This is a genomic window from Paenibacillus sp. MAEPY2, from assembly GCF_000499205.1.
Classification (GTDB): Bacteria; Bacillota; Bacilli; order Paenibacillales; family Paenibacillaceae; genus Paenibacillus; species Paenibacillus vandeheii.
In genome coordinates this window covers 1-106138 of record NZ_AWUK01000009.1, presented here as the reverse complement: position 1 = coordinate 106138, position 106138 = coordinate 1, and the positions used below count along the sequence as shown (strand labels likewise).

Below are 106138 nucleotides of genomic sequence, written 5' to 3'. Positions count from 1 at the left end.
TGACGAGAGCGTCCTTTTTTCATATAGCCAACTCAACTGGGCGTTGCCGTTTGAGTTGGCTATATGGTTTATCCGTTTAATTGGCGATTCGCTCGGCTTAGATGCCTTGGGAACCTACGTTTTCGATGACTTTATCGATGATACCGTAATCGGCAGCTTCAGCAGCACTCATAAAGTAGTCACGATCTGTATCTTTCTCGATACGCTCCAGCGGTTGGCCTGAACGTTCAGAGATGATGCGGTTCAAGGTATCACGCATTTTCAGGATGCGACGGGCACGGATTTCGATGTCCGAAGCTTGACCTTGCGCACCACCAAGTGGTTGGTGAATCATGATTTCACTGTTAGGCAAAGCAAAACGTTTACCTTTGGCACCTGCGTTCAATAGGAATGCACCCATGGAAGCCGCCATACCTACACAGATGGTAGATACATCCGGTTTGATGAATTGCATTGTATCGTAAATGGCCATACCGGCTGTAATCGATCCGCCTGGGCTATTGATGTATAAGTGAATGTCTTTCTCCGGATCTTCCGCAGTAAGGAACAACATCTGTGCCATGATGGAATTCGCCACAACGTCATTTACATCACTGCCAAGGAAGATGATACGATCCTTCAGCAATCTGGAATAGATGTCATAGGCGCGCTCACCGCGGTTGCTCTGTTCAACGACCATTGGAATATAACTCACGTGAAAAACCTCCTCGGAAATGTAAATGTTAAATTGGTGTTTATATATAAACTGTTACCGTATTAACCACATCATAAACAATTTCAAACAAAAAGTCAAAGAAAGTCAAACTAAGTTTGAAAAAAAAGAAACCTATTCGGTTTCATTGGTTAAAAGGGTTATGAACTGCTAATTAAGAATGGCGCGCCCGCCAAGAATCGAACTTGGATCTCAGGCTTCGGAGGCCTACGTCATATCCATTGGACCACGGGCGCACATTGATTATTGCTGCAAGTATAGTTGCTTAAAAGCAGTTTTGAAATATAAGTTTCAAATATGTGACAGCAATAATGATTATAGCTCATGAGTAATTTAATTGCAAGCAGATGCTCGCTGTTTTGGTTTGGATTACTCAGAAATGGATCATGATGAAGATAAGTGGATAAAGAGCGCAAATAGGTAAATGCTAAAAGAGGTTTGGGACATACTATATGAAAAACAAAAGCGAGCAATATGTAGATGAGATTTTTACTTTCCTTCTATATATAGTATCGGACAGGTTGTTCTCGATCTTGGGAGATTGACATTGTGAAAATAGGCGCGTACAAACGCCTGAAACGTGTCGAATTAACGCTTCGAAACACTTGCATGTCGCGTCAGTTTTAGGTAGAATAAACGTGGGACTTAAAAAGTTAACCCGGGACGTTTTAGGGCCATGAAAGAGAGCTTGGAACGAGAAGCTTGCGGGAGTGGAAAGCATGCGAACGATTTTAGAAGTGCAAAAGCAGCTTCTGCCTGATCTCATGGATGTCTTGAAGAAGAGGTATACGATTCTGCACCAGATCATGTTATCGGATGTGATCGGACGAAGAACGTTAGCTAATTCCATGCAGATGACCGAGCGGGTTCTGAGGGCTGAGACCGATTTGTTAAAGGCTCAGGGACTTATTGAAATTGACAGTGCAGGGATGAAAATCAGCGAGGCGGGGCATGAATTGCTGCAGCAGTTGGAACCCGTCGCCAAAGAGCTGTTTGGATTATCCGAACTGGAAGAGCGCATCAAGCAAGCCTACGGTCTGCAAAAGGTAGTAGTGGTTCCTGGCGATTCAGACATTTCTCCATTTGCCAAACGGGAACTGGGCAGAGCCGGAGCGAAGGCTCTGGGTAATATTATGAGTGATAACGATGTTGTCGCCGTTACTGGCGGTTCAACAACGGCTGGAGTGGCAGAGCAACTGACTCCGCCAACATCGCTGAAAGGTGTCTGGTTCGTACCGGCACGCGGCGGGTTGGGAGAAAGCCTCGAAATTCAGGCCAATACGATCGCATCCACGATGGCTAAACGGGTAGGAGCCCAATACAAACTCCTGCATGTACCGGATTTGCTTAGTGATCACGCCTACGAATCACTAATCCAGGACCCTAGTGTTCAGGAGATTCTGCAGCTGATCCGTAAATCGCGAATCGTCATTCATGGAATTGGTGATGCCGTAGAGATGGCGCGGCGACGCAAGCTTGCACCTGAGATTATAGATGAACTTCAGGAGCAGGGAGCCGTATCGGAATCCTTCGGTTATTACTTTAATGATCAGGGTGAGGTGGTACATACCATGCTTACGCTGGGCATGCGACTTCAGGATATTGAGCGGACCGATGTTGTGATTGGGATTGCGGGTGGCAAAAGCAAGGCTGCTGCCATACATTCCGTCCTGCGATTTGGTCAGGAAGATATTCTGATTATTGATGAGGCTGCTGCCGAAGTCATCGTTGCCGAAATGGAATAAGGCTTTATTTTGCACCACAATCATTGTTGTCTTGACGGACTTCACCGTCTGTCTTGAATATATAAGCTTCATAAAAAAATCAATCAAAACTTGGGAGGAACTTACTCATGATTAAAGTAGGTATTAACGGTTTTGGACGTATTGGTCGTTTGGCATTCCGCCGTATTCAAAATGTAGAGGGCATTGAAGTTGTAGCAATCAACGACTTGACTGATGCTAAAATGCTGGCTCATTTGCTCAAATATGATACAACTCAAGGTCGCTTCGATGGCGATGTTGAAGTACACGACGGCTTCTTCAAAGTGAACGGCAAAGAAGTTAAAGTATTGGCTAACCGTAACCCAGAAGAACTGCCATGGGGCGACCTCGGCGTAGATATCGTTCTGGAATGTACTGGTTTCTTCACAACTAAAGAAGCAGCTGAGAAACACTTGAAAGGTGGAGCTAAGAAAGTTGTTATCTCCGCACCAGCTACTGGCGACATGAAAACCATCGTTTACAACGTAAACCATGAAATCCTCGACGGTACTGAAACTGTAATCTCCGGCGCATCTTGCACAACAAACTGCCTGGCACCTATGGCAAAAACACTGCAAGACAAATTCGGAATCGTTCAAGGTTTGATGACTACAATTCACGCTTACACTGGCGACCAAAACACTTTGGATGCTCCACACCCTAAAGGTGACTTCCGTCGTGCTCGTGCAGCAGCTGAAAACATTATCCCTAACACAACTGGTGCTGCTAAAGCAATCGGTCTGGTTATTCCAGAACTGCAAGGAATCCTCGACGGTGCAGCTCAACGTGTACCAGTAGCTACTGGTTCCCTGACTGAGCTTGTAACTGTTCTGAACAAAAAAGTAACTGCTGAAGAAGTTAACGCAGCTATGAAAGAAGCTTCCGATCCACAAACTTTCGGATACACTGAAGACGAAATCGTATCTTCTGATATCCAAGGTATCACTTTCGGTTCCCTGTTTGATGCAACTCAAACTAAAGTTCTGACTGTTGGCGACCAACAATTGGTTAAAACTGTAGCTTGGTATGACAATGAAATGTCCTACACTGCTCAACTGGTTCGCACTTTGGAGCACTTTGCAAAAATGATCAAGTAATATCTGCAATAACATAGAGCGGAAACAGATGCTATTGTTTCCGCTCTTTATATATCAACATTTTGCAAATTTCTCAAAAACACCAGGATTGACAAGGGATTTCAGCTCTTGAATGGTCCACCAAATACATGGGTGCGGAGGAAATACAGATGAACAAAAAAAGTGTACGCGATATCGAATTGACAGGAAAACGGGCTTTTGTCCGTGTAGATTTTAATGTGCCGCTCGAAGATGGTAAAATTACAGATGACAAACGTATTCGTGCCACGCTTCCTACGATCAACTATTTGATCGAAAAAGGCGCTAAAGTTATTTTGGCAAGCCACATGGGTCGTCCAAAAGGCGAAGTGGTTGAATCCATGCGTTTGACTCCAGCTGCTGAGCGTTTGTCCGAATTGCTCGGTAAAAAAGTGGTTAAAGCGGATGATTCCGTTGGCGAAACAGTAAAAGCTCAAATCGCTGAACTGAACAACGGCGACGTATTGTTGCTTGAGAACGTTCGTTTCCACGCAGGTGAAGAGAAAAACGATCCGGAACTCGCAAAACAATTCGCTGAACTGGCTGACGTATTCGTTAACGATGCATTCGGCGCAGCTCACAGAGCACACGCTTCGACAGAAGGTATCGCTCACTTGTTGCCAGCAGTATCCGGTCTGTTGATGGAGAAAGAACTTGAAGTGTTGGGCAAAGCAATCTCCAACCCAGAGCGTCCTTTCACAGCAATCATCGGTGGTTCCAAAGTTAAAGACAAAATCGATGTAATCGACAACCTGTTGAACATTGCAGACAACGTAATCATCGGTGGCGGTCTGACTTACACGTTCTTCAAAGCACAAGGACATGAAATCGGACAATCTTTGTTGGATGATTCCAAACTGGATGTTGCTCTTGGTTTTATTGAAAAAGCGAAAAAACTGGGCAAAAATTTCTACCTGCCGGTAGATATTGTTGTATCTGACGATTTCAGTGCAAGTGCAAACACACAAATCGTTGGCATCGACGGCATCCCTGCAGATTGGGAAGGCGTGGACATCGGACCGAAAACGCGTGCAATCTATGCTGAAGTGATCAAAAACTCCAAGCTGGTTGTATGGAACGGACCAATGGGCGTATTCGAAATTGAACCTTTCTCTAATGGTACACGTGAGGTTGCTGAAGCTTGTGCAGAGACAGAAGCATACACCATCATTGGTGGCGGTGACTCCGCAGCAGCAGCTGAGAAGTTCAAATTGGCTGACAAAATGGACCACATCTCTACAGGTGGCGGTGCATCGCTCGAGTTCATGGAAGGCAAAGTGCTTCCTGGCGTAGTTGCATTGAACGACAAGTAAGCTTTAAGCTATAGCATGAAGGAGTTGAAAACCATGAGAACACCGATTATCGCAGGTAACTGGAAAATGTTCAAAACGGTTTCCGAATCCAATGACTTCATTCAGGAAGTTAAAGGAAAAGCGGAAGTTGAAGGCGTAGAGACGGTTATTTGCGCACCGTTTACGAATCTGCCGTCCCTGGTAGAAGCCGTTAAAGGCACAAACATCAAAATTGGTGCACAAAATCTTCATTTTGAAGACAATGGTGCATTCACAGGTGAAATCAGCGGCGTAATGCTCAAAGACCTGGGTGTGGATTATGTCATTATTGGTCACTCGGAGCGCCGTCAATATTTTGCGGAAACCGATGAGACTGTCAATAAAAAACTGCATGCAGCATTCCGTCACGGATTGACTCCAATCTTCTGCCTTGGTGAAACGCTTGAAGAGCGCGAATCCAATCAGACGAAAGACGTATGCAAAGTGCAAACAGAAGCGGCTTTGGCAGGTCTGTCCGCAGATCAGGCAGCACAAGTGGTTATCGCTTATGAGCCAATCTGGGCGATCGGTACAGGCAAATCCTCCACTTCCCAAGATGCGAATGAAGTTATTGCTTACATTCGTACGCTGGTGAAGGATCTGTACGACCAAAAGGTAGCAGATGCAGTTCGTATTCAATACGGCGGCAGTGTTAAACCTGAGAACGTAACAGAATACCTCGGACAAAGCGACATCGACGGCGCGCTTGTTGGCGGTGCCAGCTTGCAGCCGGCTTCGTTCATCGCGCTTGTTGAGGGGGCGAAGTAATGACAGCTCCAAAACCTGTAGCACTGATCATTATGGACGGCTTTGGTCTTCGGAACACGGTGGAAGGCAACGCGGTAGCGCAAGCCAAGAAACCGAACTATGACCGTTTTATGAGCCAATTCCCTCATACAACGCTCACTGCTTGCGGTGAAGCTGTAGGTTTGCCAGAAGGGCAAATGGGGAACTCCGAGGTAGGTCACCTGAACATTGGTGCTGGCCGGATCGTATACCAGGATTTGACTCGTATTTCCAAATCGATTCGTGACGGTGAGTTTTACGATAATGAAACACTCGTTAAAGCTGTTCGCGAAGCGAAACAAAGCGGTAAAAAGCTTCACTTGTATGGATTGTTGTCTGATGGCGGTGTACATAGTCACATCGACCACTTGTTCGCTATGCTGGATCTCGCCAAAAAAGAAGAAATGAATGACGTATACATTCATGCCTTCATGGATGGCCGTGATGTTATGCCAGATAGCGGTAGAGAATTCATGCAGAAGCTGATTGCCAAAATTGAAGAAGTCGGTGTAGGACAAATTGCAACGGTTCAAGGTCGCTACTATGCGATGGACCGTGACAAACGTTGGGAACGTGTTGAGAAATCATATCGTGCCATCGTTTATGGTGATGGACCAAAATACACTGACCCACTCAGAGCGGTTGAAGAATCGTATGAAAAATCCGTATTTGACGAATTCGTTGAACCAACGGTTATCGTCAAAGCGGATGGCCAGCCGGTAGGTTTGGTGGAGAGCGGCGATTCCGTCATTTTCCTCAACTTCCGTCCTGACCGTGCAATCCAACTGTCGCAAGTATTCACGAACCAGGATTTCCGTGGTTTCGACCGTGGTCCGAAGTTCCCTGTGGGCTTGCATTTCGTGTGCCTGACGCTGTTCAGCGAGACCGTTGAAGGTTATGTGGCTTACTCGCCTAAAAACCTCGACAACACGCTGGGTGAAGTGCTGGTACAAAACAACAAGAAACAATTGCGTATTGCAGAAACCGAGAAATACCCGCACGTAACTTTCTTCTTCAGCGGCGGCCGTGATGTTGAGCTTCCAGGCGAAACACGCGTGCTGATCAACTCACCAAAAGTTGCAACGTACGACTTGCAACCAGAGATGAGCGCGTATGAAGTAGCTGACGCATGTGTTCGCGAGATTGAAGCAGACAAACATGATGCCATCATTCTGAACTTCGCTAACCCTGATATGGTTGGACACTCCGGCATGCTGGAGCCTACGATTAAGGCAGTAGAAGTAACAGACGAATGCATGGGCCGTGTTGTGGATGCAGTTCTCGCTAAAGGCGGCGTTGTGCTGATTACTGCGGATCATGGTAACGCGGATATGGTGTTCGATGAGCAAGGACGTCCGTTCACGGCTCACACAACGAACCCGGTTCCATTCATCGTTACAGATGCGAATGTTACCCTGCGTGAAGGCGGAATCCTCGCGGATATCGCTCCAACGATTCTTGACCTGATGCAATTGCCTAAACCGGCTGAAATGACAGGTACATCCGTCATTGCTACCCGTAAATAATATAATTTTAATAGGTTGTTGAATAAGGCTAAAGTTAAACCTTAACGAAGCGGGCAGAACCGATCTGTAGAAGCAAAGCGCTCGCCTTTATCACATGATTTCAACTTATAAAAATAAGTTCAAAGAAATCAGGGGATAACAGCGGAGTGGCTTGGTGAAACCCAATTGTTCTGAACGTATTAAAATAAAATTCCACATTAAAAGGAGATTATCACTCATGACTATTATTTCTGACGTGTACGCTCGCGAAGTCCTCGACTCCCGCGGTAACCCTACAGTTGAAGTTGAAGTATACCTGGAGTCCGGCGCAATCGGACGCGCTATCGTACCATCCGGTGCATCCACTGGTGCCCACGAAGCCGTTGAGCTTCGCGATGGCGACAAATCCCGTTATCTGGGTAAAGGTGTTCTGCAAGCTGTTAAAAACGTAAACGAAACAATCGCTCCAGAAGTAATCGGTATGGATGCATTGGATCAACTGGGTATCGACAAATTGATGATCACTTTGGATGGTACGCCAAACAAAGGTAAACTGGGTGCTAACGCAATCCTGGCTGTATCCATGGCTGTAGCTCGTGCAGCTGCTGACGCTCTGGACCTGCCATTGTACGTTTACCTGGGCGGATTCAACGCTAAAGTACTTCCAGTACCAATGATGAACATCATCAACGGTGGTGAGCATGCTGACAACAACATCGACGTTCAAGAGTTCATGGTTCTTCCTGTTGGAGCACCAAGCTTCAAAGAAGCTCTTCGCGTAGGTGCAGAAATCTTCCACAACCTGAAATCCGTACTGAGCTCCAAAGGCCTGAACACAGCTGTAGGTGACGAAGGCGGCTTCGCACCGAACCTTGGTTCGAACGAAGAAGCAATCACTACAATCATCGAAGCGATTGAAAAAGCAGGTTACAAACCAGGCGTTGACGTATTCCTGGGTATGGACGTAGCTTCCACTGAGTTCTACAAAGATGGTAAATACACACTTGCTGGCGAAGGTAAATCTTACACTTCCGCTGAGTATGTTGACCTTCTGGCTTCATGGGTTGAGAAATACCCTATCATCACCATTGAAGACGGTATGTCCGAAGATGACTGGGATGGTTGGAAATTGCTCACAGAAAAATTGGGAGACAAAGTACAACTCGTTGGTGATGACTTGTTCGTAACGAACACAGAGCGTCTGGGTAGAGGTATCGAAGAAGGTATCGGTAACTCCATCCTGATCAAAGTTAACCAAATCGGTACATTGACTGAAACATTCGATGCAATCGAAATGGCTAAACGTGCAGGATACACTGCTGTAATCTCTCACCGTTCCGGTGAGTCCGAAGACAGCACAATCGCTGACATCGCTGTTGCAACAAACGCGGGTCAAATTAAAACGGGTGCTCCTTCCCGTACAGACCGTATCGCGAAGTACAACCAATTGCTCCGCATTGAGGATCAACTGGGTGAACTGGCTCAATACAATGGTCTTAAAGGTTTCTACAACCTCAAAAAATAAGTTGTCTTCTGACAACTATTGGGCAAGCCGGGTAACCGGCTTGTCTTTTTTATTAGTTTTTGTTAGACATTTCAATACCGATAAATATGGGTACTGTTCAATGAACTTTTGAGTATCAGTGAATTGAGAGATCGCCACTACTTGTATCACGCTAATTGCTGTGTTACAATTAAAGTAACTGTTTTTATGGTGAGATGTTATGCCCACATGGGTAGGAGGTGGAATGAATGGATATTGCTTTGAAATTGCTGCTCGTCGTATTTTCGATCGGTCTAATCACTGTAGTATTGCTGCAGCACGGAAAAAGCGCTGGTTTGGCGGGTGCCATCTCCGGTGGTGCGGAACATCTTTTCGGTAAAACGAAAGCGCGCGGACTGGATCTTTTCTTGCAACGTGCAACGGTTGTACTGGGTGCAGGATTCTTCATTTTGTCTATTATTGTTACGGTTGTGTCCAAGTAAGAATCGGATACATTCCTGAACAATTCAATAGCTTGAGCGTAATCGCTTAAATGATTAACCTTCGTTTCGAGAAGAAACGAAGGTTTTTTAATAAATTCATCCATGACCAGTCTTTTCCAATGAACCACACGATTTTGATCTTCGATTTCTTCTCACTTCCGTTCGGTTACCTTCCTACATATTCGCCCTGTTCTGGGCCGTTTCTTTTCTGTCTGTTCGAGAGCAAAAAACACATGTAGCATAAATGCTGTTATGATGCATGAAAGCGCGCTTATTCAAAGGGCCATGCATATTTAGTTTATTTTGCAGGGTACGGATGCGCCGGATTGAATTCGTGTATACTAGGGTATGAGATAGTGAGGCCTGAGTTAGACGGCTTTTCTATTGGTAAGGTTTCTGATACATAGAGAGACGAGACAAGATTACACTTTTATGTTTCCCGAGGTGAATATTAATGATAACAGAACAACAATTGCTCGACTTCATGCGGGAAACCGCTTATAAACCGATGACTTATCAGGAACTGGAACAGCACTTCGAGATTGAAGACGCGGCTGATTTCAAAGCCTTTTTGATTATGCTCAATACGCTGGAGGAATCCGGCAAAGTCCTGCTGACCCGCAATAACCGCTATGGCATGCCAGAACGCATGGATTTGGTGCGTGGACGTTTGCAGGCTCATGCGAAAGGGTTTGCTTTCCTCATCCCTGAGGATCGGGAGCACCCGGATGTGTACATCCACGCCAATGATATGAAAAGCGCCATGAACGGAGATACGGTGTTGGTTAAAGTGACTTCTCAAGGACCTTCCGGTGGGCGTTTGGAGGGTGAGATTGTCCGTATTGTTACCCGTGCGGTTACGCAGGTTGTTGGTGTATTCCAAAGCCACGAGGTGTATGGTTTCGTTATACCGGATGATAAGCGGATTAACCGGGATATTTTCATCCCGCGTCCGAACTTCCACGGGGCTGTTGATGGACAAAAAGTTGTTGCAAAAATCGTCAGCTATCCAGAGGGCCGGGCAGCAGCAGAAGGTGAAGTGATCGAGATTCTCGGTCATAAGGATGAACCGGGTATTGATATTTTGTCCGTAATCCGTAAGCACCAGCTGCCAGAAGCCTTTCCGGATGAAGTCGTGGAAGAAGCGGAAAAAGCACCGGATGCCATTACGGAAGACGAAATTATCCAGCAGGGTCGCCGCGATCTGCGTGGGCTGAATATCGTTACGATTGATGGCGAAGACGCCAAGGATCTGGATGACGCTGTCAATGTGGAGAAGCTGCCGAACGGTAACTACCGTCTGGGCGTTCATATCGCCGATGTAGGCTATTACGTGCGGGAAAACTCCAAGCTCGATCAGGAAGCGTACAACCGCGGATGCAGTGTGTATCTGGTGGACCGGGTTATTCCGATGCTGCCGCAACGTCTGTCCAACGGGATCTGTAGTTTGAATCCGCAGGTAGACCGCTTGACCCTGTCTTGTGAAATGGAGTTCAACGACCAGATGAAGGTTGTGAAACACGACATCTTTACAAGTGTGATCAAAACCAAAGAGCGGATGACGTATTCCAACGTTCGCAAAATTCTTGAAGGTGAAGAGCCTGAATTGTTGGAGCGTTACAAGGATCTGGTGGACGATTTCCACTTGATGAAAGAGATTGCTTTGAAGCTTCGTGCGATGCGTATGCGTCGTGGTGCGGTTGACTTTGATTTTGAAGAATCCAAGATCATTGTGGATGAAGAATGCAAACCGGTAGATATCGTGAAACGGGAGCGTTCGATTGCGGAGCAAATCATTGAGGAATTCATGCTGGCAGCCAATGAAACGGTAGCAGAGCATTTCCACTGGTTGAAGGTTCCGTTCATCTATCGTGTGCATGAAGATCCAGATCAGGAAAAACTGCAAAATTTTCTCGCCTTTGCGGCGAATTTCGGACACCACGTCAAAGGACGTGGCAACGCGATTCATCCACGAGCGCTTCAATCCCTGCTTGAGGATATTAACGGAACGAAGGAACAGACGGTTATCAGTACAATGATGCTGCGTTCCATGAAGCAGGCGAAATATGACTCCGAGATGTCGGGTCACTTTGGTCTGGCAGCAGAGTTCTACAGTCACTTCACATCACCGATCCGTCGTTATCCCGATCTCGTCATTCACCGTGTTATTCGGGAAGTGATTGAGAACAATGGAGCATTGCCTGAGAACCGTCAGGAGTATTTGGCTGGACGTATGGCCGATATTGCGCAGCAGTCCTCGGAACGTGAGCGTGTAGCGGTTGAAGCTGAACGTGATACCGAGAAAATGAAGAAAGCGGAGTACATGCTTGATAAAGTCGGCGAAGAGTTCGAAGGCATGATCAGCAGTGTAACCAGCTTCGGTATGTTCATTGAACTGGAGAATACGGTAGAAGGTCTGATTCGCCTGAGTGCGCTCACGGACGACTATTACCATTTTGACGATCAACATATGGCTCTGATTGGCGAACGTACATCCAAGGTCTTCCGCATCGGTGATGAGGTGAAGATTCGTGTGGCCCGTGTGAGCATGGAAGAGTACACGATTGACTTTGAAATGGTTGACATGAAACCTCGCGGCGAACGTCCAAGTGGCTTCAGTGGTGGACGCGGCGGTAAAGGTGGACGTCCTGCTGGTGGCGGAGGACGCGGTGGAGCGAAGAGTGGTTCCGGTGGATTCAGTGGCTCGCGTGGTGGTAAAGGTGCCCCAACTGGTGCTGCAGGCAGCCGTGGTGGCAGATCAGCCGATGAGAGCAGCAAAGGCGGTCGTGGCGGCCGTAGCGGAGCTTCGAACACAGCAGGAAGCGCAGGTGGCAAAGTTGGCGGTAAACCGAGAGGTGAGCGTCGTACTGGAGACGCCGGCGGATCAGCGGGTCGGAGCAAGGGAGCGGTAAGCTTTGGTTTTGGCTCAGGCAAAGGCGGCTATAGTACTACAGCAGGTGGCCAGGAAGGCACTTCAGCTGGTGGACAAGAGAATAGTCTGAACAGCGGCAGCAGTCGCGGTGAGGGAAGCTTTAAATCCGGTAAAGGCGGAGGTAAAGGTGGCAAAAGCGGTAGTGGACGCAAAAACACCTCACCTAGCGGAGTGTTTATCGGCGAAGGAGCTACACCAGGCGGTGTTCAGGAAGGTGGAGCACCACGCCGCAAGCGCAAAAAGAATAAAGGTGCACCTGCCAACGGAACGGCGGCTTTTGTACGGAAGAAGAAAAAGTAATCGCGTTTCGCTGAGCATGAAATGAGTGTAATGAGAAGGGGCGGCGCAGACCGCCTCTTTCTTGATTTTAACAGCGGTCCTTGCTACAATTAAGGTCTGGCATGTGGTACCGAGAGAACTGTGTGGTGCGCTGCTGTAGAGCATTGGTACCAGCTTATTTTACGGAGAAGGAGTGAGGACATGGGCAAGAATGATGGACAGAGTAAAGTGCTTGCACAGAATAAAAAGGCTTCCCATGACTACTTCATTGAAGATACGTATGAAGCGGGCATGGTGCTTACCGGAACGGAAATTAAATCTCTTCGTAACGGCCGTGCGAATATTGGCGATGCATTTGCCACGATTCGGAACGGTGAGATTCATATTCACAATATGCATATTAGTCCTTTTGAACAAGGGAACCGTCATAATCCAATTGATCCAACCCGTACACGCAAACTGCTGATGCATAAAGTGCAGATTCATAAGCTGCTTGGGCTGTCGAAGCAGGATGGATATAGCATTGTGCCGCTGAAGATCTATATTCGTAACGGGTATGCGAAGCTATTGCTCGGACTGGGTAAAGGTAAGAAGCAGTATGATAAACGGGAGTCTGCTGCAAAACGCGATGCACAACGTGATATTCAACGGGTTCTGCGTGAGAAGCAGAAGGTTGCTCGTTGATTTGGATTTGCGATTGCTATGTGTTGAATGGCGCATGGTAAGTTAGTTAGTGATAAGTGCGTTATGTTAGAAATAAGGATCTCAGGTTTTGCCCGTAATGGGGTGGAGCTTGGGATTTTTTGATTTGATTAGAGAGTCGTTGCTACGGGGGAGCAGTGTAATGAGTTTGGGGCATCATGCTGACCTGCCGTGCGGCCAAGTCTGTCAGATTATTGTGCCAGTTTCTGAAATGAGATACACCAGTTGTTGCCACGTCCTGTCTAATAAAAATGTTAGTAATGTGGTACCGGGTAAAACTTCTGAAGTTTGTTGGAAAGAATCGTTGTAGTAAGTTTGCTGATGACTGCGTACTTTGTTCGGATCGTGGGTAAGATAGTTAAGAAAGCTGTTCATGCTCATGAATTGTCTGCACTTCGGTACTCAACTTTACTTCGCTTGAGGGACGCGGTATAATATGTAGACGATTGAGCCTCATAAGTGTGTGTTGGTTAAACTTGCACAGTTGCTCAGCCTGCTGGAACGTCTTCCAGCAATCTGTACTATATCGGTGATTGGTCCTGTGTTATGATGTTCTTGTAGCAGATAGGAATGCCGAGTTTGAAAGAAGCATCTTTTTACCTTGGAGGAAAAAGATGTGCAGCACCTTTGCTCCGTATTCACGGATTAATCCTGGAGCCCTTCTTATATGAGGGGGCGTTTATGGATTCGACGGGGATAGTTCGAGCATGGGTAGCGGGTAGTGGGGACGCGTCCACTTCATCAACGCTAAAGCCTATTAAACGGCAAACAACAAACAAACTACGCTTTCGCAGCCTAAGAAACTGTGTGCGTGCTTCTAACCTGCATCGCCCATGTGACAGGATTAGGGGCTAACAAGTAGTGGGATACGCTGTCACATCTCCGCCTGGGGTGTGCTGAAGAAGACAATCAGGCTGACCCAACGTATAGCCGGTTACGGGGCGATACTCGGGTGACATCAAAACTGTGACTACACCCGTAGAAGCTTATGTGTCGTTATCTTCGGACAGGGGTTCGACTCCCCTCGCCTCCATTAGAGTAGTAAGCAAAAGCCATCAACCAGTTGTTCTGGTTGGTGGTTTTTCTGTTTATGATATAATAAAGTATATATTTAGATTGGGGGATTCAAGATGTTTGAGAATCGAGAACAGCTCCAAGAAATTTTAAAGAAGGCAAATCAACATGCGCGGAAGCAAGCTCAAGAATCGGGTGCTTCTATTTATTATATAAAGAACAACAAACGCGTTCGTGAGGATGCTGAAGGTAAGAAATTCGAAATAATATTTGATGCTACTGGAAAACGCCAGGAGTTTGAATATCATGAGTGAAACCAAACCAGTTATGACTGTGTTTGCTGGAACCAATGGAGCAGGGAAAAGTACACTCAGTATGCAAATGAGAGATTGGCTTGGTGAACTGGTAGATCCCGATCAGATTGCAAGAGAGTTGAAACCAGATAATCCTCGTAGTGCTGACCTGTCTGCTGGAAGGGAAGCCGTGAGAAGAATTCGCTCGCTCATAAAAAATGGTGAGAACTTTGCCATAGAAACGACATTGTCTGGATCATTTGTTCTGAAACATATGGAAATCGCTAAAGAGAAGAATTACGAAATTGTCCTGTATTACATCGGCCTTCAAGATGTCCAGATGCATATAGATCGTGTAGCTTCTCGTGTTGAGCAGGGTGGTCATTGGATTGCAGAAGAGGATATTCGTTATCGATATGGTGAGTCATTGAAGAACCTTACACCAGCTGTAGCCATTGCGGATCAAGTTATCATCATTGATAATACATACGAACCTTTAATTGTAGCGGAAATCGTGCAAGGTCACTTGATCTATTGTGTGGAGTTCATACCTGCTTGGGCTAATCCTGTTTTGGTTGGATGTTGATACTCGGGTGACATCAAAACTGTGACTACACCCGTAGAAGCTTATGTGTCGTTATCTTCGGACAGGGGTTCGAACTCCCCTCGCCTCCATTAGTAGTAAAAACAAAAAGACTGCCTTTTAGGTAGTCTTTTTGTTTTTGTTAACATTAAAAAAACATATGTTTTTAAGTTTTTAATGTCTCTGGCTTAATTGATACCATTTGAAACATCTAGTATCACTTTCTCATCATTAATTAAACCATTAGAAGAAAGCCATGAAAGGTTAATGAATGTGAGTTTTTTTATGCTACTATCAGATAACTTGCCAAGAATATAATAATCTGATTTTGGTTCTGAATGGATTGAAGTTATCTTTTCCAAGGTATCAAATTGATAAGATAACTCACTAGTGTTTTCTGAACTTAACTTTTTTATCAAACCATTGTACCATAGTTCGTTATCTCTTAAAGATACACTTATTGTGATTTTCCAATCTTTTGATTCCCCAGAGTACACTGTAAGTTGGTTAGGTTTAGTTATTTGTATAGATGAGTCTTTACTTATTTCAAGAAGATTTTTCGAAGTGGTGGATATGTAAAGATAACGGTCATCTTCGGCAACTAACTTACCATTAATTATAGTGCCTTTGATTTGTATCTCTTCACTTGCAGTCAGATTAACTAAATCTAAAGTAGTACTAATATAGTTTCCTGTTGAGAAAAAGATAAAAGAAAGCATTGGGATAACTATAACGATGAAGAGTGATATTACAAACAGAACAAAGTAAAAGAATTCTTTAAAAGAAAATTTGAAACCAGTTGATTTTTTCTTTTGGTCACTGTTTGGTCTATTTAATGTAGTACGAGGAGAACGTTCCATTATATTAATTATCACTGAACTTAATATTATAACGAATGCTGAATACACTAACAAAGACCACAATAACCCAAACATCTTTGCGAAAATTATAGGTATTAGACCACAGATAATTAGGACTGCCAGTATAATTTTATAATGTTTTGATATTACATTTGTGAGATAGAACATGGCAATTAGAAATAATGATACTAATAAAGGAATGAGCCATACTAACATAAATCTAATGAAAATCGAAATATTAAACGAAGAGTTGGCGTTGATTAATATAAGCGACAAACTGATAGTTGATGCAAATAGGAAATAGAAGAATCCAAAAAGTATAAACGTTAATCCTAAACCTTTTAATCTATATAAAGAAATGAAATAAGCAACTACACCAGAAAAGAGAAAACCAGCTATATAGCAGGAGAAACGATTAAGTGGTACATTTTTTATAACTATGTCAAGGAGTGCATTGTCAGTTTGACCGAAAAAGTAACCGTAAAGGATTAGATATCCAATCAGATAGAAAACAGGGAATGTACCTATAGCAGTCAAAACAGCTTTTAAAACAAATACAAAAATATTTCCAGAAATAAATTCCATCCAGTTATTTAAATTCACTGTTTTAATAATTTGATATGTCTTCAAATGAGAAATGAGCTCCTTTTCTTTTAATCCGATAAAGGCAGCCATTTTTTTAGTCTTATTAGCATGATTTTCAAATTGTAATTGTAGAAAATTTTTGTAGCTTAAATTGAATTTTTCATAAAAATCCGATTCGAACTCTTCTGATAATTTCCCATGATAAATCTCATTAAAAGTTGATTTATCATAATTTATATTTTCCATTTATAAAACCTCTCTTTTTTTACTCCGATATGCAGTTATGTAAAACACAAAATTTATCTATAAAGTCATCTGATCTAGCCAGGTAACCAGAAAAAATAAAGGGTAGCTTTCTTAGTAGGAGATAGACGACTTCATCCTCTTTAATTTAGAAGAGGCGTTCAAAGTGAGTTTCTAGTATTTAAAAAGGTGTTTGCTGAAGAAAAAAATGTACAAGATGAATAGCAGATTATAAGGAGATATGTTTGATTCTAGTAAGAACATACTAACTTTGTAAACAGTGAGTTGATCCGAACTATTGAGTTGGAATCTGGCTTTAAGCATTGAAAAGACAAATCTCAAAATCATATTGGCTCCAAAGCTTGAAAACTATCAGGAACACCACGTATTTTGTATTCTGCCCCCAAATGCGAGATATCCCGCATTTGGGGCAGTTATTGAGCTTGCTTCTGGATAGAGGCAGTGTATTTTGTTCCTCTGATTGGTCTCTAGCATAGTCATCATAACACTTTAAATAGTATCCCCGTATTTTCTCTTTAATCATCGCATTGAACATTTAAAAGTTGAGCCAGTAATGGTTAGTTTTTAGCATTATAATTAAGCTTGATAATCTAATTATTTATTTAATTTTGATTTCGTTAGAACTATTTATAATCCTTCATTTTAGCCCAAATTGGTTAAAACTTAAACGGAGTTTAGTTATTTTTCTATTTAAACCATATTGTATTTTGGACAGCATTTTTTTAATATTGTAATCGAGTTCGGAATTTGATTCGGGGCGATACTCGGGTGACATCAAAACTGTGACTACACCCGTAGAAGCTTATGTGTCGTTATCTTCGGACAGGGGTTCGACTCCCCTTGCCTCCAAGATGGTACTTAACGAGTAAGTACTATGTTGAAGGCGTTTGGGTAAAATCTCCAAGAGAAAAAGAATCAGACGGTGAGCATCTGAATGATGGTCCACCGATCTGATTCTTTTTTTATTACAATTTGATGGAACATAGATTGAAAAAGTAGCTTTTGCGTCTCGGGTTCGATAAGGACCCAGTTATCCTTTAAGTTGGCCATCATGTCTTTAATCTCTTCGGTAGAAAGCTCGTTAATGTAATAATCCTCTTTCTCTTCGTACTGAGCAGTGATTGCCTTCATTCTTGCTTCTTCGTCGTCAATCAAGTTGGCATAATCATCGGGAGACAGTTTTCCATCACCGAGGGCAAGCATCCATTTCTTCCGACGTCGATTGGAAACTTTAATTTCTTTCTGCGGCATACGTTGATCACTCTTAGCCTGAGCGCTCGTTTTTTTGTCCTGAAGTTTTTAATTGGTGATCTGTTGTCGCTCGAAGACGAGCTGCTGAAGGTGATGTTCTGAAATCCCTGGAGCATCACAAGTTTTATTTGAATACTGATTCCGGCACCGGTAACTCCTATATACTCGTACGGTTCCATCTACGAGTGTCTGTCTTGACGCATTTCCAATGTATGTTGCCTCACATTTAACAATTCCTCCATACGGATAATCATAACTATGTTTGCTCATGTGATTCTCTCCACGCCGCTCCAACATTTTACGTACCTTCAGGAAATCCTCCATAGAAATAATTGCTTCATGTTCCCCAGGTTTGATGATTCTTTTGGATTCTTCCCACAGTACCGGCTTGAAGTGATTATAACCGGTGAAGCGTTTTTAAAGGATCAGAATGAACAAGAGAGAAGGGGGAAGCGGTTCTGGACGAACAAGAAGTACAGCTGATCGAGCAAGCGATTTTGGAATCGTACCAGGAATGCAAATCTATCACGCTGACTGTTTGTAATCCGTTTGATGACGAGGAGCTCCGGGGAGTTGTCACAGCTATTGATAAGCTGAATAGGAGAATTAAACTTGTCCGTGGTGAAGAAGACTACAGTTTCATTAAGATAGAAGGAGTCATTTCAGCAAGTATATAAAAATAGGTGCCCTAGTCTTTATAGCCGGGGGACCCTCTTATTGATACGGAACATCATTTTTAATTAAAACTGTTTTTAACCTCCTTTAATTTCAATTTTCTTGAAATCAAAAACAAAATTTGTTGTTGTTTTCCTTAATATACCAATATATAATAGAAAAGAAATTACATACTTTAAAGGAGGATTTTTCTATGTTTAAAAAAATGTTGTCTTCTTTACTAGTTTCGGCAATTTTTGTTTCTGGAAGTGCTGCCGCTTATGCTTCGCCAGAAGAGAGTGCTAAGGTTCCAATTACACAAACTAAATCTATAAGCAAAGATTTGTATACTGTTGATGGTGATTTCCTTGGTAATTTGAACAAAACCACAACTATAGAACAAGTAACTGATGAAAACGGTAAAGCTTCGTATACCTCTACTGTGACTAAGGATTACGAACTAGCAGAAGAATATGCAGCTATTCCTGCATATACAGAAAAATTCGCAGATTCAACCGAAATTACAACCTTTTCTGTTAATGAAGAAAATGAACTTGAAGTAAATGGTGAAGTGATTTCAGAAAATGATTTCCCTACAGTCTCATTTAGCCGCCCCGGTTTAGGTGGTAATTCATTCGCATTAAACTCTAACGATTCTGGTGGGGAACCTACAATTTCCCATTACTACAGCAACAGTGATAGAACTAGATATACCTTTGGTACATATAGTGGTGTATCTTTTAAATTTGATCATGGGGTATATGTTGGCCCTACTGGAAACAATGTTTCCAGAACCAATATACCGAAGACTAATTCTAATTTCTATGATGCTAAAGCAGCTATGGATTCCGCTGAAACTAATTATCGTGACACTTATGTAAAGGCGTCAGCGTTTGCGTTCGCAGCTGCTCTTGCATTTTTCTCTATGGGTAGTGTTATTACATTTATACCTGGTGGAGGTGCAGCTGGATTTGCTGCAGTAGACCTTTACAATGTCTATAGCGATCTTCAAGATGATGTTGGAGATGCCTATGCTGCTGTCTCGCATATGTAACTAATATACGTAATTAATTTGGATCTTTAGATTTGTTCCATGACTTTGTTACAGATTAAAGACAATAAAGGAACCTACTACTCCATTTTATTTTGGTAAAGAGGTTCCTTTATTTTGTTTATGGAGTTATTGTTATGAATAGCACAAATAATACAAGGGGCGTGATTTTATTAACTGGACAGTATTTGTAGGCTTAGGTTTATATATTTACATTGTTATATTAGTGAGTTTCCGGTTGATAAAAAAAGAGACAACAAAACACCATATACAGAACATAGCATTCTTAATAGTCTCTATTATTTGCATAAACGCGATAGATTCAGTAAATATATTTAGACCGATAATTATGCTGGTTACGTTTGTGATTTTAATTATATATGTATCTATTTTAATTATAAAAAATATTAAGAAGAGACCGGATTAATGGATCGGTCTCTTTTGTTATTTGAAAAAATCTTCCCCAGTAGTCACAAATGTTGGTTTTCTTCTTTTGCACGTGAGATCCGAGAGTATTGTTGCTGTCGGATGAAAAATTAAGTACCAAATGGGACACGATGCCCCTCGCCTCTTTTAGAGTAGTAAGCAAAAGCCATCAACCAGTTGTTCTGGTTGGTGGCTTTTCAGTTTATGATATAATAACTTAAAGTTATAAAGATGGAAGCACTCAAGATGCTTAAAAAAATCGCGAACAGCTCCAGGGAATTTTTAAAAAGAAAATCAACATGCACGGAAACGCGGATACAACTTACCATCAGTATAACTTTACATATGTTAGCGTAATTAAAAGTGAAAAAGGGGTGTGAAATGGTATACATTTCAGGACTGAACCTTATTCTTCTGTCTTTTGGAGCTCTAGTATTATTTATAGGAATTAGTTATTTGATAGTTAAAAGAATGCCTAGTACAAAATGGATTTTGTTATTTGTCATGATCCTTTACATTGCTATTAATTTTTGGTACTACTTACGGGGTAGTGCAAATTTGATTACCTTATTAAGCACTATTGCATTAGGCTGTACTCTTACATTTCGAACGTTTAATAAGGCAAGAAAGGTATGATTAATAAGAACTTGTCGTTTTCTCGAATGGCAGGTTCTATTTTTGTTTACATAAGTAGATAAGAGAATCAGCAATCATCAAATTAAGTACCGAATGGGGGATGCCACCTCGCCTCCATACGAGACAGCAAAGGAGACCCATTGGGTCTCTTTTGCTTTGTCTATGAGGTTTAGAAGCACCCGCACCAGTGAAAGAAGCTCCCAAGCACGGCATCACAATCTACACAAAAATTCCATCGTCAATGGCGGTGAATCTACTAAATTAACTTTAATTATTGAAAAGTGGTTCCGTGCGAAGCAAATAGTTACCCCTTACCTCCGCCGTCCAATTGGCAAAGACCTCTCTCCATTGGACACTGTTAAAGAAATCGTCTACGGATTGGTTGTCGGAATCCCAGTCAACAAATATGTTGAGAGGTGTGATTCCTCCGGCCCAAATGCCATTACTGACGTCCGTTCCCTTCTCCCTCACTAATAAGATTGGAATGCCGAATTGAAAGGCCATGGCAGGCTCGATTTGTGAAAAGGTCGATCCTTCCCAGAACGGAGTGGTCGTTGGTGGCTCCCCTACATTGGATTCGAGAATTTGAACAAAAAATCTTCGAAAGTTGATCGCGAGCAATCCATAGCTTGAAAAAACTAAGCGCCGTATATTCGTCAGAATGTTTTCCGGGTATTGTTCACTAACGGGCAATGTGCGGGGAAAGAGCAATGCATCTTCGATTTCCCTAATCAGACGGTTCAAAAATTGCTCTTGCAGATTATTTACCGTATTGGTTGTACTCAGAAATATAGGAATACGAAAAGCGCGATCCACGCAGGCATCGATAGCCGATGATGTGCCCTTTTCATTATGGATGGGCTTATTCGGATTTGAGGCGGAAGTTCTTAAATGGCCACGGACGGGTGGAAGTTCCGTTACCATGCTTACGGGAGAAAGCTTTTTCATGGGGAATTGCTGAGTCTTCGCTTTATTTTTTGGATTACTCAATGTTCACATCTCCAATGCATGAATCTGGTTTATATTTAGCCCCAGTCTATGCACATTAGCCCATTTGTGTGACGTGATACTTCATGAAGGGGGCATGTACACTTTACCCATCAGCCGATTAATGTATTATTTTGAAATTTTACTTCGTACTAGGATGTAATTTATAATAATAAGTTAATATAAACTGCGTCAGGAGGATACAATGGACTTTATCAAAAATCAACTAGACGGAACGGGCATGAGTGAACAAACCATTGGATATCTTTCGAATTTGATCATGGTGGTATTTATAGCTGTGGTCTCCATACTGGCCAATTTTATAGCCAAAAAAATCGTACTGAAGATTCTTATCCAAATTATCAACAACAATCGGTACACGTGGGATAAAATCATTGTGGAGAAAAAAGTGTTCCACAACCTCTCGCATCTGGTACCGGCGATTATCATTTATTATTCTGCTTATGTCTTCCCGTCCTATCAAGCTTTAATTGAAAAAGCAGCTCTAACTTATATGATCGTCATAACCATCACGGTATTAAATGCGCTGCTCAACGCCTTTGATACCATATATCGTTCCTATGAAGTCTCCAAGATCAGACCCATTAAGGGGTACATTCAGGTAGCCAAGATTGTACTTTTCATCATTGGGGGCATAATCGTCATTTCGAGCCTGATTGGTCAGAATCCATTAATTATTCTCAGTGGACTTGGTGCCTTATCAGCTGTTCTGATGCTCGTCTTCAAGGATTCCATATTGGGACTGGTGGCAGGCGTGCAATTATCATCGAATGACATGGTGCGTGTTGGTGACTGGATTGAAATGCCCAAATATAATGCTGACGGCGACGTCATCGATATTACGTTAAACACGGTAAAGGTTATGAATTTCGATAAAACGATCACGATGATTCCGAGTTACGCGCTCATCTCGGATTCATTCAAAAACTGGAGAGGCATGCAAGTCTCCGGTGGCAGAAGGATTAAGCGAAGCGTTTACATCGATACAAGCAGCATAAGCTTCTGCACTAAGGAAATGATTGGGGAATTTCAGAAGATCCACTATCTTACGGACTATCTTGAGACCAAATTAAATGAAATTAACGAATATAATACGGAACACCACATTAATACGGAAAGCATTGTGAATGGTAGACAGCTTACGAATGTGGGTGTATTCAGAGAATATATTCATCAATATTTGAGGAATCATCCGAAAATTCATAAGGATATGACGTTGATCGTAAGACAATTAGCGCCGGGAGATAACGGACTGCCACTTGAAATTTATGCATTCAGCAATGATATCGCCTGGGGTGTGTATGAATCGGTCCAAGCGGATATCTTTGACCACATCTTCGCCGTTGCGCCGACATTTGGCCTTCGTGCTTTCCAGAATCCAACGGGTCATGATATCGTGCAATTAAAAGAAAGCCCGCAATATTCGAGAGGATATTGAGATAGGTTATTTACCTGATCCAATATGAAATGAGCAGAGGAAGCACCGTAAAGGTGCTTTTTTTGTTTAAAAAGTGACATATATACTATTTACAAAAATGGAAATAATTAATAGTATATTCATATGGGCATGATTTCCAGATTTTATTTTACATGTATCAACTTGAAGCCAGAAATACAATGTCCCGCTTGGAAGATTGGAAAATTTAATGGAGGTGAATCTCATGGCACGTGTATTAGTTGTAATGATGCCTGCAGAAGGGCATATCAATCCGACGCTCGGAATAATCAAGGAACTGGTGGAGAACGGCGATGAAGTCGTCTACTGTTGTACGGAACAATACCGGCTGAAGATTGAAGCGTTAGGCGCACAATTTAAAGCTTACTCCTTCAACGAGGCAACCCTGCTCAACAACCCGGATATGAAGCCATTTGAAATCAAGCACCCTTACCAATTTTTATATATGGTTTTGAAAAAAATTATTCAACGATTTATTCCGGATGTCCTGAATCTGATCGAAAATGAAACCTATGATTATTTAATTTTTGACTCCTTAATAGGCTGGGGAGGACAAATTTTAGGCGAAAAGCTGGGTATACCAGTGGTATGCTCAACCACAACCTTTGTTTTTGTGGAGCCTCTCGGATCAGGCAATCAACTGAAGGATGACGATGAGGAGGTCAAGGAGCTATATAACGGAATCATGGAAATGTCCCAGCAAACTGCTTCCCAGTTCAATGTGGCTGTGCCTTCTCTGGCGGAACTTTCAGGGCATCCAGGACAACTAAAGCTGGTCTATACCAGCCGATATTTTCAACCCATGGGGGACAAGCTGGATGACAGCTATGTGTTCACCGGCCCATCTATTATACCCCGTAAGGATGCACCAGCCTTTGCAAAGGAATCTCTGCATGCCCTCTATAAACAGGCGGTATATATTTCGATGGGGACCATTTTAAACAAGGATCTTGAGTTCTATAAGCTGTGCTTTATGGCTTTTCGGGATTTGCCTGTGCAGTTTATATTGTCTTCGGGAAAGGATACGGATTTGGAGCCCATTGCGGATCTCATTCCTGATAATTTCATGATCAGACCCTATCTCCCACAATTGGAGGTTTTGCAGGGCGTAGATGCTTTTCTGACACATGCAGGCATGAACAGTACAAGCGAAGCTTTGTATTACAATGTACCGTTGGTTATGCTCCCGTTAACCTCGGATCAGCCGCGTGTAGCAGGCCGGGTGCAGGAGCTCGGAGCAGGGGTCATCGTGGACAAAAATAACCTTACACCCGACGTGCTGAGAACCGCGGTATTAGAGGTGCTCGGCAACGCCTCCTACAAGGAACATGCTGAGGTTATTGGGAAAACGTTACGCGATGCAGGCGGGTACAAGCAGGCTGCTATGGCCATTCAGAACTTTATGGGCAAGCGGTCATTATCGGCCACGACCATCTCTTCGCTTGAATAAAGAGGCAACTTGCCTCTATTAAAATTAGACGAGAAAGCCACTACCCCGTTTAACGGGTTGGTGGCTTTCATTTGATTCATCCGCGTATGGAGGGGTAGAATAAACGAGAGGGCATATCACTTTATCCATATCGTTTAGTATACCTTTCGCAAAGGAGAGTTTTGAGATGAATCATACAATCCCGGAATATACGTTGAATGATGGCTTGAAAGTTCCTGCCATTGGCTTTGGTACCTATAGCTTAAAAGGAGAAGAAGGTGTCAAATCGATAGCGTCCGCGATGGATGCAGGTTACCGACTGATTGACACAGCTTATAACTATGAGAATGAGGCGACTGTCGGAAAAGCCATTAAGCAGAGCTCGGTTTCCAGAGAAGACCTGCTGATCTCATCCAAACTGCCAGGGCGTTACCACGCCTTTGAAAAAGCAATTGTAGCTATCCAAGAATCCCTGTACAGAGCAGATCTTGATTATTATGATCTATATCTGATTCACTGGCCGAATCCGAAGCAGGATATGTATGTGGAAGCGTGGCAGTCACTCATTGAGGCGAAGAAACGCGGATATATCCGTTCCATCGGAGTTAGCAATTTCCTTCCGGAACATAATGACCGCCTGATTAAGGAGACGGGAGTAGCGCCAAGTTTGAATCAGATTGAGCTGCATCCATTCTTTGACCAAGCCGATCAGCGGAAGAAGGATTCACAGCATGGTATTGTGAACGAATCTTGGAGTCCCATTGGGCGTGGCAATGATGCGGTACAGGATATCGTAAAAGATGAAAAGATCCTTCGGATTGCCGAGGCCCATGGCAAAACGGCTACTCAGGTTATTTTACGCTGGCATACCCAGCTTGGTTCAATTCCGATTCCTAAAGCAGGTTCTCTTCAACACCAGCAAGAAAATATCGATATTTTCGATTTCGAGCTGAGCGAGAAGGAGATGGAAGTCATTTCTTCATATAATCGTGAGGATGGACGGTTGTGGAATCAGGACCCGAGTGAATACGAAGAATTTTAAAAGGTTTATCATAAAAAGTTCGATTCACCTTACGGTGAGTTGAATGGGTATAAAATAAATATGGCCTCCTATTCTACAAAGATGTAGATAGGGGGCTTTTTGTTGTATTCAAAGAGGTGAATGCACTTGGAGCAGGAGTTTATGGGCGATGTTATTGAAATAGCTAGTAGTACTTTGAATTTTCATATTTGCAGAATAAGTACTAAACTACTCCACCAATTTCTCAGACCTCTGCGCCATATCCTGTAAAACGCGAGCCACCCTACTTTTTCTGCCTTTTGCTTTTCTCTGTATTCTTGCGAGAGATTTTTTATACGCTTCCACATCTGTTTGAAGCGCGAAGTGTTTGGCAGCAATCCGTAATGTTTTCTTTAACAATCGTGCGGAAGAACGTGTTGTTCTGGACCGGAAGCCTCTGCGCAAGATTCGCAGCGTATTTTTGTAGGTTTCGAGGTCAGCTGATGGTGGTACAACGCAGAATAAATTGAGTGCGGAATCATTGAATCCATAGGTTTCGAGCATGATTTTCAGATTCTCTGTATTGAGCACTTCCCCTCGGAAATGAGTGGGATGTTCCTGGTGATAACCCACGACCTCTTTCATACAGTAGAAGGGCACTTTCAAACGATGCAGCCTGTAGCCCAGATCCCAGTCTTCAAGCCCATAGAGTACGAACCGTTCATTGAAACCTCCAACTCGATTCAGAAGGCTTCGGCGGATGGATACACACCGAGTGACAAGCAGCATCCATGGAGCCACATCGGTGCTGGCAAATTGCTTGATGACAGCAGGCGGTATTTTGGTTGGGAAAGTCACTTTGGACAATGCATCTGTCTGATGAATGATATCTTCCGGTGTGACCAGTGGGATAATTTCATTCGCTGCATCAAATTCAGGACGCCATAAGTTTGAAGGGGTAAGGATCGAACGGCAATGTTCTTTTTCTGATGGCGAGAAGTCTGGATAGTAGTGGGTATAAGCATCGGCAAAAGAATGCGGAAAACCCGAAACGACGGCTCTGGGATTTTTGCGATGATATTGACGCACTGTTCGGATAAATTCGGGTAACGCCAGAAAGTCAGCATCACAGAAGATAACATACAGACCTTTGGCATGCTGAAGCCCCAAATTCCGAATCGCTGACCTGCCACGTTGCTCCGTTTGGGATACGTAGGTTAAAGGATATGAAGTCTGGAATGTCTGGATCTGTTCTTTCGTTCCATCAGTGGAACCGTCATCAGCTACGATGACTTCAAATAGATGCTTAGGATAGGTTTGTGTCTCGAGGGCTGCCAGTGTAAGCAATAACTGATGGGCCCGATTATAGGTTGGGATAATGACGCTGTAGCGGATCGCCATTCCTGTTTCCTCCTTCACGTTGTTGGACACTCCTTATGAAAAAATCGAACACGTTCAAGTAAGAAGTGATATTAGTTTATTCCATATATGTGGCAGCGACTGGTCAAACACCTTATGATTTTGGAAACGGGCTTGATCGATCTCCTTTGTTGCTTACCATTCAATCTGGAAATATGATCTTGATCTCTTGCATTCATGTGCAAATCCTGCGCTGCACAAGGGAATATCAAATTTTGGATATGTCGGCAAGAATGGAGGATAGCCATTGTGACGGGCAAGCGGTAACTTTATGGGGAGCGATGACAGGGCTGCTTATCAACGATACGAATTCAATGGGGGGACGTGAAGCGATGAAACGGTCATGGAGAAAACAACTGGCAATTGGAATCTGCCTGATGATGAGTATTACTGCTCTTGCAGGCTGCTCGGGAGACAACGGAAGTGCAGGTGAAGCAGAAGGAGATGGGCCTACACCCATATCAATCTGGATGTCGATGAATACGAACGCGTCCATCACACTCAAGAGCATGAATGAAATTACGGCGATCAAGGAATGGGAAAAGAAAACCAATACCAAAATTGAATTCCAGCATCCCGCGGTGGGTGCCGAGACCGAACAGTTCAACGTCATGATTGCCTCGAATCAGCTGCCTGATGCCATGTTTGTGTATGGTGATTACGCCAAACTGTTTAATGATGGCACCATTATCCGGCTTAATGATCTCATTGATGAATACGCTCCCAATTTGAAAAAGATCCTGGAGGAGAATCCCGAAGTTGCCAAACAGTTAAAAGCCGATAACGGAGATATCTATGCGATACCGCATCTGCGTCTGGGGGAATACAAAACCTTCGGCGGTACGTTCATCCGTCAGGATTGGCTGGATGAACTGAAGCTGGAGAAACCGGAAACGATTGAGGAGTGGGAGACGATACTCAAGGCCTTCAAGGAGAAAAAAGGCGTAGCAGCGCCCCTGTTGTTTGGTGCACCACCCAAAATGACCACGATGGGACCAGCCGCACCGACGTATCTGGAGGCTTATGGCATCACTAATAATACATTCATGAAAGATGGTAAGGTGGTCTATGGACCAATCGAGCCGGAATATAAGGAATTTCTAACGATGTTCCATCGCTGGTATCAGGAGGGATTGATTGATCCCGATTTTGCTACCAATGACCAGAAAACATACGACGCCAAAATTTTGAGCAGTCAAGCTGGTGCGTTTTTCACCTTTATCGGTGGAGGTGTAGGCCGCTACCTGCCCGCTCTGCAGGAAACGGATCCGAACGCCAATCTGACAGCCGTGCAATATCCGGTGCTGAACAAAGGGGATGAGCCAATGTTTACCGGACGTTCCTGGGAGTGGAGCAGTAGCGGCGTTGTGATCACCAATAGCAACAAACACCCGGAAGAAACGGTCAAAGCACTCGATTATTTCTTCAGTGAAGAAGGACATATGCTGAAAAATTTCGGTGTGGAGGGCCTCACCTATACGATGAAGGACGGTTACCCGACGTATACCGATGAGATTTTGAAAAATCCGGACGGTCTGTCGGTTGCTCAAGCCATGGCCAAACATTTTATTGCGAACTACCCCTTCGTTGGGGAGGATGACGATCGGTACAATGAGCAGTATTATCAGCTCCAGCAGCAGAAGGATGCGGCGGTTCTGTTCTCCAAATACAGCGAGAATACGCTGAAGGTAGGCCTTCCTCCTACCAGTCTGACGACAGAAGAATCTACGGAGTACAGCAAAATCATGAGTGATATTGGAACCTATCGGGATGAGATGTTCGTCAAATTCGTCATTGGGGTTGAGTCGATTGAGAACTTTGACAAGTTTGTCGATCAGATCAACAAGTTTAACGTGAAACGGGCTATTGAAATTCAGCAAGCGGCCCTGGACCGGTATAACGCCAGATAAGGAAGAGATGTTCATGGGTGGTGAAGCCTTTTTTACGGCTTTACCGCCGTGGACGCCCTCTTTTGAATGAAAAAGGAAGGGGATGGAGAAGGTGTCGCACAAGCTTTCCTTGTTATGGCTTAATTACAAAAAGAATAAAGCCATCTATTGGATGGCTCTTCCCGTCGTTTTATATTTTCTGGTCTTCAAATACCTGCCGATGTACGGGGCCATCATTGCGTTCAAGGACTACTCGGTGGGCAAAGGCATATGGGGCAGTGATTGGGTCGGATTTCAGCATTTTCGGGATTTCTTCCAGAGCTATTATTTCTGGAGAATTCTGAAGAATACTCTTTTGCTAAGTTTTTATCAGCTGTTGTTCGGTTTCCCGGCTCCCATTCTTCTTGCTCTTCTACTTAATGAGCTCAGGCATGAAATTTTTAAACGCACGGTGCAGACGATTTCATACATTCCTCACTTTATTTCCATTGTCGTCATCTGCGGTATGATTGTTGATTTCTCATCCCGGGATGGACTGTTTAATACCATTATTGGTTATTTTGGCGGTCAGAGCAGCGCACTTCTCAGCGATCCGGCTAATTTTCGTACCATATATACCGCCTCATCGATCTGGCAGGAGCTTGGCTTCTCCAGCATCATTTATTTGGCTGCACTTAGTGGCATTAACCCCGAGCTCTATGATGCTGCCAACGTGGACGGAGCGAGTCGGCTTCGCCAGGTGTGGCATATCACGCTTCCCGGCATCATTCCGATGATTATGATTCTCCTCATTCTCCGCATTGGTGGACTGATGGAGATTGGGTTCGAGAAAATTATTCTGCTCTATAATCCGAATGTGTATGATACGGCAGATGTAATCTCGACATTTGTTTATCGCAAAGGGATAAGTGAAAGTGCCGAATTCAGCTATACGACCGCGGTGGGTCTCTTCCAGTCGGTCATTAACTTTACGCTGCTAATCGGTGCCAATCGCCTGTCCAAGGTGATATCCAATACCAAGCTGTTCTAGCCAAGAACGAGGTGAAGGGAGGGATTTCTTTGCGAATGAAAAGATCCATTGGAGAGCGGCTGTTTGGTGGTGCGAACGCAATGTTGATGACAGGGCTGATTATCCTAACCTTGTATCCACTGCTGCATGTGTTAAATGCGTCGCTTAGCGACTCAAGTCAGCTCATGGCCCATAGAGGTCTGCTGCTTTTTCCCAAAGGCATTACGATGGACAGCTACAAGCTGGTACTGAGCAACCCTAACATTCTGTCCGGATACCGGAACACGATATTTATTGTGGTGGTGGGCACGGCGCTGAATCTGCTGTTTACCATTCTGGGGGCGTATACGTTGTCCCGCAAAAGCTTCATGCTCCGCAATCCGATCATGCTGGCGATTGTATTTACAATGTTTTTTAACGGCGGAATCATCCCGTCCTACCTGTTGATTAATAACACGCTCCATATGGGGAACAGCCTGTGGGCTCTGATTATACCTGGTTTGATCAGCAGCTATAATCTGATTATTATGCGGACCTCCTTTGCAGAAATCTCGGAAAGTCTGCTAGAGTCAGCCCGTATAGACGGGGCAGGGGAGATGCTTGTTCTTTGGCGGATCGTCGTACCATTGTCGATGCCCGTCATTGCGGTGATGATTCTCTTTTACGGCGTCGGTCACTGGAATTCCTGGTTTAGCGCGATCCTGTACATTCGGGACCGGAACCTGTTCCCACTTCAACTGGTGCTGCGGGAAATTCTGATTCAGAACAGTACGGATTCGATGACGACAGGAGCCACCGCTATGGACAAAGAGGCTATCGGGGAAAGTGTAAAATACGCAACGGTCATGGTAGCCACCCTGCCTATATTGTTCATCTATCCATTTCTGCAGAAATACTTTGTTAAAGGTGTTATGATCGGAGCAATCAAAGAATAGAGTTGCTTTAGGCCATGCCATACCCAATAACACAGTGTGAGGAGGAGACGCATGAAGAGGAAAAGCATCCTGTTGTCCTGGGGCATTTCTTACATGGTCATTCTGCTCATTCCCATTGTGATCGGTGCTGCTGTTTTTGCCGAATCTCGCATGCTGCTAGAGGAAGAAGTTAATCGTTCCAACATGGTGCTGTTGTCTCAGGTGCAGGAAACCATTGATAACCAGATTGGCGATATTGGCAGCATCAGCAATCAATTAATGGCAGACTCCCAACTCATGAGCTTCATTAATCACGCGTCTGAACAGGATGCCCGCTGGAGGTTCATGGGGATTGATCTGATCAAAAACCTGAAATCCACACGCGTCGGAAACGGCTTGATTAGTGAACTATATATTTATATCAAACAGTCCGATATCGCGTTATCCTCTTCTTCACTTATTCAAAAAAAGTATCTATATGACATATTCTATCAGGGCACGAATGTATCCGAGGAAGCGTGGACCCAGCTTATGCATGATTCCAGCAAGAGCATGTACCGAAAGATGGAGGTTCGGAGTGAGGACCGACGGATTGAGGACACGCTGGTCTATATTCAGCCGTTTCCGATTCAGAATGGCGCTGGCAGCCCTGCGACCTTCGTCGTTAACCTGGACTCCAATCGATTCCAGCAAGCTATTGATAATGTACGTTTGGAAAAAGAGAGCACCGTGTTCATTCTGGACCACAACGGTCAAACGTTATTTTCTACCGGATCACTTGAAACCCCTTACATAAAGGGGGAGGATCTTAACCTTTTCAAGGATGCTGAGAAAAGAACGGAAACTATCGATTGGAACGGAGAATCGGTGACCATATCGCAGATTTCTTCCAAGATTCAGGACTGGAAGTATGTATCCATCATACCTACCCGAATCTATGCCAAGAAGCTGACGGTCATCCGCGATATTACGCTTGGAGGCGTTGCCGCAGGACTTATCCTTGGCGGGGTGGCAGCCTGGTGGTTCACCAGACGGAATTACCGTCCGCTGGGACGGATCATGAACATTATCTCGGATAAGGTCAAATGGAAACTGGAGCAGCCAGATAATGAATATGGCATCTTGCAGTCTGTCCTGATCCAAGCTTGGGAAGAACAGGATCAATTTGCGAACAGGCTTAAGGATCAGCAAAGCGTTATACGGAGCAGTCTGCTCTCCAAGTTGATGAAGGGAAGGGTACAAGTAGGTGTGGATTTTGCTTCGACCCTGGAACGCTCTGGCATTCGGTTCGAGACAAATTCATTTGCCGTATTGCTCCTGCACATTGAGGATGTTGAAGGACTGTTCCGTTCCAGAGTTCGTGAGCAGGACCGGGAGGAGAAGCATCAATTTGTGCACCTAATCCTGACCAATGTGCTGGAGGAGATGATTGGCTCGATCGGTCACGTATACTCTGTCGACATTGATGGAAGAATCGCGTTCCTGATTAATATTCGGGAGTGTGAGGAGGATACGGAGGATACCAGTCATCGGTTAATTCATGCTGTCGAAGAAGCCCAGCGTTTCATTGGCTCCCGATTCTGTGTGTACTTCTCTGTTGGCGTCAGCCATGTTCATCACCGTATGGCGGAGATCGCGGATTGTTTCCGGGAATCGGAAGAAGCGCTGGAATACAGGCTGATTCTGGGGATCGGTCAGATTATAGATCCGAACCGGATTCGTCGGCCCAAGGAGGAGCTGTATTACCCTCTTGATCTGGAGAGACAGCTCATCAATTATATCGCTACAGGGAATTATGCCCGTTCCACGGAAGTGATGAACGAAATTCTCATGACCAATTTTGCAGGAGAGCCCTTGTCGGTTGAACTGGCTCGCTGTCTGATGTTTGAGTTAATTGGTACCTTTCTGAAAGCTACCGAACAGATCAAGACGGACGACCAGAACGAGATGACGCAGCGCAACGATCTGATCCGGCAATTGTATGCATGTGAGACCTTTGAGGAGATTGAGGTCGAATTGCTTCGGATACTGGAGACGGTATGCCAGACAGTGCATGAGCGCAAGCGGTCCCGCAGTGAGGAATTGAAGGATCAACTATTGGAATTTATCCATGAGAGTTATGCGGATGTCAATTTGGGTTTGACCCATTTATCAGAGCGGTTTCGTTTCCATCCAACCTATGTCTCCAAGTACTTTAAGGAACAGACAGGAGTCAACGTGATTGATTACATCAACCATTATCGAATTGAGCAATCCAAGAAAATTTTACAGGCAGAGGAACTGACGATCCAGGACGTATCCGAGCGAGTGGGTTTCCTGAACAGCAATTCGTTCATTCGTGTATTTAAGAAATATGAGGGAATTACACCCGGCCAGTATAAGCAAAATAGCAGACTTGTCCAGCAAGAGAATTGAAGAATATGATTTGCCTAGAGGAGGAACGGTTCCATGTGGAAAAAAGCTATTGAAGATGCATTGAATGTCACCCGGCGCAACATAGATCGATTCGAGGGACGATTTCCCCATGTTAGTAACGGGGATGACCATTATGTGCTTAACGATAATACGGAGTGGACGGCAGGATTCTGGTCGGGCATTCTGTGGTTAAGCACGGAGTATACTCAGGACCCGAGGTTTCATGAGGCAGCCGTAAATAGCGTCGATAACTTCCGTCGGCGAATGGAACAGAAAATCATATTTGATCATCATGATATTGGCTTCCTCTATTCCTTGTCATCTAAGGCACAATGGATTGTGGAGCATGACGCCGCCGCAAGGAAACTCACGCTGGAAGCTGCGGATATGCTGATGAAACGCTGGCGTGAGGATGCAGGACTGATCCAGGCCTGGGGACGCAAAGGCGATGTGAATAACGGAGGGCGAATTATTATCGATTGCCTGCTCAATCTTCCGCTGCTGTTCTGGGCGTATGAGCAGACGAATAATGAGGAGTATCGCCGCGTTGCCGAGCTGCATGCGTTGAAAAGCCGCCGTTTCCTCGTTCGTGGGGACGACTCAAGCTATCATACCTTTTATTTTGATCAGGCTACCGGAGAGGCTATTCGAGGCGGTACGCATCAGGGCTACCATGACGGCTCTACCTGGACACGCGGGCAGGCATGGGGGATATACGGTTTTGCACTGTGCAGCCGCTATCTGCAAAGCGCCGAGATGCTGGAGACAGCGAAGCGTCTCGCCCGTTATTTTATTGCCCATCTTCCTGAGGATGAAGTTGCGTACTGGGATTTTGATGCCCCGCAGACGCCTAATACGAAAAGGGACAGCTCTGCATCGGCCATTGTTGCCTGCGGTCTGTTGGAAATTGCCGGGCAGCTTGATGAAGCTGATCCTGAGCGGGAGGCTTTTCGGAATGCAGCGGAATCGTCCATGAAATCCTTAATTAATCATTATTCCACGCAGGGCTCGGATACTGCGGAGGGTCTGCTGAAGCATGGTTCCTACTCCGTAAGAGGTGGAGATTCACCTGATGATTACACGGTCTGGGGCGATTATTTTTATCTTGAGGCGCTGATGCGTCTGGAACGAGGCATTCCCGGCTATTGGTACGATAGATAGGGCGAAGACTGTTGTTTTGGTATACCCCTATATCGTAGGTTGATGAGGATACAGACGTTTGCCGCTGTTCCTCCAGAAGTTGCATCATCCATTGCTGAATGGTCGTCGTCTGCGAAGTAACATAGGCGTTCAATTTCACTTACCGCGACTTATACACAAAACGACCGTTCCCCCGATAGAAGCAGGGGAAACGGTCGTAACTCTAACATAGCTCTTTTTGTTTCTTTAAACTTGCGTTTTTGGTGCAAGCTCAATGGCGGAACGGATGGCGGCCAGCATACTTTTATCATCAGCGATGTTTTTGCCTGCGATGTCAAAAGCTGTTCCATGGTCTACAGAAGTACGGATAATGCCGCCTTTGAGACCCACTGTAATGTTCACACCTTCTTCAATACCCATGACTTTGATTGGGGCATGGCCCTGATCGTGATAACAAGCAACAACGATATCGAAATCGCCACGGCCAGCGCGGAAGAATAACGTGTCCGCCGGAAGTGGACCAACCACGTTAATGCCTTCCTTTTGCGCACGTTCGATACCGGGCTGCAGTTTTTCTTCTTCTTCACCATTACCGAACAGTCCGTTCTCGCCTGCATGCGGGTTAATACCGCATACTGCAACACGCGGATTCTCGAAGCCGGCTTTTTTCAAAGTATCATGAGCCAGTTTAACCACAGTGTATGTTCTTTCCGGGTTGATGCTTGCGATGGCGTCAATCAGACCCATATGCGTCGTAAGGTGAATCACTCGCAGATTGGGTGTAGTCAGCATCATGGAGAAATCCTCGGTATCGGTCAGATCAGCCAAAATTTCGGTGTGACCTGGATACAAGTGCCCACCCAGATGCAGGGCTTCCTTGTTCAGAGGCGCCGTGCAGATGGAGTGGATTTGCTGTTTTTTGGCCAGATCAATGGCTTTCGCCAGGAACTGAAATGCTGCATCTCCCGCAACGGCAGATACTTTTCCATATTCCAGATCTGCAGGAATGAGATCCAGATCAATGACGTCCACAGTACCGAATGCATACTTGGCTTCGGATGGCTCATGAATGGCATTGACCTTCAGACTCGATCCGATGACAGGAAGGACACGCTCCAATATTTTCGCATCGCCAATGACGAGTGGATTGCAGTTGTTGTAGACCTCCTGATGGCCCAATGCTTTCATAATGATCTCGGGTCCAATGCCTGCTGCATCGCCCATTGTAATTCCAACGGTTGGTTTCATACGGTAACTCCTCCTTTTAATTTTTCAATCGCATGGATGAAGACGTCGGGCTTGCCGAATCCGCCCGCTTTGGTAATTACGTGCAGATCGTCAATTCCAATAAATTTAGATATCGGTACACCAATTTCAAGCTCATCGAGTAGTTCGAAACCGCTGATATTCCACTTCATACAGATTTGTTTAGCCGTATCTCCGCCGGTCATGGATACACCTTTGAAATACCCATTCTCCAACAGCTTGGCACAGATCTCACCTATGGCCCGTACAATTTCATTGCTGACCTCGGTGTGATTAAGCCCTCTGACTTCACCCGTAGCGCGTGCCAGTTCAATATCGACCTGTTCCGCGGTTGAATAGAGGACAACATCATTGCCTTCAACGGCTTTGGCCTTCACTTCATCATACACACGATCGATTTCTTGTTCACGATCTGCTGAACCCGATACGGCTTTGAAGGAATGAAAAGCGATTGCTGATATGTTGGTTTTTTGTAGCAATTGCTTGAGCTGCTCACGGGAGTTTTTGTTCACACTCCCTACAACGGTGAGTATTGGGCCTGGGTTCGCCGGAATGGTCAATTCCGTGGACTGGGCTCCCAAGCCGTAATGAGTGGGAAGGTAGTTGGCAATTCCCGCTGATCCTGCCCAGGCAAAAGAATAATTCAACTCATTGGTGATACTCAGAACCTGCTCCAAATGCTGCTCGTCTGTCGAGTCGACGAGGATATAGGGAATGTCGTTTGCCTTAAAGGTTTCCAACTGCGTCTTCACATGATCTGTACCCGCTTCAAGATCACTCACCTTAATCTCGCCCACTTCATACTTGGTCTGGAGCTTGAGCAGATCCGGAAGATACGATAAGGTCACAGGTGTCTTCGGATCATTCGCAATTTCGGTATCAGCCAGTGGAACACCGTTCAGATAATGCGTGCCGTTAAGAATGGTGCGATTGTTCTTGGGATAGCCCGGGGCGATCATCATAAAATCGGGCTTGACCACATCGTACAAAGCGTCAATCTCGATCCCGATGTTTCCGCGCATGGTCGAATCCATTTTTTTGAAAATGGTGTTAAATCCGTTCCTCAACAGCAGTTCGGCTGCTTGGCGTACCCGCTGATACGCATCCTCCGGTGTGATGGAACGGCTATCGGTATCAAACACGACCGCATCGTAATGACGAATGTTATCTTCGTCCATGTTGAAAAGTACGCTTGTCTTTAATCCATGACGGGCAAGCTGCACCCCGCTGTCATTGGCGCCGGTCAAATCATCTGCAATAATGGCTAATTTCATGCAGTCATCCCTCCTTGGAAAGCAAAATTAAATATAAGTCCGGTCAGCTACGTTTAATGCATTTATGTGGACGGTCTTTGATTGTATTTCTCGACGCCGCCTGACTTCTCAAGCCTTTTGGAGAGGAATCCGATAAATATCGGAAGCAGGATGGCAGTCGTCACAACACTTGCAGCAATCTGTACCGTAGCAATCTCGGCAATCGGGGCAAAAGAAGCGTTTGCAGCCACGATGGCAGCAGGCGTACCTACAGCGTTACCGGCTGTGGAACCTTCAGAAGCACCAACAATCGGGTTCCAGCCAATAGCTCTGAACAGCAGGAATCCAACGCCACCAGTGATCAGTACAGTCAGCACACCCAACAAGATACCGCTGAGTCCGCCTTGAATGATCGACGAGAAGTTAATTCCCATACCCAGTGAAAAGGCGAAGAAAGGAACGAGCTTGTCACTGCCTTTATGCAGCCATTCAGCCAAGTTTCGATCCAGATTACCGATAATAACGCCGACGATAAGCGGAAGCAGTACAGCTACAAAGGACATCGGGGAGAACATGCCGTTGGCAAAGCCCATCGCACCGAAAATGGAAAGAGCAACCATGGTGAGGAACGGTCCGTCGCTGAGCGCGAGGAAAGGATAAGCCGCCTTGTCATCTTCTTTGCCGTATTGTCCAGCCAATGCGATGTACAATCCACCATTGGAATTCGTCATGGCGGCGATAATTGCAAGCGGTGCCAAACCAAGGAATAATCCATTGGAGTCCGCAAAGAATATGGCGATCAAACCTAATATTGCACCAACTGCCCACTTGAACACAAGCAATGTAACGCCTTTACCAACCGAAGAACCTGCCGTCTTGAACGTGATTTGCGTACCAGCAATCAACAGGAACAGGGCGATCAACGTGCTTGAACTGTTTACGAACAGGGCTTCCGTAAAACCCCCGATTCGCAAAGCATTCGGAAAGAATGTGTTAATAGTTGCGCCGAGCAACAGGGGAACAACCATCATACCGCCAGGAATACGATCTAATGTTGCTTTAATGTTCATAGTAATGGCTCCTTATGAAGTAATCGTTTTTATAAAGCGTTTGCAGGGATTATGTTATCCCATATTGTTTATTTTAGCAACACTTAATTATTGTAAATTTAAATTAATTATTAAAGTGTTTAATAATGCAACACACATAATCGTAAAAAAAGCGTAAACCTAAAGTTATTCTTTAAGTTTACGCCATAACGTGGCACGGTTAATCCCCAAGCGGTCGGCCGCCTTGGATTGATTATTGTTTTCCTCATGCAGAACGAATTGAATAATCTCTTTTTCGATTTCTTTCAACGTACCACTTAGCTTCATCGTATTCGATGAGGGTTGTTCACCAAGCAGATGTGACAAGGTCTCGGCTGAGATCACGTAATCCTGTTCATTCAGTGCAGCCTGTTTGATTAGATGCCTTAACTGGTTCACTGTCATATGCGGGACTTGATCTCTGATTAGTTGCAATGCGTCCTCTTTCATCTTCACCGCAACTGTCCCATACTTCTGGTAGTAATCGCTGAGGAAATGCTGGATTAGTGGAGCGAGATCCTCTTGCCTGTCCACAAGGCTTGGCATAATGATTGTATTCAGCTCGACGTCCAGTTTTCTGTTTGAATTCAATCCCTGTTCCCCCAGGATGAATACCCCGATCTGCCTCTGTAAACAAGCCTGAATGAATGAGGTCAGTTCCTCTTCCGATGGGCCATTTTCCAAATGATTTATCTCCACGTTGCGGACTTTGGAAAGTGGGATTTTGTGCAAATGACCGGGAGGAACCTGGGCAAGATCGATTTGAAGCATCATCCCACCGCTGGAGTACATCTGATGAATATGTTTTATCAGAAAAGACTTGCCCGAATCCGCTTCGCCTAGCAGATAAATGGGTTCATGATTCTCGTAAAGGGCCCGGATGTTCTTCAATACCGCCTGCATCGCAGGGGATTCGGCAACAATCGGTTCCATGGATATATCGGTATACGCCGTTATGCCAAATTGTGCAAATGCATAAGGTTGTCCTTTTTCAAGGGAGTAGACTTTATAGCTTTTGTTACTTAACGTCGTTTCATAGGCCGTCACCGTAAGTTGGTAATCATCCACGATGAACACATTTTGAACTTGGGACTGGTGGAAATCCAGGTTGGTATTAGTAAGATAAATGTGATTATCGGTCAGCGGATTCTGCTCAAAATCAGTCAGGTTCTCGAATACAACCTCGTTCTGGTCGTCCAAAATAATGAGATTTGGATGCTCCTTGGTAACCAGGTTATTCAAGATGATCGATACCGCATGATTTTTGCTCAAATAACGATATATTAACTGTGCATCTTCAAGGGCTCTAAGGATCGATTCCTTGCCGGATTGGATCAATAGACCTTCCATTCCATAGGTTTTGGCTGTATTCACGGTGATGACATCGCCAACAATCTGACGGTATCCTGACGCCTTCAGCTCCAGCAGCAGCCTTGCCACTTCCTCCGAGCTGTGTATGGTATATACCTTTAAAGGCAGTTCCATTAGATCGATAATGGACTGTGCACCTGAAGTAATATTGGCAAAGCCGACGATAGCCGTTTGGCCGTTGAACTGGCTTGCCAGCGTCAATGAACGAATCATGTCATAACCGGACAGCTGCACATCAATGACGGGAATGGTCACGGCTTCCTTGATTAGCTGAGCTGTTCCCCCGCGGCTAATCATAATCTCCGCCCCGTTTCGTTCAGCCTGGGCCGCCAATTCGGCGCCCTTCATCAGGTCGCCCACCTCATATTGTATGGCTAACTGGGGAAATAGTGGAATGCATTCTTCTATAATAGTAGTCATGGATTCGTAAGGAGCGATAATATGAACTCGTGTACGCATAATTTTCCTGCCTTTTATAAAAATCATTCATGTTCCTTCTGGTACATCAGACCAGAGGACTTTCCTTATTATAGCCAACTTGCAGAGGAATGGCATCCCTGGTTCCCGGGAAGCTCTGTTCGTTCGGATTTGTAAAGGCAGCACTAAATGAAACCTTCAACCACATATTCATGTATTATAGTACATATGAACTGATCGAAGGAGGAACTTGTTGTGGGAATCTTATCGAGGTTTAGGGACGTAATGAAAGCGAATGTCAACCATGTGCTGGCTCGTGCGCAAGATCCGGAGAAGACCGTGAATGAATATATGCGGAGCTTGAGCAGTGATCTGGGTCAGGTGAAGGCTGAGACGGCTGCGGTTCTCTCGGATGAGAGCAGGGCGAAGAGGGCTTTGGACGAGTGCACCGCAGAGATTAAGAAATTACAGCGATATGCAGAGAAATCTGCGGAGTCGGGTGATGAAGACAAAGCACGTAGTTTTCTCGAAAAGAAGGCAGAGCAGGCTGAGAAACGGAATGAATTACAAGCTGCCTATGACCGGGCTTCTGCCAAAGCCAAAATGATGAACCATATGCATGAGAAGCTGGTTGCGGATATGGGGCAATTGGAATCACGGCATGCGGAGCTGAAGGGCAGGATGGCGGCTGCCCAAGCGCAACAACAGGCCAATGAACGGAACGCCTCGGCTTCCAATGCGAGCGCTGCTTTGAAGGCTATGGAAGACAAAGCGAATCAGGCGCTTAACGAAGCTGAGGCTTTGGCTGAACTGCGTGCTGGGGCACAAGAAGATGATCTGGATGTGTTAATTGCGCAGTTGGAGCAACAAATGAATGCCAAAGCGGGTAATAATGGACAGGTGACGCCGAGTCCAGAGGAAGAGCTTGCAGCAATACAGAAGAAATTGGAAGATAAATAACGATATATATATAATGTCATACATTTCGTTAAACATTGAGGTGAGCAAATGCCGGTAATCGAATACAAATGTCCCAACTGCGGCAGTGGAATGCTTTTTGATAGTGCAACTGGAGCATTATCCTGCCCCAGCTGCGGACGACAGGATAATATCGAACAGCTCCCCGATCCGTTGAAGAAACAAGTGTTCACGGAGAATGAGGTCAAGGAGTATCACTGTAACAGCTGCGGCGCGGATATTGTGACTGAGCCGGAGACAAGTGCTACGACATGCAGCTTCTGTGGTGCTGCCGTGGTTCTGAGTGATCGACTGACGGGAGATCTGGCACCGGCCATGGTCATACCCTTTTCAATCAGTAAGGATGAAGCCAAGCAGGCGTTCAAAAAGTGGTGCAGAAACGGCTTGCTAACACCTAGCGGATTCATGACGGCTGACCGGGTCAAGAGCATTACCGGGATATACGTGCCTTTCTGGTTATATGAGTTACATAACAAAATCGAAGTTCATGGCCGTGGCACAAAAATCAGGACTTACACGCAGGGTGACTACCATTACACGGAAACGCAGCATTTCGATATTTACCGGAGAATCCGGCTTAATTATGTGAATCTGCCCATTGATGCTTCGGAAAAAATGAAGGATGAACTGATGGATAAGCTGGAACCTTTTCCGTATAACCAGTTAAAGCTTTTCAAAACCCCGTATCTCGCCGGGTATATTGCTGAAAAATATAGTTATACCGATGAGGAACTATACCCGCGTGCCAAGGAAAAAACGAGCTCTTATATCGATTCGTATATTGCTTCAACGGTTTCGGGCTATAGCAGTGTCAGCTACACGGACAAACAGATTGATACCACGTTAAAGAATGCAGACTATGTGCTGCTCCCGGTATGGATGGTTTACTATGACTACAACCGTTCGCAGTATACTTTCGCCATGAATGGTCAGACAGGTAAAGTGGTGGGAAAACCGCCCATTAGTAAAGCTAAAGTTGTCGGATGGTTCGCAGGAATTTCAGCCGTTTCTTTATTGTCATTGAAACTGGTCTCCTGGATGATGGGAGGTGGATTCCTGTGAGCAAAAGAAAACATCTGGCATGGATGGCGACGCTCATTTTATTGATGATTACTCTCGTTTCTCCATTGATTCCAATGTCAGTGGCATCGGCAGCCGACAGCAAAAACCTGATATACGATGAAGCTAATCTGTTGAATGAGCAGGAGAAAAGTGAACTGAATGCACTGGCGAATGAGTATGGAGCCGAAAGGCAGACGGACTTTGTTATTCTGACAACGAATAATACGGAGAATCAGGATGTACAGCTGCTTACCGAGGATTTCTATGATGAGCATGCTCTTGGTTACGATAAAGCACACGGGAACGCGGTCATTCTGACGATGGACATGAATAATCGGGAAGTATATTTAGCAGGATTCTATAAAGCCGAAGATTATTTGGACAATGGTCGGCTGCAATCAATACGAAGCAAGATTACCCCAGAATTATCGAATGGGGATTACAAGCTCGCTTTTGAGAAGTATATTAAACTTTCCTACGAATATATGGGGTATGAACCTGGTGTGAATCCGAACAATATTTTATTTAACGGCTGGTTTCAATTAGGAGTATCTGTAGTGATCGGAGGCGTTGTTGTTGGGATTATGACTTACCGTTCTGGCGGACGTGTGACAGTGAACCGAGCGACCTACGAGGATTCAAGTACTTCAAGCGTAATCGATCGTCAGGATCGGTATATTCGTACTACCGTAACCAAACGCAAAATTGAGAAGAACAACAATAATGGTGGCGGCGGAGGCGGCGGAGGTACTAGCCGAGGCGGTCATTCGCACAGTGGTAGTAGAGGATCTTTCTAGCGGAAAAACAACAATTTAGATTATATCATGATGATGCAAAATGCTTACTATAGAAGGGATGGGAACGTGTATGGGATTTTTCAAAAATCAATTTTCGAATGTGGTGGAATGGGAAGAGTTTAGAGATGATATGATTTTCTGGAAGTGGAGTAACCGGGAGATCAAGAAGGGAAGTAAACTGATTATTCGTTCGGGGCAGGATGCGATTTTCCTGAATAACGGCAAAGTAGAAGGGATTTTCGAGGACGAAGGGTCGTTTAATATCGATTCCGAGATCATTCCGTTTCTGTCTACCTTAAAAGGATTCAAGTTCGGATTCAACAGTGGCATGCGGGTCGAAGTGCTGTTTGTAAATACGAAGGAGTTTACGGTTCGGTGGGGTACACAAAGTCCGGTATTGATTCCGACTCCTCAACTTCCAGGCGGGATGCCGATTCGTGCGAATGGTACGTTTAATTTTAAAGTGAGTGACTATGTCACATTGATCGATAAAATCGCGGGAATTAAGCAAAGTTATCTGGTCGAGGATGTCAAAATCCGGATAACGTCTGTGCTGGATCAGCTGCTGATGAAGTGGATTAGCCGTGAGGGCAAGGACATGTTCAATCTTCAAGCGAACGCCTCGGATATTGCCAAAGGTATTCAGGAAGATCTGGATATGCAAATGATGGATATCGGGATCGGAATCACAGGCTTCCAAGTGATGAGCTTCAATTATCCGCAGGAAATCCAAGATATGATTACGAAGACGGCTTCACATGAAATGATCGGTAATTTGCAAAAGTATCAGCAGGTTAGCATGACTGACGGCATCTCATCCGGTAAAGTTAAGGGCGGCGGCGCTGCTTCGGATATGGCGGGCATGATGATGGGCATGAACATGGCGAATGAAATGATGAAGAACATGAATCAAAATCAAAACAATAATGCTAACCCATCTCAGAATCAGAATTCGGATCAAAAGTCTACGGCAAATCAAAATAGCGATGCAGGTGCACCATCTTCGTCCGGGGATAACAAAAAGCCGAACTTCTGTCCGAACTGTGGCGCAAAGAATGAAGGAGCCAATTTCTGTCCAAACTGTGGTCAGAAGTTGGGTTAATACATCTAAATATAAGAAGGGCTTACTCAAAGATGCAAGGTGCATACTGTGGAGTAGGCCCTTTTTTTCATTCTATTTTAAACGGGATAAAACAGTTGACAATTCATCGCAAATCATTTATCTTTAAATTAAGATATTTAATTTGAATATAAATTACATCCAAGACTAACCGATTACAAATATCTTAAATTCACTTTAGGAGGAGAGATCCAGATGATGATCCCAACATTGACCAGAATTAATGAACTTTCAAGAAGAGCCAAAGGTGCAGGATTAACGGAAATGGAGAAAGTGGAACAAACTCGTCTGCGTCAGGAGTATCTGCAAACCTTTCGTGGTTCGATCAATGAGATTCTGCTGAATGCAACCATCTATGATCCGAACGGCGACGACGTTACTCCGGATAAACTGAAACAGAAACAAACCCAACAAAATAATAACTGACTCAGTTCGATCTGATATCTTAATTTAAAGATAATATAAATGACCATAAATATAAATAATGCGCCTATCAGACTATCATCAAATAACCATACCCATTCAAAATGTTCGTTAAACCAAGGAGGAAATGATAATGACAATTCAAACAGCAGGTATTCACCATATTACAGCTTTCGCGGGCGATCCGCAGGCTAATGTCGACTTTTATGCTGGAGTTCTGGGTCTTCGTCTTGTGAAAAAAACGATCAACTTCGATGCACCAGACGTGTACCATCTGTACTTTGGGGATGAGAACGGCAGTCCGGGCACTATCATTACATTCTTTCCATCAGCGGGATCACCCCGAGGCAAAATTGGTGGCGGCCAGGTTGGTATTACATCATATGTGATTCCGCCTGGGACTATTGGCTTCTGGCAGAATCGGCTGGAGCAGTATAACATTGAGGTAACCAAAACAAATCGTTTTAACGAAGAGCTGCTGCAATTCGAAGACAGCGAAGGCTTGCGTCTTGAGCTTGTTGAACGTGAGGAGGGTGCAGCCAGCACCTGGGTGCATGAAGGTATTCCAGCGGATAAAGCCATCAAAGGATTTGGAGGTGCAGTACTGTTCAGCGTCAATCCGCAGAGAACGATGGATGCGCTGGCTAAAATACTGGGATTCACCAAAGTGGATGAGGACGAGGAATATGTACGTTTCCGATCCAACGGTGATATCGGTAATGTCGTTGATGTTCCTGTCACTCGGATGCCTCTGGGTATGGGTGGAGCAGGTACGGTCCATCATATCGCGTGGCGTGCCAAAGATTTTGCAGAGCATGAACAATGGAGAGAAGCTGTGCAGCAGTATGGCTATCAACCAACCCCGGTTCGGGACCGCCAATATTTTAACGCAATCTATTTCAGAGAAGCTGGCGGAATCCTGTTCGAAATTGCTACCGATCCTCCTGGATTCGCGAAAGATGAGCCTGCGGAGTCGCTTGGACAGAAACTCATGCTGCCCGAATGGTTTGAGCCATACCGTGCCCAAATCGAAGGCAATTTGCAGCCCATCCAAGTAAGAAACCTGGAACCTGTCCCATCTGTAGTGGAGCGTTGATCCCATTGAGCATTAAGTAGTCCTGACTGCGAAGTAACCTACGTAAATCAATTGATCGAGCTGTAGAGAATTAATTACTTTGATATAAGTTCAACTAAAGGAGCATTGAAGGATGATGGAGAAAAAGGTTACCTGGCTGGAGCTGTTCTATGATTTGCTCTTTGTAGCAGCGGTCTCCAAAGCGGGTCATGTCCTGCTGCATGCCGAACACGGCGTAATTTCGTTTGAATATTTGATGAAATTTGTATTGATTTTCATTCCTGTCTGGTGGGCATGGGTCGGTCAGACTCTATTTATTAACCGATACGGTCAGGATATCTTCATCCATCGCGTATTTCTCATCCTTCAGCTCCTTTCCGTTCTGGTGATGACGGCGAGCCTTTCGGTTGATTTTGACCAATACTATCTGCCCTTCTTTGCGGGTTATATTGGTTCGAGGGCACTGACAGCCATTCAATATTTGTTGATTCATAATTCCAAAAGCGAACATCAGCAAAAGGCTGCCCGTTATCTGGGCTTATGCTTCATCATCGGCATATTGATCTCAACAAGTTCCCTGTTCTTCGATTCATGGCTGCGATATGCGATTTTGTACGTGGGAATTGCTGTGGATATCATCCTTCCACTGATTGGACGCAAAAATCTGGTGAAGGTGCCGATACACACCCATCATTTATTGGAACGTTTCGCTCTGTTTACACTCATCCTGCTCGGTGAATCGGTCGTCAGTATCATTGCCGTGCTGCAAATGGATCACTGGGATGTACAATCTGTTTTGTTCGCCGCGTTTACATCCATATTCGTGATTGCGATGTGGTGGCAGTATTTTGATAACGTTGAGAAGAAAGTCAGTAAGGAGATTCAGACCGCCGGGCAAGCCATTATCTACGGCCATCTGTTCATCTACATATCCATGAGCATGATTGCCGCTTCCATTCAACTTTTATATCTGAACGAACTTCATTATGGATTCATGTTAGCCTTTGTGTTTGGCTCCGTTCTGCTGTATTTTCTGTCCACTTCCCTGGTGTTCCACCGATACAGACATGCTCATCTGCGGCTCCGTCCGCGTCACTTGGTGCTTATGCTGGGAATCATGGCCGCATTTATCGTTGTAGATCTGGTCTATCGGGTACCTAACTATGCAATTGTGGGAGAGAACATGGTGTTCTTCCTTGTCTATGCCAAATTAACGACCTGATGCATGGGTCGAGCCAGAAAGAAAAGTCACGAACGGTTACGTTCGTGGCTTTTTAAGTTGGATAATTACAAAATCAGGCCTACTGTGAGAAAAAACGTTTAACCTGATTTATTTTCTACTATAGAATCTGTTAATATGAGACTAGATACAAGTGAATCTACCAGATTAACGATATCTTTCTTTTTATAAAATGAACCAAAGAAGAGTTACACGATAACGGAGAGGACGGAAATAACCTGAAGAAGCGAAGCGTTCACCTTTATCACCGGATTTCAACCTTTTAAAAAGGTATTAAGGAAATCTGGGGATAACAGTGATCGGAAGGTTGTTCTGTCATCGGAGTGACCCAAGTGTGAGTTTCATAAATTCATTTTATACATAGCGATTCGTGGGGATGGAGATGACAAACAGGAGGGAAATCATTGAGCACACATCAAATCGGAGTTCCATTGGAAGGGTTTGCAGAGTTTAGCCGCACGGTTGCCGCGGAAGGCGCAGTGCTTTTGAAAAACGAAGGACAAGCTCTTCCGATTCAAAAAGACGAAAACGTTTCAGTGTTTGGACGGATTCAAGTCAACTATTATCGCAGTGGAACAGGGTCGGGCGGCAGCGTTCATGTGGCGTATACAACCAATTTGCTCGACGGTCTGCGTAGCAAAAAAGGTCTTACGGTCAATGAAGAATTGGCAGCTGTCTATGAAAAATGGATTGAGGAAAACCCGTTCGATGATGGTGGAAAAGTGTGGGCGGCAGAGCCTTGGAATCAGCAGGAAATGCCTTTAACCGATGAATTGGTATCCCAAGCCAGAAGTAAATCCAGCAAAGCAATTGTGGTCATTGGACGTACAGCAGGCGAAGATCAGGATAACGTGGATGCACCAGGCAGCTATCGGTTGACGGAAGATGAGAAAGCGATGCTGAAGCAGGTCACGAATCATTTTGAACAAACGATTGTGGTACTGAATGTATCGAACATCATGGACATGAGCTGGTTGAATGATGAAAGTTACGTTCATCCGATCCAAAGTGTCATTTACTCGTGGCATGGCGGTATGGAGGGTGGCAATGCGATAGCTGATGTACTGGCAGGGGACGTTACACCAAGCGGGAAATTAACGGATACGATCGCATATTCTATCGAAGATTATCCATCAACAAGCAATTACGGCAACGAGTTCAAGAACCTTTATCAGGAAGATATCTACGTAGGCTACCGTTATTTCGAAACGTTTCGACCTGAAAAAGTACAATTTGAATTCGGATATGGCTTGTCCTATACCACGTTCACAACCAAGGCTGAAGACGCAAAATGGATCTCCCAAGATGGAGAAAACAGCATTAAGGTGAATGTAACCGTAACCAATACGGGCACAACCTATGCCGGTAAAGAAGTGGTGCAGATCTATTATGAAGCCCCACAAGGTCAATTGGGGAAACCTGCGAAAGCCCTGGTAGCATTCGGCAAAACCAATCTGCTTCAGCCGGGTGAGTCTCAGCGCCTGACTGTGAGCTTCCCTGTAGATTCCATGGCTTCCTATGATGATGCTGGCGTAACAGGACATGCATCGGCATATGTACTTGAGGCAGGAACATATCGTTTGTACGTGGGAACCAGTGTCAAAAATGTGGAACACGTCAGCATTGATGGCCAAGATGGGTACGTCGTAGAAACGATTCAACTCGTAGAACAGCTTCAGGAGGCCATGGCACCGACTGAAAGCTTTACGAGAATGAAGCCGGGAACTCGCAAAGAAGATGGGTCTTACGAGCTGATCTTTGCAGATGTACCAACGCGCCAGATATCCATTGCTGAACGGATTGAACAAAGCCTGCCGCAAACGCTGGAGCAAACCGGCAATCAGGGCTACAAGCTGAGAGATGTGAAGGATGGCAAAATCAGCCTGGAAGCTTTTATTGCCCAACTGAGTGATCAGGATCTGGCAGCCATCGTGCGAGGCGAAGGTATGAGCAGCCCACTCGTTACATCGGGCACGGCTTCCGCATTTGGCGGCGTGAGCGACAGTCTGTTTAATTACGGAATCCCTGTTGCATGTACTGCAGATGGCCCATCCGGTATTCGTATGGATAGCGGGGAGAAAGCTACACAGGTTTCTATTGGAACTTTGCTGGCAGCAACATGGAATGCAGAACTCGTCGAAGAGCTGTATGTGATGGAAGGCCAGGAATTGCTGAGAAATCAGGTGGATGCACTGCTCGGGCCTGGATTGAATATTCGCCGGAGTCCGATGAATGGACGTAACTTTGAATATTTTTCAGAAGATCCACTAATTTCTGGCGTATTTGCTGCTGCTTGCACGAAAGGAATCATGAAGGGTGGCTCTAATGCTACGCTGAAACATTTCGCCTGCAACAACCAAGAGAAGCATCGCAGTAAAGTGGATGCCGTAGTATCCGAGCGCGCCTTGCGTGAGATCTATCTGAAAGGGTTCGAAATTGCCGTCAAAGAAGGCGGTGCGAATTCGATCATGACTTCCTACAATCCGATTAATGGACATTGGGCGGCCTCCAACTACGATCTGAACACGACCATTCTTCGTGGAGAGTGGGGCTTCCAAGGTATCGTGATGACTGACTGGTGGGCTATTATGAACGACGGTGTTGATGGTGGACCAGCGGATCGGAAAAACACCAATTGGATGGTTCGCGCTCAAAACGATCTGTACATGGTTGTACCTAACTATGGTGCGGAAATTAACGGCTGGGATGACAACACAATCGAATCTCTGGAAAATGGGACGTTGACACGCGGAGAGCTTCAGCGCTCCGCCATGAATATTTGTGAATTTATCATGAATGCGCCTGTCTTCTCCAGAAAACATGAGATTGTAGAGAATGTGGCTTCATTCCAAGCGAAAGCTTCACTTTCCTCAGAACAGGCGCAAGTACTGGTAGACAATGCACAGGTCAAACCAGCTGTGGGCGGACCTGTCTACATGAAAGTGGATGAAGCAGGTCAATACCGGATTATTGTACAGATCATGTCTCCTGAACCGGAACTGGCTCAAAGTGCATGTAATGTCATTCTCAATGATCAATTAATGACGACCATTCAAACCAATGGTACCGAAGGTAAATGGATCAGACAGAAACTTGTCAAAGTGGAGCTGGAAGCAGGGGTGTACGAATTGAAGCTGGACTTCACCAAACCGGGTCTGCAGATCGACTGGATCGAATTCAAACAAGTGTAACGCAGGATCGTCTGATCTGTTGTAACTGAACATGACGACTGTTATGATTGTGTTATGAGATCCAGAATTTCTGAACAATCTGGTCAGGAGTGTTGCGAAGGATGAGAAGATATAATTTTTGGAGCCCCATTCTGCTGATTGCGGTTGCGCTAATTGTCAGAGGCCTGGTTACCAACCTGGGCGTTCTGTTCGGCATGTCGCATGATGCAGCAAGTAATATCGCAATTGTTGCCATGTTGATTGCTGCACTGATTATGTTTAACCGAATGACAAAGGCAAAGCGAAAATGAACATATAATATTCGACGATATGGATCAAGAGAGAGGCACCCGTAGGGGTGTCTTTTTTGTGTATTGACGTTTCATTCATAACGTCTTAGACTGTTTATGAATAAAACAATAACATTATTATGATAACAAAAATAACAAGTGATCAATTCCAATGGCTCACCCATCATTTTCCGAAAGGAGACCCATTCATGAAGATTATGGCGGCATGGTTTGCAGGCAAGCATGAAAAGGCAATGGATGTGGCGAGCAGGGTGTTGGGACGGCGGCAAGGGTCGTGGACCGTACCGCTGAGATGGGGAGAGTATTCATGGAATAGGGATCGAATTGCATTCAGGAAGCTGACTTTCAACGACAGATGAACATATTAAGGACCGCTGGAGATACTTTGCTCTGCCGGTCCTTTATGGCATTTGGCGGAGAGCGGGCAGAGAACCGGCATGAGAGGAGAAGCATCCAGTGAATACCACCGATTGGGTGAAGGCGGCAGCGCAGGTCGTGCCATCAGAACGCCAGCTGAAATGGCAGGAGATGGAGTTCTATGCATTTATTCATTTTACTGTGAATACGTTTACAGATCAGGAGTGGGGAACGGGGAATGAAGATCCCGCTATCTTTAACCCTTCTCATCTGAGTGCCCGGCAATGGGTTCAGGCGTGCAAGTCCGCCGGTATGACAGGATTAATTCTCACATGCAAGCACCACGATGGGTTTTGTTTATGGCCAAGCCAGTACACGGATCATACGGTAGCCGCCAGCCCTTGGCGAAATGGTGCGGGTGATCTGGTGAAAGAGGTTGCCGATGCCTGCCGGGAAGCTGGGTTGAAGTTCGGCATCTATCTGTCTCCCTGGGATCGTCACGAAGCATCCTACGGAGATTCGGAGCGATACAATGAATTTTTCAAAAATCAGTTGCGTGAGCTGTTAACCCAATATGGTGAAATTTTCTGCGTGTGGTTCGACGGCGCATGCGGAGAGGGGCCGAATGGGAAAAGGCAGGTCTACGATTGGGATTCCTATTATGCACTGATTCGGGAGCTGCAGCCAGAGGCTGTAATATCGGTATGTGGGCCGGATGTTCGCTGGTGCGGTAATGAGGCAGGTCATACTCGAGCTTCGGAATGGAGCGTTGTACCTGCCTACGTGCAGGATAACGAGAAGATTCAGGAGCAATCCCAGCAGGTGGATGATGGCGAGTTTGCCAGCAGAATTAATACACAGGATGCGGATTTGGGGAGTCGGAATGTGATCCGGCAGCATGAGGGCAAGCTCATCTGGTATCCAGCAGAAGTGAATACGTCCATCCGCCCGGGTTGGTTCTATCATGCAAGCGAGGATGATCAGGTCAAATCGCTGGAGGAACTGCTCGGCATCTATGATGGAGCGGTTGGCGGTAACGCCAATTTTCTACTTAATCTTCCGCCAGATCGACGCGGCCTGATTCACGAACTGGATGCTGAGCGGCTGCAGCAGCTCGGAGACACTTTACGAGGCACTTATGGGCAAAGTCTGGCTGTAGGCGCGCAAATGCGGGCATCGGAGACGATGGATGAAGAACATGCGGCTTCTCAAGTATTGTGTGAGGAACCGGATACGTTCTGGTGTCCACCTGAAGGGACAGAGCAGGCTTGGCTGGAAGTGGAGCTGCCGGAAGAAAGATTGTTCAACCGTGTCGTTCTCATGGAACATAACCGTTCGGGTCAGCGAATTGAGCGTTTCACGCTGGAGGCAAAGGGAGAGCGTGGTGATTGGCAGGCGCTTTATTCCGGCACGGTTGTTGGTCACAAACGAATCTGTCATTTCGATTCCTTCACCGCCAAAACCATTCGCCTGACCGTTCATGAATCCAGATGGTACCCAACGTTGTCCTCACTGGGTGTATATCTGAACAAACAGGAGGTTGGGCTCAAAGGCAGTTCTCACACATGAAGAATTCCCCTTTTTCTAAGATCCAAGCCGTAACATTTGTAGATTAGCCGATTTTGGATTCATCCCATGGAAAATAGAGTAGCAAACGATTATTGGGAATTGTATGATCTTATGGAAAAAGGTATAGGTAAGGTAGAGCCACACACCAGCAGGAGAGGATGAGAAGATATGAAAGTAGGACTCAGCACATACAGTCTGCAACAGGCACTGGATGCAAAAGAACTGACTGTCCCCGACGCCATCCGTTACATCGCTGATCAGGGCGGAGAACATGTGGAGATTGTTCCGATAGGGTACAGCCTGATCGACCAGCCGGAATTAATTGACCAGATTCGAGTGACTGCACGAGAAGTGGGAATCGATATTTCCAATTACGCAATAGGTGCCAATTTCGTTACAGGAGAGGGCCCGGATGCACTTGAAAATGAGATCGCTGCTGTCCTGAAGCATGTGGATGTCGCTGCCGCACTTGGCGTTACGAGAATGCGCCATGATGTTGCATTTCGTCCTGCACAGGAAGGAACGGTCGCCCAGTTTGAGGCGGACCTGCCTGTTCTGGTAAAGGCCTGTCAGCGAATTGCCGACTACGCAGCGAGTCACGGTATTACGACAAGTGTGGAGAATCACGGTTACTATGTGCAGTCCAGTGAGCGAGTCCGGCGGCTGGTGCATGAGACGGCGAGAGAAAACTTTAAGACAACGCTGGATATCGGCAACTTCCTGTGTGTGGATGAAGACCCGGTTAGCGCTGTGAAAAACAACATTCCTTATGCATCCATGGTGCACGCCAAAGATTTCTATCGGAGACCCTCATACCGTAATCCCGGAGAGGGTTGGTTCCAGACCGCACACGGCAATTACCTGCGCGGAGCGATTGTGGGCAACGGGGACATCGACATGCCGGAAGTATTCCGTGTGTTGAAGCAATCCGGTTATGACGGATACATCTCTGTTGAATTTGAAGGCATGGAAAATTGCAAAACAGCATCCCGCATCGCGATGGATAACGTCCGCCGTTTCTGGGAGGAAGCATAAGCAGCGACTGCACTACTATATAAGTGGAATCAATTTTTATATGTAGGGGCTGAAAGAACATAGGGGAAGTTTGGAACTGTAGGAGCGGTAGCGCCCGCCTTTGTCTGCGGATTTCAACCGCTGAGAGCGGTTGATACAAGAAATCTGAAGACAACAGCGGCCGAAAGTCCAAACATTCACCGTAGTTACGTTAAGCCGATTATCATATGTTTTGAATCAACTGATATGACCATCATTCAACAGATTATGGAGGGAAAAATCCATGTCCAGACTTAAAATTGCCGTTATCGGTGCAGGATCAATATCCGATTTTCATTTGCAAGCGTATGACAGTAATCCCGAAGTTGAAATATACGCCATATGTGATCTGAATGAAGCGCGTGCCCAGGAAGCCGCGAAAAAATATAACGCTACTCATGTATTCACGGACTATAAGGAACTCCTGGCATTGCCCGAAATTCATTCAGTAAGCATCTGTACCTGGAATGATACACATGCCGAGATCAGCATTGCTGCTCTGGATGCGGGTAAAAATGTACTTTGCGAAAAGCCGCTCTGTCAGACGGTAGAAGATGCGTTAGAGGTAGAGAGGGCCGTTCACCGCAGTGGAAAACTGCTTCAGGTCGGCTTTGTACGCCGTTATAGCGACAATGCGCAGATCCTGAAGAAGTTCATTGATGAAGGCGAGCTGGGAGAGATCTATTATGCCAAGGCATCCTGTCTGCGGCGTCTGGGCAATCCAGGAGGCTGGTTTGCAGATGTTGATCGTTCTGGCGGCGGCCCGTTGATCGATATTGGTGTACACATTATTGATATCTCCTGGTACTTGATGGGTAAACCGAAGGTGAAAACCGTCTCCGCGAATGTCTCCAATCGATTGGGTAACCGTGCCAATATCCGTAATCTGTCGTTCTACCAGGCGGCGGACTATGATGCGAACAAAAACACTGTAGAGGATATGGCTAATGCGTTGATTCGTTTCGAGAACGGGGCAAGCCTGCTGGTGGATGTAAGCTTCACATTGCACGCGAAACAGGATGAAACTTCGGTCAGACTCTATGGCGATAAAGGTGGGGCTGAACTGGAACCGGAAATTTCACTGATTGGCGAGAAATTCGATACCATTTTGAATATGACGCCACAGGTGGATTTCAAATCCCTTGACTTCGCAGGTTCTTTCCGTAATGAAGTCAATCATTTTATCGACAGTACCCAAGGACGCATAGAGACGCTTAGCCCCGTTGAGGATGGCGTTGAAATTATGAAAATTCTCTGCGCCATCTACGAGTCAGCACGTGAAGGACGCGAAATTTCACTATAGATCTTTATAAGTTGAAACTGAGCGTTTAAGCCAAAACGGAGAGTGCAGAACCAATCTGAAGAAGCGAAGCGCTCGCCTTTATCCCCGGATTTCCGACCATTTATAAAGTGAAATCAAAGAAATCCGGGGATAACAGCGATCGGAAGATGGTACTGCAATCGGAGTGACAGGGGCTTAACCTGTGGAGTTTATCTTATATCCAATCCGAAGGAGATGAACGGGATGAGCGAAACCAAAGATACGGTGCTGGAACAGGAAGAACAGGTTGTCGAAGCCGGGGTGCACAACTTTAGCAAGGAAGAGGAATGGGTGAAGCCGGAAGACCCATTGCTGAATGAACGGCTGGAGTGGTTTAAGGATCAGAAGCTGGGGCTGATGATGCATTGGGGTCCTTATTCCCAGCTTGGACTCGTGGAGTCCTGGGCGCTCAGTGACGAAGATGGCGATTGGTCGCGCAATGACATCGACTGGACTAACGACATGGAGCATTTCAAGCAGGAATACTTTGATCTCAACAAAACCTTCAATCCAATTCGCTTTCAGCCTGAGGAATGGGCACAGATGGCTGCTGATAACGGGTTCAAATATTTCCTGTTCACAACCAAACATCATGATGGTTTTTGCATGTGGGATACACATACAACCGATTATCGCATCACGGGTAAGGACACCCCTTTTCACACCCATAAGTATGCGGATATTTGCCGGGCGCTTTTTGATGCTTTTCGTGCCAAGGGGCTCGGCATCTCGGCTTATTTCTCCAAAGCGGACTGGCATACGCCGTATTACTGGACACCTGGCATGGAGCGGGGAAGCCATATGTGGCGTGGGCCATCCTATGATCCGAAAGCGTATCCATGGCTCTGGGAAAAGTTCGTGGAGTTCACGCATGAGCAAATCATGGAGCTGCTGACCAACTACGGACGAATTGAATGTCTGTGGCTGGATGCAGGTTGGGTGCGCGAAGGACGCCACGGTCAGGATATCCGTCTGGGCGAGGTGGTGGAGCGGGCACGTCGGACAACCCAGCCGTGGCTGTTGGCAGCAGATCGCACGGTAGGTGGACCATACGAGAATATCGTAACTCCGGAACAAACCATTCCAGAGCTCCCAATGAATATTCCTTGGGAGAGCTGTATCACGGTGGGCAATTCCTTTGCGTTTGGATATGATGATCAGTATAAATCAGCAAGACAACTGGCGCATATTCTGCTTGAGGTAGTATCCAAGGGTGGTAACCTGGCACTGAATGTGGGACCGCAACCGGACGGACGTCTCCCGAAAGGCGCAGTCCGAAGCATTAAAGCCCTCGGAGAGTGGATCGGTACGCATGGGGAGGGCATCTATGGCACGCGGATTTGCGGACCATACTTCACAGGAGAGTGGGCCTTCACACGTAAGGAAGATCTGAACGTATCGTATGCCTTCCGTCTGTACAGAAACGAAAACGAGGCAGTTGAATCACAAGTGATCATTCCATATGGGGAAAAGGTGGAGCGAATTGAACTCGTTGGCACAGATGATGTGCTGTCATTCCAACCGACAGAAGATGGACTTGTTGTAGAGCTGCCGCAGGCAGCAGTTACGGAAGCAGCACCTATCACGCTGACGTTCAGATTGTTCACAAACGAATAAATCTACAACTCAAAGCCCGAGGGACTTTTACAGTCCTTCGGGCTTTTTTGTTTAGGGATTTTTGCAATATACATATGATAAAGAGCGATTTCCCCTTGTACGACAAGGGTTTTAGGAATAAGGAGAGGTGGGGGAAAATTGCAAATTGATAAAAGAACGCCGCTCAAGGTACTATCAATTCAAGAAAGCGTTACCTGGCATTATTCTTCACACAGATGGCTCCAATACAGAAAAAAGAACCAAACAAAAGGATGTTTAAGGGATGTAAATGTAATGTATTATTACACTTAAGGTGTAGAAGGAGTGACGCGAATGAGTCGAGCTACGGAAAGCATACCTGCACCGGTGGAGCTCCAGCAAGGAAGGAATTACGCAGAACCCAAGCGACAGCATCCATTTATCAGAAGCCTCAAGAAGCATTGGGAGCTCTATCTCCTGGTGCTGCCTCCCGTATTGTATCTGTTGATCTTCAAGTACATTCCGATGGTTGGTGTACAGATCGCCTTCAAAGACTTCAGTGTCGTCAAAGGAATCTGGGGCAGCCCATGGGTTGGGCTGAAACACTTTGAAGCCTTTTTCGAATCCCCAAATTTCTGGCTGCTGATCAAAAATACGATTGGCATCAGCTTCTACTCGTTACTCGCCGGGTTTCCCATTCCGATCCTGCTTGCGCTGGCACTGAATGAAATCCGAACGGGTTACTTTAAAAAGACCGTCCAGATGGTCACGTACGCTCCACATTTTATCTCCACAGTTGTCATGGTATCCATTATCATTCTGATGCTGTCACCCCATGTGGGTGTTGTAGACAAGCTATTTACTTTCCTGGGCTTCCCGATGACCAACTTTATGGGCATTCCCGAATACTTCAAATCCATCTATGTCTGGTCGGGCGTGTGGCAGGGCATGGGCTATTCATCGATTATTTATATCGCGGCACTCGCTGGCGTTGATCCATCCCTCTATGAGGCAGCAAAGATGGACGGTGCTTCAAGGCTTCGGAAAATTTGGCATATCGATCTTCCAACGCTCGTACCAGTCACCGTCATCATGCTGATTCTGAGTTTGGGCAGCATTATGGGCGTGGGCTTTGAAAAAATATATCTGATGCAGAATCCGCTCAACACGAGCGCTTCGGAAGTCATTTCCACGTATGTGTACAAGGTTGGTCTGATCGGGGCCAACTTTAGCTTCTCCTCGGCGGTAGGATTGTTCAACTCTGTTATCAACCTAATCCTGCTCGTTATTGTCAACGGCATTTCCCGCAAAGTATCCCAGAACAGCTTGTGGTAAAGGAGGAGCTCATTCATGTTCAACCTGATTAATCGTAACCGGATCAAGGACCCGCTTGGTGACCGCGTCTTCATGACATTCAACTATATCTTTCTGTTCGCCATACTGCTAACGGTGTTTTACCCGCTCTTGTACATCATCAGTTCTTCGTTCAGCTCCTCCCCTGCCGTTACATCCGGTCAGGTGTGGCTGTTCCCGGTAGACTTTAACATCAAGGCCTATATCTCCATTTTCAAAAGCCAGCAGCTCATGCTCGGGTTCTACAATACGATTATCTATACCGTTGTAGGTACGTTTATCAACGTGGCGCTGACCGTCATGCTCGCTTATCCGTTGTCACGAAAGTCGTTTTATGGACGGGGGGCCATCATTATTTTCATGATGATCACGATGTTCTTTGACGGCGGTCTGATTCCAACCTATCTCTTGATGAAAGACCTCCATCTGCTGGATACACGCTGGGCGATGTGGCTGCCAGGGGCGCTCGCAGTGTTCCAGGTCATCGTGGCGAGAACCTTCTTCCAGTCTTCCATTCCGGAAGAGCTGGGGGAGGCGGCAGAAATGGACGGATGCCGAGATATTCGGTATTTGATCAGCGTCGTTCTTCCGTTATCAAAGCCGATTCTGGCGGTCATGACCCTGATGTATGCGGTGGGCCACTGGAATGCGTACTTTGATGCCCTGATCTATCTGCGTTCCGAAAAGTTGTTCCCACTGCAATATGTGCTCCGCAATCTGCTGATTCTGAACGCCGCCGACCCGGCGATGTTGGCCAATACGAGCCAGCAGCTGCGGGATCAGGGGTTCGAGCAGGTACTCAAATACGCACTAATCGTAGTCGCCAGTATTCCGATTCTCATCATGTATCCGTTTGTGCAGAAGCACTTTGTCAAAGGGGTCATGGTGGGCTCGCTCAAAGGATGATTTCTGCAATTTACTCCCGCTAAGCCGTTTGAAAGGAGGTGGGGGAACACTCCGGCTTCCGGGATCGGGTTTAACACGAGTGCGTAAACAGATGGTTATGCCGTTTTCAACAAAAAGGAGGAGTCAGATTGAAAAAATCTTGGATTTCGATGTTGTTTCTGGTCTTTGCTTCGATGGCTTTGTTGTCCGCATGCGGTTCATCCGCGGAGACAGGTACAGGGAGCGACGGTAGCGGGGAGAGCGTTGGCCCGGTCACGATGACCTTCTTTGCCCCACAAGGTAAAGCATCCATGGAAGAAAATGAGTTCACCCAATTTATCGAAGACAAGTTCGATGTAACTCTGAAATGGGATTTGGCCCCGACGGACGCCTTGCAAGACCGCAGACAGTTACTGCTGGCGAGTGGAGATTATCCCGAAGTGTTCCTCCATGGCAAGTTCACCACCTCAGACCTGCAAACCTACGGAAAACAGGGCGTGTTCCTCCCGCTGCAGGATCTGATCAAGGAGTACGGTCCGAATCTCACCAAGATTATGGAGGAGAAGCCGTACTTTAAAGAAGCGATTACTGCACCTGACGGGAACATCTACGCTCTGCCGATTTTCAATGAATGTTATCACTGTACGTATGCTCAGAAATATTGGATTAACACCGAGTGGCTCGACAATCTGGGTCTGAAAATGCCGACCACGACCGATGAACTCTACACGGTACTGAAGGCATTCAAAGAGCAGGACCCGAATGGCAATGGCAAAGCCGATGAGATTCCGCTCACGGGTGCACCGAACAAATATGTATGGAATGGCAATATCGACGCCTATCTCATGAACAGTTTTATCTATAATGACAACGATAAATATCTGATCGTGAAGGATGGGAAGGTTGATTTTGCAGCGAACAAGGAAGAGTGGAAAAAAGGGCTGGAGTACATGCACAAGCTGTACGCAGAGGGCCTGATTGATCCGGCCTCCTTCACGCAGAACGATCAGGCGATCGGGCAGCTGGGAAACAAGGAAGGCGATGAGGTGGTCGGCTCTATAACGACAGCGCTGGTCAGCTACCTCGTGAACACGTATGACAAGGATATCACCCGCCACCAGCACTGGGACATCGTACCTCCGCTAAAAGGGCCGGATGGCGTTCAGACGACAGGCGCTACACAGAGCGTGGGTGAGTTTGAGTTTGCCATCACCAACAAAGCGACCGAAGCGCAGCAGATTGCTGCCATCAAGATTGTAGATTACATGTTCAGTGAAGAAGGTGCCCTGTACGCAGAGTACGGTCCAACAGAGGGGAAAGGCTGGAAGAAGGCGGATGCAGATGAGAAAAACATCAATGGCGAGCCAGCCAAATACAGCTACTATAACCTGCCTGAGCGTGACCCGAACGTGGTAGTCAACGAGAGTTGGTCACAGATCGGAGCACATGACTTGTCCAATACGTTCCGCAATCTGTTTGCAGAAGGTCAGAACCCGTTGGAAGCGGAGGGTTACGGTACACGCCTGGCACAAGCAACCAATGTATATGAACCTTATGCGCCCAAAGAAGTCTATCCTGCGAACGTATTTATCCGTCCTGAAGATACAGAAACCGCTGCGCAGCTCACGACGGCCGTCAAGGATTACGTGATGACCAATATGGCTCAATTTATTATCGGCAGCAAGAGCATTGATAAGGAATGGGACGCGTACGTGAAAGGCTTTGATGGTCTGGGACTCAGCAATTACCTTGAGATTTACCAGCGTGCGATTGAGAAGAATCAATAAAGGTTGATGGATTCATGAATGAGGCTGTCCCGATGTCACCACAGGAATCGGGGCGGTCTTCTCCTTTTGACAACCCCACTTCATCCGATATAATTTACTGAATATTTATGGAAGATTGGCGTGGTTGTCATCATGCACATAAACAGTGTGGGGGGCCTCGGAGATGAACAACAGTTGGTTTAGACGTTTGCTGCTATCGTACTTGCCTGTTTTTTTTATCGTAACCACAATCCTGTTTATTATCTTCTTCCAGGTATTTAATGAGCAGAACCGAAGAGAAGCACTCAAGGCCAATGAATTTCTGGCATCACAGGTAACGCAATATTTGGACAATTCACTACGCTCCATCGACTTCAAGGTGCTGCGTGATATTTTGACCAACCCCAACCTGAAAAATTATTATTCGATAACCGGAAGCGAAGATGTGTATGCCGGAATTCAAGCGGTCCAGGTTATTGATGAATTGAAAATAGAGTATCCGCTGATTGATTCCATATATCTGGTGAGATACAACGATGATACAGTATTCAGCAACGGCAAGGCGGTACCCATTGAGGAATTCCCGGACGCGCCATTTATTAAGGACAGCCGTGCTGCGGCAACGCAAAAGTGGGTGGGGGCGAGATCTTTTAAGGCATTCCCGACCGAGGAAGGCAAACAGGTCATTACACTCATTCGCGGCGTCGGAAACGGCACGGGTCTTGTAGTTGTTAACGTCAATCTGCCAGCCTTGCAGAAGTCTATCATGCAGATGTATGACCCTGAGTTCACTTTCGTGAATATCTTCAATCGCTCGGGCGGCAATCTGTGGGATGGTGGGAAGCAGGATGGCGCTAGGGCAGCATCTCCCCAAATGGCGTCAGGTGAAGTCTTCTCCGAATTTACATCCAGCTACAGCGGCTGGAAGGTACAGACCGGACTGAATAATGGCAAGATCGTCAAATTCGCCCTGAAATTTTACAATATCTGGTTTGTTTTTGCCGTTGCTGTTGTCCTGATTGGTGTGGTGTGGGTGATCTATGTGACACGGAGAAATTACAAGCCCATCCAGCAAATCGTCACGTTAATTGAGACGGTGGCTTCACAGAAACAGCCGGGGATGAGTCAACCAAAAGATAACGAGTTCCGTTTTATCCAGACCACGCTGGAGCAAATGATTAATCAAACCAAGCAATATCAGGAGGAGCATGAAGAAAATCTGATTTTGCAGAAGAAATATTTCTTTCAGGAGCTGCTGGAGGGTACGCGAGACTTCACCGGCAATGAGCTTACAGCGGAGATGAACAGGTTCAAGCTCCCGCAGTTGGAGGATCGATGGGCTGTAATTGTGGTGGAGATTGATCAGTATTCCCGATTTATGGAGGAGTATCACAATCAGGATCAATCCCTTCTCAAGTTTGTGTTATCCAGCATTCTGCAGGAGAGTGCAAGGCAAGAAGGGACCGAAGTGTGGGCAGAGTGGATATCGGATCAGCGGCTGTATGCAATACTCTGGTTGCCCGAGATGGAAAAGGGTGAGGAAACCGAGCAGAGACTGCTCTCCGGTTATCTGGACAGGGTTGGGCAGTATTTGAACTTCACCGTAACTATCGGGATTGGTAGAGTGGCAGTCGATGTTCGTGGCCTGAGAGCTTCGTTGAAGGAGGCTGTGCATGCCCTGGAGTACAAGGCTGTGCTCGGCATGAACCGGATCATTCCATGCGGGGAGGTACCGAACTCGACTAATGATGTATATGAGTTCCTGAAGACAATCTCTTTGCTGGTGCAGGCGATGCGATTGTCGGACAATGTCTGGGAGAAGCATTTTGACCGCTTGTTCGAACAAATCCGTGAATCCGTGCTCTCCCGCCAGGAGATTATGAATACGGTCCAGCTGCTGTTCCAGCATTATAATCGGGAGTTCGCGGAACTTCCGCGGGAATATCAGGAGCAATGGGCATCCGTATTTACACCGCTCCTCCCCAGATTGGAAGGATGGGAGACGATAGATGATTTGCGAACGCTGTGCTGGGAAGGCTTCCGAGATCTGTCGGAGCAGATGCAGACACTTCAATGTTCCAGAAAACACCGATCTCATATTCTTGAAATTCGCAAATATATTGAACAGAACTATAACAATCCCGAGCTGTCGCTGAATTATCTAAGTGATTTATTTGATATCAATCCGAAATATTTAAGCAAGCTGTTCAAGGACGAAATTGGTGAGAAGTTCGTGGATCTTCTGATTAGTCACCGCATAGAGAAGGCCAAACAGCTTATGCTGGAGACCGACAAGGCCATCCAGGAGATCAGTGAGGAAGTCGGGTACACGAACTATAATTCCTTCAATCGGGCGTTCAAGAATGTGGTGGGTGTAGCACCTAGCGACTACCGAAAAGCCATGTGAGCTCATGTTCCAAAACAAGCCGAACTCATAAGGAGAATGTGCATATGAACTATAAAGATGCTTCGCTTCCCGTTCAGGAACGGGTACAAGATCTTCTCGGTCGGATGACAACGGAGGAGAAGATAGGACAGCTGATTCAGCCCATGGGGTGGAAGACTTATGTTAAGGAAGCAGATGGTACGGTTCGGGTTACGGATGAGTTTAAAAAGGAAATCGCAGAGGGCGGGATTGGGTCGTTGTATGGCGTCCTTCGTGCTGATCCCTGGACGGAAGTGACGCTGGAGACAGGCCTGACCCCTAGGCAGGGAGCTGTTGCCACCAATGAAATTCAGCGGTATGCCTTGGAGAACTCCCGGCTGGGGATCCCCATTTTGTTCGGGGAGGAGTGTTCTCACGGTCATATGGCGATTGGAGCGACCGTATTCCCGGTGCCGATTGCTGTAGGAAGTGCCTGGAACGTGGAATTGTACCGCAAGATGTGCGAAGCGATTGCTGTGGAGACTCGAAGCCAGGGGGGAGCAGCAACGTATTCCCCTGTGCTGGATGTGGTGCGGGACCCGAGATGGGGACGGACAGAGGAATGTTTTGCCGAAGATCCATACCTGATCGGTGAATTGGCGGTAGAAGCGATGAAAGGCCTGCAGGGTGATAGACTGGATACCAACCGGACAATTGTGGCGACACTCAAACATTTTGCAGCTTATGGCAGTTCAGAGGGTGGATGCAATGCGGCCCCTGTTCATATGGGATTACGTGAGTTGCATGAAGTGGACCTATTGCCCTTCAAGAAAGCCGTGGAAGCGGGTGCATGCTCCGTCATGACGGCATACAACGAAATTGACGGTGTACCCTGTACATCGAGCTCGTATCTGTTAAATGATCTCCTGCGCGTGCAATGGGGATTTGACGGATTCGTCATCACCGATTTTGGTGCGATTCAGATGCTGGTCAGTGGACACAACACGGCGGAGAGCGGGGAGCAGGCCGTCGCGCAGTCGCTTAAGGCAGGTGTGGACATGGAGATGTCCGGGTACATGTACCGTAAGCATCTCGGGCAAGCCCTGGACCAAAGATTAATTGGAGAGCAGGAGCTGGATACAGCGGTAAGACGGGTGCTGGAGATGAAGTTTAGACTAGGCTTATTCGAACAACCCTTCGTTGATCCTGACTTTGCAGAGCAGGTAATCGGATGTGAGGAACATATTCAGCTGGCGAGGCAAGTGGCGCTAGAGGGGATCATTTTACTCAAAAATGAAGAAAACACCCTTCCGCTCAGCAAAACAGGTACGAAGCTGGCCGTTATTGGACCGAATGCAAACCATGTCTACAACCAGCTGGGTGATTACACCTCGCCACAGCCGAGAGAACATATTGTTACGGTGTTGGATGGGATTCGCCGTAAGCTTGGGACGGATACGGAGCAAGTGTTATACGCGCCCGGATGCCGCATCAAAGGCGATTCCAGAGAGGGCTTTGCGCAAGCGCGCGCCTGTGCTGAACAAGCTGACATCATCATTATGGTGATGGGTGGGTCAAGTAGTCGTGATTTTGGCGAAGGCACCATTGATCTGCGGACGGGTGCATCCGTTGTCACGGATGATCCATGGAACGATATGGAGTGCGGTGAGGGCATAGACCGATCGTCTCTGAGCTTAATGGGTGTTCAACTGGAGCTGGTGCAGGAAGTACATAAGCTGGGGAAACCGATTATTGTCGTATATATCAATGGCCGACCCATTGCTGAACCCTGGATTGATGAGCATGCCCATGCTATCCTGGAAGCGTGGTACCCGGGGCAGGAGGGGGGAAACGCAATAGCAGATATTTTGTTCGGTGATGTGAATCCATCCGGTCGTCTTACCGTCTCTATTCCCAAACATGTGGGGCAGCTTCCGATCTATTACAATGCCAAACGCACCCGAGGCAAGCGATATCTGGAGACCGATCTTGCACCGCAGTATCCGTTCGGCTTTGGGCTGAGCTATACGGAATTTAAATACGAGAATGTACGGGTTGTGCCGGAAGTGATCGGACCAGACGATGAAGCAGAGGTACAGGTGGAGGTTACGAATACGGGACCGGTTGCGGGTAATGAGGTAGTTCAGCTGTATATTACGGATGTATCGGCTTCGGTCACCCGAGCTGAAATTTCGCTGAAGGGGTTTCACAAAATTCGTCTGGAGCCGGGACAGACTCGAACGGTTACTTTTCCTGTACAAAAAGAACATCTGGCGCTGATCGACTCTCGTCTTCAGCCTGTTGTGGAACCAGGTGAATTCAGACTGATGGTGGGCAGCAGCTCCAGAGACTGGACTGCTTGCAGCTTACACATTCAGAAGGTGGGGGTGGAGGTATGATTCGAATTCAGAGATTCATTCAGGATCTGGCTCAGCAGCAATGGATGGATACCATAGAGCTTCCGCAGTGGAAGATGCAGAAGGCCAGGTATATACGGCCCGGAGAATACGAGTATGAACAGGAGAATGGGGCTGTCCAAAGTCTGAATCCGCTCGATAGCAACCATGGAACGACTTATTTTCTAAGCAAAACCATAGAGATTCCAGGCAATTGGGAGGATCATGCGATTGGATTGATTTTTGAAGCTGGGGGTGAGGGGCTGCTGAAGGTGAATGGCATGCCTTATCACGGACTGGACCGAAATCATTGGTATGTGCCGTTACCCAGGAGCCGGGTGGGAACTACGCCTTTATTGGAGATTGAGCTGTATGATCCTATACCGGAACCGCATGACCCGCTAAACCGACAAGCGGTGATTCAGCGGCCGATCCGTGGTATCCGAACTGCTTTGGTATATGTGAATCAACCGCTCCAGAGCTTGATGTACAGCATTACTGTACTTGCGGAGTCGCTGAAGGCATTGCCTGAGAAAGACTTGAAGCGGACCCATCTTGTCCGAGTAATTCATCAGGTGATGGATGAGATGTACAACGATCCGAATCGCTGGGGGGAGGCGGCATGGGTGCAGAATTTCGAAAATTCGCTCGCACAGTCGGTACAGGAGGAGGACCCGGAAGAATACCGGAATGGGTTCATGCATCTGGTTGGGCAGTCACATATCGATATTGCCTGGCTGTGGCCTGTACGTGAGACAGTCCGTAAATCCAGTCGTACTTTCTCCACGATGTGTACCTTGATGGATGAATACCCGGAGTTTGTATATTCGCAGAGCCAGCCGCAGCTGTATGCGTTTGTGAAAGAGCATTACCCGGAATTGTATGAGCAGGTCAAAGTCCGGGTTGCCGAAGGTCGCTGGGAGCTGGTTGGCGGCATGTGGGTGGAGCCGGACCTGAACATTCCGAGCGGTGAGTCCTTGGTAAGACAGATGTTGTACGGGCAGAACTTCTATCAGGAGGAGTTTGGCAAGCGTTCAAGCATTGAGTGGCTCCCTGATACCTTCGGGTACTGTGCTTCGTTGCCGCAGTTGCTGAAGTTGGCGGGTATTCCCTATTTTATGACCACCAAGCTTAATTGGAATGATACCAATGCTTTTCCATATGATCTATTTGATTGGGTGGGTATTGATGGAACCTCGGTGCTTGCGTACTTGAATCATGGAGTGAATGAACATACCCGGCCCAAAGATATCGATGAGCATTGGCAATCGTATAAGCAGAAGGATGTACATCCTGAGCAAATGCTGCTTTACGGTCATGGTGATGGTGGGGGCGGGGTCACGAATGAAATGGTGGAGTTCGGAGCGCGATCCCATCTCATGGTTGGGCAGCCCATCAGCAAGTTCAGTACAGCGGGAGCATTTTTCGAAGAAATATCCAACCATAATCCCCCTTTGCCGAAATGGCATGGAGACCTGTATCTGGAACTTCACCGGGGAACGTATACTACCCATGCGCGGAATAAACGGAGCAATCGGAAGGCCGAAGTACTGTACCGTGAAGCGGAGATCTGGGAGCAGTTTGCCGGATCTTCTGAAGCAGCACAGGTGAAGAATAAGCTCGATGAAGGCTGGAAGCTGATCATGCTCAATCAGTTCCATGATATTATCCCGGGTACATCTATCCCCGAAGCATATGTCACCTCCGCGGAGGAGTATACGAAGGTATTTGCTCTGGGAACATCGGCGATGGAGAGCGCCCTCGGTACCCTTGTGGAACGTATTGCTACAGATAGTTTGGATGGCCTGCCTTACGTTATTTTTAATAGTCTGGGCTGGGAGCGCGGAGAAGTGGTGGCCATTACAGGCGACGTGAGTCTGACTGGTCTCGCTGCTTTTGATCATCAGGGTAATCATCTGGCAGGTGACCTAGAGCAAAATGGAGATGTGCTGACCCTGTCCGTTTATGTTCCATCCATTCCGGCCTTTGGGTATACCACGATATGGCTGCGCCAGGCACCGGATGCCGATCTTTCTGTATGGGAACAGGAGGAATCTTTCCCTTCCGTCTGGGAAACAGATTTCTACACGCTTGAATTTAACGATGTTGGAGAAATCACAAGATGGTATGACAAGTCCATTCAGCGGGAGTGGCTGAAGCCGGGAGATAAAGCGAATGAGCTGCAGTTTTTCCATGACAAACCTACGTATTGGGATGCGTGGGATATTGACCCAAGGTTCGAATCTCAGCGGGCAGGGGCGGTACAGCTGATCTCCGGACAGATCGTGCAGCGCGGGGCAACAAGGGATGTCCTTCGTTTCCACTGGAAGCTGAACAACTCGGAAATTCACCAGGATATGATCCTGTATCGTCATCAGCGACGTGTGGATTTCAAGACAAAGGTAAACTGGGTTGAGAACCATAAGTTACTCAAAGTCGCATTTCCGATCGATCTGGTGTCAGCCAAAGCAACCTACGAAATTCCGTTTGGTGCGCTGGAGCGGCCAACCCATAACAATACAAGCTGGGAGCAGGCACAGTTTGAAGTGTGTGGGCACCGTTGGGCGGACGTCTCCGAAGGCAATAGTGGTGTAAGCCTGCTGAACGATTGCAAGTACGGGTACGACATCAAGGATCAGACGATTCGTCTGTCCCTGCTCCGTGCTCCGAAATGGCCGGATGAATATGCCGATCAGGGGGAGCATGAATTCACCTACTCGCTCCTGCCCCATCAAGGTGATTGGCGGGAAGCGGGTGTGGTACGCCGTGCAATGGAGCTGAACCATCCAGCCCAGGCTGTGGCAGCAGGCAGACATAAAGGCACATTAACGGCAGAGCATTCCTGGGTTCACTTTCGGAGCGAGCACGTCATTCTGGATACTGTCAAAGCTTCAGAAGACGGCACGGGGACGATACTGCGTTTCTATGAATCATCTGGAGGAAGAGAAACAGTCGAGATTCAATGGGTGGAAACGCGGATAAAAGCATCTGTAGTCAATCTGCTGGAGGACGAAATCCGGCCATTGGCTTGTCGTGAGGGGACGTTTGAGCTGACGTTCAAGCCTTATGAGATTCAATCCGTAAAAATCGGTTCACCGGAATAACGTAAGGTGCAGATAAGAATCTTTTACAAGAAGAGGAGTGGACCGTGAATAGGGCGAAAGTGTAGTAGAGCATTCTTCATGAATTCACATCAGGACGATAAAATACCAATTCAGCAGGAGGGTATAACATGAAATTAACGAACAAGATCGGCGTCATCGTGGACAGCTTTAACGTAGGCGTAAGAGAAGGGCTGAACAAAGCGAAAGACGTTGGAGCGGAGGGTGTACAGATCTATGCGGTCAAGGGAGAGATGGACCCCGAAAATCTGTCGCCTGCGGCTCGCAAAGAGTTAAGAAGTTATATCGATTCTCTTGGGCTTGAAATTTCTGCGCTGGTTGGCGATTTGGGTGGTCATGGGTTTCAGGTCAAGGAAGATAATCCGTGGAAAGTGGAGAAGTCTAAGCGAATCGTGGATCTGGCCCTTGATCTGGGTACGAATATCGTCACAACACATATCGGTATTGTTCCGCATGATCCTTCCTCCGAAGTGTATGCCACGCTGCATGCGGCTTGCGAAGAGCTGGGTCAATATGCGAAAAGTGCAGGTGCGTACTTTGCTATTGAGACAGGGCCGGAAACAGCCGCAGATTTGAAAGGATTCCTGGATACATTGTCGACCAATGGGGTATCGGTGAATTTTGACCCAGCAAATATGGTTATGGTTACGGGGGATGATCCGGCTCGCGGTGTCCATCTGTTGAAGGATTATATTGTCCACACCCATGTGAAAGATGGGGTACGTCTGAAGGAAGTCGATCCGAGAGATGTATATGGTGCAGTAGGTTACGCGCCCATGGATCATGAGAAGATTGCCGAAATGGTTTCTTCCGGGACGTTCTTCCGTGAAGTGCCGCTGGGCGAGGGCGGTGTGGATTTTAACGGATACTTTGCCGCCCTTCAGGAGATTGGTTACACAGGGTATCTGACGATTGAACGTGAGGTAGGCGATCAGCCGGAGCTGGACATTCGCAAAGCAGTTGAATTCATCAAACAATACCGGTAGGGAGCTGAGCAGATGAAAGTGGGCCTGAGTACGTATAGCTTGTTGAATGATTTGAATTCGGGTGAAATGACGGTTCTGGATATGATCGACTGGATTGCAGCAAATGGTGGTGAGCATATGGAGATGGTTCCGTATGGCTACACCGTGGAAGATAATTATGAGCTGGCTGATGCCATCCGGGAGCGAGCTGCTTCTGCAGGCATCGAGTTGTCCAACTATTCGATGCCTGCGAATTTTGTGCAGGAGACGGAAGAGGCTTTTGAGGAAGAAATGGCTCGGGTCAAAAGACATGTCGATGTTGTTCACCGGATGGGTGTGAAGCATATGCGTCATGACGTCACGGCGTTTACGTTGCCAAAGGAGAAAATGACCATTGCCTGGTTCGAAGAAAATCTCCCGCTCATGGTGAAGGGAAGCCAGATCATTGCGGATTATGCTGCGCAGTTTGGCATTACGACAACCATCGAAAATCACGGCTTCAGCGTGCAGGCGAGCGATCGTGTGCAACGTGTGCTGCATGCCGTGGATCGTCCGAACTTCAAAACAACACTCGACATTGGCAATTTCATGTGTGTGGATGAAAACCCGATTATTGGGGTCATGAAAAATCTGCCGTACGCTTCTCTGGTCCACTTCAAAGACTTCTATTTCCGTTCTTATGATGAGCATCCGGGCGAAGGGGAGTGGTTTACCACTGCCAATGGTAATTTCCTGCGTGGAGCCATCGTTGGGCATGGGGACATCCCCATTCGCAAAATTGTGAAGCTGATCAAAGACTCCGGCTATGACGGCAACATCACGGTGGAGTTCGAAGGCATGGAGGAGTGCAAGTCAGCATCCAAAATCGCCATGAACAACCTGCGCCGATTCTGGGAAGAGGCTTAGCAGATTTGACCAAAAGGCTTTCAAAGGGGTCCAAGAAAGGAATTCTGCACTAACATAAATTGGTTCTCCATAAGGATTCAGTTACGATCATCACAAGTATGGTATAATGGATCTATTCAGCCTGGAGAACGACTGGCTATGGATAGGAGAGATCACTGATCTATGCAGGTATTCGAGGACTGGAACCAGAAAGTGAAGAGAACGTTTAATGCTACGAATCCCGAGGTTGTATTGACGGTATCTGAAGCAGGGAGTTTGTTGGGTCTGACCAAAGATCAGATGAAACTTTATGTAGACAAGAATAAACTAACTAAGGTCCCGATCATGAGAAGTGTTCACCGATACCTCTTGTTGAAAAGTGAAATAGATAGCATCGTAAAAACGCGCTAACCTCATAGGATCGACCACAGCCATTTGACCGACAGGAATCGGGAGAGTGGTCTTTTTTTTGGATAAAATAAGGCTTTCGGATAATCCTACCTATGAGCTTGTTACCCGTACTCTTGTCAACGGACAGCCTGTTCGTATATACTCATGTCGCAAGCGGCATTAGTGGTTTAATTACATGATATCGAGGAGATGAAGAACGCATGGCGATCAGCTTGAATGTGTATCTTGTAACGGATGGCAATGGACGTGAAGCAGTAGATTTTTATAAAAAAGCATTTGGAGCCGAAGTGTTAGCTCTCCAGACATTTGGCGACGGTCCATCCAATCCGGATCACCCCGTACCACCAGAAGCCAAAGACCGTATCATGCATGCTTCTTTGCAAATTGGCAGCTCTGTGCTGATGCTGTCTGATACATTTCCTGGCATGCCGTATGTAGTGGGTAACCATGTTAATGTTACAGTGAATACGGATACCGCGGAGGAAGCCAAAGAAATCTTTAATCAGCTGCAAGATGGCGGCGAAGTGACAATGCCGATTCAGGAAACGTTCTGGAGTCCGGCCTACGGTATGGTAACCGACAAATTCGGAGTCCATTTCCAGATCAGCTGTGTTGCAGCCAACCATCAGTAAATTGCGATTTAGCGTTTCTCTAATATAGAACAAAAAATTCCAGGACATGAGTTACATGGCCTGGAATTTTTGTTTTTTGACTCCTGCAAGGAGTGTATTTACCGTGTTCTACTTGAAAACTAGACCTCTTTCTGAAGCTTTGAGGGGTTGTTGATTTTATAAGGAACAGGATTCCTGGTCAGCTTTTTCTTGATAATTTTGGCTTCAAACGTAAGCACATCACCAACCTCAAGCTCCTGTTTCTTCATGGTAGCACTGTGGCTGGACCAGGCTTCGCCAATGTCAACGACTTCAGGCTCCGTGATTGTTACGGCTTCATAGATGATGATTTCGTCATCATTGTCGGAGAAGTGGTTCGGCACGGTCGTAAATTCCTTCACAACGGCGGACATTTTCACTTTACCCTCCGGCAGCTCAATCTTGACTGATTTGGCTTTGCCTGCGGTTCTGGCCTTAGGTTTGGCTGCACTGCTGGTTGCATTTGCAGGTCCAACGTACTCTTCCACCAGACCCTCAGGGTCTCCTTTTAGAGGAGAAGAGCTATCTTCGTCATCCGTGTCCACATTCGAATCGAAATCCATTGCATTCATACCGGATGGAATCTCATCCAGATTAGACGCAGCATCTGGCTCTTGAATGGTATCAGAGCTGGAGATATGATCTGAATGGGTTGCAGCGACCGGTTCCCCGGGCTTGACTGTTCCCGCTCCAATTGAACTTTTCACATTATAGCTGGATGCCTGCATTTCTTTCAGGTACGACGGATGAATGCAGTGTTTCTGCTCATTGTCCAGTTGGATGACGGCTGCCATATGATCGACAAAGCCAACGATGGTACAAGGCATATTCAGTCCATTTCCTTTATAATAGAACGTTTTGACCTTGGTTGCTTTCTCCGAAAGCAAACCCCACTCCTGGCACTTCTCAATCAGCTCGTCCTCGTTCTCCAAAGCGTTATAATACTGCGGTTCGATCATAAAAGCATATGCCATAACGAATTTCCGCCTTTCCAATCATTTCTTCATGTTCATCGTTGCCAAATTACAATCAGTGTATCACAAAAGCGTACCCTTAGATGAAGAATATAAAAGCGCCTGAATGGGCGCCTATGATATAATTTCCGGTAGACAACTGGTGGGAATGCTCTAAAGAAAGTGATAAACAAAAAACCACCGTTAAACAGGTTGACTCCTGCGGTGGGATTGGTTTTGCATCGTAACAGACGTGCGCAGTAAGAGGGTTTTATCTTACCTCGCCTTGTTGACTATTCTTAGGTTACCATAGCCATTTTATACAGGCAAATGAGTGATTGCTTCTATATTAAAATTAATATTTTTTATGAATATCTTTAGGGAGGATGATCTCCATGGATAAAAAAGTGAATTCTCAAACGCTTTGGCTTGGGGTGGGTATCGCCATTGGAACGAGTATTGGTGTGGCTGCAAATCAGGTCGCTCTGGGTATTACCTTTGGTGTGGCATTGGGCGTCGTGGTTGGATCTGTCGTTAGCAAACGTGCTGGCTCGGGGCTGGATGATATGCTGAGTGAACATGTCAAGGAGTTGCATAAGCAAGAGGAATGGGAAGAAGTGCTTGTGCGGTCGCAGGATCATCCGGTGCTGCTGCTGAAACACAGTACAACCTGTCCAATCAGTGCAAGAGCATACAGGGAGTTTATGGCGTTTGTGGGTTCGAATGCATCCGATCCCGCACAAAAAATGGAATACTGGATCGTCAAAGTCATTGAAAGCCGCACGCTTTCCCGCCGCATCGCAGAAGATACCGAGGTTCACCATGAATCGCCTCAAGTTCTGCTGCTGGACAGCGGCCAGGTGATCCAACATACATCACACGGGAAAATTACCCGAAAAAGATTGCTGCAATGGGCCCAGAAGCCGTTTGGATGAAGGGGGCTCCAATATACACTTTGGCATCCATAGACCTGTTCCCTTCAGCTATTAGCTGAGGGGGCGGGTCTTTTTTACGCTTTTTTTACACCCTGCGGGTATTTCTTTACCCCCTTTTTACAGCGTTTCGTATTACGATTTCATATGTAGAAGGTTGCAAGAACGGTAGAGAGAGGGAGGAGAACACATGGTGAATGATGCCATGATAATCGGGCTGGTTGTGCTGTTGTTTGTGGTGTTCTGGGGATTTGTGAAGTTTTGTGAGAAAGCTTAGGGCAAGAAAGGGGAGGAGCCATATGATCGTCATCGGGATGATTGTGCTCGCGCTGGTGATCTATCTCGGTTACGTGCTGGTGAGGCCGGAGAAATTCTGATGGTCGCCTTATGCACGAATCCAGAAGCACTCGGATCGTCGATTTATAGGGAGGAAATGCGGATATGAGTAGTGGTTTATTACAAGTAGCGGTGACGCTGCTGATCATCATACTGCTGGTGAAACCAGTGGGGAGTTATCTGGTGAAGGTGTTTGACGGCAAGCGAACAGGGCTGGATCGGATATTTGGCGGACCTGAGCGATTGTTGTATCGATTGATGGGGGTGAAGGAGAACGAGTCGATGGATTGGAAAAAGTACCTGTCGGCCGTGCTCCTCTCCAACTTCGTCATGCTGTTGTTGATGTTTCTGGTGCTGCGGCTGCAACAATATTTGCCACTCAACCCGGATGGCATCGCCAATATGCCTGCGGCGCAGGCATTCAACACGGCTGCTTCGTTCATGACCAACACGAACTGGCAGTCGTACACCGGCGAGAATGCCCTGTCGTATCTGTCACAGATGCTGGCAGTGACGTTTCCGATGTTCACCTCGGCGGCGACCGGCTTCGCGGTGGCAATTGCATTCATTCGCGGGCTGGTCGGCCGCCGGGATGGACTGGGTAACTTTTACGTCGACATGGTACGGTCAATCACGAGAATCTTTTTGCCGCTGAGCTTCATTGTGGCGTTGTTCCTGGTATTCCAGGGTGTGCCGCAGACACTGGCGGGAGCGGTGAACGCAACCACGCTAGAGGGGGCGCAGCAAACGATTAGCCGCGGGCTAGTCGCTTCGCTGGAGTCGATCAAGCACCTAGGAACCAATGGTGGAGGCTGGTTCGGAACGAATGCAGCGCATCCATTTGAGAATCCAACGTCGTTGTCAAACCTGGTGCATATCGTCTGCATGATGCTGCTGCCAACCTCGCTGGTGTATGCCTTCGGCATCATGGTGAACAACCGGAAGCAGGGCTGGGCTCTGTTTGCGGCCATGAGTTTTCTTTTCCTCATCATGCTGACTACGGTATTCGTATCGGAATATCGCGGTGTGCCTGCGCTGGAGGCGGTGGGAATTCAAGGCAATATGGAAGGTAAAGAGGTCAGGTTCGGAATATCCGAATCGGCGCTCTTCACGGCAGTCACAACAGCAGCTACAACAGGGTCGGTGAACAATATGCATGAGTCGCTTACTCCACTCGGCGGGATGGTGGCATTGGCTGAAATGATGCTCAACAACGTATTCGGCGGCAAAGGCGTAGGTTTGCTCAACGGATTGCTCTATGTCATTCTGGCTGTATTTATCTGTGGGCTGATGGTTGGGCGAACCCCTGAATTTATGGGCAAAAAAATCGAGGGCAAAGAAGTGAAACTCGCGTCCATTGCGCTGCTCATTCACCCTTTGATTATTCTCGGTCCAACTGCGCTGGCGCTCATGCGCCCGGAAGCTGTAGCTTCGATTTCGAACTCAGGTATGCATGGCCTGACCGAGGTGCTTTATGCTTTTGCATCCGGGGCTGCCAATAATGGATCGGCGTTTGCCGGACTGAATGCCAACACAGACTTTTACAACATCGCCATTGGTGTGGTGATGCTGCTCGGAAGATACATTTCCATGATCGCGATGCTTGCTATTGCCGGATCACTGGCCACCAAACGAGTGGTTCCCGTAACAACGGGTACACTACGCACACATACGCCTCTTTTTGCAGGCATTCTGGTGATGATGATTGTGGTGGTCGGTGCGTTGACGTTCTTCCCATCACTGGCACTTGGACCGATTGCAGAGCATTTGGCGATGATCCGTTGATGGAGAGTACGGCAATCCGTTATGGGGATATGAGTGAGGACGTAGAGTGTGGAGGTGGATTAACGCAATGAATGCTATAGAACGAAAGAAGGAGCAGTCGGTGGAAGGAACAGGCATGGGCATGATTAGCCCACATGGTAAGGGAACGCGAGGTACAGGTACAGATCAAGGTACTCCCAAAAGAACTAAAACTTTAAGTCGTGAGATTCTGCTTCAGGCATCCCTGGATGCTTTCAAAAAGCTGAACCCGGTCGTCATGATCAAAAATCCGGTGATGTTTATCGTTGAAGTAGGCACACTCATCACGTTGTTGTTGTGTATTAATCCGGACCTGTTTGTTGCATCCGAGGCAGGGCGAGGGTACAACATCGCAGTGTTTCTCATCCTGTTATTCACGTTGCTGTTTGCCAACTTTGCTGAAGCACTGGCAGAGGGGCGGGGCAAAGCTCAGGCAGACACACTGCGCAAGACGAAATCGGACACAACGGCGAATCTGGTACAGAAAGACGGAACCCTCAAGCAAGTGTCTTCGACCCAGTTGAAAAAAGGAGATCTCGTCCGTGTAGAAGCGGGAGAGCTGATTCCCACGGACGGCGAGATCATTGAAGGGCTGGCCTCCATCGACGAGTCCGCCATTACCGGGGAATCTGCCCCTGTGATCAAGGAGGCAGGTGGTGACTTCTCCTCCGTTACGGGAGGTACACGAGTCACTTCCGACTATATTGTCATGCGTGTACAGACCGATCCGGGGGAGTCGTTCCTCGACCGGATGATCTCACTTGTTGAAGGTGCACAGCGCCAGAAAACACCGAATGAAATTGCGCTGACTACACTGCTTGCCGTGTTGACCCTGATTTTCCTGATTGTCATCATGACGATGGTTCCGATGGCAAGCTACCTGGGCATCCGGCTTGATCTGGTGACACTAATCGCGTTGCTTGTCTGTCTGATTCCGACAACGATCGGCGGGCTGTTATCCGCCATTGGGATCGCAGGCATGGACCGCGTAACACAGTTCAACGTACTCGCCATGTCGGGGAAAGCGGTGGAAGCGGCAGGCGATATTGATACGCTAATTCTGGACAAAACCGGAACGATCACGTACGGAAACCGCATGGCGGCTGAGTTTATCCCTGTTCAGGGGGTGTCAGCACAGGAGATGACCCGGGCTGCGCTGCAAGCTTCCGTAGTGGATGAGACACCAGAGGGGCGCTCGGTCGTTGAGTTGGCTGGCAAGCAGGGCGAGAACTGGGCGGAGACGGAATATGCAGATGCAGAGCATGTGAGCTTCACCGCAGAGACCCGTATGTCGGGTCTGAATCTAAGCGGTGGGAAGCAGATTCGTAAAGGCGCGGTAGATGCGATCAAACGCCATATTTCCTCCCGTGGAGGACGGATACCTGGCGATTTGGATGATATAGCCAACCGAATTGCGAAGGCTGGGGGTACACCGCTTGCTGTTGCAATGGACGACCAGATTTATGGTGTAATCTATCTGAAAGATACGGTGAAGCCAGGTCTGAAGGAGAAATTCGCCGAGATGCGAGCCATGGGTATCAAGACGATTATGTGTACGGGCGATAACCCACTGACGGCAGCAACCATTGCGCTGGAAGCGGGCGTGGATGATTTTATTGCCGAAGCGAAGCCGGAAGACAAGATTACTGCGATCAAAAAAGAGCAGCAGGAAGGCAAGCTCGTCGCCATGACGGGCGACGGGACCAATGATGCTCCTGCCCTGGCACAGGCCGATGTAGGCCTGGCGATGAATTCAGGCACCATGGCAGCCAAGGAAGCGGCCAACATGATTGATCTGGATTCCGATCCGACCAAGCTGCTGTCGGTCGTCTCCATTGGCAAGCAGCTGCTTATTACCCGCGGCGCGCTGACAACTTTTTCGATATCGAATGATATTGCCAAGTATTTTGCCATCATTCCGGCCATGTTTATTTTGGCTATGCCGCAGCTCCAGGCATTGAATATTATGAATCTCGCTTCACCACAGTCCGCAATTCTGTCTGCATTGATCTTCAACGCCATCATTATCCCACTGCTCATTCCTATCGCTATGCGGGGTGTGAAATATCGAGCCATGTCCGCGGAGCGGCTGCTAGGACGGAATGTATTCATCTATGGCGTAGGCGGCGTGATCGTGCCGTTCATCGGAATCAAGCTGATCGATCTGGTGCTGTCGGGACTTCATCTGGTGTAAATAGTACAACTAATAATGAAATCAGGATGTGATTCATATGAAACAGGTACTGCCCGCCATCCGGTTGTCTGTCGTGCTTATGCTGATTTGCGGTATCATGTACCCGCTGGTTACAACCGGAGTGGCACAACTGCTTTTCCCCAATCATGCCAACGGCAGTCTGATCACAGCGGACGGAAAAACCATCGGTTCGTCGCTGCTGGCGCAGGAAGTAAAATCGCCGGGGCTGTTCCAGCCCCGGGCTTCGAGCGCCAGTTATGATGGAGCAGCTTCAGCAGGCTCCAATCGCGCCGTAGCGTCTGAGGCGTATATCCTTGAGATGAAGGAAAAGGTGGCTCTGGTCCAACAGGAGAACCCGGGCTTGCAGCACATCCCTGCGGATCTCGTGACGAGTTCGGGTTCGGGTCTGGACCCGGATCTGTCACCTGAAGCGGCAAAAGCACAGATTCCTCGAATTAGTCAGGCAACAGGCCTTAGCGAGCAGCAGCTTGCCCAGATCGTGGAGGAACATACACAAGGGCGACAGCTGGGCATCTTCGGTGAGCCACGTGTGAATGTGACTGCACTGAATCTGGTATTGAAGGCAGAGCTGAAGTAAGGGAGCGGGGTGTTTGAAAGAGATCATATTTTACGGTCCGTCAGCAGAAGGGATACGTTGTTCGGGCTCTATTTGCTTGGAAGTGTGTTAATCACATATAAGATATAGTCTGCGATGTATGTTGTATGAAAAAACCATATCTGGCCTTCTTCCGAGTTTCGGAAGGGGCTTTCTCCATGTTGTGTAACAGTTATGGATAGGGGGAGTGGGCGGGATGGAGGACAGCTTCAAGCGCAAGTCTCCGGAAGACATTTTGAAGATGATTACGAAGCTGCAGCAGGGCACCTTGAAAATTTACATTGGTCCAGTAAGTGGCTCAGGCAAAACATATCATATGCTGAGGGAAGGAAACACATTGCGCCAGCAGGGCATTGATGTCGTCATTTGCGCCGTATCGACCATGCGCAGACCGGAGACGGTGGAGCAGCTGGGTGAGTTGGAACGGATTCCAAGCATTCACTGGTCTCGTGGGAAAGACGGCATGGAGATGAAAGACCTGAATCTGGATGCCCTGCTCGCGCGTAATCCGGAAGTGGTGCTCGTTGACGGGTTGGCCCATCGAAACCGGAAAGGAGCACGTCACGCAACACGGCTGGAGGATATACAGTATTTGCTGCGGCATAACATCAGCGTCATTACAACGGTGAACGTATATGAGCTGGAGGGATATACGGAGCTTGCACGTCAGCTTACAGGTATCGCCGCGGAACATACCGTGCCTGCGGATACCCTTGAACTGGCCGATGAGGTGAAGCTGATCGACGTAACGCCGGAAACGGTATTGAGCCGACTTGCTGAGGGGCATCTTAGGGGACATGAAGGAGAAGCGGTGTTTCGACAGGGGAATCTGGGTATTTTACGTGAGCTGGCTCTCCGGCTTGTCGCGGAAGGGGTTAACGAATCGCTGCGTGAGCACCGGGAAGAGATGGGCATTACTGTTACGACTGGCATCATGGAACGTATTCTGGTATCCACCCAATATCACTGGAACGGATCGATCTACATTCGGCGCGGACAACAGATTGCGAAGAGGCTGAACGGGGATTTGCAAGCCGTGACCTTCCGCAATATGAAGCAGCCGTTAACCAAGGAGGCTATTGTTTTCCGTCGCAGCATGATCAAACTGGTAGAGAAGTTTGGTGGTCGATTCGAGGAATTACCTGTCGTACATCGCCGGAAAATGCCATCAACGCTGGCACAATATGCGGTGCAGCATCAGATTACCCGAATCGTAATGGGACATTCACGACACACCCGCTGGCAGGAGCTGTGGCAAGGATCATTCGTTAACTCCCTGCTGCGCAGGATGCGGGGCGTCGATCTTTTCCTATTGGCGGATCGAGCACAGCAGGAGGGAGAGCGTGTGCTCCCTGCCCGTTTGCCCGAAATGGAGGCACCAACCTATCGCAGGTTAAGCGAGCAGGAAATGAAAGAACAGATCGGCCAGATTCGGCGTGGTAAGTTCAAAGTATATATCGGTGCTGCCCCAGGCGTAGGGAAAACCTATATGATGCTCCGGGAAGGCAATGATCTGCTTCGTAAAGGCATCGACGTGCAGATTGGTCTGTTGGAGACGCATAATCGGGCGGAGACGGTGGAGCAGATTGGTCAGTTGTCTGTAATTCCACGGGAGCAGCGGACGTATCAGGAGGTCCAATTGGAGGAGATGGATACCGAGGCGATTCTTCGTCTGTGTCCCGAAGTGGTCCTGGTGGATGAACTTGCACATACCAATATTCCAGGAAGCATGCGGCAAAAACGGTACGAAGATGTGCTTCTTCTGTTGGAGGCAGGTATTTCCGTCATCACCACAGTTAATGTGCAGCATCTGGAAAGTTTGAACGATGCAGTGGAACATATTACGGGGATTCGGGTCCGAGAGACGGTGCCGGATCAGATTTTGCAAATGGCGGATGAGGTTCAGCTCATTGATGTAGCTCCGCAGGCCTTGCGGCAACGCATGCGGGAGGGTAAAATCTATGCAGCAGCCAAGGTGAATCAAGCACTGGAGCATTTCTTTCGCATTGGCAATCTGATTGCCTTGCGGGAACTTGCCCTGCGGGAATTGGCGGATGATGTGGATGAACGCCTGGAATCTCAGGAGCCCAAAAGCGCGCTGCGTGGTCCCTGGCGCAGACAGGAAGCGGTCTTTGTCTGCGTAAGCTGTGATGAACATGCCGATCGGCTGATCCGGCGTGGATTTCGTACCGCCTATCGACTGAAGGCGGTCTGGCATGTGCACCATGTTTATGTAGGCAAGGTTATGAGTGACGAGGCAAGGTGTCAATTGGAGGAGCTGGAACAGCTCACGGTCCGATTGGGCGGGAAATTTTACATTCATCACTGTCTGAGACTGAGAGATGTGCCTGGTATTTTGGCAGGTAAAGCTTCTGAAGAAAAAGCAACGCAACTTGTAGTGGGTCAGGCAAAACGTGTCTGGTGGCTGAATGGCTACCGTGGGAAAGGATCGGTTGTCAGCAGGTTGGTGCGGCTATCGAGGCATATAGATGTATTGATTGTTGCAGATTACGATTATGATCAGAGCGGGATGTGAGATGTACTGTGTCTGAACGAACCAAAGGGGAAGCGGTTTGGTTGAAGCTGAAGCGTGTCCCCAAATATATATGGGTAACCCTCGGCATCGCCTTGTTAACTATGTTGCTTCATACGATCGGTATGAGCGAGGATCTGGTTAACGTGGGGCTGATTTATCTTTTCCCCGTATTGGTCAGTGCCGTTTACTGGGGATTGGGACCGGCCATATACGCAGCAAGTCTTAGCGTTGTTGCCTTTGACTTCTTTTTTGTCCCCCCGTATCTCAGCTTTACGGTCGAAGACTTACGATATATTTTCTCTTTTGCCGTGTATTTGGCGGTTGCGGTATTAACCGCAAGTTTGGCAGGACGACTGCGGCAGCAACTGGAGATGGTGAAACAACGTGAGAATACGACAAATTCGCTGTATGCTTTGAGCCGTCAGATGACGGCTGTTACAGATTTGGATACACTGCTGAACAATATTGCGAGCCAAGTCTCTCTAACACTTGGGGCTCCGGCGGCACTATATCTTCCTAATTCTGACGGGGAGCTCGCGGTTACCTCATCTTCGGGCGAACCGGATTTCGCAGGCTGGGGCAAAAGTGAGTCTGAGGCTGCCATTGCCAAGTGGGTATACATCCATGGAGAAGTAGCTGGACGCGGATCGTCCAGTCTGCGGGAATCGTCCGGGCTGTATGTGCCGCTGCGTACAGAAGACCAGATTCACGGGGTGCTTGCCGTGAATCTGGAATCCAGTGATCTTTATGAGCAGCGGGAGGAACTGCGTTTGCTGGAAGCCTGTGGCGGGCTGGCGGCGAGCGCCATTGCTCGTGTTAAGCTGGCGGAGGAAGCGAGGCTGGCGCAAATGACCGCTGAATCGGAGCGAATTCGTACCGCTTTGCTGGATTCAGTATCCCATGAACTGCGTACACCACTTACCGCCATCATTGGTTCAGCCACAGGCCTGTTGGAGAATGATTCCCTTTTTACCGCGGAGGACCGAAAGGAACTTACAGCCAATATTCGGGATGGAGCGCTGCGGATGAACAGGCTGGTGACCAACCTGCTTGGCATGGTGAAGCTGGAAAGTGGCATGCTGCAGCTGCGCAGGAAATGGTGTGATGTGGGTGACATGATCGGTATTGTGCTGGGGCAGGTTCAGCAATTTATTCAGCACCGCAGCATCCGTGTGGATTTGCCGGATCAACCGCCCTTTATATCTGGAGACGAGGTATTGCTGGAGCAGGTCCTGGTTAACGTCATCAGCAATGCCATTAAATATTCTCCGGTCGACAGTGAAATCGTCATTACGGTAAAGGTAGATGAGTCGCTTGGACGAATGACCATTGAGGTGGCTGATGCGGGCGTCGGGATCCCGGAAGCAGATCGAGAGCGGGTGTTTGAGAAGTTTTATCGTTCCGAATCGTCACGGCATGTGACAGGTACAGGACTGGGACTGGCCATCTGCAGAGGAATTGTTGAGGTTCATGGAGGTACGATTACCGCAGAGCCGAATCCGGGAGGCGGGACACGGGTGTGCATTTGTTTGCCTACCGAAGAACCCGAGGCATCATTCCCGTATATGGGACAAGGAGAGGAAGAATGACATGACGGCACCACAAGGCGCACGCATATTGATTGTGGATGATGAACCACAGATCCGCAAACTGCTGAAGGTTACGCTTCAGGCGCACAACTTTGAGATTCATGAATGTGCAGACGGAGAAGAGGCGGTTGTCCAGGCGAGCATTGTGCATCCCGATCTGATCGTGCTTGATCTGGGCTTGCCCGGCATGTCCGGAATGGACGTACTTCAGCGTATTCGGGAGTGGTCTCAGGTACCGGTCATTGTGCTGACAGCGAAAGAACGCGAAGAGGATAAAATCGCTGCACTGGACGGCGGGGCAGATGATTATGTTACCAAACCGTTCGGCATGGGCGAGCTGGTTGCCCGGATTCGGGTTGCTCTTCGCCATGTGGCGAAAACAACGGATGAGCCTGTACTGCGCTTTGGTCCGCTCACGATTGACTTGGCTCAGAGGCAGGTGGATCTGGAGGGATCACTCGTCAGGTTAACTCCAACCGAGTATGAAATGCTGAAAGTACTCGCTTCCAACGCAGGTAAAATTATTACCCAACGGCAGCTGCTGCAACAAGTGTGGGGTGGGCATCACCATGAATCAGACAGCCATTACTTACGGGTGTACGTCGGTCATCTGCGTAAAAAATTGCAGGAAGATCCCACGCGGCCTCGATTTATCCAGACTGAGCCGGGAATCGGCTATCGTTTCCTGCTTCAGGATGAGGTTGGGAAATAAAATGAAAACTCCTGAAAGCGCCGACTCCCTCTCTAATGAGAGGAAACCGGCGCTTTTTAAGTGCGAAACAATGAATTTCTTATGATGTGTACTTCGGCAGCCAGTCTCCGTGAGCTTCGATCAGTTCATCGCACAGCGCGACGATATCATCCATAGACAGTTCGGCAGCAGTATGCGGATCGAGCATGGCGGCATGATAAATATGTTCCTTTTTACCCGTGATGGCAGCTTCAATCGTCAGCAATTGGGTATTGATATTGGTCCGGTTCAGGGCAGCCAGTTGTGGAGGCAGGTCGCCGATATACGTTGGACTGATACCGGCACCGTCAACCAGACAAGGCACCTCTACACATGCTTCACGAGGCAGGTTGGTGATTAGTCCGTTATTCATGACATTACCGCCGATTTTGTAAGGGCGATCTGTCTCCATGGCTTCCATAATATGCGAAGCGTACTCCCGGCTGCGCGTATGTTCAATATTTTCGCTGGATAACAGCTTCTCACGCATTTCCTTCCAGCCTTCAATCTGATTCACGCAGCGGCGCGGATACTCATCCAGCGGAATGTTGTAGCGTTCGATCAGCTCAGGGTAGTTCCGTTTGATAAAATAAGGATGGTACTCGGCATTATGTTCGGAAGACTCGGTAACATAGTATCCAAAGCGCTGCATCAACTCAAAACGTACCATGTCATCATGCTGCTCTTTCTGCTTTTCCTTCGCCAGACGTTTAATCTCTGGATACAGATCCTGACCATCCCGAGTGACTTCCAGCAGCCAGGCCATATGATTGATACCCGCAACTTTTGCGACTACACCCGTCTGATCGATCCCCAGTGCATCAAACAGATGCGGTACGCACACCTGGACGCTGTGACACAGACCTACGGTTTTGATTCCGCCGTGCACATTCATGACATTGGTCAGTACCGCCATTGGGTTGGTATAGTTCAGGAACCACGCATCAGGGCATACTTCCTGCATATCCCGGGCAAAATCGAGCATTACAGGAATCGTTCGCAGATTCCGGAAAATGCCGCCAATCCCCAGCGTGTCGGCAATGGTCTGACGCAATCCATACTTCTTCGGAATTTCAAAGTCCGTAATTGTACATGGATCATATCCACCCACCTGAATAGCATTGATTACATATTTGGCTCCGCGCAGCGCTTCCTTGCGGTCGGTATAGGCTTTGATGGCACAGCCGCTTCCGAGGGAACGTGCCATGCTGGTAAGCAATCGCTCCGAATCATTTAGGCGCTCGGCATCAATATCAAACAACGCCAGTTCAAAATCTTGCAGTGCTTCAGTCATCATGACGTCACCTAATACATTCTTGACAAAAACGGTGCTTCCCGCACCGAGAAACGTAATTTTGTTCATCTCAAGTTCAGCCTCCTGAATAAATGGTGTACCTCCAATATAGGAGAATCAGGCCTGTATAACTATGGCTCAACCTCTCTGAAACATGGCATAATCCCATTTTTGGATTCGTTTACAGCTGATAATTTACATATTTAGCTGTTATAATTTTAGTGAGGAGATTGCCCGTTGTGGTGAACAGAGGAGTGAGAAATGTTGGAACTGATTGAAACGAACGTGGTTCCTATGGATTTGACGCAGATGGAATTGGTATTATTATTTTTCGGTTGGCAGGCATGTGATCCGTCGCATTATTGGGGGCCTGGTGTCCGGGATTCCTACATTGTTCATTACATTCACGAAGGCAAGGGCACTGTGTTTATGGCGGATCTGCAATACGAGTTGACGCAGGGTCAGGGTTTCGTCATATTTCCGGATACCCTTATCCATTATGAGGCAGATGAGAAGGAACCTTGGACATATTCCTGGTTTGGCTTCAGAGGGGTGCACGCCAAGACATTCATGCAGCGGGCACAGTTAAGTTCCGAACGTCCTATATTCGATGCCAGGGATTTAGACATATTTGATCGGTTGTATGCGGAGATGGTTCAGGCATCCACACGTACCGGGGGAGATGTGTTCAACCATAGCTTGTTATACCGCTTGATTGCAGAGCTGATCGCATCTTCTCCAGCAGGAGAGCAGGTGCAGCGGCCTCTGTCTACCAAGGAGGAATACATCAGGCAGGCGGTTCAGTTTATGGAGATCAGGTATAGTCAGAGAACTTCAATCCTTGATATTGCCCGAGCTGTAGGTCTGGACCGTACATATCTGTCAGGACTTTTCAAGGAGAGGTATGGCAAATCATTACAGGCTTTCTTTCTCGAATACCGTATGAACCGTGCAGCTGAACTGCTGCAGCATTCGTCGTTGTCGGTTAGCGAAGTGGCCCACTCGGTGGGGTATACAGATCCATTGCTGTTTTCCAAGATGTTCAAGCGAGTGAACGGTGTGTCTCCGAAAGAATCGAGAAGCATGGAGCAGGGAGAATAGCTTCATTCTGTTGTATGTATTGGAAAGAGTGGGGAGTTAAATTCAAAAGGATTGCTGCAAAGTCATGTTCATGACTTATGAAGCAATCCTTTTGTTGATGATTAATGTGGCACTTGGGATTGGAAGTCGTTCCGGCCGGACTGATCTGCATGGTAAAAGACCACGAATCCGAAGATTCATAGCATTATGCTTTAAGGTGAAAAGACAGAATCGCATTATCATGAAAAAATTAGGCAATCGGAGTGCCGTTGGGTAATGTCTGGTCTGGCGTTAACAAAACAACGTCACCTTCACCAGGCACACCGCCAAGCACCAGCACTTCCGATACAAAACCAGCAATTCGGCGCGGCGGAAAATTGACTACGGCAATAACCTGCTTGCCAATCATCATATCGGGGGTATAATGTTTTGTAATTTGGGCGCTTGAACGTTTGAGGCCGAGTGGGCCAAAGTCGATAGTCATTTTGATGGCAGGGATTCGAGCCTTAGGAAAAGGTTCGGCTTCCACCACTGTACCAACGCGGATATCATGCTGTATAAACTCTTCAAAAGTAGCCATGTTGTGATGTCTCCTTTCAGCTATAGAGTCCATTATTAAATAGAAATACCCAAAAAATCCAGATTGCGCTAAATCGCAATCTGGATTTTAGTGGTCATGCTGTAGGAACTCTCTGCCATTCACTCAAAAGTGATGAATGCAGGGCAAATAAGGCATCAGCATGTTTAATTAAGCGCCATTCCACTTTTCACCGGTCAGATATTTCTCAGTCAGAATGGATAACATTTGAATACCGACCTCATTATGTCCACCTTCGGGAATGATGATGTCTGCATACTTTTTGGAAGGCTCGATAAAAGCATCGTGCATCGGTTTGACGGTTTCGAGATATTGTTTATATACGGATTGAATCGTACGGCCACGTTCTTCCATATCCCGCAGAACTCTGCGCAGAATACGTACATCAGAATCCGTATCGACAAATACCTTAATATCCAGAAGGGCGCGGAGATGCTCATCGATTAGAACATGCAGTCCTTCCACAATAATGATATGGTTTGGTGCCAGTTCAACCGTTTCATCCGCGGCACGATTATCTATGGTGAAGTCATATACGGGAGCATATGCCGTTAGGCCTTGTTTTAACAGGGTGAGATGCTCAATCAACAGATCATTATCGAATGCAAACGGATGATCGTAATTGGTGAGTCGACGTTGCTCAGGGGTGAGCTGCGACTGGTCTTTGTAATAGTTGTCCTGGGATATAAAAGTTACTTTGCCCGATCCAAGACGGTCAATGACGGAACGAGCTACCGTCGTTTTACCGGAGCCGGTTCCTCCGGCGATACCAATAATGAGCATGGTTGTTCCATAAACCTCCCTAGAGTGGCAGCATGATCATGGATAAAGCGTACGAGAAATCATTCATTCATGGGCTTTATCCACATGTCTGTCTGTGAATACACAATTCCTTCATTGTATCATAGCAGACCGCTTTTTTCATCATATTGAATTGACCATGTTTTGCCTACCAGGGGAGGTGTGCGCTTGATGCATCAAGTGTACCTGATTTTGTATACCCTGGTGTAGAACACCAGGGCAATCAGGACCAGAAAGAATAATGGACCGAGTATGCTTAGAGATGTAATCGTATATTGAACGGACATGTAATGACTCCTTCAAAAGGATATGATTTATTACTGATTCAAGTTGACCTTAATGTCCATTCCCTTGATGAATTGATGGTCTTTGATTTCTTCCGTAAAATCATCCTTAATCTCAAAAGGTTTCACGATTAAGTACTTCAGATGCTTGGATGTTGTGGCATAAATTCGTTCGGATCTCAACAGGTTGCCCTCATACAAGCCCTCACCGCTAAGGGCTGTCAATTGCCGGCCCTGATCATCGAAAATGGCGAATCCGATATGGCGCAACTGCTCTTCATCTTGCGCTGTAAGTGTGCTTTTGTTGTTTAACGAAATGGTTGTAGATATGCGTGTTGTAATAGGTGTAACATTGGCTTCCGTAACGGCAGCAGTATACAGACCGTTCGAGATTGTAGTGTCAGGCAGAACATGCTGGATATCGTCCGTTGATTTAGTAAAAGGAATATTTAGCTTGAACTCATGATCAATTCCTTGCAGCGTCAACTTAATTTCGGCATCAAATTGATCCGGGAAGGCCGAATTCTGCTCGGAGGGGATGACTTGTTCAAAGAGCAGCATGTTTGGCTGCGTTTCTCCTATGGAACTGTAGAACAGACCCGTGTCCTGACGTGACCCGTTTACATTGAAAAAGACGTTATCAATCCCATTGCTTAACTTCACAATATCTTTACCGTTGTCATATTTGCCTTGATTCAGATTGGGCGCAGTGAATTGAACCAAAAACGCTGCTCGTGTACCGTCATATACCGTTTCCAGCACTTCAAGTTTCACATCCTGGTAGGCGACCTTGCTATTTACCATAGTCGTCAGACCTTCGTTGCCTGCGGTTTTCAGTCCCATATCGGCTTCAATCGAACTGAAGAGGCTGCCCACCAGTGGAATATTGCGTAAGGAGTCCGCCATGGCTGGTGATACAAAGCCGGATGCGAATACAGTCACGCCCAATACCCCGGCTGCGATAGTAGCAGCTGCGGTACGACGCAATCCCTTTTGAAGTCGACTGGGATGCTTAGCATGTTTTGTTTTCATGGTGTGAGATGTCTCTGGCAGTGACTCCAGTGTAGCATCGATTCGATTACGTACGAGTTCAGACATGACAGGACGCTCCTTCGCTTGTTCCTTTAATTTCTGATCCATATTAAACGGGTTTGACATACAATTTTACCTCCCGAAAGTTTTTGAATTTATGGTACAGTTCCTGCCTTGCCCGGGTGAGTCTCATTTTCACGGCACTTTCGGATATGCCCAGTGCATCTGCAACTTGACGCAGGGACAAGTCCTCAAAATAGTGCAGCACAATGACGATTCGTTTCGATTCTTCGAGCCGGTCAACTGCTTCTCTCATATCTACCTCATCGTAGGGACTGGAATGTTCCTTTTGCTGTGCGGGCACCTCCGCATAGGAGGTGGAGAGGGAACGGCGGGATAACATGGTATTACATTCATTAATAAGGATGCGGAACATCCAGGTTCTGAAATACTGGGGTTCACGAAGGGTGTGCATTGATTTATAAGCTTTCAGGATAGTCTCCTGAATGGCATCAGCCACATCCTCCTCTTTTCGCAGCATGGATTTTGCGGTATTGTATAGGGAATTTTCAATCTCTCTTATGAGCCTGATAAAGGCATCGCGATCTCCCTGTATGGCTTGGTTTATGAGATCGGTTGAATCCATGGATAACAGCTCCTTTCATTTCATTAGGGGAGTATCAAGACGACAGCCCTTGGTTGGTTTTACATAGATTAGACTTTCGAATGCTGTATATGGTCACAATTACTTTTCATATTGAAAAAAGGTTCAGTATATATGACGAGTAGAATGGAACTCTTCCCTTCAGGTCGTAAGAAGGGCGGATTCTTATATTGGTCAATTGACTGACTTTTTGGGGATCGGCCTAAAAAAGATTGATATACCGATGAGTATGACTAGGACTTTGAATATTCGGGACTTGATGTGTATCAATTTAGTCTCAACTTGGCAAATTTGGGTTGTAGGATCTAGGACCTTGGATATATGATGTCGAAAGATGCCAGTTAATGGATGGTGTCTATAAACATTAAAGGAGGTGTACGTTATGAACAAATCAGGCAAATTGATTTCTTCCACGGTTGTTGCTGCCATCGCAGCTGTATCAGTTGTAACTTCTGCTTCTGCAGCAAGTGCACCTGTGGCAAGCCCGGTGGTGTCTTCCATTGCAAGCATTGATCTGAGCAGTATGGACATCGAAACAGCTTTGATGATGGTTCAGCAAGAACGCGCCAAATTGCTGGATAGCCAATTGCAGTCGCAAATTCAAGAAGTTCAAAATCGCAATCAAACGATCGCAGAGCTGAACGCACAATTGCAAGCGGCCATTCAGAGCGGGGATGCTTCCCAAGTGCAAACCTTGAAGAGCAAAATCGATGCGTTGAGCAGTTCTCAACAAATGGATATGCTGCGTCTGCAGTCTTTGTCCAACAAACGCAATGAAGCTTTTGATGTGATGACTAACTTCATCAAAAAAATGCAAGATTCAAGATCATCCATCATCGGAAATATGCGCTAGAATGGAATCATCTTACTAAAGCAACCCTAACCATTGAAGGCCTGCAAGTGAAAGGTCAAGGGTTAAGGTACAAAAAGAGCGAAGGCGGAATTCATTTCCGACACTTCGCTCTTTTTGTATTTTACGATTTACAGGGTTACGAATGTTGCATCAATCTAATCTGGAGTTAACCCGACCAGTCGCGGCGCCGGGTGAACAGATCCTGCAGCTCATCCGTCGATAGCTCCGTAATCCAGTTTTCGGAGCTGGTGATAATATTGTCACTGAGCTGCTGCTTACTCTCCAGCATCTCGTCAATGCGTTCTTCGAGTGTGCCCAGTGAGATGAACTTGTGTACCTGCACATCCTTCGTCTGTCCCATCCGATAGGCGCGGTCCGTAGCCTGATTTTCCACGGCAGGGTTCCACCAGCGGTCAAAATGGAATACATGATTCGCTGCGGTCAGGTTCAAGCCCACGCCGCCTGCCTTGATGGACAGAATAAAGACCGATGGCTGCTCTGTCGCAGGCAACGTCCGGGACTGAAACTCCTCAATCATGCGATCCCTTGCTGTCTTGGACGTACCCCCATGCAGATACAGCACAGGCTCCTGCAACTCTTGTCTCAATACCTGCTGCAGCATCTGTCCCATGCCGATGTATTGGGTGAAAATCAGACAGCGCTCGCCCTCGTCCCGCAGTTCGCGGACCAGTTCCATCAGTCGTTCCAGCTTCGCAGAGCGGCTGATCAGCATGGCCATGTCCTGAGGACTGTACAGGTCGTATGTTGTTACAGAGCCTTCCGAGGAGATCGTCTCGGGTAAGGCTTCTTTGGTCAGCAGCAAAGGATGGTCACATAACTGTTTAAGCTGGGTTAAGGCAGAGAGAATGGCGCCTTTGCGCTTAATGCCTTCCAGCTCTTTCATTTTGTCCATCAGTTCTTGAACGGACTGGTCATACAGGGCACTTTGTTCACCCGTAAGGTGAATATAAGTTTTCATTTCGTTTTTATCCGGCAGATCGAGTTGAATATTCGGATCTTTTTTCTTGCGGCGAAGCATAAATGGTTTTACCAGCTGCTGCAAATCCTGCATGCGCTGCTCGTCCTTATCCTTCTCGATCGCACTGATAAACCGAGTTTGGAATGCCCTAGCGCTACCCAGATAGCCTGGATTAATAAAATCATAGATGGACCACAGCTCGGACAGTCGATTTTCAATCGGTGTACCTGTCAGTGCAATACGGTGTTTTGCAGGGAAGCTGCGCACCGCCATGGATTGCTTCGTTTGAGCATTTTTAATATTCTGCGCTTCATCCAGACAGATCGATGCCCACGTATACGACTGCAACATTTCCTGATCCAGCGTAGCTGTTGCATAGGAGGTAATGATGATATCCACCTCTTCAGTCTGTGCCTGGAATTCCTCTCCGCTCAGTCTGCGAGCTCCATAATGCAGACTGACATTAATAGAGGGAGCAAAGCGGCTAATCTCTTTTTGCCAGTTTCCGAGCACGGAAGTCGGGCAGACGAGAAGGGCTGGGGCCTGTCCAGGTAAGCGCTGCTCATGCTCTTTGAGATGCAGCAAATACGTAATGAACTGAATCGTTTTTCCGAGTCCCATGTCGTCCGCAAGACAAGCTCCGAGACCGAATCTGCGCAGGAATCCAAGCCAGGCGAAGCCTTCCTTCTGATAAGAACGCAGCTCAGCATGCAATCCTGCCGGAACCGGCAGGGAAGGAGCGCCGCCTTGCCCGCCGCCAAGCTGTGCGATGACCCGGTTCAGGTGTTCGTTCAGTTCCACCTCAAGTCGAATGTTCTCGCTGGATTGAGGCTGTTCCTCTTCCTGATCTTCCTGTCCTTCCTTGCGCTTCTGGTTACGATATTCGCGCTGCTCGTTGTGCAGCAGGTGCAGGTGCAAAATATCCTGAAACGACAGGCCCTGTTCCTGATCTACACCGCCCATGGCCCGACGAATCTGCTCAAGCAAGGCAGGGTCGAGGGGAACCCATTCCCCTCGGAAACGGACCAGCCGTTCATTACGTGCAACGAGGTCAGCGAATTCTTCCTCGCTAAGATCCGTATCCCCGATCGCAATCCGCCAGTCAAAATGAATGATTGAGTCCAGTCCGAAGAACGACTGTCCCCGATCACTGCCTTCCTCCGGTTTCACTTTGGCGCGCAGCTTGGGTTTCTTCTTGCGTGCAGCTTCCCACCAACCCGGAAGCAGCACTTGCCAGCCGGCTTCGAGCAGTCGTCCGCTGTCTTGCGTCAGGAACTGCCAGGCATCCTGATCTCCCAATGGATCACTGAGTACATCCCGGCTGCCGCTGATGGAGCGGCGAATTCGGGGCAGATGTGCTCGCAATTGCTCCAGCCATCCTGCCGAACGATCAAGGATGAACGGCGTCCACACATCTGGCCATTCACCTTCCAACCGACCGCGTGAATCCAGCCGCACGGGAACCAATACGGCTGCATCCAGTTTATTCTGCAATACCAGCCGCAGCCGCCATGCCGGTTCATCCTCCTCCGGTTCCAGCAATTGCAGGAGCGGACGGAATGGGGCTGCGTCTGCTTTCCAGCCGATGGACACCAGCCAGGATTGTGCATCCATGCCGGCTGTTTGCGGAGTCGTTCCGCTTTGTGGAAACAACTGCGGGAATTCGCGTCGCAGATCGGTAGCGGCTTCCTCCGTGCTGTACCATCGTTGGAATACGGAGGCCGAATAAGCAGCGCTCAGCCCTTCAGCGTAGCTCTCATCCGACTGTTCCAGGGCTTTGCCAAGAGCGGTTCGATCCTGCTTTTTCAGGCTGTCCGGGTCCCAGGTCCATTGCAGTTGTCCTGAACGAAATGCGGTGAAGCTGGGGATGTATTTACGATTTTCAATCGACGCTGCAAGTACCGGGGCCAACCGGATCAAATGATCTGCCTGCTCATCCCAGTTCCATTCAATATGAAGCAGGGTGTGCATTTCGCTGAAGAAAGGAATGACTTCTTCCGCAGGCAGTACAACCAGTTCAATCTCTTCAAGCTGTCTCGTTTCCAGTTCTGTTCCGTAGAAGGAAGGGGCATGCCAAGCAAATAATCGCTGCTTAAGCGATTGTCCTGTTACAAAATGATGGGTGTTCAGCGCTCCATAGAACAGGGCATCCCCGTATCCGGTCAATGCAACATGGACCTCAATCGTTTCGGTGTAAGGGTGCATTAGGCTCATGAGATCAACTTACCTTTCCGAAGCTCTTCCTGCAGGGCGCGCAGTCGGCTATTGCGAACGGCCAATGTGGTGATAAACTGCTCCCAGTGCTCTTCCTGCTTCAATTTTTTATAAATTTTGGACAGCCGCTTCAACAGCTTCACTGCTGCTTTGTAACCGTCCCTGTTTTTGTGCCCAATATAACGATCCACTGCCTGATGGTAGAAAGGAAGCAGTAATTCGGGTGCTTCCTTCTCAATCGGCTGTAGCACAGCGACACGGAATTCAAGTGGCTCTGTCTCCGTGCTCAGTTGAAAATCCATCCATCGCCGCCACTGTCCCCGGGAATGCATCGCTTCTTCATAAGCCGGACGGGAATGAGGGAGCATGCTGACCAGTGTGTCCCACATGCGGTGCTCTACATCAGGCAGATGATGAATGGCTGTGTCCCACAACTGCATGTAATCATTCAGAGGGGAGTTTCGACGGTTCGCGAGCAGAGGTCCGAGCTGCACTAACCACTCGCCCAGCCGTTTCCAGTCGGAGGAATCTGCAAGTACGTGAAGAAAATGCAGCAGGTGCTCCGGCGGGATGCCATATGCCGAGCTTCCGCTAATTAATCGCTGCCAAGCCTGTTCATCTTGTCCCAAATGGAAATACATCCAGCTCTGTGCCAACACCAATGGCAAGGGCAGGGTGATCGACTTAATCGGCGCACCGCTCCCGTTTGCGGTCAGATTTGCTACGCTCAGCACGCTCTCACCAGGTTTATCCGGTTTGGAAGCAGCAGTCAGGCCGTTCTCCATTTCGTGTAGAAACTCCAACTCTGACTCCAGCGTTTTCCGGTTTTCCTGAAGGTGAGGTACGATCCAGTTTAACCAAAGCTGTCGATAGATTGGCGTAAAGAACATCATGCTGGATGTCTCGGATATCATCTGCGTACGCAGGTACGCAGAGGTTTCCTCAAGCCGATTCCAGTGCTGTTCAAGCTTCGTACCATTCAGACCGGAGAGATCCAGCGGACGGCTAAGGATCTGTTCCAACCCTTTCTGGAGCGCATCCACAGCAAGTTGTGCAGGATAGCTCAGATACACAGGGGTATGTGTGATTGAATTGCGGCCAGGCACACAGAAACGAATTAGGTATAACTGAACATGCAGCTCAAATAACTGGTCCATGCCAGCGGACAGCTTAGGTTTGACCGAATAGAGCTCGTCCGCTGCGGCCTGCACATACGATGTACTTGGCGTGCCCGTTCCTAATCGTTTGAGGCATGCCCGAAACAGTTCATGCCATTCCGCAATCTCAAGTTCGGCAAGGTCTGTTGCCCGTTCCTTGATCTGGCTATACTGATTATCAGGGATGGTAAGATCCTCTTCGTGTGAAGTGTAATCGGAACGTCCCGGAGTTGCTATAGCAACAGGCTTTGGAGCCTGTTTCAGTGCCGTACTGGAGTGGGCGTTCACAATGCCGTGTACCGGTCGCCCCAGTTGCTCCGCGTAACCCATTAGAACGGCTATCATATGTTTGCAACGAGAACCAACTGGACAGGTACAGTGACTGGTGTTCAGCGATGGCAAGCTCAGGGTTACCTGATAGTCATTTGAGCCTTGCACTTCAGCCAAAATCCCATTTTGTTCGGTGTAGGCTAATGGTCCGACGCGTTTCTGCTTATAATATTGAAATCCGCGCATAATCGTCAGGTTGTTAAAATGTTCCGCGACCTGCCTGATCAGCTGTTGCCACTGCGCATCATCCATTTTCATGTCATTAGGTATGTTCATCATTCCATCTCCTGGGGAAATCATAGGTTCAGTTATCACCACGTCTTGACGTAATGGTGTACATTTCATATATCCATCATATCAGTTATCGTGTGCTCCGTGCATCGGTTCTGAGAACTTGGAAGAGACTTTTTGACAAGGCAAATCCAAGAGTACTGTTCTCTACTTTCTACCAGAAACCATGCGAAAAAGCCTCGTATTGTGTATGCTTAGGGTATGTATTCCTTTCAGGAACAATGCAGGCGGGACGCCGACCAAATTTCAATCAACAGGAGAGAGCATATGAAAATACTTACGTTAAATACACATGCTTGGGTGGAAGAGGATCAATTGAACAAGATTAGTCAGCTGGCTGATTTTATCAATACACATCAATTCGATGTGATATCTCTGCAGGAGGTCAATCAATCCATGCAGGAGGAGATGCTTTCCGCCGAGGAACTGAAACATTATTTTGCCGCGGATTCCGAAGCTGTTATTAAAAAAGATAATTATGCCTACGTTCTGCTCCGGCAGCTATCTGAGCAATATTACTGGACATGGATTCCGACCCATGTAGGATTTAGCATATACGATGAAGGTTTGGCGATCCTGAGCCGGACACCGATCTCACAGGCTTTTGGTGAATATGTATCCCACATGAGGGATTATGACAACTACCGGACACGCAAAATTGTCGGAATACAGACAGTGGTTGAAGGTGAAGCGACTTGGTTTGTGAATGGCCATTATAACTGGTGGAATGATGATCAGGAACCTTTTAAGGGCCAGTGGGAACTGACCGAGAGCAAGCTCGCTCCATACATGGACCAGCCGTTGTATATTATGGGTGACTTTAATAATGTGGCAGAAGTCCGCGGGGAAGGATACGACTACATGATTGGCAAAGGCTGGAATGACCTGTACACAACAGCTTTGCAAAAGGATGACGGTGCAACTGTGGTCAAAGCCATTGCTGGCTGGGCGGATCATAAACGCGATCTGCGTATAGATTATATTTTCTCCAACCGACCTGTACAGGCGAAGTCGTCGACTGTGGTTCTCAATGGAAAGAACGGCCCTGTGGTCTCTGACCATTACGGCGTAGCAGTGGAAATATAACACGAAGACACTCTTGTACACGATTTTTATCAAAATGAAAACGAAAGCCTCCGCTCACTACCTTAAAGGAAAGTGCAGTCGGAGGTTTTTTTTTCAGCCTTTGGCAGACTGGTATGCAAAAGACTCATGTTTGTTCAGAATCGGTTCAGAGCCCCTCTATAACTTTGACATTTTCGGATAAGTGCAATTTAAATGAGACGGACTACAACGATGTAGTCCGTTGTATTGTTTTACCGTCAGACTGAAAACACAATTATTTATTTGTAAGCGCAATCAAAAATCTGTAGCCACTATAGAGCATGTCAGTTATACTTGGATTATTATTCGCCTGTTCTGAAGGTAACAAGCCATCGTGACCCTTCAACAAGGGAAATTCTCACAAAGGTTAAGCGCTATACCCTGTATGATAACAGAGAGGGATGTGGGCATTCAATGACAACGTATTTTAGTGAACCGCAGAGCATGTATTATCGATTCGGGGAAGATCAGGATCAGGTGCTGAAGGTACTGGCTGAGAGGTATATTGGGGCCAATGCGCAGGCTGATTTTGTATATCGGGTATTCCAGAAGTCTGGTATTTTACAAAACGAAAAAGGTCTGTATGATCTGAATTTGAATAATCGCTTCCCTGATGCCTCAAAAGGTCAGGTTTCCTACGCTGCAGCGCTGGTTTGGGGGGATGAAGATCGAAATCTGGATGTGCTAGTCCGCTGTTATGGACCGGTTCGCTTCTATTTTAACGAGCAATTGGTATATCGCTCCACGGTAATGGATGAGATCAGCCTGGACGCGACCGTGAAGTTGGGAATCGACATTAAGCCAGGCTGGAATACGTTGTTGCTGGAGATGAAGTCTACACCTGCGGGCTTTGGATGCCAGTTTGGCTCGGACGAGGGAAAAGTGCGCATTCTGAATGTGCTCGCTCCTTTCCAGGAGAGACAGGGGCAGGCTGGATGGGTGTATTCCAAACCTGTAAATTCGGAAGAGACGTTCTCGTTTAACCTGGACCATACATCCGAAATAGCGGAGGACAGTCAACCGGAATGGAACTTACTCGGAAAAGAAGAGAATCACAGACTAGAGTGGCTGCCAGAACCGCAATGGTCAGCGGAAAAGCCGACGCAACCGACACTTGAGCGAATGTACGGACATCTTCCTGGTCAGCGAATTTATGCGTGGACACGGTTAATCAACAGGGATTCAAGTGATTGCGCCATCCGTTTGACTGGTCAATCTTCCGGGCCACTGAATATATGGTTGAACAGCGAATTAGCGTTGCAATTAAAGGAAGCGGCTCCATTCGACGTGGAAATACCCGCAGCTTTTGGACGGAACGATCTGTTGGTTCGCAGTGAATGTAGTGATACGGCTGAGCTATGGGATTTTGTTATAAACGCAACGCTGAATGGAGAGCAACTGGAGCTGGAGCTTCCTCAGCGTGTGCACGGAGCTTCCGGAGAGTCGTGGTTATATCTCGGCCCTTTTAAATCGGAGGAAATCGAACCTGATTTGCAGGATCTGATGCGTACAGATCGGGTGTATAAAGGAAGTATAATGCAGGATAACCCAGAAGAATCGGGTAGCTATCGGGCACAAAATGGACGCGTATATTGGCAGCTGGACAGGCCGGATGCGTGGATACGTCCCTATTATGAAAATGCAATGCTCAGTAACAAATGGACAGTAGGCAGTGTGACCAACTATGGTCGCTGGGACTACCCATTGGGTGTCACCGTGTATGGTCTGTTGCAGACCGGACGTTATTTGCAGCGACCTGATATTACGCGTTATGCCGCAGATCATGTGCAGGCGTGCACTCGAATGGATGAGTACTCATTGTGGGATCGGGAGCAGTACGGTTTCCCGGCGGTTAACCAGCAGTTGGTTATGCTGAAAATGCTAGATAACTGTGGCTCGTTTGGCTCCGCGATGCTGGAGGCTTATTCAGAATGTCAGGAGCCGACGTTCTTGCCTATTGCGGATCGGATTGCGGATTTTATGCTGACCCGGTTGGAACGACAGTCAGATGGTGCATTTTACCGTGAGTGTATCGGAGAATTTGCCGAGAACACAATGTGGGCAGACGACCTTTATATGAGCACACCGTTTCTCGTGCGGTATGCCCGACTGACAGGGGATATGTCGCCATTGGATGAAGCGGCCAGACAATTTTTACTGTATCGGAAGTATTTGTTCATGCCTGATTTCAAGATCATGTCTCACGTATACGATTTCAAATATGGACAGGCGACACAGATTCCGTGGGGACGGGGAAACGGATGGACACTCTTTTCGTTGTCTGAGGTATTGGAAGCTTTGCCGACAGAGCACCCGGAGCGTCCGGCTTTAATTGCGTTCTTCAATGAATTATGTGAAGGATATGCAGCTCTGCAAGGAGAGGGTGGATTATGGCATCAGGTATTGAATGATTCGGAAACATACCAGGAAGCCTCCTGTACCGCGATGTTTGCCTATGGTTTTGCACGGGGAGTGCGTTTTGGCTGGTTAGATAAACCCGCGCGTTACATTGAAGCGGCTGAGCGGGCTTGGAACGGATTGACCTGTAAAGCAATTGACCGTCAGGGAAATGTACATGGTGTGTGCAGTGGATCAAGATATGCCTTTACCGCAGAGTACTACAATAAAGACCTGCTCACGGTGACGAATGACAATCACGGAATTGGCATTATGATGCTGGCAGGAACCGAGGTAGCGAAGATGAAGAAACATCTGGCTCAGCATAAGGTGTCATCAACTGCTGTGACTCAATCCTGAAAGGGGTAGTAAAATCAGTAAAGGACCACCGTTGAGATGTAGCGAGGCACGGCCCGCTGTATAAAGATTGTAGTATATATGATAACCACCGGGGCATCATTCCTGGTGGTTATTTAATCACTATGAATATCGATCTATATCTTGCTGAATGAAAGGCGACCTTTGGATCTATGCAAATGCTCGATTGAATGGACCTTTGTCCCAACCCCTTACTTTTTTGACAGGAAAGCTTACTTTTGTTTATGTCATGAGCAGCCATAGGCCGTTACAATAGTTTTGTAAGCGATTCCAAAATAGCAAAAGGGGAGGAAATTCATTCATGCTGAATACCAAAAAGTGGGTAACCCTGCTCTGCCTATCCCTATTAATGTTCGCTACAGCCTGTTCCGGAGGATCTTCAGGACAAACTGCTTCTTCCAATGAAGGAGGGGATGATGGTGAGGCTTCCGGCAAAATTGAACTTCGTATGACCTGGTGGGGATCGCAGACTCGACACGATCTTACGACCAAAGTGATCAAGCTGTTTGAGGAGAAACACCCTGGCATTACCATCAAACCAGAATATTCCGGTTGGGACGGATACTTTGACAAGCTGACCACACAGGTAGCCGGTTCCAATGCGCCAGATATCATACAGATGGATTATGCCTTTCTTACCGATTTTGCCAGGCGTGGTGCTTTACTTGACCTGACCCCATATGCAGAGAGCAAAGAGCTGCGTACAGACGATCATGACAAAAGCATGCTCAAAGCCGGATCAATTGACGATAAATTATACGCGATTACATTAGGTGTAAACGCACCAGGTGTCATCTACGACGCGACCGTATTCAAGGAGCTCGGGATCGAGGAGCCGCAGGAAAGCTGGACGTGGAAGGATTTTAGCGATGTCGCTGCCAAGATTGCAGCAGAGAAGGGTGATGGTTTCTACGGTTCGGCAGATGTTTCGGGAACCACCAACATGTTTGAAGTATTTATCCGGCAAACAGGCAAAGGCCTATTTGATGGCGGGACACTGACAGCTACCAGTGAAGAGCTTCAGCAATGGTTTGACATGTGGGGGGCACTTCGTGAGAACGGGGGAGCGACCTCTGCAGAAGTGACGGCATCCACGACAAATGCACTGGAAACACGCCCGATTTCGCTTGGTACAGCAGCCATGGATTTTGCCTGGTCTAATCAATTGCTGACGTTCCAGCAGGTGAACAAAAATCAGGATCATAAGCTCGGGATACAAGTGCTTCCGCATGGTGTGGATGAAAAGCAAATCGGTGAATACCTGAAAGCGGGCCAGTTCCTGTCCGGTTATGGCAAAACGAAACATCCGAAGGAAGTGGCGATGTTTATCGACTTCATGGTGAATGATCCCGAAGCTACTGCTATTCTCGGTTCGGAGCGCGGAGTACCCGTCAATTCCAGCATCCGTGAGAAGATGCAGCCTACGCTGCCCGAAGCGGAGCAGGCGATCTTCCAATTTATCGATGTCGTTTCGAAAAACTCCAGTGAGATTGATCCACCCTACCCGCAAGGTTTTTCCGAAGTGGATACCAGCTTCAAAAGTGCAAGCGAGCAGATCGCCTTTGGTCAAAGCAACACACCGGATGTAATTGCGCAGTTTATTGAAGGTGCCAAAGCGACACTTGCGTCGAGTCAATGACACTTGAACGGTTCCATACTTCATATTCCGCGGGGAGGTTGCGAAGATGAGTACAACACAGGTCACTCAAGCCCGAACCGAGCGTGTGGCATCCCGGCGGGTGAAACGGAGATATGCCCATAATGGAGCGGCCCTTCTGTTTCTTGCACCATGGCTGGTTGGTTTATTGTTTCTGACACTTGGCCCGATGCTCGTTTCCTTATACATTTCGTTCACCGACTATAGTATCCTGGCCGCCCCTTCCTGGGTCGGTCTGGATAACTACACCACGATGTTTACATCGGATAAGTTATTCATTCAATCACTCAAAGTCACATTTACGTATGTCGCCGTATCTGTACCCATCAAGCTAATCTTTGCCCTGCTGGTGGCAATGCTGTTGAACAAGGGCATTCGGGGGCTTGGCATCTACCGTACGGTGTATTACATCCCAACTCTGCTTGGGGGCAGTGTAGCCATTGCGATGCTGTGGCGCAAAATGCTGGGCGGGGATGGACTTCTTAATGGTTTGCTCGCCATGATCGGCATTAAAGCACCTGATTGGGTCGCCAACCCGAAGTATGCCCTGTATTCAATCGTGCTGCTGTCGGTATGGCAGTTCGGATCGTCGATGATTATTTTCCTGGCAGGTTTGAAGCAGATTCCACCTGAATATGACGAAGCTTCTGCGGTTGACGGTGCCGGACCACTCCGGCGATTCTTTTATATCACACTGCCGATTCTGTCACCGGTGATCTTTTTCAATCTCGTGATGCAGCTGATCACGTCCTTCCAGTCCTTTACTCAGGCTTTTGTCATCAGTAATGGTAGCGGGGGGCCTGTCAATTCCACATTAATGTACTCTCTATATCTGTACAAAAAGGGCTTTTCGTTCTTCCAGATGGGTTATGCATCTGCGATGGCCTGGGTGCTGGTGATCCTGATCGGTATCTTTACATTGCTGGTATTCCGCAGCAGCAAGCTGTGGGTGCACTATGAGGATGGTGGAAAATCATGATTGGACAACGAAACTCTGCTGCGTGGGTAGTCGCCAAACATGTACTGATCTCGGGCATTGCCTTTGTCATGCTTTATCCGGTGCTCTGGATGCTGGGCAGTTCTTTCAAACCGGGACATATGATCTTCACCGAAACCTGGTTCTGGCCCCAAGAATGGAATTGGCAAAATTACATCAATGGCTGGACGGGAATTCAGGGCAATCCTTTTTCCCGTTTTCTAACCAACTCGGTTGTCCTGTCGCTGGGCGCTGTGCTTGGCAATGTCATCTCTTGCTCGATGGCGGCATACGCCTTTGCCCGATTGAATTTTCGGTTCAAAGCGATTTGCTTTGGCTTGATGCTCATGACGATCATGTTGCCACATCATGTGACGTTAATCCCCCAATATATTCTGTTTAACCATCTGGAATGGGTGAATACGTATCTGCCTTTGGTAGTGCCGAAATGGCTGGCCACCGATGCGTTCTTCATTTTCCTAATGGTCCAGTTCTTCCGGGGATTGCCCAAAGAGCTGGATGAAGCGGCTACGATTGATGGATGTGGTCCTGTACGAATTTACACCAAAATTATCATTCCGCTGGCCTTTCCGGCGCTGGTAACGACGATGATCTTTACTTTTTTGTGGACATGGGACGATTTCTTCAGCCAGTTGATCTATCTGAGTGATGTCAGCAAATACACGGTGCCGCTGGGCCTTCGCCTGTTCCTCGATTCCAGCTCCCAGTCCGATTGGGGTCCAATGTTTGCAATGTCAGTGCTGTCGCTGGTGCCTTGCTTTATCGTATTTATCGTGTGTCAAAAGTACTTCGTGGAAGGAATCGCGACCTCCGGGCTCAAAGGGTAATTCCAAGACGAAACGAGTTGATTCCACATGCGGAAACGAAGATTGTCGTTATTCCTAAATCGAAAGCTGCAACAAAGCAAGCTCTCCACGTTGATGGTGACTTGCTTTATTGCGTTTAACCTGCTGCTCGTCTCTGTTATTGTCTGGCTGGCATATCAGTCATTCTCTGCCGTCACGTTTACCGAGATTAGTAAAGCGAGGCTGGCTCTCCTGAATGAGAGTACGCGCCGGGGGTTTGATTTTATTACAGGTGTGACAGGGACGGCCTATGCTCTGGCGAGCAACCGTGAGCTGTCCAATCTGCTGGAAACAAAGGGGACGGGAAGGCTGACACAGATTCACCAACGGCGCGAGGTATCCAAAATACTGGAGCACACGTTGGTAGTTAGTGAAGGCATTACATCAATAGAGTTGTATACGGATGCCTTCAACGGTGTCACCGTCACAATGGCTGATCGCATCTATCCAGTGGATACGATTGCCGGTGATTCATGGTTTGCTGCACTACAGCAGGCGGACGCGGCCTGGGTACCTCTACGGGAAAATGAGTCTGGCCAATCGCTAATCGGATACGCCCAGCGAATCTTTGATAGCCGGGGCGGGACGGTGGCCTACGTGCTCATCCGCCTGAGTCGCGAGGATATTGTTCGCCGATTTGCGGATCTGCCCATGGTGCTGGATGGACAGGTACTGTTGGTGGATACCGCAGGCAACGTCGTCATGCAGATGGGCGATAACAATTTAGAGGTAGCGTCTGGTAGGGAGTTGAGCTCAACCAATGAAGCCTCCAAACTTTTTTCTTCTATTAATGCATCTGCTGCTAGAGAAAGTGAACCTGTTGTAGATCGTGCATGGATTCAGGAGCATGTTGAACATGGAGAGGACGGATTTGAAGTGGTTTCCGGCAAGCCCGGTGGGGCGCAGCTTGTTCTATATTCAAGACCTGCCATGCTTCAGTGGCGTCTGGTACAGACTATCCCTGTGCACACACTGTTATCTCCTGTGAGGCAGGCAGGATGGCAGGTCCTTGGAATAGCCGTACTGGGGTTATTATGCTCGGCGATACTCGCGTATTTGTTCGTGCGGCGGATTGTTCGCCCCTTGCGTCAGCTGATCAAACGGATGAGGCAACTGGAAAAAGGGGACTTCAATACCCGGGTTCAGCTTTCGTTCACCGAGGAATATGCCCATTTGGCGTATGGTTTTAACCATATGGCTTCACAGCTGACAGAGCTAATGGACCAGGTCAAGGAAGAGAGCCGCGCGAAGCGTGAAGCCCAGACCGGTTTGCTGGAGGCGCAAATCAAACCGCATTTTCTCTACAACACACTCGACATGATTCACTGGCGTGCTCTCGATTATGAAGCCAAGGATATCAGCCGTATGATTGTGCAACTCAGCAAACTTTTACGTATTGGATTGAGCGGAGGCAAACTATTTATCCGGGTGCGTGATGAGCTGGAGCATGCCCGTTGTTACGTTAGCATTCAGTCCGAGCGGCTGCCGTTCTCCATTGATTATCAGGAACATATCGATCCGCTAGTGCGCGGGTGCTACATTCCCAAAATCATTTTGCAGCCCTTTATCGAGAATGCGGTCATGCATGGGCATCCGAAGGAAGGGAAACTTCGCATACAGGTGGATATGCAGGAATCGGAGAGCAGCAATTTACCTGAGGCGAAGGATTCGCCAACCAGCCTTATCATCGAGTCACCAGAGTTAACGGAACGGGGCATTCAATCCATGGGCTATCGTCCGCCCAGAAAGTCTGCGCACGCACCCAAAATCATCATTCGCATTATGGATAACGGACAGGGCCTGCCTGAAGATTGGAAGCTGGAAGAGACGTCTGGGATTGGTATACGAAATGTACATCAGCGCATTCAGCTGTATTGTGGCGCCGGGAATGGTGTTGATATACGTGCAGGTGAATCAGGCGGGGTAGAGGTGACCATTACACTGCCGCGCATTGAGACGGAGGAGCAATTAAACTTTTGGCTGGACGGTGAAAATGAATGAAAACCATTATGCTTGTAGACGATGATCCGCATATTGTAAAAGCATTAACCGATCATATTAATTGGCCCTCTCTTGGCCTTAGCATCGCAGGAACGGCTTCCAATGGCATGGATGCACTGGAGCTGTTCCATCGGCTGCGTCCGGATCTGGTGATGACGGATGTCTATATGCCAGGCATGACAGGGCTTGAGGTCACGCAAACATTGAGGCGGGACCATCCTCATCTGCCGATCATCATCCTTAGCGGATATGATGAATTCGAGAATGCCCGGGCGGCTATGCGCTGGGGTGTAAATCATTTTTTGCTGAAACCCGCTGAAGTGGAGGAGATTGAGTCTGTTTTGCGTGAGGTATTACTGGAACAGGATGTGCGTGAGCGGCATGAGCAGCTGGAGCGGACGTACAAACAGGAGATTGGGCGGGTGGTTCCCTATCTGCGCAAATTGTTTCTCCATGAACTGTTAACTACTCGCTATAAGGAAGAGGAATTGCCTGCAGAGCGTATGGATTATGTGGGTATTCGTATGCCTGCTCAGGTACGCGCCATCAGTTTGCAGTTGTATCGGCCTGCATTTCTGACACGGATGAAAGAGCGGGACTGGCAGCTATTAAGGTATGGGGCAGCAGATATTATTCAGGAGACCGTCAGGGAGCAGACTTCGCAACTAAATGAATGCCAGGTGGAGATCGTGGACTATTCGGATCAGGTGTTTGTACTGCTTCTATTTAGTGAGAAGGATCTGCTAGAACATATGGAGTCGATTGTTGAACGGATGATTGATCAGATTTTTACGTATCTCAAGATCGAAATGAGTGCAGGTATTGGGACGTCCAAAGGTCACTTATGTGAAGTGATGGACTCCTATCTGGAGAGCAGGGATGCGCTGGAAAAAGCAGAGTTTCAGGGTGGGAGCCGCGTATATCGTTATGATTCAACAGATTCCTCTACGTCGAGTGTGACGGATTATTCGCTATTGCTACGTCATTGGAATGAGTTCTGGGCGGATATGAGGACCGATCTGGCAGAGGAAATATGGATTCAGATTCGCAAACTGCTGAATGAAGGGAGTGGTACCAATATTCAGGATGTGCAGGTTGTGGCGGTGAGCCTGTTCAACACGCTGATTCATAGCTGGAACCGACATTATCCCACACTGGCACCGCCTGTAGCGATGAGTAGTTTTTTGCGGGAAATTCAATCGAAATATGGGCTGCAGGATCTGATATGCTGGATGGATGGCATTATTCATAACTGGATGGAACAGACACGGAAAGAGATGGGCGAGAAAAAAAGCAATAAACTGGTGGAGCAGGTGAAACAGTACGTTGAAGTTCATTATGCTGAAGAGATCAGTTTTGAAGGCATTGCCAAGGGCCTGTTTGTACACCCCAAATATTTGAGCCAGCTATTCAAAAGAGTAACTGGAGAGAACTTTGTAAGTTATGTGAACGGGTACCGGATTCAACGAGCGATGGAACTGTTACAGTCAGGGCATTACATGGTCTACGAGGTTAGTGAGATGACCGGGTTTCGCAACGCGACGTATTTCAGTCAGGTGTTCAAGATGCTTACGGGCAAGAGTCCGTCTGAAATCGGGTAGAGCTATGAATAGGATTAGGCAAAAAAATAAAGTGGATTGGGTGGATAATATCGTATGATCATCGATCAACAGGAGTTTAACTTAAAAGGATTGACCTATTCAATTAGGTCCGCAGAGGAACAGGATGCTAAGGCATTGTCTTCACTCCGTGTACAGATGGATGGAGAAACCGAGAACATGGATCGCGAACAAGGTGAAGGGTTCATTGACCCGACAGGATTTGAAGAAATAATCCGGTTGGACACGGAAAGAAAGAGAAACCTGTTTCTCGTCGCCCTCGTAAAGGATCAAATTGTAGGATACTCCCGATGTGAGGGCGTGGATCTAAAGAGATTTTCTCATAAGGTTGAATTTGGCGTTTGCATATCGAAAGAGTTCTGGGGTTACGGGATCGGCAGGAAACTACTTGAACTTTCGATAGAGTGGGCAGATACAAATGGAATTGAGAAGATGAGCTTGAACGTGGTAGGAACGAACGATAAAGCGATGGAGCTTTATAAGAGAATGGGCTTCGAAATAGAGGGGACATTGAAAAAGGATCGACGACATGCGGACGGTCAGTATTACGATACAGTTATGATGGGAAGATTCAGGGGCTGAGGTGAGAAACTGGCGATGGGGTAGTTGCTAGCGATATCTGCAATCCTGTCTATTGTTTCAAAAACGATTCTATTATATGAAAGAACAAATACTAGAGACATTACCCATCTCTCACGGAGAGAGAGTTATTATCTAATAGATGTAGATTTCCTGAAACATGATTTCTTATCTCTGTATATAGAGGTTATTGAGTATATGCGATACAAAAGTAATGATTCCTTAAGCTGCTTGATCGTGTTTGTTAAAACGAATAGACACTCAGTTTACTATGAACAGTAACGACTACCACTTTAAGATAGGGGTGCTTAACAGGGTTATGGTTATAAATAAATAAATATTAATTATTAATTAAGGGTTGCAATTAATTTCCCCACATGGTATATTCTAATTCCGGCCAAGAAAACACGAGAAACACGGTGCGGCAAGCGAAACGAATAAGCTTCGAAAGAAACTTAAAAAAAGAGCTTGCAAAGTTGGTTCGGATGTGATAAGATATAAAAGTTGCTGAGACGAACGAAACTTAGTAACGAAACAAGTTTGATCTTTGAAAACTGAACAACGAGTGAGTAACGATCTTGCTTGCAAGATCGACGCTGAGAAATCGGTACGCGTCTTCGGACCGTGTGATTTCGAAGCATAAA

81 protein-coding genes, 1 tRNA gene and 1 other RNA gene are annotated in these 106138 nt (G+C 47.2%); 64 read left to right on the top strand and 19 right to left on the bottom strand.

Translation table 11 applies throughout. The features are described from left to right. Positions 1-97: 97 nt before the first annotated feature. The gene (gene clpP, locus P364_RS0107390) at positions 98-694 is read right to left on the bottom strand and encodes an ATP-dependent Clp endopeptidase proteolytic subunit ClpP (RefSeq protein ID WP_024629505.1); all 597 of its coding nucleotides are present in this window, start codon (positions 692-694) and stop codon (positions 98-100) included. Positions 695-873: 179 nt separating this feature from the next. Continuing rightward, a tRNA-Arg gene (locus P364_RS0107385) sits at positions 874-948 on the bottom strand. A 483-nt stretch (positions 949-1431) separates the two neighbouring features. On the opposite strand from P364_RS0107385, the gene P364_RS0107380 reads away from it, so the two are divergent. The 12 genes from P364_RS0107380 (at position 1432) to P364_RS0107330 (ending at position 15004) form a co-directional block, all read left to right on the top strand. Beyond that, positions 1432-2457, top strand: a complete 1026-nt coding sequence (locus P364_RS0107380; protein WP_024629504.1) for a sugar-binding transcriptional regulator — start codon at positions 1432-1434, stop codon at positions 2455-2457. Between the two features lie 107 nt (positions 2458-2564). Further along, a complete protein-coding gene (gene gap, locus P364_RS0107375) occupies positions 2565-3572 on the top strand; it encodes a type I glyceraldehyde-3-phosphate dehydrogenase (protein WP_024629503.1) in 1008 nt (335 codons plus the stop codon). A gap of 149 nt (positions 3573-3721) precedes the next feature. Then, positions 3722-4903 carry a phosphoglycerate kinase gene (locus tag P364_RS0107370; RefSeq protein ID WP_024629502.1) on the top strand — a complete coding sequence of 394 codons (1182 nt, stop codon included), beginning with the start codon at positions 3722-3724 and terminating at the stop codon, positions 4901-4903. Positions 4904-4936: 33 nt separating this feature from the next. Next, complete coding sequence (gene tpiA, locus P364_RS0107365; protein WP_024629501.1) at positions 4937-5689, top strand: triose-phosphate isomerase; 753 nt, start codon at positions 4937-4939, stop codon at positions 5687-5689. Beyond that, the gene (gene gpmI, locus P364_RS0107360) at positions 5689-7233 is read left to right on the top strand and encodes a 2,3-bisphosphoglycerate-independent phosphoglycerate mutase (protein WP_024629500.1); all 1545 of its coding nucleotides are present in this window, start codon (positions 5689-5691) and stop codon (positions 7231-7233) included. Before tpiA ends, gpmI begins: the two co-directional genes overlap by 1 nt. A 217-nt stretch (positions 7234-7450) precedes the next feature. Next, positions 7451-8737: a phosphopyruvate hydratase gene (gene eno / locus P364_RS0107355; protein WP_024629499.1), complete on the top strand. Its 1287-nt coding sequence runs from the start codon at positions 7451-7453 to the stop codon at positions 8735-8737. A 227-nt stretch (positions 8738-8964) separates the two neighbouring features. Next, a complete protein-coding gene (gene secG, locus P364_RS0107350) occupies positions 8965-9198 on the top strand; it encodes a preprotein translocase subunit SecG (protein WP_024629498.1) in 234 nt (77 codons plus the stop codon). Between the two features lie 454 nt (positions 9199-9652). Beyond that, positions 9653-12430 (top strand): ribonuclease R, encoded by a 2778-nt coding sequence (gene rnr / locus P364_RS0107345; RefSeq protein ID WP_024629497.1) that lies wholly within the window; start codon positions 9653-9655, stop codon positions 12428-12430. 180 nt (positions 12431-12610) lie between these two features. After that, entirely contained in the window at positions 12611-13093 is a 483-nt protein-coding gene (smpB, locus tag P364_RS0107340) for an SsrA-binding protein SmpB (RefSeq protein ID WP_024629496.1), read from the top strand. Positions 13094-13782: 689 nt separating this feature from the next. Beyond that, positions 13783-14147, top strand: a transfer-messenger RNA (tmRNA) gene (gene ssrA / locus P364_RS36570). Positions 14148-14241: 94 nt separating this feature from the next. Further along, entirely contained in the window at positions 14242-14439 is a 198-nt protein-coding gene (locus tag P364_RS0107335) for a hypothetical protein (RefSeq protein WP_024629495.1), read from the top strand. Next, positions 14432-15004 (top strand): zeta toxin family protein, encoded by a 573-nt coding sequence (locus P364_RS0107330; RefSeq protein WP_024629494.1) that lies wholly within the window; start codon positions 14432-14434, stop codon positions 15002-15004. The genes P364_RS0107335 and P364_RS0107330 overlap by 8 nt, the downstream gene beginning before the upstream one ends. 185 nt (positions 15005-15189) lie before the next feature. On the opposite strand, the gene P364_RS0107325 is transcribed toward P364_RS0107330, so the two are convergent. The 3 genes from P364_RS0107325 to P364_RS38675 form a co-directional block, all read right to left on the bottom strand. Then, positions 15190-16692, bottom strand: a complete 1503-nt coding sequence (locus P364_RS0107325; RefSeq protein ID WP_024629493.1) for a hypothetical protein — start codon at positions 16690-16692, stop codon at positions 15190-15192. 933 nt (positions 16693-17625) lie between these two features. Next, entirely contained in the window at positions 17626-17961 is a 336-nt protein-coding gene (locus P364_RS0107320) for a hypothetical protein (protein ID WP_024629492.1), read from the bottom strand. A 48-nt stretch (positions 17962-18009) separates the two neighbouring features. Beyond that, positions 18010-18342, bottom strand: a complete 333-nt coding sequence (locus tag P364_RS38675; RefSeq protein ID WP_363928451.1) for a recombinase zinc beta ribbon domain-containing protein — start codon at positions 18340-18342, stop codon at positions 18010-18012. A gap of 116 nt (positions 18343-18458) precedes the next feature. Here P364_RS38675 and P364_RS38110 point away from each other — a divergent pair, with 116 nt between their 5' ends. Further along, positions 18459-18638 (top strand): YolD-like family protein, encoded by a 180-nt coding sequence (locus tag P364_RS38110; RefSeq protein ID WP_236642279.1) that lies wholly within the window; start codon positions 18459-18461, stop codon positions 18636-18638. A gap of 191 nt (positions 18639-18829) precedes the next feature. Beyond that, the gene (locus tag P364_RS0107310) at positions 18830-19669 is read left to right on the top strand and encodes a hypothetical protein (RefSeq protein ID WP_024629490.1); all 840 of its coding nucleotides are present in this window, start codon (positions 18830-18832) and stop codon (positions 19667-19669) included. Between the two features lie 1326 nt (positions 19670-20995). Here P364_RS0107310 and P364_RS0107300 read toward each other — a convergent pair. Next, complete coding sequence (locus tag P364_RS0107300; protein ID WP_024629489.1) at positions 20996-21718, bottom strand: hypothetical protein; 723 nt, start codon at positions 21716-21718, stop codon at positions 20996-20998. 202 nt (positions 21719-21920) lie between these two features. Here P364_RS0107300 and P364_RS0107295 point away from each other — a divergent pair, with 202 nt between their 5' ends. The 3 genes from P364_RS0107295 (at position 21921) to P364_RS0107285 (ending at position 25663) form a co-directional block, all read left to right on the top strand. Then, positions 21921-23174: a mechanosensitive ion channel family protein gene (locus tag P364_RS0107295; RefSeq protein WP_024629488.1), complete on the top strand. Its 1254-nt coding sequence runs from the start codon at positions 21921-21923 to the stop codon at positions 23172-23174. A 223-nt stretch (positions 23175-23397) separates the two neighbouring features. Continuing rightward, the gene (locus P364_RS0107290; protein ID WP_024629487.1) at positions 23398-24642 is read left to right on the top strand and encodes a macrolide family glycosyltransferase; all 1245 of its coding nucleotides are present in this window, start codon (positions 23398-23400) and stop codon (positions 24640-24642) included. 166 nt (positions 24643-24808) lie between these two features. Next, positions 24809-25663: an aldo/keto reductase gene (locus P364_RS0107285; protein WP_024629486.1), complete on the top strand. Its 855-nt coding sequence runs from the start codon at positions 24809-24811 to the stop codon at positions 25661-25663. 207 nt (positions 25664-25870) lie between these two features. On the opposite strand, the gene P364_RS0107280 is transcribed toward P364_RS0107285, so the two are convergent. Next, positions 25871-27022 (bottom strand): glycosyltransferase family 2 protein, encoded by a 1152-nt coding sequence (locus P364_RS0107280; RefSeq protein WP_024629485.1) that lies wholly within the window; start codon positions 27020-27022, stop codon positions 25871-25873. Positions 27023-27261: 239 nt separating this feature from the next. Here P364_RS0107280 and P364_RS0107275 point away from each other — a divergent pair, with 239 nt between their 5' ends. From P364_RS0107275 to P364_RS0107255, 5 genes are all read left to right on the top strand, one after another. After that, positions 27262-28950 (top strand): extracellular solute-binding protein, encoded by a 1689-nt coding sequence (locus P364_RS0107275; RefSeq protein ID WP_236642152.1) that lies wholly within the window; start codon positions 27262-27264, stop codon positions 28948-28950. Between the two features lie 82 nt (positions 28951-29032). Next, the gene (locus P364_RS0107270) at positions 29033-29959 is read left to right on the top strand and encodes an ABC transporter permease (RefSeq protein ID WP_024629483.1); all 927 of its coding nucleotides are present in this window, start codon (positions 29033-29035) and stop codon (positions 29957-29959) included. Between the two features lie 29 nt (positions 29960-29988). Continuing rightward, complete coding sequence (locus tag P364_RS0107265) at positions 29989-30873, top strand: carbohydrate ABC transporter permease (protein WP_024629482.1); 885 nt, start codon at positions 29989-29991, stop codon at positions 30871-30873. Between the two features lie 51 nt (positions 30874-30924). Next, a complete protein-coding gene (locus tag P364_RS0107260) occupies positions 30925-33267 on the top strand; it encodes an AraC family transcriptional regulator (protein WP_024629481.1) in 2343 nt (780 codons plus the stop codon). Positions 33268-33300: 33 nt separating this feature from the next. Next, positions 33301-34428: a glycoside hydrolase family 88 protein gene (locus P364_RS0107255; protein WP_024629480.1), complete on the top strand. Its 1128-nt coding sequence runs from the start codon at positions 33301-33303 to the stop codon at positions 34426-34428. A gap of 225 nt (positions 34429-34653) precedes the next feature. Here P364_RS0107255 and pdxA read toward each other — a convergent pair whose 3' ends face one another. The 4 genes from pdxA to P364_RS0107235 all read right to left on the bottom strand — a co-directional run bounded on the left by pdxA (position 34654) and on the right by P364_RS0107235 (position 39871). Further along, positions 34654-35655 (bottom strand): 4-hydroxythreonine-4-phosphate dehydrogenase PdxA, encoded by a 1002-nt coding sequence (gene pdxA, locus P364_RS0107250; protein ID WP_024629479.1) that lies wholly within the window; start codon positions 35653-35655, stop codon positions 34654-34656. Then, positions 35652-36947, bottom strand: a complete 1296-nt coding sequence (locus P364_RS0107245) for a four-carbon acid sugar kinase family protein (protein WP_024629478.1) — start codon at positions 36945-36947, stop codon at positions 35652-35654. Before P364_RS0107245 ends, pdxA begins: the two co-directional genes overlap by 4 nt. A 62-nt stretch (positions 36948-37009) precedes the next feature. Next, positions 37010-37996, bottom strand: coding sequence for a 2-keto-3-deoxygluconate permease (locus tag P364_RS0107240; protein ID WP_024629477.1), 987 nt, complete (start codon positions 37994-37996; stop codon positions 37010-37012). A gap of 165 nt (positions 37997-38161) precedes the next feature. Then, on the bottom strand, positions 38162-39871 hold the full coding sequence (locus P364_RS0107235; RefSeq protein ID WP_236642150.1) for a sigma-54-dependent transcriptional regulator: 1710 nt from the start codon (positions 39869-39871) through the stop codon (positions 38162-38164). Between the two features lie 186 nt (positions 39872-40057). Between P364_RS0107235 and P364_RS0107230 the strand changes: the two genes are divergently transcribed. From P364_RS0107230 to P364_RS0107115, 24 genes are all read left to right on the top strand, one after another. Continuing rightward, entirely contained in the window at positions 40058-40762 is a 705-nt protein-coding gene (locus tag P364_RS0107230) for a PspA/IM30 family protein (RefSeq protein WP_024629475.1), read from the top strand. 48 nt (positions 40763-40810) lie between these two features. Beyond that, complete coding sequence (locus tag P364_RS0107225) at positions 40811-41842, top strand: TFIIB-type zinc ribbon-containing protein (protein WP_024629474.1); 1032 nt, start codon at positions 40811-40813, stop codon at positions 41840-41842. Between the two features lie 44 nt (positions 41843-41886). Then, positions 41887-42639, top strand: a complete 753-nt coding sequence (locus tag P364_RS0107220; RefSeq protein ID WP_236642151.1) for a TPM domain-containing protein — start codon at positions 41887-41889, stop codon at positions 42637-42639. Positions 42640-42709: 70 nt separating this feature from the next. Beyond that, positions 42710-43741: an SPFH domain-containing protein gene (locus P364_RS0107215; protein ID WP_024629472.1), complete on the top strand. Its 1032-nt coding sequence runs from the start codon at positions 42710-42712 to the stop codon at positions 43739-43741. A gap of 216 nt (positions 43742-43957) precedes the next feature. Further along, on the top strand, positions 43958-44185 hold the full coding sequence (locus P364_RS0107210; RefSeq protein ID WP_024629471.1) for a DUF896 domain-containing protein: 228 nt from the start codon (positions 43958-43960) through the stop codon (positions 44183-44185). A gap of 130 nt (positions 44186-44315) precedes the next feature. Beyond that, a complete protein-coding gene (locus tag P364_RS0107205; RefSeq protein ID WP_024629470.1) occupies positions 44316-45278 on the top strand; it encodes a ring-cleaving dioxygenase in 963 nt (320 codons plus the stop codon). Positions 45279-45390: 112 nt separating this feature from the next. Further along, complete coding sequence (locus P364_RS0107200) at positions 45391-46479, top strand: low temperature requirement protein A (RefSeq protein ID WP_024629469.1); 1089 nt, start codon at positions 45391-45393, stop codon at positions 46477-46479. A 422-nt stretch (positions 46480-46901) separates the two neighbouring features. Continuing rightward, the gene (locus P364_RS0107195) at positions 46902-49688 is read left to right on the top strand and encodes a glycoside hydrolase family 3 C-terminal domain-containing protein (RefSeq protein WP_024629468.1); all 2787 of its coding nucleotides are present in this window, start codon (positions 46902-46904) and stop codon (positions 49686-49688) included. 101 nt (positions 49689-49789) lie between these two features. Further along, entirely contained in the window at positions 49790-49978 is a 189-nt protein-coding gene (locus P364_RS0107190; RefSeq protein ID WP_024629467.1) for a hypothetical protein, read from the top strand. Positions 49979-50166: 188 nt separating this feature from the next. Beyond that, the gene (locus P364_RS37520; RefSeq protein ID WP_161634233.1) at positions 50167-50337 is read left to right on the top strand and encodes a hypothetical protein; all 171 of its coding nucleotides are present in this window, start codon (positions 50167-50169) and stop codon (positions 50335-50337) included. A 169-nt stretch (positions 50338-50506) separates the two neighbouring features. Further along, positions 50507-51904, top strand: coding sequence for an alpha-L-fucosidase (locus P364_RS0107180; RefSeq protein WP_081717931.1), 1398 nt, complete (start codon positions 50507-50509; stop codon positions 51902-51904). Positions 51905-52072: 168 nt separating this feature from the next. Then, entirely contained in the window at positions 52073-52939 is an 867-nt protein-coding gene (locus P364_RS0107175; protein WP_024629465.1) for a sugar phosphate isomerase/epimerase family protein, read from the top strand. Positions 52940-53201: 262 nt separating this feature from the next. After that, on the top strand, positions 53202-54260 hold the full coding sequence (locus P364_RS0107170) for a Gfo/Idh/MocA family protein (protein WP_024629464.1): 1059 nt from the start codon (positions 53202-53204) through the stop codon (positions 54258-54260). A 222-nt stretch (positions 54261-54482) separates the two neighbouring features. Next, positions 54483-55895 (top strand): alpha-L-fucosidase, encoded by a 1413-nt coding sequence (locus P364_RS0107165; RefSeq protein WP_024629463.1) that lies wholly within the window; start codon positions 54483-54485, stop codon positions 55893-55895. Between the two features lie 312 nt (positions 55896-56207). Continuing rightward, a complete protein-coding gene (locus tag P364_RS0107160; protein ID WP_024629462.1) occupies positions 56208-57188 on the top strand; it encodes an ABC transporter permease in 981 nt (326 codons plus the stop codon). Positions 57189-57203: 15 nt separating this feature from the next. Further along, a complete protein-coding gene (locus tag P364_RS0107155; RefSeq protein ID WP_029880810.1) occupies positions 57204-58112 on the top strand; it encodes a carbohydrate ABC transporter permease in 909 nt (302 codons plus the stop codon). Positions 58113-58240: 128 nt separating this feature from the next. After that, positions 58241-59878: an ABC transporter substrate-binding protein gene (locus P364_RS0107150; RefSeq protein ID WP_024629460.1), complete on the top strand. Its 1638-nt coding sequence runs from the start codon at positions 58241-58243 to the stop codon at positions 59876-59878. Positions 59879-60041: 163 nt separating this feature from the next. Further along, complete coding sequence (locus tag P364_RS0107145; protein WP_024629459.1) at positions 60042-62264, top strand: helix-turn-helix domain-containing protein; 2223 nt, start codon at positions 60042-60044, stop codon at positions 62262-62264. A 44-nt stretch (positions 62265-62308) separates the two neighbouring features. Next, on the top strand, positions 62309-64621 hold the full coding sequence (locus P364_RS0107140) for a glycoside hydrolase family 3 N-terminal domain-containing protein (protein ID WP_024629458.1): 2313 nt from the start codon (positions 62309-62311) through the stop codon (positions 64619-64621). Next, positions 64618-67722, top strand: a complete 3105-nt coding sequence (locus P364_RS0107135; protein ID WP_024629457.1) for an alpha-mannosidase — start codon at positions 64618-64620, stop codon at positions 67720-67722. Before P364_RS0107140 ends, P364_RS0107135 begins: the two co-directional genes overlap by 4 nt. 128 nt (positions 67723-67850) lie before the next feature. After that, entirely contained in the window at positions 67851-68726 is an 876-nt protein-coding gene (locus tag P364_RS0107130) for a sugar phosphate isomerase/epimerase family protein (protein ID WP_024629456.1), read from the top strand. A 12-nt stretch (positions 68727-68738) separates the two neighbouring features. Further along, positions 68739-69611: a sugar phosphate isomerase/epimerase family protein gene (locus tag P364_RS0107125; protein ID WP_024629455.1), complete on the top strand. Its 873-nt coding sequence runs from the start codon at positions 68739-68741 to the stop codon at positions 69609-69611. Between the two features lie 162 nt (positions 69612-69773). After that, positions 69774-70001 carry a hypothetical protein gene (locus P364_RS0107120; protein WP_024629454.1) on the top strand — a complete coding sequence of 76 codons (228 nt, stop codon included), beginning with the start codon at positions 69774-69776 and terminating at the stop codon, positions 69999-70001. 200 nt (positions 70002-70201) lie between these two features. Continuing rightward, positions 70202-70633 carry a VOC family protein gene (locus tag P364_RS0107115; protein ID WP_024629453.1) on the top strand — a complete coding sequence of 144 codons (432 nt, stop codon included), beginning with the start codon at positions 70202-70204 and terminating at the stop codon, positions 70631-70633. A 119-nt stretch (positions 70634-70752) separates the two neighbouring features. On the opposite strand, the gene P364_RS0107110 is transcribed toward P364_RS0107115, so the two are convergent. Further along, the gene (locus tag P364_RS0107110; protein ID WP_024629452.1) at positions 70753-71625 is read right to left on the bottom strand and encodes a hypothetical protein; all 873 of its coding nucleotides are present in this window, start codon (positions 71623-71625) and stop codon (positions 70753-70755) included. A 374-nt stretch (positions 71626-71999) separates the two neighbouring features. Here P364_RS0107110 and ytxJ point away from each other — a divergent pair, with 374 nt between their 5' ends. The 8 genes from ytxJ (at position 72000) to P364_RS0107070 (ending at position 82322) form a co-directional block, all read left to right on the top strand. Further along, positions 72000-72539 carry a bacillithiol system redox-active protein YtxJ gene (gene ytxJ, locus P364_RS0107105; protein WP_052016539.1) on the top strand — a complete coding sequence of 180 codons (540 nt, stop codon included), beginning with the start codon at positions 72000-72002 and terminating at the stop codon, positions 72537-72539. Between the two features lie 296 nt (positions 72540-72835). Then, positions 72836-72913, top strand: coding sequence for a potassium-transporting ATPase subunit F (locus tag P364_RS38670; RefSeq protein WP_082350862.1), 78 nt, complete (start codon positions 72836-72838; stop codon positions 72911-72913). 64 nt (positions 72914-72977) lie between these two features. Further along, positions 72978-74657: a potassium-transporting ATPase subunit KdpA gene (gene kdpA, locus P364_RS0107095; protein WP_024629450.1), complete on the top strand. Its 1680-nt coding sequence runs from the start codon at positions 72978-72980 to the stop codon at positions 74655-74657. Positions 74658-74778: 121 nt separating this feature from the next. Next, positions 74779-76869, top strand: coding sequence for a potassium-transporting ATPase subunit KdpB (gene kdpB / locus P364_RS0107090; RefSeq protein ID WP_052016542.1), 2091 nt, complete (start codon positions 74779-74781; stop codon positions 76867-76869). A gap of 37 nt (positions 76870-76906) precedes the next feature. Further along, on the top strand, positions 76907-77467 hold the full coding sequence (gene kdpC / locus P364_RS0107085) for a potassium-transporting ATPase subunit KdpC (RefSeq protein WP_024629448.1): 561 nt from the start codon (positions 76907-76909) through the stop codon (positions 77465-77467). A 214-nt stretch (positions 77468-77681) separates the two neighbouring features. Beyond that, the gene (locus tag P364_RS0107080) at positions 77682-80021 is read left to right on the top strand and encodes a histidine kinase (protein ID WP_024629447.1); all 2340 of its coding nucleotides are present in this window, start codon (positions 77682-77684) and stop codon (positions 80019-80021) included. A gap of 8 nt (positions 80022-80029) precedes the next feature. Further along, positions 80030-81610, top strand: a complete 1581-nt coding sequence (locus P364_RS0107075; RefSeq protein WP_024629446.1) for an ATP-binding protein — start codon at positions 80030-80032, stop codon at positions 81608-81610. A 1-nt stretch (position 81611) separates the two neighbouring features. Further along, a complete protein-coding gene (locus P364_RS0107070) occupies positions 81612-82322 on the top strand; it encodes a response regulator (RefSeq protein ID WP_024629445.1) in 711 nt (236 codons plus the stop codon). 79 nt (positions 82323-82401) lie between these two features. On the opposite strand, the gene P364_RS0107065 is transcribed toward P364_RS0107070, so the two are convergent. Then, the gene (locus tag P364_RS0107065; protein ID WP_024629444.1) at positions 82402-83703 is read right to left on the bottom strand and encodes an alpha-glucosidase/alpha-galactosidase; all 1302 of its coding nucleotides are present in this window, start codon (positions 83701-83703) and stop codon (positions 82402-82404) included. Positions 83704-83895: 192 nt separating this feature from the next. Here P364_RS0107065 and P364_RS0107060 point away from each other — a divergent pair, with 192 nt between their 5' ends. Then, a complete protein-coding gene (locus P364_RS0107060) occupies positions 83896-84735 on the top strand; it encodes an AraC family transcriptional regulator (RefSeq protein ID WP_024629443.1) in 840 nt (279 codons plus the stop codon). Positions 84736-84964: 229 nt separating this feature from the next. On the opposite strand, the gene csaA is transcribed toward P364_RS0107060, so the two are convergent. From csaA to P364_RS0107040, 4 genes are all read right to left on the bottom strand, one after another. Next, on the bottom strand, positions 84965-85294 hold the full coding sequence (gene csaA / locus P364_RS0107055) for a chaperone CsaA (RefSeq protein WP_024629442.1): 330 nt from the start codon (positions 85292-85294) through the stop codon (positions 84965-84967). A 168-nt stretch (positions 85295-85462) separates the two neighbouring features. After that, positions 85463-86095, bottom strand: a complete 633-nt coding sequence (gene udk, locus P364_RS0107050; RefSeq protein ID WP_024629441.1) for a uridine kinase — start codon at positions 86093-86095, stop codon at positions 85463-85465. Between the two features lie 335 nt (positions 86096-86430). Next, positions 86431-87555 carry a DUF4179 domain-containing protein gene (locus tag P364_RS0107045; protein WP_024629440.1) on the bottom strand — a complete coding sequence of 375 codons (1125 nt, stop codon included), beginning with the start codon at positions 87553-87555 and terminating at the stop codon, positions 86431-86433. After that, positions 87539-88075 (bottom strand): RNA polymerase sigma factor, encoded by a 537-nt coding sequence (locus tag P364_RS0107040; RefSeq protein WP_024629439.1) that lies wholly within the window; start codon positions 88073-88075, stop codon positions 87539-87541. The genes P364_RS0107045 and P364_RS0107040 overlap by 17 nt, the downstream gene beginning before the upstream one ends. A gap of 400 nt (positions 88076-88475) precedes the next feature. Here P364_RS0107040 and P364_RS0107035 point away from each other — a divergent pair, with 400 nt between their 5' ends. Continuing rightward, a complete protein-coding gene (locus tag P364_RS0107035) occupies positions 88476-88946 on the top strand; it encodes a hypothetical protein (RefSeq protein WP_024629438.1) in 471 nt (156 codons plus the stop codon). A 166-nt stretch (positions 88947-89112) separates the two neighbouring features. Here the strand turns inward: P364_RS0107035 and P364_RS0107030 are convergent, their stop codons facing one another. Together P364_RS0107030 and P364_RS0107025 are read right to left on the bottom strand one after the other, a co-directional pair. Next, a complete protein-coding gene (locus P364_RS0107030; protein WP_024629437.1) occupies positions 89113-92130 on the bottom strand; it encodes a DEAD/DEAH box helicase in 3018 nt (1005 codons plus the stop codon). 5 nt (positions 92131-92135) lie between these two features. Next, on the bottom strand, positions 92136-93905 hold the full coding sequence (locus tag P364_RS0107025) for an SWIM zinc finger family protein (RefSeq protein WP_036664088.1): 1770 nt from the start codon (positions 93903-93905) through the stop codon (positions 92136-92138). A 279-nt stretch (positions 93906-94184) separates the two neighbouring features. Between P364_RS0107025 and P364_RS0107020 the strand changes: the two genes are divergently transcribed. The 8 genes from P364_RS0107020 to P364_RS0106985 all read left to right on the top strand — a co-directional run bounded on the left by P364_RS0107020 (position 94185) and on the right by P364_RS0106985 (position 105497). Beyond that, positions 94185-95003, top strand: coding sequence for an endonuclease/exonuclease/phosphatase family protein (locus tag P364_RS0107020; RefSeq protein WP_024629435.1), 819 nt, complete (start codon positions 94185-94187; stop codon positions 95001-95003). Between the two features lie 432 nt (positions 95004-95435). Beyond that, positions 95436-97778 carry a glycoside hydrolase family 88/105 protein gene (locus tag P364_RS0107015; RefSeq protein ID WP_024629434.1) on the top strand — a complete coding sequence of 781 codons (2343 nt, stop codon included), beginning with the start codon at positions 95436-95438 and terminating at the stop codon, positions 97776-97778. Between the two features lie 319 nt (positions 97779-98097). Further along, positions 98098-99435: an ABC transporter substrate-binding protein gene (locus P364_RS0107010; protein ID WP_024629433.1), complete on the top strand. Its 1338-nt coding sequence runs from the start codon at positions 98098-98100 to the stop codon at positions 99433-99435. A gap of 46 nt (positions 99436-99481) precedes the next feature. Next, positions 99482-100432 (top strand): carbohydrate ABC transporter permease, encoded by a 951-nt coding sequence (locus tag P364_RS0107005; protein ID WP_029880804.1) that lies wholly within the window; start codon positions 99482-99484, stop codon positions 100430-100432. Further along, a complete protein-coding gene (locus tag P364_RS0107000) occupies positions 100429-101277 on the top strand; it encodes a carbohydrate ABC transporter permease (protein ID WP_024629431.1) in 849 nt (282 codons plus the stop codon). The genes P364_RS0107005 and P364_RS0107000 overlap by 4 nt, the downstream gene beginning before the upstream one ends. A 27-nt stretch (positions 101278-101304) precedes the next feature. Then, a complete protein-coding gene (locus P364_RS0106995) occupies positions 101305-103296 on the top strand; it encodes a cache domain-containing sensor histidine kinase (RefSeq protein WP_024629430.1) in 1992 nt (663 codons plus the stop codon). Further along, on the top strand, positions 103293-104897 hold the full coding sequence (locus tag P364_RS0106990; RefSeq protein ID WP_024629429.1) for a response regulator: 1605 nt from the start codon (positions 103293-103295) through the stop codon (positions 104895-104897). The genes P364_RS0106995 and P364_RS0106990 overlap by 4 nt, the downstream gene beginning before the upstream one ends. Before the next feature lie 54 nt (positions 104898-104951). Then, complete coding sequence (locus tag P364_RS0106985) at positions 104952-105497, top strand: GNAT family N-acetyltransferase (RefSeq protein WP_024629428.1); 546 nt, start codon at positions 104952-104954, stop codon at positions 105495-105497. Positions 105498-106138: the final 641 nt, after the last annotated feature.

What these genes read in the sequence shown, in the direction of transcription:
- P364_RS0107380 (WP_024629504.1), top strand. Translation starts at nt 1,432, where the DNA reads ATGCGAACGATTTTAGAAGTGCAAAAGCAGCTTCTGCCTGATCTCATG.
- gap (WP_024629503.1), top strand. Translation starts at nt 2,565, where the DNA reads ATGATTAAAGTAGGTATTAACGGTTTTGGACGTATTGGTCGTTTGGCA.
- P364_RS0107370 (WP_024629502.1), top strand. Translation starts at nt 3,722, where the DNA reads ATGAACAAAAAAAGTGTACGCGATATCGAATTGACAGGAAAACGGGCT.
- tpiA (WP_024629501.1), top strand. Translation starts at nt 4,937, where the DNA reads ATGAGAACACCGATTATCGCAGGTAACTGGAAAATGTTCAAAACGGTT.
- gpmI (WP_024629500.1), top strand. Translation starts at nt 5,689, where the DNA reads ATGACAGCTCCAAAACCTGTAGCACTGATCATTATGGACGGCTTTGGT.
- eno (WP_024629499.1), top strand. Translation starts at nt 7,451, where the DNA reads ATGACTATTATTTCTGACGTGTACGCTCGCGAAGTCCTCGACTCCCGC.
- secG (WP_024629498.1), top strand. Translation starts at nt 8,965, where the DNA reads ATGGATATTGCTTTGAAATTGCTGCTCGTCGTATTTTCGATCGGTCTA.
- rnr (WP_024629497.1), top strand. Translation starts at nt 9,653, where the DNA reads ATGATAACAGAACAACAATTGCTCGACTTCATGCGGGAAACCGCTTAT.
- smpB (WP_024629496.1), top strand. Translation starts at nt 12,611, where the DNA reads ATGGGCAAGAATGATGGACAGAGTAAAGTGCTTGCACAGAATAAAAAG.
- P364_RS0107335 (WP_024629495.1), top strand. Translation starts at nt 14,242, where the DNA reads ATGTTTGAGAATCGAGAACAGCTCCAAGAAATTTTAAAGAAGGCAAAT.
- P364_RS0107330 (WP_024629494.1), top strand. Translation starts at nt 14,432, where the DNA reads ATGAGTGAAACCAAACCAGTTATGACTGTGTTTGCTGGAACCAATGGA.
- P364_RS0107325 (WP_024629493.1), bottom strand. Translation starts at nt 16,692, where the DNA reads ATGGAAAATATAAATTATGATAAATCAACTTTTAATGAGATTTATCAT.
- P364_RS0107320 (WP_024629492.1), bottom strand. Translation starts at nt 17,961, where the DNA reads ATGCCGCAGAAAGAAATTAAAGTTTCCAATCGACGTCGGAAGAAATGG.
- P364_RS0107310 (WP_024629490.1), top strand. Translation starts at nt 18,830, where the DNA reads ATGTTTAAAAAAATGTTGTCTTCTTTACTAGTTTCGGCAATTTTTGTT.
- P364_RS0107295 (WP_024629488.1), top strand. Translation starts at nt 21,921, where the DNA reads ATGGACTTTATCAAAAATCAACTAGACGGAACGGGCATGAGTGAACAA.
- P364_RS0107290 (WP_024629487.1), top strand. Translation starts at nt 23,398, where the DNA reads ATGGCACGTGTATTAGTTGTAATGATGCCTGCAGAAGGGCATATCAAT.
- P364_RS0107285 (WP_024629486.1), top strand. Translation starts at nt 24,809, where the DNA reads ATGAATCATACAATCCCGGAATATACGTTGAATGATGGCTTGAAAGTT.
- P364_RS0107280 (WP_024629485.1), bottom strand. Translation starts at nt 27,022, where the DNA reads ATGGCGATCCGCTACAGCGTCATTATCCCAACCTATAATCGGGCCCAT.
- P364_RS0107275 (WP_236642152.1), top strand. Translation starts at nt 27,262, where the DNA reads ATGTCGGCAAGAATGGAGGATAGCCATTGTGACGGGCAAGCGGTAACT.
- P364_RS0107270 (WP_024629483.1), top strand. Translation starts at nt 29,033, where the DNA reads ATGGAGAAGGTGTCGCACAAGCTTTCCTTGTTATGGCTTAATTACAAA.
- P364_RS0107260 (WP_024629481.1), top strand. Translation starts at nt 30,925, where the DNA reads ATGAAGAGGAAAAGCATCCTGTTGTCCTGGGGCATTTCTTACATGGTC.
- P364_RS0107255 (WP_024629480.1), top strand. Translation starts at nt 33,301, where the DNA reads ATGTGGAAAAAAGCTATTGAAGATGCATTGAATGTCACCCGGCGCAAC.
- pdxA (WP_024629479.1), bottom strand. Translation starts at nt 35,655, where the DNA reads ATGAAACCAACCGTTGGAATTACAATGGGCGATGCAGCAGGCATTGGA.
- P364_RS0107245 (WP_024629478.1), bottom strand. Translation starts at nt 36,947, where the DNA reads ATGAAATTAGCCATTATTGCAGATGATTTGACCGGCGCCAATGACAGC.
- P364_RS0107240 (WP_024629477.1), bottom strand. Translation starts at nt 37,996, where the DNA reads ATGAACATTAAAGCAACATTAGATCGTATTCCTGGCGGTATGATGGTT.
- P364_RS0107235 (WP_236642150.1), bottom strand. Translation starts at nt 39,871, where the DNA reads ATGATTTTTATAAAAGGCAGGAAAATTATGCGTACACGAGTTCATATT.
- P364_RS0107225 (WP_024629474.1), top strand. Translation starts at nt 40,811, where the DNA reads ATGCCGGTAATCGAATACAAATGTCCCAACTGCGGCAGTGGAATGCTT.
- P364_RS0107220 (WP_236642151.1), top strand. Translation starts at nt 41,887, where the DNA reads ATGATTACTCTCGTTTCTCCATTGATTCCAATGTCAGTGGCATCGGCA.
- P364_RS0107215 (WP_024629472.1), top strand. Translation starts at nt 42,710, where the DNA reads ATGGGATTTTTCAAAAATCAATTTTCGAATGTGGTGGAATGGGAAGAG.
- P364_RS0107210 (WP_024629471.1), top strand. Translation starts at nt 43,958, where the DNA reads ATGATCCCAACATTGACCAGAATTAATGAACTTTCAAGAAGAGCCAAA.
- P364_RS0107205 (WP_024629470.1), top strand. Translation starts at nt 44,316, where the DNA reads ATGACAATTCAAACAGCAGGTATTCACCATATTACAGCTTTCGCGGGC.
- P364_RS0107200 (WP_024629469.1), top strand. Translation starts at nt 45,391, where the DNA reads ATGATGGAGAAAAAGGTTACCTGGCTGGAGCTGTTCTATGATTTGCTC.
- P364_RS0107190 (WP_024629467.1), top strand. Translation starts at nt 49,790, where the DNA reads ATGAGAAGATATAATTTTTGGAGCCCCATTCTGCTGATTGCGGTTGCG.
- P364_RS37520 (WP_161634233.1), top strand. Translation starts at nt 50,167, where the DNA reads ATGAAGATTATGGCGGCATGGTTTGCAGGCAAGCATGAAAAGGCAATG.
- P364_RS0107180 (WP_081717931.1), top strand. Translation starts at nt 50,507, where the DNA reads ATGGAGTTCTATGCATTTATTCATTTTACTGTGAATACGTTTACAGAT.
- P364_RS0107175 (WP_024629465.1), top strand. Translation starts at nt 52,073, where the DNA reads ATGAAAGTAGGACTCAGCACATACAGTCTGCAACAGGCACTGGATGCA.
- P364_RS0107170 (WP_024629464.1), top strand. Translation starts at nt 53,202, where the DNA reads ATGTCCAGACTTAAAATTGCCGTTATCGGTGCAGGATCAATATCCGAT.
- P364_RS0107165 (WP_024629463.1), top strand. Translation starts at nt 54,483, where the DNA reads ATGAGCGAAACCAAAGATACGGTGCTGGAACAGGAAGAACAGGTTGTC.
- P364_RS0107160 (WP_024629462.1), top strand. Translation starts at nt 56,208, where the DNA reads ATGAGTCGAGCTACGGAAAGCATACCTGCACCGGTGGAGCTCCAGCAA.
- P364_RS0107155 (WP_029880810.1), top strand. Translation starts at nt 57,204, where the DNA reads ATGTTCAACCTGATTAATCGTAACCGGATCAAGGACCCGCTTGGTGAC.
- P364_RS0107145 (WP_024629459.1), top strand. Translation starts at nt 60,042, where the DNA reads ATGAACAACAGTTGGTTTAGACGTTTGCTGCTATCGTACTTGCCTGTT.
- P364_RS0107140 (WP_024629458.1), top strand. Translation starts at nt 62,309, where the DNA reads ATGAACTATAAAGATGCTTCGCTTCCCGTTCAGGAACGGGTACAAGAT.
- P364_RS0107135 (WP_024629457.1), top strand. Translation starts at nt 64,618, where the DNA reads ATGATTCGAATTCAGAGATTCATTCAGGATCTGGCTCAGCAGCAATGG.
- P364_RS0107130 (WP_024629456.1), top strand. Translation starts at nt 67,851, where the DNA reads ATGAAATTAACGAACAAGATCGGCGTCATCGTGGACAGCTTTAACGTA.
- P364_RS0107125 (WP_024629455.1), top strand. Translation starts at nt 68,739, where the DNA reads ATGAAAGTGGGCCTGAGTACGTATAGCTTGTTGAATGATTTGAATTCG.
- P364_RS0107120 (WP_024629454.1), top strand. Translation starts at nt 69,774, where the DNA reads ATGCAGGTATTCGAGGACTGGAACCAGAAAGTGAAGAGAACGTTTAAT.
- P364_RS0107115 (WP_024629453.1), top strand. Translation starts at nt 70,202, where the DNA reads ATGGCGATCAGCTTGAATGTGTATCTTGTAACGGATGGCAATGGACGT.
- P364_RS0107110 (WP_024629452.1), bottom strand. Translation starts at nt 71,625, where the DNA reads ATGGCATATGCTTTTATGATCGAACCGCAGTATTATAACGCTTTGGAG.
- ytxJ (WP_052016539.1), top strand. Translation starts at nt 72,000, where the DNA reads ATGGATAAAAAAGTGAATTCTCAAACGCTTTGGCTTGGGGTGGGTATC.
- P364_RS38670 (WP_082350862.1), top strand. Translation starts at nt 72,836, where the DNA reads ATGATCGTCATCGGGATGATTGTGCTCGCGCTGGTGATCTATCTCGGT.
- kdpA (WP_024629450.1), top strand. Translation starts at nt 72,978, where the DNA reads ATGAGTAGTGGTTTATTACAAGTAGCGGTGACGCTGCTGATCATCATA.
- kdpB (WP_052016542.1), top strand. Translation starts at nt 74,779, where the DNA reads ATGATTAGCCCACATGGTAAGGGAACGCGAGGTACAGGTACAGATCAA.
- kdpC (WP_024629448.1), top strand. Translation starts at nt 76,907, where the DNA reads ATGAAACAGGTACTGCCCGCCATCCGGTTGTCTGTCGTGCTTATGCTG.
- P364_RS0107080 (WP_024629447.1), top strand. Translation starts at nt 77,682, where the DNA reads ATGGAGGACAGCTTCAAGCGCAAGTCTCCGGAAGACATTTTGAAGATG.
- P364_RS0107070 (WP_024629445.1), top strand. Translation starts at nt 81,612, where the DNA reads ATGACGGCACCACAAGGCGCACGCATATTGATTGTGGATGATGAACCA.
- P364_RS0107065 (WP_024629444.1), bottom strand. Translation starts at nt 83,703, where the DNA reads ATGAACAAAATTACGTTTCTCGGTGCGGGAAGCACCGTTTTTGTCAAG.
- P364_RS0107060 (WP_024629443.1), top strand. Translation starts at nt 83,896, where the DNA reads ATGTTGGAACTGATTGAAACGAACGTGGTTCCTATGGATTTGACGCAG.
- csaA (WP_024629442.1), bottom strand. Translation starts at nt 85,294, where the DNA reads ATGGCTACTTTTGAAGAGTTTATACAGCATGATATCCGCGTTGGTACA.
- udk (WP_024629441.1), bottom strand. Translation starts at nt 86,095, where the DNA reads ATGCTCATTATTGGTATCGCCGGAGGAACCGGCTCCGGTAAAACGACG.
- P364_RS0107045 (WP_024629440.1), bottom strand. Translation starts at nt 87,555, where the DNA reads ATGTCAAACCCGTTTAATATGGATCAGAAATTAAAGGAACAAGCGAAG.
- P364_RS0107040 (WP_024629439.1), bottom strand. Translation starts at nt 88,075, where the DNA reads ATGGATTCAACCGATCTCATAAACCAAGCCATACAGGGAGATCGCGAT.
- P364_RS0107035 (WP_024629438.1), top strand. Translation starts at nt 88,476, where the DNA reads ATGAACAAATCAGGCAAATTGATTTCTTCCACGGTTGTTGCTGCCATC.
- P364_RS0107030 (WP_024629437.1), bottom strand. Translation starts at nt 92,130, where the DNA reads ATGCACCCTTACACCGAAACGATTGAGGTCCATGTTGCATTGACCGGA.
- P364_RS0107025 (WP_036664088.1), bottom strand. Translation starts at nt 93,905, where the DNA reads ATGATGAACATACCTAATGACATGAAAATGGATGATGCGCAGTGGCAA.
- P364_RS0107020 (WP_024629435.1), top strand. Translation starts at nt 94,185, where the DNA reads ATGAAAATACTTACGTTAAATACACATGCTTGGGTGGAAGAGGATCAA.
- P364_RS0107015 (WP_024629434.1), top strand. Translation starts at nt 95,436, where the DNA reads ATGACAACGTATTTTAGTGAACCGCAGAGCATGTATTATCGATTCGGG.
- P364_RS0107010 (WP_024629433.1), top strand. Translation starts at nt 98,098, where the DNA reads ATGCTGAATACCAAAAAGTGGGTAACCCTGCTCTGCCTATCCCTATTA.
- P364_RS0107005 (WP_029880804.1), top strand. Translation starts at nt 99,482, where the DNA reads ATGAGTACAACACAGGTCACTCAAGCCCGAACCGAGCGTGTGGCATCC.
- P364_RS0107000 (WP_024629431.1), top strand. Translation starts at nt 100,429, where the DNA reads ATGATTGGACAACGAAACTCTGCTGCGTGGGTAGTCGCCAAACATGTA.
- P364_RS0106995 (WP_024629430.1), top strand. Translation starts at nt 101,305, where the DNA reads ATGCGGAAACGAAGATTGTCGTTATTCCTAAATCGAAAGCTGCAACAA.
- P364_RS0106990 (WP_024629429.1), top strand. Translation starts at nt 103,293, where the DNA reads ATGAAAACCATTATGCTTGTAGACGATGATCCGCATATTGTAAAAGCA.
- P364_RS0106985 (WP_024629428.1), top strand. Translation starts at nt 104,952, where the DNA reads ATGATCATCGATCAACAGGAGTTTAACTTAAAAGGATTGACCTATTCA.